Source organism: Streptomyces sp. NPDC096176, assembly GCF_044763255.1.
Lineage (GTDB): Bacteria > Actinomycetota > Actinomycetes > Streptomycetales > Streptomycetaceae > Streptomyces.
Genome location: NZ_JBIWFV010000012.1, coordinates 48,863 through 163,144 on the forward strand (window position 1 = coordinate 48,863; position 114,282 = coordinate 163,144).

General features: G+C 70.8%; 101 protein-coding genes, 3 pseudogenes and 1 riboswitch (1 of these 105 running past the window's edge). Of the genes and pseudogenes, 18 read left to right on the forward strand and 86 right to left on the reverse strand.

The window, feature by feature from the left end; genetic code table 11:
* Positions 1–266: 266 nt before the first annotated feature.
* From fxsA to ACIQ7Q_RS28070, 4 genes are all read right to left on the reverse strand, one after another.
* The gene (gene fxsA / locus ACIQ7Q_RS28055; RefSeq protein WP_403867870.1) at positions 267–851 is read right to left on the reverse strand and encodes an FxsA family membrane protein; all 585 of its coding nucleotides are present in this window, start codon (positions 849–851) and stop codon (positions 267–269) included.
* A gap of 45 nt (positions 852–896) precedes the next feature.
* Positions 897–1,715 (reverse strand): polyprenol monophosphomannose synthase, encoded by an 819-nt coding sequence (locus tag ACIQ7Q_RS28060; RefSeq protein WP_403867873.1) that lies wholly within the window; start codon positions 1,713–1,715, stop codon positions 897–899.
* Between the two features lie 506 nt (positions 1,716–2,221).
* Positions 2,222–3,865, reverse strand: a complete 1,644-nt coding sequence (locus tag ACIQ7Q_RS28065) for an amidohydrolase (RefSeq protein ID WP_403867877.1) — start codon at positions 3,863–3,865, stop codon at positions 2,222–2,224.
* 10 nt (positions 3,866–3,875) lie between these two features.
* Positions 3,876–4,316, reverse strand: a complete 441-nt coding sequence (locus tag ACIQ7Q_RS28070; protein WP_403867880.1) for an Lrp/AsnC family transcriptional regulator — start codon at positions 4,314–4,316, stop codon at positions 3,876–3,878.
* Positions 4,317–4,521: 205 nt separating this feature from the next.
* Here ACIQ7Q_RS28070 and ACIQ7Q_RS28075 point away from each other — a divergent pair, with 205 nt between their 5' ends.
* Positions 4,522–4,941: a hypothetical protein gene (locus tag ACIQ7Q_RS28075; protein ID WP_403867883.1), complete on the forward strand. Its 420-nt coding sequence runs from the start codon at positions 4,522–4,524 to the stop codon at positions 4,939–4,941.
* A gap of 402 nt (positions 4,942–5,343) precedes the next feature.
* Here the strand turns inward: ACIQ7Q_RS28075 and ACIQ7Q_RS28080 are convergent, their stop codons facing one another.
* On the reverse strand, positions 5,344–6,516 hold the full coding sequence (locus ACIQ7Q_RS28080; protein WP_403868305.1) for an acyl-CoA dehydrogenase family protein: 1,173 nt from the start codon (positions 6,514–6,516) through the stop codon (positions 5,344–5,346).
* Positions 6,517–7,037: 521 nt separating this feature from the next.
* On the opposite strand from ACIQ7Q_RS28080, the pseudogene ACIQ7Q_RS28085 reads away from it, so the two are divergent.
* A pseudogene (locus tag ACIQ7Q_RS28085) lies at positions 7,038–7,307 on the forward strand (glycosyl hydrolase family 18 protein); the annotation flags it as partial.
* Between the two features lie 111 nt (positions 7,308–7,418).
* On the opposite strand, the gene ACIQ7Q_RS28090 reads toward ACIQ7Q_RS28085, so the two are convergent.
* From ACIQ7Q_RS28090 to ACIQ7Q_RS28100, 3 genes are all read right to left on the reverse strand, one after another.
* Positions 7,419–8,075, reverse strand: coding sequence for a TetR/AcrR family transcriptional regulator (locus ACIQ7Q_RS28090; RefSeq protein ID WP_403867886.1), 657 nt, complete (start codon positions 8,073–8,075; stop codon positions 7,419–7,421).
* 112 nt (positions 8,076–8,187) lie between these two features.
* On the reverse strand, positions 8,188–8,337 hold the full coding sequence (locus ACIQ7Q_RS28095; protein ID WP_403867889.1) for an SCO1431 family membrane protein: 150 nt from the start codon (positions 8,335–8,337) through the stop codon (positions 8,188–8,190).
* A 119-nt stretch (positions 8,338–8,456) separates the two neighbouring features.
* The gene (locus ACIQ7Q_RS28100) at positions 8,457–9,833 is read right to left on the reverse strand and encodes a peptidase C39 family protein (RefSeq protein WP_403867891.1); all 1,377 of its coding nucleotides are present in this window, start codon (positions 9,831–9,833) and stop codon (positions 8,457–8,459) included.
* Between the two features lie 187 nt (positions 9,834–10,020).
* Here ACIQ7Q_RS28100 and ACIQ7Q_RS28105 point away from each other — a divergent pair, with 187 nt between their 5' ends.
* The gene (locus ACIQ7Q_RS28105) at positions 10,021–10,653 is read left to right on the forward strand and encodes a uridine kinase (protein WP_403867894.1); all 633 of its coding nucleotides are present in this window, start codon (positions 10,021–10,023) and stop codon (positions 10,651–10,653) included.
* Between the two features lie 399 nt (positions 10,654–11,052).
* A complete protein-coding gene (locus ACIQ7Q_RS28110) occupies positions 11,053–12,945 on the forward strand; it encodes an AAA family ATPase (protein WP_403867896.1) in 1,893 nt (630 codons plus the stop codon).
* A gap of 13 nt (positions 12,946–12,958) precedes the next feature.
* Here ACIQ7Q_RS28110 and ACIQ7Q_RS28115 read toward each other — a convergent pair whose 3' ends face one another.
* The 11 genes from ACIQ7Q_RS28115 to ACIQ7Q_RS28165 all read right to left on the reverse strand — a co-directional run bounded on the left by ACIQ7Q_RS28115 (position 12,959) and on the right by ACIQ7Q_RS28165 (position 23,146).
* A complete protein-coding gene (locus ACIQ7Q_RS28115; protein WP_403867899.1) occupies positions 12,959–14,077 on the reverse strand; it encodes a hemolysin family protein in 1,119 nt (372 codons plus the stop codon).
* A complete protein-coding gene (locus tag ACIQ7Q_RS28120; RefSeq protein ID WP_403867902.1) occupies positions 14,074–15,426 on the reverse strand; it encodes a hemolysin family protein in 1,353 nt (450 codons plus the stop codon). The genes ACIQ7Q_RS28115 and ACIQ7Q_RS28120 overlap by 4 nt, the downstream gene beginning before the upstream one ends.
* Positions 15,427–15,615: 189 nt before the next feature.
* The gene (locus ACIQ7Q_RS28125) at positions 15,616–16,074 is read right to left on the reverse strand and encodes a PH domain-containing protein (protein WP_403867905.1); all 459 of its coding nucleotides are present in this window, start codon (positions 16,072–16,074) and stop codon (positions 15,616–15,618) included.
* A gap of 13 nt (positions 16,075–16,087) precedes the next feature.
* Positions 16,088–16,936, reverse strand: a complete 849-nt coding sequence (hisG, locus tag ACIQ7Q_RS28130) for an ATP phosphoribosyltransferase (RefSeq protein ID WP_403867908.1) — start codon at positions 16,934–16,936, stop codon at positions 16,088–16,090.
* A gap of 52 nt (positions 16,937–16,988) precedes the next feature.
* On the reverse strand, positions 16,989–17,261 hold the full coding sequence (locus tag ACIQ7Q_RS28135) for a phosphoribosyl-ATP diphosphatase (protein ID WP_356631478.1): 273 nt from the start codon (positions 17,259–17,261) through the stop codon (positions 16,989–16,991).
* 33 nt (positions 17,262–17,294) lie between these two features.
* Entirely contained in the window at positions 17,295–17,780 is a 486-nt protein-coding gene (gene ribH / locus ACIQ7Q_RS28140) for a 6,7-dimethyl-8-ribityllumazine synthase (RefSeq protein ID WP_403867911.1), read from the reverse strand.
* Positions 17,781–17,851: 71 nt separating this feature from the next.
* Positions 17,852–19,141 (reverse strand): bifunctional 3,4-dihydroxy-2-butanone-4-phosphate synthase/GTP cyclohydrolase II, encoded by a 1,290-nt coding sequence (locus tag ACIQ7Q_RS28145; protein WP_403867914.1) that lies wholly within the window; start codon positions 19,139–19,141, stop codon positions 17,852–17,854.
* Complete coding sequence (locus tag ACIQ7Q_RS28150) at positions 19,138–19,782, reverse strand: nicotinamide riboside transporter PnuC (RefSeq protein ID WP_403868308.1); 645 nt, start codon at positions 19,780–19,782, stop codon at positions 19,138–19,140. Before ACIQ7Q_RS28150 ends, ACIQ7Q_RS28145 begins: the two co-directional genes overlap by 4 nt.
* 5 nt (positions 19,783–19,787) lie before the next feature.
* Complete coding sequence (locus tag ACIQ7Q_RS28155; protein ID WP_403867917.1) at positions 19,788–20,396, reverse strand: riboflavin synthase; 609 nt, start codon at positions 20,394–20,396, stop codon at positions 19,788–19,790.
* On the reverse strand, positions 20,397–21,491 hold the full coding sequence (gene ribD, locus ACIQ7Q_RS28160; protein ID WP_403867920.1) for a bifunctional diaminohydroxyphosphoribosylaminopyrimidine deaminase/5-amino-6-(5-phosphoribosylamino)uracil reductase RibD: 1,095 nt from the start codon (positions 21,489–21,491) through the stop codon (positions 20,397–20,399).
* 159 nt (positions 21,492–21,650) lie between these two features.
* Positions 21,651–21,781, reverse strand: a riboswitch (FMN riboswitch).
* 192 nt (positions 21,782–21,973) lie between these two features.
* Positions 21,974–23,146, reverse strand: a complete 1,173-nt coding sequence (locus ACIQ7Q_RS28165; protein WP_403867923.1) for an ROK family transcriptional regulator — start codon at positions 23,144–23,146, stop codon at positions 21,974–21,976.
* Positions 23,147–23,253: 107 nt separating this feature from the next.
* On the opposite strand from ACIQ7Q_RS28165, the gene ACIQ7Q_RS28170 reads away from it, so the two are divergent.
* Positions 23,254–24,468 (forward strand): MFS transporter, encoded by a 1,215-nt coding sequence (locus ACIQ7Q_RS28170; RefSeq protein WP_403867926.1) that lies wholly within the window; start codon positions 23,254–23,256, stop codon positions 24,466–24,468.
* 59 nt (positions 24,469–24,527) lie between these two features.
* Here ACIQ7Q_RS28170 and ACIQ7Q_RS28175 read toward each other — a convergent pair whose 3' ends face one another.
* The gene (locus ACIQ7Q_RS28175) at positions 24,528–25,811 is read right to left on the reverse strand and encodes an alginate lyase family protein (protein ID WP_403867929.1); all 1,284 of its coding nucleotides are present in this window, start codon (positions 25,809–25,811) and stop codon (positions 24,528–24,530) included.
* A 165-nt stretch (positions 25,812–25,976) separates the two neighbouring features.
* Between ACIQ7Q_RS28175 and ACIQ7Q_RS28180 the strand changes: the two genes are divergently transcribed.
* Both ACIQ7Q_RS28180 and ACIQ7Q_RS28185 read left to right on the forward strand, forming a co-directional pair.
* Positions 25,977–27,416 carry a uracil-xanthine permease family protein gene (locus ACIQ7Q_RS28180; RefSeq protein ID WP_403867931.1) on the forward strand — a complete coding sequence of 480 codons (1,440 nt, stop codon included), beginning with the start codon at positions 25,977–25,979 and terminating at the stop codon, positions 27,414–27,416.
* A 99-nt stretch (positions 27,417–27,515) separates the two neighbouring features.
* Positions 27,516–28,220 (forward strand): DUF5995 family protein, encoded by a 705-nt coding sequence (locus ACIQ7Q_RS28185; RefSeq protein WP_403867934.1) that lies wholly within the window; start codon positions 27,516–27,518, stop codon positions 28,218–28,220.
* Positions 28,221–28,341: 121 nt separating this feature from the next.
* Here the strand turns inward: ACIQ7Q_RS28185 and ACIQ7Q_RS28190 are convergent, their stop codons facing one another.
* Together ACIQ7Q_RS28190 and ACIQ7Q_RS28195 are read right to left on the reverse strand one after the other, a co-directional pair.
* Positions 28,342–30,036 carry a flavin monoamine oxidase family protein gene (locus ACIQ7Q_RS28190; RefSeq protein ID WP_403867937.1) on the reverse strand — a complete coding sequence of 565 codons (1,695 nt, stop codon included), beginning with the start codon at positions 30,034–30,036 and terminating at the stop codon, positions 28,342–28,344.
* Between the two features lie 48 nt (positions 30,037–30,084).
* Entirely contained in the window at positions 30,085–30,879 is a 795-nt protein-coding gene (locus tag ACIQ7Q_RS28195; RefSeq protein ID WP_403867939.1) for a carbon-nitrogen hydrolase family protein, read from the reverse strand.
* Between the two features lie 306 nt (positions 30,880–31,185).
* Here ACIQ7Q_RS28195 and ACIQ7Q_RS28200 point away from each other — a divergent pair, with 306 nt between their 5' ends.
* On the forward strand, positions 31,186–31,746 hold the full coding sequence (locus ACIQ7Q_RS28200; RefSeq protein ID WP_403867942.1) for a Repetin: 561 nt from the start codon (positions 31,186–31,188) through the stop codon (positions 31,744–31,746).
* 32 nt (positions 31,747–31,778) lie between these two features.
* On the opposite strand, the gene ACIQ7Q_RS28205 is transcribed toward ACIQ7Q_RS28200, so the two are convergent.
* The 4 genes from ACIQ7Q_RS28205 to ACIQ7Q_RS28220 form a co-directional block, all read right to left on the reverse strand.
* Positions 31,779–32,231 carry an Lrp/AsnC family transcriptional regulator gene (locus ACIQ7Q_RS28205; protein WP_356631500.1) on the reverse strand — a complete coding sequence of 151 codons (453 nt, stop codon included), beginning with the start codon at positions 32,229–32,231 and terminating at the stop codon, positions 31,779–31,781.
* Between the two features lie 98 nt (positions 32,232–32,329).
* On the reverse strand, positions 32,330–33,784 hold the full coding sequence (locus ACIQ7Q_RS28210) for an amino acid permease (RefSeq protein WP_403867945.1): 1,455 nt from the start codon (positions 33,782–33,784) through the stop codon (positions 32,330–32,332).
* A 246-nt stretch (positions 33,785–34,030) separates the two neighbouring features.
* Positions 34,031–34,399: a DUF742 domain-containing protein gene (locus ACIQ7Q_RS28215; RefSeq protein WP_403867948.1), complete on the reverse strand. Its 369-nt coding sequence runs from the start codon at positions 34,397–34,399 to the stop codon at positions 34,031–34,033.
* A gap of 3 nt (positions 34,400–34,402) precedes the next feature.
* Positions 34,403–36,517, reverse strand: a complete 2,115-nt coding sequence (locus tag ACIQ7Q_RS28220; RefSeq protein ID WP_403867951.1) for a nitrate- and nitrite sensing domain-containing protein — start codon at positions 36,515–36,517, stop codon at positions 34,403–34,405.
* Positions 36,518–36,702: 185 nt separating this feature from the next.
* Here ACIQ7Q_RS28220 and ACIQ7Q_RS28225 point away from each other — a divergent pair, with 185 nt between their 5' ends.
* The gene (locus ACIQ7Q_RS28225; RefSeq protein WP_403867954.1) at positions 36,703–37,104 is read left to right on the forward strand and encodes an ATP-binding protein; all 402 of its coding nucleotides are present in this window, start codon (positions 36,703–36,705) and stop codon (positions 37,102–37,104) included.
* Between the two features lie 285 nt (positions 37,105–37,389).
* Here ACIQ7Q_RS28225 and ACIQ7Q_RS28230 read toward each other — a convergent pair whose 3' ends face one another.
* The 7 genes from ACIQ7Q_RS28230 to fmt all read right to left on the reverse strand — a co-directional run bounded on the left by ACIQ7Q_RS28230 (position 37,390) and on the right by fmt (position 44,950).
* On the reverse strand, positions 37,390–38,265 hold the full coding sequence (locus tag ACIQ7Q_RS28230; RefSeq protein ID WP_403867957.1) for an RNA polymerase sigma factor SigF: 876 nt from the start codon (positions 38,263–38,265) through the stop codon (positions 37,390–37,392).
* Between the two features lie 141 nt (positions 38,266–38,406).
* Positions 38,407–39,849, reverse strand: a complete 1,443-nt coding sequence (locus ACIQ7Q_RS28235; protein ID WP_403867960.1) for a GuaB1 family IMP dehydrogenase-related protein — start codon at positions 39,847–39,849, stop codon at positions 38,407–38,409.
* A 199-nt stretch (positions 39,850–40,048) separates the two neighbouring features.
* The gene (locus ACIQ7Q_RS28240) at positions 40,049–41,092 is read right to left on the reverse strand and encodes a sugar-binding transcriptional regulator (RefSeq protein WP_403867963.1); all 1,044 of its coding nucleotides are present in this window, start codon (positions 41,090–41,092) and stop codon (positions 40,049–40,051) included.
* Positions 41,093–41,202: 110 nt separating this feature from the next.
* Positions 41,203–41,889: a ribulose-phosphate 3-epimerase gene (rpe, locus tag ACIQ7Q_RS28245; protein WP_403867966.1), complete on the reverse strand. Its 687-nt coding sequence runs from the start codon at positions 41,887–41,889 to the stop codon at positions 41,203–41,205.
* A 266-nt stretch (positions 41,890–42,155) separates the two neighbouring features.
* Positions 42,156–42,416: a hypothetical protein gene (locus ACIQ7Q_RS28250; RefSeq protein WP_403867969.1), complete on the reverse strand. Its 261-nt coding sequence runs from the start codon at positions 42,414–42,416 to the stop codon at positions 42,156–42,158.
* A 121-nt stretch (positions 42,417–42,537) separates the two neighbouring features.
* Positions 42,538–43,971, reverse strand: coding sequence for an RsmB/NOP family class I SAM-dependent RNA methyltransferase (locus ACIQ7Q_RS28255; RefSeq protein ID WP_403867972.1), 1,434 nt, complete (start codon positions 43,969–43,971; stop codon positions 42,538–42,540).
* Positions 43,972–44,005: 34 nt separating this feature from the next.
* Positions 44,006–44,950: a methionyl-tRNA formyltransferase gene (gene fmt, locus ACIQ7Q_RS28260; protein WP_403867975.1), complete on the reverse strand. Its 945-nt coding sequence runs from the start codon at positions 44,948–44,950 to the stop codon at positions 44,006–44,008.
* Between the two features lie 231 nt (positions 44,951–45,181).
* Here fmt and ACIQ7Q_RS28265 point away from each other — a divergent pair, with 231 nt between their 5' ends.
* Both ACIQ7Q_RS28265 and ACIQ7Q_RS28270 read left to right on the forward strand, forming a co-directional pair.
* Positions 45,182–45,694, forward strand: a complete 513-nt coding sequence (locus ACIQ7Q_RS28265; protein WP_403867978.1) for a hypothetical protein — start codon at positions 45,182–45,184, stop codon at positions 45,692–45,694.
* A 171-nt stretch (positions 45,695–45,865) separates the two neighbouring features.
* Positions 45,866–46,106, forward strand: a pseudogene (locus ACIQ7Q_RS28270) (hypothetical protein); the annotation flags it as partial.
* A gap of 37 nt (positions 46,107–46,143) precedes the next feature.
* Here ACIQ7Q_RS28270 and ACIQ7Q_RS28275 read toward each other — a convergent pair.
* The 15 genes from ACIQ7Q_RS28275 to pyrR form a co-directional block, all read right to left on the reverse strand.
* A complete protein-coding gene (locus tag ACIQ7Q_RS28275) occupies positions 46,144–48,159 on the reverse strand; it encodes a glycosyltransferase (RefSeq protein WP_403867981.1) in 2,016 nt (671 codons plus the stop codon).
* Positions 48,160–48,532: 373 nt separating this feature from the next.
* The gene (locus ACIQ7Q_RS28280; RefSeq protein ID WP_403867984.1) at positions 48,533–50,677 is read right to left on the reverse strand and encodes a primosomal protein N'; all 2,145 of its coding nucleotides are present in this window, start codon (positions 50,675–50,677) and stop codon (positions 48,533–48,535) included.
* A gap of 722 nt (positions 50,678–51,399) precedes the next feature.
* On the reverse strand, positions 51,400–52,608 hold the full coding sequence (gene metK, locus ACIQ7Q_RS28285; protein WP_403867987.1) for a methionine adenosyltransferase: 1,209 nt from the start codon (positions 52,606–52,608) through the stop codon (positions 51,400–51,402).
* 272 nt (positions 52,609–52,880) lie between these two features.
* Positions 52,881–54,083, reverse strand: a complete 1,203-nt coding sequence (gene coaBC, locus ACIQ7Q_RS28290; protein ID WP_403868311.1) for a bifunctional phosphopantothenoylcysteine decarboxylase/phosphopantothenate--cysteine ligase CoaBC — start codon at positions 54,081–54,083, stop codon at positions 52,881–52,883.
* A 143-nt stretch (positions 54,084–54,226) separates the two neighbouring features.
* The gene (gene rpoZ, locus ACIQ7Q_RS28295; protein WP_005319902.1) at positions 54,227–54,499 is read right to left on the reverse strand and encodes a DNA-directed RNA polymerase subunit omega; all 273 of its coding nucleotides are present in this window, start codon (positions 54,497–54,499) and stop codon (positions 54,227–54,229) included.
* A gap of 42 nt (positions 54,500–54,541) precedes the next feature.
* Positions 54,542–55,105 (reverse strand): guanylate kinase, encoded by a 564-nt coding sequence (gmk, locus tag ACIQ7Q_RS28300; protein ID WP_403867989.1) that lies wholly within the window; start codon positions 55,103–55,105, stop codon positions 54,542–54,544.
* 38 nt (positions 55,106–55,143) lie between these two features.
* Positions 55,144–55,467 (reverse strand): integration host factor, encoded by a 324-nt coding sequence (locus ACIQ7Q_RS28305; protein ID WP_005319887.1) that lies wholly within the window; start codon positions 55,465–55,467, stop codon positions 55,144–55,146.
* Positions 55,468–55,706: 239 nt separating this feature from the next.
* The gene (pyrF, locus tag ACIQ7Q_RS28310) at positions 55,707–56,546 is read right to left on the reverse strand and encodes an orotidine-5'-phosphate decarboxylase (RefSeq protein ID WP_403868314.1); all 840 of its coding nucleotides are present in this window, start codon (positions 56,544–56,546) and stop codon (positions 55,707–55,709) included.
* Positions 56,546–57,655 carry a quinone-dependent dihydroorotate dehydrogenase gene (locus ACIQ7Q_RS28315; RefSeq protein ID WP_403867992.1) on the reverse strand — a complete coding sequence of 370 codons (1,110 nt, stop codon included), beginning with the start codon at positions 57,653–57,655 and terminating at the stop codon, positions 56,546–56,548. Before ACIQ7Q_RS28315 ends, pyrF begins: the two co-directional genes overlap by 1 nt.
* 58 nt (positions 57,656–57,713) lie before the next feature.
* Positions 57,714–61,022 carry a carbamoyl-phosphate synthase large subunit gene (carB, locus tag ACIQ7Q_RS28320; RefSeq protein WP_403867994.1) on the reverse strand — a complete coding sequence of 1,103 codons (3,309 nt, stop codon included), beginning with the start codon at positions 61,020–61,022 and terminating at the stop codon, positions 57,714–57,716.
* On the reverse strand, positions 61,015–62,151 hold the full coding sequence (gene carA / locus ACIQ7Q_RS28325; protein WP_403867997.1) for a glutamine-hydrolyzing carbamoyl-phosphate synthase small subunit: 1,137 nt from the start codon (positions 62,149–62,151) through the stop codon (positions 61,015–61,017). The genes carB and carA overlap by 8 nt, the downstream gene beginning before the upstream one ends.
* Entirely contained in the window at positions 62,148–62,714 is a 567-nt protein-coding gene (locus ACIQ7Q_RS28330) for a hypothetical protein (RefSeq protein WP_403868000.1), read from the reverse strand. The genes carA and ACIQ7Q_RS28330 overlap by 4 nt, the downstream gene beginning before the upstream one ends.
* A complete protein-coding gene (locus ACIQ7Q_RS28335; protein ID WP_403868003.1) occupies positions 62,711–63,997 on the reverse strand; it encodes a dihydroorotase in 1,287 nt (428 codons plus the stop codon). The genes ACIQ7Q_RS28330 and ACIQ7Q_RS28335 overlap by 4 nt, the downstream gene beginning before the upstream one ends.
* A 5-nt stretch (positions 63,998–64,002) precedes the next feature.
* The gene (locus ACIQ7Q_RS28340; protein WP_403868006.1) at positions 64,003–64,983 is read right to left on the reverse strand and encodes an aspartate carbamoyltransferase catalytic subunit; all 981 of its coding nucleotides are present in this window, start codon (positions 64,981–64,983) and stop codon (positions 64,003–64,005) included.
* Positions 64,984–65,074: 91 nt separating this feature from the next.
* Positions 65,075–65,653, reverse strand: a complete 579-nt coding sequence (gene pyrR, locus ACIQ7Q_RS28345; protein WP_356634711.1) for a bifunctional pyr operon transcriptional regulator/uracil phosphoribosyltransferase PyrR — start codon at positions 65,651–65,653, stop codon at positions 65,075–65,077.
* A 231-nt stretch (positions 65,654–65,884) separates the two neighbouring features.
* Here pyrR and bldD point away from each other — a divergent pair, with 231 nt between their 5' ends.
* Complete coding sequence (bldD, locus tag ACIQ7Q_RS28350) at positions 65,885–66,385, forward strand: transcriptional regulator BldD (RefSeq protein ID WP_005319862.1); 501 nt, start codon at positions 65,885–65,887, stop codon at positions 66,383–66,385.
* A 231-nt stretch (positions 66,386–66,616) separates the two neighbouring features.
* Here the strand turns inward: bldD and nusB are convergent, their stop codons facing one another.
* The 15 genes and pseudogenes from nusB to ACIQ7Q_RS28425 form a co-directional block, all read right to left on the reverse strand.
* Complete coding sequence (gene nusB / locus ACIQ7Q_RS28355) at positions 66,617–67,045, reverse strand: transcription antitermination factor NusB (RefSeq protein WP_356636196.1); 429 nt, start codon at positions 67,043–67,045, stop codon at positions 66,617–66,619.
* Positions 67,046–67,047: 2 nt separating this feature from the next.
* Positions 67,048–67,614, reverse strand: coding sequence for an elongation factor P (gene efp, locus ACIQ7Q_RS28360; protein WP_356636194.1), 567 nt, complete (start codon positions 67,612–67,614; stop codon positions 67,048–67,050).
* Positions 67,615–67,664: 50 nt separating this feature from the next.
* Positions 67,665–68,774 carry an aminopeptidase P family protein gene (locus tag ACIQ7Q_RS28365; RefSeq protein ID WP_403868011.1) on the reverse strand — a complete coding sequence of 370 codons (1,110 nt, stop codon included), beginning with the start codon at positions 68,772–68,774 and terminating at the stop codon, positions 67,665–67,667.
* Between the two features lie 687 nt (positions 68,775–69,461).
* Complete coding sequence (locus tag ACIQ7Q_RS28370) at positions 69,462–70,334, reverse strand: Pro-rich N-terminal domain-containing protein (protein WP_403868014.1); 873 nt, start codon at positions 70,332–70,334, stop codon at positions 69,462–69,464.
* A 167-nt stretch (positions 70,335–70,501) separates the two neighbouring features.
* The gene (locus tag ACIQ7Q_RS28375; protein WP_356636188.1) at positions 70,502–70,942 is read right to left on the reverse strand and encodes a type II 3-dehydroquinate dehydratase; all 441 of its coding nucleotides are present in this window, start codon (positions 70,940–70,942) and stop codon (positions 70,502–70,504) included.
* Positions 70,939–72,033 (reverse strand): 3-dehydroquinate synthase, encoded by a 1,095-nt coding sequence (gene aroB, locus ACIQ7Q_RS28380; RefSeq protein ID WP_403868017.1) that lies wholly within the window; start codon positions 72,031–72,033, stop codon positions 70,939–70,941. The genes ACIQ7Q_RS28375 and aroB overlap by 4 nt, the downstream gene beginning before the upstream one ends.
* Positions 72,030–72,545: a shikimate kinase gene (locus tag ACIQ7Q_RS28385; RefSeq protein WP_403868020.1), complete on the reverse strand. Its 516-nt coding sequence runs from the start codon at positions 72,543–72,545 to the stop codon at positions 72,030–72,032. The genes aroB and ACIQ7Q_RS28385 overlap by 4 nt, the downstream gene beginning before the upstream one ends.
* Positions 72,542–73,726 (reverse strand): chorismate synthase, encoded by a 1,185-nt coding sequence (gene aroC, locus ACIQ7Q_RS28390; protein WP_403868023.1) that lies wholly within the window; start codon positions 73,724–73,726, stop codon positions 72,542–72,544. Before aroC ends, ACIQ7Q_RS28385 begins: the two co-directional genes overlap by 4 nt.
* Positions 73,727–73,865: 139 nt before the next feature.
* Positions 73,866–74,075 (reverse strand): hypothetical protein, encoded by a 210-nt coding sequence (locus tag ACIQ7Q_RS28395; RefSeq protein ID WP_403868026.1) that lies wholly within the window; start codon positions 74,073–74,075, stop codon positions 73,866–73,868.
* 176 nt (positions 74,076–74,251) lie between these two features.
* Positions 74,252–75,082 (reverse strand): shikimate dehydrogenase, encoded by an 831-nt coding sequence (locus tag ACIQ7Q_RS28400; RefSeq protein WP_403868029.1) that lies wholly within the window; start codon positions 75,080–75,082, stop codon positions 74,252–74,254.
* Positions 75,082–76,830 carry an endolytic transglycosylase MltG gene (gene mltG / locus ACIQ7Q_RS28405; RefSeq protein WP_403868032.1) on the reverse strand — a complete coding sequence of 583 codons (1,749 nt, stop codon included), beginning with the start codon at positions 76,828–76,830 and terminating at the stop codon, positions 75,082–75,084. The genes ACIQ7Q_RS28400 and mltG overlap by 1 nt, the downstream gene beginning before the upstream one ends.
* A gap of 102 nt (positions 76,831–76,932) precedes the next feature.
* Entirely contained in the window at positions 76,933–77,397 is a 465-nt protein-coding gene (gene ruvX / locus ACIQ7Q_RS28410; protein ID WP_403868317.1) for a Holliday junction resolvase RuvX, read from the reverse strand.
* Between the two features lie 62 nt (positions 77,398–77,459).
* A pseudogene (gene alaS, locus ACIQ7Q_RS28415) lies at positions 77,460–79,004 on the reverse strand (alanine--tRNA ligase); the annotation flags it as partial.
* A complete protein-coding gene (locus ACIQ7Q_RS28420) occupies positions 79,004–79,405 on the reverse strand; it encodes a DUF6167 family protein (protein WP_403868035.1) in 402 nt (133 codons plus the stop codon). The pseudogene alaS and the gene ACIQ7Q_RS28420, both read right to left, overlap by 1 nt.
* A gap of 5 nt (positions 79,406–79,410) precedes the next feature.
* Entirely contained in the window at positions 79,411–79,842 is a 432-nt protein-coding gene (locus ACIQ7Q_RS28425) for a DUF948 domain-containing protein (RefSeq protein WP_403868038.1), read from the reverse strand.
* A gap of 158 nt (positions 79,843–80,000) precedes the next feature.
* Between ACIQ7Q_RS28425 and ACIQ7Q_RS28430 the strand changes: the two genes are divergently transcribed.
* Entirely contained in the window at positions 80,001–82,145 is a 2,145-nt protein-coding gene (locus ACIQ7Q_RS28430; protein ID WP_403868041.1) for an ATP-binding protein, read from the forward strand.
* 52 nt (positions 82,146–82,197) lie between these two features.
* Here ACIQ7Q_RS28430 and rpsD read toward each other — a convergent pair whose 3' ends face one another.
* Entirely contained in the window at positions 82,198–82,812 is a 615-nt protein-coding gene (gene rpsD / locus ACIQ7Q_RS28435; RefSeq protein WP_403868044.1) for a 30S ribosomal protein S4, read from the reverse strand.
* Positions 82,813–83,000: 188 nt separating this feature from the next.
* Between rpsD and ACIQ7Q_RS28440 the strand changes: the two genes are divergently transcribed.
* A complete protein-coding gene (locus ACIQ7Q_RS28440; RefSeq protein ID WP_403868047.1) occupies positions 83,001–83,702 on the forward strand; it encodes a DUF2470 domain-containing protein in 702 nt (233 codons plus the stop codon).
* Between the two features lie 48 nt (positions 83,703–83,750).
* Here ACIQ7Q_RS28440 and ACIQ7Q_RS28445 read toward each other — a convergent pair whose 3' ends face one another.
* From ACIQ7Q_RS28445 to ACIQ7Q_RS28460, 4 genes are all read right to left on the reverse strand, one after another.
* Positions 83,751–85,106: a replication-associated recombination protein A gene (locus ACIQ7Q_RS28445; RefSeq protein ID WP_403868051.1), complete on the reverse strand. Its 1,356-nt coding sequence runs from the start codon at positions 85,104–85,106 to the stop codon at positions 83,751–83,753.
* A gap of 42 nt (positions 85,107–85,148) precedes the next feature.
* A complete protein-coding gene (locus ACIQ7Q_RS28450) occupies positions 85,149–85,781 on the reverse strand; it encodes a vitamin K epoxide reductase family protein (RefSeq protein WP_403868054.1) in 633 nt (210 codons plus the stop codon).
* 172 nt (positions 85,782–85,953) lie between these two features.
* Positions 85,954–87,216 carry a histidine--tRNA ligase gene (gene hisS / locus ACIQ7Q_RS28455; protein ID WP_403868057.1) on the reverse strand — a complete coding sequence of 421 codons (1,263 nt, stop codon included), beginning with the start codon at positions 87,214–87,216 and terminating at the stop codon, positions 85,954–85,956.
* A gap of 13 nt (positions 87,217–87,229) precedes the next feature.
* Entirely contained in the window at positions 87,230–87,940 is a 711-nt protein-coding gene (locus tag ACIQ7Q_RS28460; RefSeq protein WP_356636161.1) for an MBL fold metallo-hydrolase, read from the reverse strand.
* 163 nt (positions 87,941–88,103) lie between these two features.
* On the opposite strand from ACIQ7Q_RS28460, the gene ACIQ7Q_RS28465 reads away from it, so the two are divergent.
* Together ACIQ7Q_RS28465 and ACIQ7Q_RS28470 are read left to right on the forward strand one after the other, a co-directional pair.
* Positions 88,104–88,883, forward strand: coding sequence for a peptidylprolyl isomerase (locus tag ACIQ7Q_RS28465; RefSeq protein ID WP_403868061.1), 780 nt, complete (start codon positions 88,104–88,106; stop codon positions 88,881–88,883).
* A gap of 172 nt (positions 88,884–89,055) precedes the next feature.
* Positions 89,056–90,285 (forward strand): DUF349 domain-containing protein, encoded by a 1,230-nt coding sequence (locus ACIQ7Q_RS28470; RefSeq protein ID WP_403868064.1) that lies wholly within the window; start codon positions 89,056–89,058, stop codon positions 90,283–90,285.
* 78 nt (positions 90,286–90,363) lie between these two features.
* Here ACIQ7Q_RS28470 and ACIQ7Q_RS28475 read toward each other — a convergent pair whose 3' ends face one another.
* The 15 genes from ACIQ7Q_RS28475 to pgsA all read right to left on the reverse strand — a co-directional run bounded on the left by ACIQ7Q_RS28475 (position 90,364) and on the right by pgsA (position 106,220).
* The gene (locus ACIQ7Q_RS28475; protein ID WP_403868320.1) at positions 90,364–92,724 is read right to left on the reverse strand and encodes a RelA/SpoT family protein; all 2,361 of its coding nucleotides are present in this window, start codon (positions 92,722–92,724) and stop codon (positions 90,364–90,366) included.
* A gap of 314 nt (positions 92,725–93,038) precedes the next feature.
* Positions 93,039–93,581: an adenine phosphoribosyltransferase gene (locus ACIQ7Q_RS28480; protein WP_403868067.1), complete on the reverse strand. Its 543-nt coding sequence runs from the start codon at positions 93,579–93,581 to the stop codon at positions 93,039–93,041.
* Positions 93,578–94,687, reverse strand: coding sequence for a protein translocase subunit SecF (gene secF / locus ACIQ7Q_RS28485; RefSeq protein ID WP_403868071.1), 1,110 nt, complete (start codon positions 94,685–94,687; stop codon positions 93,578–93,580). Before secF ends, ACIQ7Q_RS28480 begins: the two co-directional genes overlap by 4 nt.
* 1 nt (position 94,688) lies before the next feature.
* Positions 94,689–96,455: a protein translocase subunit SecD gene (gene secD, locus ACIQ7Q_RS28490; protein ID WP_403868074.1), complete on the reverse strand. Its 1,767-nt coding sequence runs from the start codon at positions 96,453–96,455 to the stop codon at positions 94,689–94,691.
* Positions 96,456–96,613: 158 nt separating this feature from the next.
* Positions 96,614–97,084, reverse strand: coding sequence for a preprotein translocase subunit YajC (yajC, locus tag ACIQ7Q_RS28495; protein WP_403868077.1), 471 nt, complete (start codon positions 97,082–97,084; stop codon positions 96,614–96,616).
* A 173-nt stretch (positions 97,085–97,257) separates the two neighbouring features.
* Positions 97,258–98,328: a Holliday junction branch migration DNA helicase RuvB gene (gene ruvB, locus ACIQ7Q_RS28500; RefSeq protein ID WP_403868080.1), complete on the reverse strand. Its 1,071-nt coding sequence runs from the start codon at positions 98,326–98,328 to the stop codon at positions 97,258–97,260.
* Positions 98,329–98,685: 357 nt separating this feature from the next.
* Entirely contained in the window at positions 98,686–99,294 is a 609-nt protein-coding gene (gene ruvA, locus ACIQ7Q_RS28505; RefSeq protein ID WP_403868083.1) for a Holliday junction branch migration protein RuvA, read from the reverse strand.
* Positions 99,291–99,836 (reverse strand): crossover junction endodeoxyribonuclease RuvC, encoded by a 546-nt coding sequence (gene ruvC, locus ACIQ7Q_RS28510; RefSeq protein ID WP_403868086.1) that lies wholly within the window; start codon positions 99,834–99,836, stop codon positions 99,291–99,293. The genes ruvA and ruvC overlap by 4 nt, the downstream gene beginning before the upstream one ends.
* A gap of 129 nt (positions 99,837–99,965) precedes the next feature.
* Positions 99,966–100,718, reverse strand: a complete 753-nt coding sequence (locus tag ACIQ7Q_RS28515) for a YebC/PmpR family DNA-binding transcriptional regulator (protein ID WP_403868089.1) — start codon at positions 100,716–100,718, stop codon at positions 99,966–99,968.
* Positions 100,719–100,780: 62 nt separating this feature from the next.
* Positions 100,781–101,398, reverse strand: a complete 618-nt coding sequence (gene pdxT / locus ACIQ7Q_RS28520) for a pyridoxal 5'-phosphate synthase glutaminase subunit PdxT (RefSeq protein WP_403868092.1) — start codon at positions 101,396–101,398, stop codon at positions 100,781–100,783.
* A complete protein-coding gene (gene pdxS / locus ACIQ7Q_RS28525; protein WP_403868095.1) occupies positions 101,398–102,306 on the reverse strand; it encodes a pyridoxal 5'-phosphate synthase lyase subunit PdxS in 909 nt (302 codons plus the stop codon). Before pdxS ends, pdxT begins: the two co-directional genes overlap by 1 nt.
* A 96-nt stretch (positions 102,307–102,402) precedes the next feature.
* Positions 102,403–102,897, reverse strand: coding sequence for a hypothetical protein (locus ACIQ7Q_RS28530; RefSeq protein WP_403868323.1), 495 nt, complete (start codon positions 102,895–102,897; stop codon positions 102,403–102,405).
* Positions 102,898–103,498: 601 nt separating this feature from the next.
* Complete coding sequence (locus tag ACIQ7Q_RS28535; protein WP_403868098.1) at positions 103,499–104,662, reverse strand: glycosyltransferase family 4 protein; 1,164 nt, start codon at positions 104,660–104,662, stop codon at positions 103,499–103,501.
* On the reverse strand, positions 104,659–105,555 hold the full coding sequence (locus ACIQ7Q_RS28540) for a phosphatidylinositol mannoside acyltransferase (protein ID WP_403868101.1): 897 nt from the start codon (positions 105,553–105,555) through the stop codon (positions 104,659–104,661). Before ACIQ7Q_RS28540 ends, ACIQ7Q_RS28535 begins: the two co-directional genes overlap by 4 nt.
* Positions 105,555–106,220, reverse strand: coding sequence for a phosphatidylinositol phosphate synthase (pgsA, locus tag ACIQ7Q_RS28545; protein ID WP_403868104.1), 666 nt, complete (start codon positions 106,218–106,220; stop codon positions 105,555–105,557). The genes ACIQ7Q_RS28540 and pgsA overlap by 1 nt, the downstream gene beginning before the upstream one ends.
* A gap of 266 nt (positions 106,221–106,486) precedes the next feature.
* Between pgsA and ACIQ7Q_RS28550 the strand changes: the two genes are divergently transcribed.
* On the forward strand, positions 106,487–108,694 hold the full coding sequence (locus tag ACIQ7Q_RS28550; RefSeq protein ID WP_403868107.1) for an elongation factor G-like protein EF-G2: 2,208 nt from the start codon (positions 106,487–106,489) through the stop codon (positions 108,692–108,694).
* A gap of 178 nt (positions 108,695–108,872) precedes the next feature.
* Positions 108,873–110,528, forward strand: coding sequence for a hypothetical protein (locus ACIQ7Q_RS28555; protein WP_403868110.1), 1,656 nt, complete (start codon positions 108,873–108,875; stop codon positions 110,526–110,528).
* Between the two features lie 3 nt (positions 110,529–110,531).
* Here the strand turns inward: ACIQ7Q_RS28555 and ACIQ7Q_RS28560 are convergent, their stop codons facing one another.
* The 3 genes from ACIQ7Q_RS28560 to ACIQ7Q_RS28570 form a co-directional block, all read right to left on the reverse strand.
* Positions 110,532–111,092, reverse strand: coding sequence for an HIT family protein (locus tag ACIQ7Q_RS28560; RefSeq protein ID WP_403868326.1), 561 nt, complete (start codon positions 111,090–111,092; stop codon positions 110,532–110,534).
* 145 nt (positions 111,093–111,237) lie between these two features.
* Positions 111,238–113,211 (reverse strand): threonine--tRNA ligase, encoded by a 1,974-nt coding sequence (gene thrS, locus ACIQ7Q_RS28565; RefSeq protein WP_403868113.1) that lies wholly within the window; start codon positions 113,209–113,211, stop codon positions 111,238–111,240.
* 112 nt (positions 113,212–113,323) lie between these two features.
* Positions 113,324–114,282, reverse strand: the 3' portion of a protein-coding gene (locus ACIQ7Q_RS28570) for a hypothetical protein (RefSeq protein WP_403868115.1). Its footprint extends 277 nt past the window's final position; 959 of the gene's 1,236 nt are visible here — the last part of the coding sequence; the start codon falls outside the window, past its right edge — the gene reads right to left on this strand; it ends in the stop codon at positions 113,324–113,326.

Below are 114,282 nucleotides of genomic sequence, written 5' to 3' on the forward strand. Positions count from 1 at the left end.
CACCCCCGCCGCTCCCGCCGCCGGCGGGCCCACGCGCGCGACCCGCCCCCCCCCCCCCGCCCCGCGGGGGGGCCCCCCCACCCTCGGGCGGCCCCCCCCGCGGCTCTCGTCATGCCCCGCGCGGACCTCGACGCACGTCCCGGGCGAAGCCTCGTGTTCGGGGCAGTGCCGCGAGTCCAGCGCGGCGGTGTGCCGCCTGAACGCTGAACGTCGGGCGGCACGGGAGGCCCACGACCGCGGCCCGTGACGGGGGCGGCCAGGCCGCGTCAGGGCGTCAACGGGGGCCGGGGCCGGTCGTCCCGGTTGTCGTCGTGGCGCTGCGCGCCGCCCTCGTGAATGACCTCGCCCTGGACGACCTTGCCGTCGGGGTATCGCATCCGGGCCTGCTGGAACGCGCCGCCGAGGCCGCCGGCCGTCGCGGCGTTCATCCGCCGCTCCAGCGAGCGCTCGGCAAACCGGCCGAGCCGGATGCGTACGGGCGGAAGCAGAAGCAGCAGTCCGGCCACGTCGGAGATCAGGCCGGGCAGCATCAGCAGAAGCCCGCCGAGCATCAGCAGGCCGTTGCCCTCGCCACGCGCCGGGGAGGCGGCAGGCGCCGCGCCCTGACCCGTCTGCTGCTGGAGCGTCTCCCTGAGGTTCGTGAAGGCCCGGCGCCCGGCGCGCTTGATCACCACGGCTCCGAGGACCCCGGCGCCGACCAGCAGTCCGAGGACGGCGAAGCCGCCCGCCTCGGACGCCACCACGGTCAGCAGCCAAATCTCCAGGATCAACCAGGCGGCGACGCCCAGCGGGAGAAACGTGCGGGCGCGTGAGCGCTTACGGGCGGTCGGGGGCGGGGCGCCGGTCGTCATGCTCCCAGTGTGCCTGGGCGTTTGTCGGAGCGGCGTATGGGGTGGTCAGGAAGATCGAGGAGTGCGCGGCCGGTGCGCCCTGCGGCCGGTGATGCGGCCCACCCGCTCCCCCACTCCCCATGCGGTGACGCGCCAGAGCGCCTCGACGACGATGTCCTTGTTCATCTTCGAGTCGCCGTGTTCGCGCTCGACGAAGGTGATCGGGACCTCGACCACATTGAAGCCGGCGGCCACGGCCCGCCGGGCGAGATCGACCTGGAAGCAGTAGCCCTGGGAGGCGACGTCGCCCAGGCCGAGGCCCTGGAGGGTCTCGGCGCGGAACGCACGGAAGCCACCGGTGACGTCCCGCAGCGGTACGCCGAGCAGCAGCCGCGAGTACGTGCTGCCCCCGCGGGAGAGGAACTCGCGGTGCTTCGGCCAGTTGACGACCCGCCCGCCGGGTACCCAGCGGGAGCCGAGTACGAGGTCGGCGCCCTTGAGGGCGGTCAGCAGTCGGGGCAGTTCCTCCGGCTGGTGGGAGCCGTCGGCGTCCATTTCGACCAGCACGCCGTAGCCGTGCTCGATGCCCCACTCGAATCCCGCGAGGTAGGCGGCGCCGAGGCCTTCCTTGCCTTTGCGGTGCAGCACGTGAACCTGCTCGTCCTGCGCGGCGACCTCGTCGGCGAACTTCCCTGTGCCGTCGGGGCTGTTGTCGTCGGCGACGAGGACGTGCGCCTCGGGTACGGCGGCGCGCACCCGGGAGACGATCGACCGGATGTTCTCGGCCTCGTTGTAGGTCGGGATGATCACCAAGGCTCTGCCGAGCGGACCGTACCGCCTCCCCTGGGCTCCTCCGCCTTGGGGAACCGCACCACCGTCGTTCACTGCTGCCCCTTAAAGTCCGTACGCAGAGCCCCACCATAGCGACAGCCACGAGCGCTATCGCGGCGGCACGGATCATCCGGGAGCGGGGTCGGCCGGACGGGCGCAGCGGATCGGGCCCGGCGTCCTTCGGGCCGACCTGGGGCCCGCTGGCTGCGGGTCGACCGAGAGCCGTTGTCTACTGAACGCCGGGCCCCACCCGGGTCTCACCTGCCGACCGGCTGAATCCTTCCCTCTGCCCCCGAGGCGCGGGCGCTGGACCTGGCTCCCAGCGTGGTGCGCCGGTGCGGCACACCACCCCATGACCCAGCGGCGTTCGACGACTTGCGTGGAGGTTGCCGATCGGACGTTCTTTGGTGGACCCGGCCGAACCTACCCGCCGGTGGGCGCTGCCTGTCAACAGTCGTCTGATCAGCGACAATCAACCGAACTACCAGGTCAGAGGGGAAGATCCGCAGGTCGTGGCGGACCGGCGGGAGAACCCTTCGGCGGTGCGAAATGTCCTCACGTCACCCGTTCGGTCCCGCGAAGACGGTCTGCCCCGCGACCACGGTCCGCAGACACACGGGGAGTTCCTTGCCCGGGCTGAGATCGGGCAGACCAGGGGTGCCGGAACGCGGGTCGGTGGACCAGCGCGCGACCCTGTCGTCGGGGGCCTGGACGACCAACTCCTCAGTGCGCCAGACCGCGTAGTCGGCCGGCGCGCCGGGCACGAGCACACCCGCGTCGTCGCGGCCGACGGCACGCCAGCCGCCCCGCGTGTGGGCGGTGAAGGCGGCACGCGCGGAGATGCGGTGTTCGGGCGTCCGGTGGAAGGCGGCCGCCCGGACGGTGCCCCACGGGTCAAGAGGTGTCACCGGGCTGTCGGAGCCGAAGGCGAGTGGTACACCGGCGCGCAGCAGCGCCGCGTACGGGTTGAGGGTGCGGGCCCGGTCCGCGCCGAGGCGCTGGGCGTACATGCCGTCGTCGCCGCCCCAGGCCGCGTCGAAGGCGGGCTGCACGGAGGCGGTGAGGCCGAACTCGGCGAAGGCCGCGATGGTCTCTGGGGTGAGCATCTCGGCGTGCTCGATCCGGTGCCTGGCCGCGCGGACACGGGCCAGGCCGACTTGCTCGGCGGCCGCACGCACGCCGTCGACGACCGCGCTCAGGGCGGCGTCGCCGATGGCGTGGAAACCGGCCTGAAGTCCTGCCTCCGTGCACGCGGCGACATGAGCCGCGACCGCGGCCGCGTCGAGGTGGGCGGTCCCGCTCGTGCCGGGGGCGTCGGTGTAGGGGGCGTGCAGACACGCGGTGTGCGAGCCGAGGGATCCGTCGACGAACAGGTCGCCCGCCGCTCCCGCGGCGCCGAGTTCGCGGATACGCGTGGCGTCCTTCTCGTCGGCGACCTGTTCAGCCCAATAGCCGACGACACGGGGGCCGGGCTGCGCCGCGGCGAGCGCCAGGAGGGAGGTGAAGTCGTCCTCGTCGGAGATCTCGGGGCCGGCGCACTCGTGGACGGTGCCGATACCGAGCGAGGCGGCGTGGGCGAGTGCCGCGCGCTGGGCCGCCGTCCGCTGCGCGGGGGTGACGGCGGCGTGGGCGGCGGCCCGCACGGCGTGGTGGGCGGCGCCGGTCAAGGGAGCGTCGGGGTGGTAGCCGGTGAGACCGGTGGCACCGGGAACGAGGTCGAGCAGGGCGGTGGTGACGACCGCCGAGTGGACATCGACGCGCGGCAGGTACAGGGGGCGGCCGCCGGCCGCCTCGTCGAGCTCCGCGCGATGCGGGGGCCGCTGTTCGGGCCAGCGGGTCGCGTCCCATCCGTGGCCGAGCAGCACCTGGTCGGCGGGGCGCGCGGCGCTGTGCTCCCGTACGAGACGCAGGGCCTGTGTCAGGGAGGCGGCGCGGGAGAGGTCGAGGCCGGTGAGGGCGAGTCCGGTCGACGTGGTGTGAACGTGCGCGTCGGTGAACGCGGGGGTGACCAGGGCCCCTTCGAGGTCGATCACCTCGTCGACACCGGAGGCGAATGCGTCGGCGGCGCCCTCGGAGCCCACCCAGGCGACGTGTCCCCTCTCGACGACCATCGCGGTGGCGAAGGGGTCGGCGGGGCTGTGGACTTCTCCACCGCGCAGCAGCACGGTGCGGTGTTCGCTCTGGGGGGCGGTGCGCTCGGTCATGGGTCCAAGACTAGATACGCGGCGGGCGTGCCTCGTACGGGGTGGAGAGGACGACCGTGGTGCGGGTGGAGACACCGGACAGGGAGCGGATGCGGGTGAGCAGGTCCTCCAGCTGCAGCGGGGTGGCGACGCGTACCTTGAGGATGTAGTTCTCGTCGCCCGCCACGCTGTGGCACGCCTCGATCTCGGGGACGTCGGCGAGCCGGTCCGCGATGTCGTCGGGGGCACTCGGGTCGAACGGCTTCACCGAGATGAACGCGGTGAGCGGCAGCCCGACCGCCTCGGGATCGACGACCGCGGCGTAACCGCGGATGACGCCCCGCTGCTCGAGACGGCGGACGCGCTGATGCACCGCCGAGGTGGAAAGGCCCGTGGCCTTTCCCAGGTCGGTGTAGCTCATCCGCCCGTCCTTGACGAGCAAATCCACGATCTGACGATCCAGCTCCTCCATGCGGATCAACCTATTGCCCCAGGTGGCTTCCGGCACAGTCCACGACGGCCCGCAGAGGCACCTACGGAGGCCATGTGACGAACGCCACAGGTCTGCCCTGCGGCTCCGCCGTGACCCCACGGTTACCTGCCCGGCGCGATGGGCATTGCTTGCTGTGGTCGAGGCCGCAAATGCCTGAACGGCCCATCCGAGGGGGAGATTCTCCATGCAGAGCGCCAAGACTTTGCCGTCCAAGAACGGCGGACGTACCGAACCGGAGCCTGTTGATCCGGCCGATCTGGCGGAGACGGACGATCTGGAGGCGTACGACACCTTCGAGATGTACCGGGTGATCTGCCCGGACTGTGCGCAGCCGATCGCGCTACTGGCGGACGAGGCCGTCCTGCCGGAGCACGCGCTGTGCCCCACTCCGTGGAACCCGTTCGGGCTGACGGTGTGCTCGGGAACCGGCCGGGACGCCTCATCGGCCCGCCCGGCCGATGAATCCCTGGAAGTTCAGGAGCAGGACACCGCACTGCTGTTGACGCTCCCTCAGGGACTGGATTGGCGTACCCAGCCCTTCTCGCACGTCGGCGGCCCGGGGTCGCGGCCGCTCAAGGTGCCGCCGATGCGGCGCGCCGCCTGACAGGCCCGTTTTCCCTGGGAGACCCGCGCCCCCGGACAGCACCGAATCTCCGTGGCGGGGTCTGCGGGCCGAAGTCGCCGCGGCGTGGGGACCGCCGCGGCGCGCCGGCCGTCAGGACAGGGCCTGCGGACCGTGTAGTTCGTGCACAGGCGCACGAATAGTCCTGACGGTAACCGCTTCCGCGCGCCGCGCGTTGGCGGGGCATGACCCTGCACTCCGCGACCACGCGTAGTCGGCGGCGCCTTGTCGTGCCCGCCTATGAAGAATCGGTTCCGCGACCGGCCGATCCGCCCATCTACCGCGAGCTCCTCCAACTCTGGGCGAGCCGGGGCAGAACCCTGCCGGGACGCCGCGATCCCGAATGGATCAGACTCGCGGCGCCTCCGGTCACCAGCGGGCGGGTCAGCGCGTCTCAGGCCCGGCCAGGTGCCGGGCGATGACCATCCGCTGGATCTGGTTGGTGCCTTCCACGATCTGCAGCACCTTGGCCTCGCGCATGAAGCGCTCGACGGGGAAGTCCTGGGTGTAGCCGTAGCCGCCGAGGACCTGGACGGCGTCGATGGCGACGCTCATCGCCGTGTCCGTGCAGAACAGCTTCGCCATGGCGGCCTGCTGCGAGAACGGCCTGCCCGCGTCCCGCAGGCGGGCCGCGGCGAGATACAGCGACCGTCCCGCCTCGATCCGGGTGGCCATGTCGGCGAGCATGAAGCGCAGCCCCTGGAAGTCGGCGATGGGGCGGCCGAACTGCCTGCGCCCCGTGGCGTATTCGAGCGCAGCGTCCAGGGAAGCCTGGGCGACACCGATGGCGCAGGCGGCGATGCCGAGCCGGCCGGAGTCGAGGGCGGAGAGCGCGATGGCGAAGCCCTGCCCCTCCTCGCCGAGACGGCGGGAGTCCGCGACCCGCACCCCGTCGAAGTGGAGCTGGGCGGTGGGTGAGCCCTTCATGCCCATCTTCTTCTCTGGGGCCGCGGCGTTCAGTCCCGGCGCGTCGCCCGGAACCAGGAAGGCCGTGATGCCGCGCGGGCCGTCGACGCCGGTGCGGGCCAGGACCGTGTAGAAGTCGGCGACCCCGCCGTGGGTGATCCAGGCCTTGGTACCGGTGATGACCCAGTCGTCGCCGTCGCGCACCGCCTTCGTACGCAGGGAGGCGGCGTCGGAGCCGGAGGCGGGCTCGGAGAGGCAGTACGCGCCGAGCAGGCCGCCGCCGAGCATCGCCGGCAGATGCTCGGCCTGCTGCTCCTTGGCACCGAAGCCGGCCAGCGCATGACAGGCGAGGGAGTGGACGCTCACGCCGAGACCGACGGTGAGGCGGGCCGCGGCCAGCTCCTCCAGCACCTGGAGGTAGACCTCGTACGGCTGGTCCCCGCCGCCGAACTCGGAGTCGTAGGGAAGGCCGAGCAGTCCGGAGTCGGACAGGAGCGAGAAGACCTCGCGCGGGAAGTGTCCGGCGTCCTCCTCCTCGGCCGCGCGGGGGGCGATCTCCCGCTGGACGATGTCGCGGACCAGGGTGATCAGATCCCTGGCCTCCTCGGTGGGCAGCTGACGGTCCACCGGCTGCGGGGCGCGGTCGGGCATTGCGGCGCTCTCCTCCCTGTCGGGCGCTGCGACGGTCACGCACGAAGGGTGTGGGCGTGCCGCCGGTCGTACTACCAGGCCGATGCTGCCTTCCGGATCACGAAAGACGCTGGACAGCGGCTTGTGGCGCGTTGAGTATGCCCGATTCGGCGGGTCCCGTCACCAGGTCGCCCGCAGGCCGTGAACGTGATCCAGAACTCGTCGAGCTTGGTCCGAACCATTGACCAGCTGGTCTAGTCCTCATACCGTTCATGCACCCAAGACTTATAGACGCGTCCATGCCAAGCACTCGGTCTGCCGACCGCTCACCCCCACCCGCTCTCCCTCCCCCACGAGGAGACACCATGCTCGGAGCACACCACCGCCGCGCCCGGTTCAGGGCACTTCTCGCCACCGCCTGCACCGCGGTCCTCGGCGCGACCCTGCTCACCGGCGCGGGCACCGCGTCCGCCGGGACGCCCGCCCCCGCCGCCGCCCGGCAGGCGACGGCCCCCACCGCCGCCGGCGACAAGGTGATCGGGGAGCCCGGCGGCACGGCGACCGGGCCGGCGCCGGGCAAGTACGAGCAGGGCATCGACGACTACAAGGAGCTGAAGTCCAGGTGCCCGGCGAACGGGACCGTGGCCGGCACCGCGTACGCGCACTGCGGCAACCAGTGGTGGAGCTACGACACACCGGCCGGCATCGCCGGGAAGATGAACTACAAGAACGAACAGGGCCTGGGCGGCACCTTCTTCTGGGAGCTCAGCGGTGACACCACGGACGGAGAGCTGATCAAGGCGATCAACTGATCTGTACGGAAAGGCGATCAAGGGGCGGGCAGCCGGCGGGCGCCCGCCCCTCGCTCATACGGCGTGCCCCCGCCCATGCGGTCCGGTCTCGCTCATGCGGGCCGGCCGCGCTCACACGGTCAGCGGCACCGCGGCCGGTTCGGCGACGGGCGGTGGCTCCGGGCAGGCGGGCTCGAACTCCGCGATCGTGCGCAGCGTGGCGCGCAGCAGCCGCACCAGCAGCGCGCAGACCGCCTCGCGATCCGGCCGCCGGCCGGCGAGCCAGTCGAGGGTGATCTGTTCGACGCCGCTGAGCCAGCCCAGCAGGGCGAGCCTGGCCATCAGCGGGATCTCACGCCGTCCGTACGCGCCCTCCGCGATGGTCGCGATCAGCTCCTCGCGCACCGCCTCCCGGATCGCCTGCACCTCGGTGTCGAAGCCGACTCCGCCCGTGACGATGGTGCGGAACGCCGCTTGGTGGTGCTCGGCGTAGCACAGATAGCCGTCGACGGTGCGGTGCACGCGCTCGGCGCGCGGCAGCTCCCGCTCACCGGCGGCCCGGGTGACGAGCTCGGCCACCGACTCCTCGATGACGGCCAGGTAGTAGCCGCGTTTGCTCTTGAAGTAGTAGTAGATCAGCCCTTTGGCGATGCCGGCGTGCTGGGCGATGTCGTCGACGGACAAGGCGTCGTACGAGGTGTCGGCGAACAACTTCCGGCCGATCGCGATGAGTTCGGATCGACGGATCTGCGCCCGCTCGGTGGCGCCGCGCTGGTGACTGCCGCTCAAGGTGATCCCTGGTCTCGAGTGCCGGAGGATCGTGCCGGATCTTCGCAGTATGTCAGGGGTGGATCACGCCGCCGTGGCCGCGCTCCCGCAGGTGCCGGGCCGGAGCGGGACGCTAGAAGAGGCCGACCTGGGTGATCAGCATGGCGAGGACGACGACGAGCGTCCAGCCGACGATGTGCTCGAGGATGTCGGACTCGTCGTCCGGGCCGCCGGTGCGGGTCGTGGGCCGGACTCGGTCGGCCGTGGCTGCGGTCGAAGTCATGGTGCGTCTCACTCGGTCGTCTGGCAGGTGGGCTCCCCCGTGACCACACCACAGTGCCAGCAGTTCCGGCCCCGGCGGTAGAGACGTTGGTCACTGCCCCCGGGGCCGGGCCGGTCGCGTCAGCGGACGCCGACGGCCGCGAGGGCCTTGCGCTGGGCGGGCGTCGGGAAGGCGGGCCAGTACAGGTAGCAGACGCCTCCTGTGCCCGAGACCACTTTCCCGCTCGCGTTGTAGCGCTTCGTGCGCAGCCAGATCTTCTCCCACTCGGCACGCTTGTAGACACGGCGTACGGCCTCGTTACTGGGGGACGCCGGGTCGTTCGCGATCACGTCGCCGCCCGCGGTGAAGCCGATCACCGTCATCAGATGGCCCGATGTGCCGTAGCCGGCCCCCGTGAGCTCCTCCTTGAGGAACGACTGGGACGTTATGGCCGGGATTCCGGCCGCGATCAGCGTCTCCAGGTCCGTCAGCGAGGAGAGCCGGGTGACGACGGCGCTCATGTCGCGGTAGCTCGCGGCGTAGGCGGCGTTGAACGGCCAGTTGCCACAGCCCTCGTACTGATGGTCGAAGGTGTGGCGGGCCGCGTGGCAGACCTGCGGATCGTCGAAGTCGGGGTTCACCCAGGCCAGATCATCGGCAGAGGGCTTGCGCCCCCAGTACTCGATGATCATCTGCGAGGAGGTGGGGCTGCACCACGCTTCGCCGCCGTTGTCGTACTCCGGGTACTGGCCCACATGCGTGTTCTGGGAGTACCGCGGCACCGACAGCTCGCGCGCCAGCCCCGGCTCGGACGCGGGGACGCCGAAACGGTCCGGGACGTCGGAGGCCATGGCGCCGAGGCGCCACACCGTGGGCGTGAGCCGGGTCCCCGGCCTGCGGTACAGAGTCAGCCGCAGGCGGTACGTCGCCAGGCGCAGTCCGCTCGCGGCGTCGTCGACGGAGAACGTGTCGGTCCAGATGCTCGCCCTGCCGTCGCCCTGGTCGTCCACCGAGGTGCGGCGGATGTCCTTGTCGCCGGCGGCCCAGCGGCCCATGACGAACCACGGAGTGGCGCTGCCGTCGGAGTACTCACCGTTCAGCTCGACCTGGATCCAGGTGCCCGCGGGCGTCTGCGCGTTCCAGGAGGCGATGACCTCGGTGGCCGGGACGCTGGGGCGGTGCGGCGGGGAGGTCCAGGTGGCGTACTCCCAGTGGGAGGTGGTTCCGGTGTGCGGGTCGGTGTAGTCCGTGGTCCCGGCGGGCGTCGCGATGGCCACGCCGGGGCGGCGGCCGGCGACGGCGGCGGTACCGGCCCGCTCGCCGCACCGCCAGTCCGTGTAGGAGGACCAGAAGCGGTTGTCGACGAACGTCCCGGAGCGCCGGGCCCGGGGAGCGGTCCGGGTCTCGCAGTCCGCGGCCGCGGCCGCGGCCGGTCCGGCTGAGGACAGCGTCCCCGCGGTGGCGGCTGCCGCGATCGCGGCGCCCAGTACGGTTCTGCGCGAAGCAGGTCTGGCCATGTGACCCCCAAGTCAGATGCGCGACAGTGGGCCAACTATCCCGGAGCGGAACGCTCCTCTGCCAGCGATTCGCCTCGCGTCGCCGGGCCAATATTGGTCTGATCCAGTGGCATGACCTGCGGCGCCGTACCGCGCTGGGCCCGGGCCGGGCCTGCGCCGCCGTCCGGCGGCCTCTTAGGGTGGCCCCATGGACCACCTCGACCGGCGGGCAGCCGGGCTGCGCGCGCTGGCACCCTCCTGCGGTCCGGTGCGGCTGGTCGCCGTGGACGGCCACGCGGGTTCGGGCAAGAGCACGTTCACAGGCCGGCTCGCCGAGGCGCTCGGCGGGAACATACCGGTGCTGCATCTCGACGATCTGGCCACCCACGAGGAACTGTTCGGCTGGACCGAGCGCGTGCTGAGCCAGGTGATCGGTCCGCTGGCGGCCGGCCGGGACGCGGCGTATCACCCGTACGACTGGAATCTGCGGCGCTTCCTCGCCCCGCGCCGGCTGGCCGCGGCGCCTGTCGTACTGGTGGAGGGCGTGGGCGCCGGACGGCGCGCGCTGCGCCCCCATCTTGCGGCGCTGCTGTGGATGGACCGGGGCGCACAGGAGTCATGGGCGCGGGGCAGGGCTCGCGACGGTGCCGCGCTCTCCGCCTTCTGGGACGGATGGACGGCGGCGGAGACACGCCATTTCTCGGCGGATCCGTCCCGCCCGTTCGCGGATGCGCTGATACGCGAGTGCCGCGAGGGATACGAGTGGCTCCCGAAACCCTCAGAGACTGCACGTTCGCACCACTCGGTCACTCATGGTGAGGGCTCTCCCCCGGCATACTGAACAGTCGGAATTCTGGCTCAAGAGTGCCTCAACTCTGCTTGACCGACGGGGCGGGCAGGTCTTACGTTCTCAATGCGCGGCTTTCGGAAGCCGCCGCAGACGCGAAGCCCCCGGTTGTTCCCCCGTGATCGGGGGCTTCGTTCTGCCCCCTTTTCACTCGCCCGGCCCCTTCGCGACCCCTTTTCGCTCACCCTGGGTCACCGTTGCCGGGTCGTCACGGCGCTCTTAATCGCCGCCCCCAGCGCAGGTACGATGCACCCCTGTGGGCACCTCCCATGACCGTCAGGTCGTAGGGGGAGGGTCAATTCCCTTCCGTGGCAAGGCCGTTCCGGCTGCGATCGCGGCGTCCACCGGCGCGACATCACTGGTGCACCGTTTGTGGGGGAAGTGGGGGGCCCTATGGACATCGGCACGCAGGGCGTACGGACGCCGGCGGACCTGGCCTGGATGCGTGGCGTGGACGCCTGCACGATGGGCGCGTACCCGCAGGCCGAGGAGGAGTTCCGCACGGCCGTCCGGCTCGACCCCGGCATGGCGGACGGCTGGCTGGGCCTGCACGCCCTGCGCGTCGACACCGCAACCGCCCTGCTGCACATGTACCGCAACCGCGACCGCTTCGGCGAGCAGCGGACCCGGCACCGTCGCACCCTCAACTCGTGGTACTGGCTGGGGTGGTGGGTGCAGCCCGTGCTGGAGAGCCCGCGCGACCTGCTGCTCGCGCACGCCTCCCACTGGCTCGACGGCCGGCATGTGCCCGAGCTCGACCGGGCGCTCGCCGCGCTGCCGCCCGTCGACGCCGATCCGCAGGTGCGGTTCCTGCACGCCTGCCGGGCCTACCTGGTCAAGGACTGGGAGCAGCTCGTACGCCACACCGAGCCGCTGGTCGACGATCCTCTGCTGGGTGTCGAGGCCGGGCTCTTCGGCGGCATGGCGCGGGTGCGGCTGGAAATGTACGGGCAGGCTGAGCCGCTGCTGTCCGCCGCCCTGATGCGCTGCCGCAGCGAGCAGCCGCAGCGCAAGGAGCTGCGGTACTGGCTGGCGCGTGCGCACGAGGGCACCGGCCGCAGCGCCGCGGCGCTGCCGCTGTACCGCGCGGTGCACCGCATCGACCCGGCCTTCATGGACACGTCCGCGCGGCTGGCGGCCATCGCCGAGTACGACGGGATCGACGGCTACGACGACTCGATGGGCCTGGCCGCCGTGGCCCTCGGGTTCGCCGGCGACACCGCCGACTCCCAGCTGGACAAGGACCCACCGCCGCTCCCGGAGCCGCGCCTCGGGGGTGATCCCGGCGGGCAGCTGCCGGGTGGCGTACCCACGGCACCGGCCGAGGGACGGCGGCGCACGTCGGCCGTTCCGGAGCGGTCCGCTCCCCCGCCGTTCCCCGCCGGGCCCACCGATCCGGTGCTGCTGGCCGAAGCGCTGGCGGAGCTGGAGCGGATGGTGGGTCTCGAGCCGGTGAAGCGGCAGGTGAAGGCCCTGTCCGCACAGCTGGAGATGGCGCGGCTGCGGGCGGGGCAGGGGCTGCCCGTACAGCCGCCGAAGCGCCACTTCGTCTTCTCCGGCCCTTCCGGCACGGGCAAGACGACGGTCGCCCGCATCCTCGGACGGGTGTTCTACGCCCTGGGGCTGCTCGGCGGCGATCATCTGGTGGAGGCCCAACGGTCCGACTTGGTCGGCGAGTTCCTCGGCCAGACGGCGGTGAAGGCCAACGAGCTGATCGACTCGGCGCTGGGCGGGGTGCTCTTCGTGGACGAGGCGTACAGCCTCTCCAACTCCGGCTACAGCAAGGGCGACGCGTACGGCGACGAGGCGCTCCAGGTGCTGCTCAAGCGCGCCGAGGACAACCGCGACCATCTGGTCGTCATCCTGGCCGGCTACCCGGAGGGCATGGACCGGCTGCTCGCCACGAACCCGGGACTGTCGTCCCGCTTCACCACACGCGTCGACTTTCCCTCGTACCGGCCGCTGGAGCTGACCGCGATCGGTGGCGTGCTGGCGGCGGACAACGGCGACGTGTGGGACGAGGAGGCGCGGGACGAGCTCCGCTCGATCAGCGCGCATGTGGTCGACCAGGGGTGGATCGACGAGCTGGGCAACGGCCGCTTCCTGCGCACGCTGTACGAGAAGAGCTGCGCCTACCGTGATCTGCGGCTGACCGGCTACTCGGGCCCACCGACCCGCGAGGACCTCGCCACACTGCGGCTGCCCGACCTGATGCAGGCGTACGGGGAGGTCCTGTCGGGCCGCGGTCCGGTGGGCCGGGGCCCGCAGGAACCTCCCCTCGGCTGATCCCTGCGGCCGGTCAGCCGTTCACGAGCGCCTCGGCCGAAGCCGGGTCGACGGAGATCGGCTCGGCGGCTGGGGCGGGGCGGGGGCTCCTCGGCACGCCGACCCGGTGGGCCGGATCGCGTACCTCGCCGACCAGCATCTCCAGTACGTCCTCCAGCGCGACCAGGCCGAGCACCCGGCCCGACGCGTCGGCGACCTGCGCCAGATGGGTCGCCGCCCGGCGCATCACGGCGAGCGCGTCGTCGAGCGGCAGTTCGGCGCGCAGGGTCGCCATCGGGCGCCAGACGTGCTGGGGCACGGCGCGCTCCCCCTCCTCCAGGTCCAGCACGTCCTTGACATGCAGGTAGCCCATGAACGGGCCGTCGCCCTCGGCGCAGACCGGGAAGCGGGAGTAGCCGGTGCGGACCGTGCACTCCTCGATCTGCCGGGGGGTGACGGACGGAGCGACGGTGACCAGCGCGGAGCGCGGGATCAGGACGTCGGTGACCGGGCGGCTGCCCAACTCGAGCGCGTCCTCGAGCCGCTCCTGCTCGGCGGGCTCCAGCAGCCCCGCCTGGCCCGCGTCCTCCACCAGCCGGCCCAGCTGCACGCTGGTGAAGACGGCCTCCACCTCGTCCTTCGGCTCGACCCCGAAGGCCCGCAGCACCAGCCGGGCGCAGGCACCGAGGCCGGTGGTGACGGGCCGGCAGAGCCGGGCGAAGCCGACCAGTCCGGGGCTGAGCCACAGAGCGGTCCGCTCCGGCGCCGCCATGGCCAGGTTCTTCGGCAGCATCTCGCCGACGACGAGGTGCAGGAAGACCACGACGGCCAGGGCGATCACATAGCCCAGCGGATGGATGAGGCCCTGCGGCACATGGGCCGCGTGGAAGACGGGCTCCACCAGACGGGCGACGGTCGGTTCGGCGACCGCTCCGAGTGTGAGGGAGCAGACGGTGATGCCGAACTGGGCGGCCGCCATCATCTGCGGCAGGTTCTCCAGGCCGTGCAGCACCTGGCGGGCCCGCGACGAGCCCTGTGCCGCGAGCGGTTCGATCTGGCTGCGGCGTACCGACACGAGGGCGAACTCGGCGCCGACGAAGAAGCCGTTCGCCAGGACCAGCAGGAGGGCGAACAGCAGTTGCAGGGCGCTCATCGGACCGTCCCCGCGACCGGGCCCGTCAGCACCGGGATGTCGGCGGTGCGCACCAGGCGCACCCGCTCGGCACGGTAGCGGCCGACCTGGCGCACGGACAGCCGCCAGCCGGGCAGTTCGGCGCGGTCGCCGGGGGCGGGGATGCGTCCGAGCAGATCGGCGACGAGGCCGGCGACGGTCTCGTACGGTCCGTCCGGCACGTCGAGGCCTATGCGGCGCAGGGTCAGCACACGGCAGCTGCCGTCGGCCTCCCATGCGGGCCGTCCGTCCTCGGAGCCGACGGGCGCCAGCTCGGGCCGGGCGTCCGCCTCCGCGTCGTGCTCGTCGCGGACCTCGCCGACGAGTTCCTCGACGATGTCCTCGAGGGTGACGACGCCGGCCGTGCCGCCGTACTCGTCGACGACGACGGCTATGGGCTGTTCGCTGCGCAGCTGTTCCAGCAGTTGCTGGACCGGAAGGGTCTCCGGCACCAGGAGCGGGGCGACGGCGATCTGCTCGACCAGGACCCTCTGGCGCTCCTGTGAGCGCACGGCGAGGGCGTCCTTGAGATGCACCATCCCGACGATCTCGTCGATGCGCTCCCGGTAGACGGGGAAGCGGGACAGCCCCGTGGCACGGGTGAGGTTGAGGACGTCGGCCGCGGTGGCGCCCGTCTGCAGGGCGCTCACCTTCACTCGAGGGGTCATCACATGCTGCGCGGTCAGATGCCCGAGGGCCAGGGTCCGCACGAACAGGTCGGCGGTGTCCTGTTCCAGCGCACCGGCCCGCGCCGAGTGGCGGGCCAGCGACACCAGCTCGCCGGGGGTGCGGGCGGACGCCAGCTCCTCCGCGGGCTCGATGCCGGTCAGCCGTACGAGATGGTTGGCGGCCGCGTTCAACAGGGTGATGACCGGGCGGAAGACGGCCGAGAAGGCGGTCTGCGGGCCGGCGACGAAGCGGGCCACCTGGAGCGGCCTTGACACCGCCCAGTTCTTGGGGACCAGTTCGCCGATCACCATCTGGACGGCCGAGGCCAGCAGCATGCCGATGGCCACCGCGATCCCGGGCACGACCCCTGCGGGCAGTCCGGTCGCGGTCAGCGGCCCGCCGAGCAGATCGGCGAGAGCGGGCTGCGCCAGCATGCCGACGACGAGCGAGGTGATCGTGATGCCGAGTTGCGTGCCGGAGAGCTGGAAGGACAGCTCGCGCAGCGCCGTGACGACGCGTCGGGCGCGGCGGTCGCCCTCGGCGGCGGCGCGCTCGGCGTCCGGGCGCTCCACCGTGACGAGTCCGAACTCGGCGGCGACGAAGAAGCCGTTGGCAAGGATGAGAAGAAACGCTGCGGCGAGCAGCAGAAGCGGGATGGTCATGCCGCCGCCTCCTGGGAGGGGGCGGCGCAGGTACTACCGGACGATCCGTCCATTGCTGGAGGGAGTCACTCCTCGGGTCGCAGGGCGCCCCGCCGGCCTCGGGGCCGCGTCGTGCGGGGCGGGGCGCACTCGGCGCCGCCGCACACCAGAGTAATCAAGCCATGGCCGGGGAGGCAGGGGCAATGCCGGTCAGGGTGCGTCCGGGCGAGTGCCACGCGTCTCCACGAGGGTACGCAGCGAGCGGGCGTCGTCGATGGCGCGGGCCCTGGCGATACCCGGCTGGATGCCCAGCACCGGCAGGCTCGTGCCGTCGCTCAGGTCGAGGAACACCCACGGGTCGCCGGACCGCAGGTTCACCCGCAGGATCTCCGCCCACGCCAGCCGGCGCGTACGGGTGAGGTTGACGACGGTCACCCCGTCGTCGTCGGCGACGACTTTGGGCCGGCTCAGCAGCACGAGCACACCGAAGAAGAGCAGCGCCGTGAAGACGAAGCTGATGCGCTCGGGAGGACTGAGCCGGTCGAGGAGCAGGGAGATCGCGGTGACCACGGTGAACATGGCCGCGCCCACGGTCAGCAGGACGATCCGGGTACGGGTCGGCCGGAACGTGACCGGGAGGTTGGGAACCGGCTGTGCGGTGGTGGACATGGTCAGTGCGTCCTCAGAGCCGGCAGGCGTGGATGGCAGTGGTGAGGATGGCCCGCGCGCCGAGGGCGTACAGGTCGTCCATGATCCGCTGCGCCTCCTTGGCGGCGACCATGGAGCGCACGGCGACCCAGCCCTCGTGGTGCAGGGGGGAGATCGTCGGGGACTCGAGGCCCGGCGTGAGGGCGACGGCCTGCTCGAGGTTCTCGACGCGGCAGTCGTAGTCCATCATCACGTAGCTGCGGGCCACGAGGACGCCCTGGAGGCGGCGCAGGAACTGCTGCACCTGGGCGTGCTCCGGGTCGGCGCCGGTGCGCCGGATCACGACCGCCTCGGAGGTCATGATCGGCTCGCCGATGACCTCGAGGCCCGCGTTGCGAAGGCTGGTGCCGGTCTCGACGACGTCGGCGATGACCTGGGCGACGCCGAGCTCGATGGCCGTCTCGACGGCGCCGTCGAGGTGGACGACGGAGGCGTCGGTGCCGTTGTCGGCGAGGTGCTTGGCGACGATGCCCTCGTAGGAGGTGGCGATCGTCATGCCGCCGAAGTCCTCGACGCCCTTCGCGGTGCCGGGTTTGGTGGCGTAGCGGAAAGTGGAGCGGGCGAAGCCGAGCTGGAGGATCTCCTCGGCATTCGCTCCGGAGTCGAGCAGCAGATCGCGGCCGGTGATGCCGATGTCGAGCTTGCCGGAGCTCACGTAGATCGCGATGTCGCGCGGGCGCAGATAGAAGAACTCGACCTCGTTCTCGGGGTCGACGAGGACGAGCTCCTTCGACTCCTTGCGCTGCTGGTAGCCGGCCTCATGGAGCATCGCCGACGCAGGTCCGGACAGTGAACCCTTGTTGGGGACGGCGATGCGCAGCATGAGACGGGCTTCCTTTGTTCGTGTGACGGGTGACTACGGAAGGGGCGGTCGGCTAGAGGTGGGCGTAGACGTCGTCGAGGGAGATGCCTCGCGCGACCATCATCACCTGGACGTGGTACAGCAGCTGGGAGATCTCCTCCGCGGCGGCGTCCTTGCCCTCGTACTCGGCGGCCATCCACACCTCGGCGGCCTCTTCGACGACCTTCTTGCCGATGGCATGGACACCCTTGCCCACCAGCTCGGCGGTGCGGGAGGTGGCGGGGTCGCCTTCGGCGGCCTTCTGCTGGAGCTCGGCGAAGAGCTCCTCGAACGTCTTATTGGACATGGTGGTCCCAGACTACGCGGAAGTGGCCGCGGCTCAGCGCCAGGGTTCGGATACTGAACGCAGGATGGTCGCCGTGGCGACGGCCGCCGTGACGGCCTCATGGCCCTTGTCCTCGTTCGCCCCCTCGATTCCGGCCCGGTCGAGCGCCTGCTCCTCGGTGTCACAGGTCAGCACGCCGAAGCCGATGGGGACGCCGGTGTCGACGGAGACCTGGGTCAGCCCCTGGGTGACGCCCTGGCACACGTACTCGAAGTGGGGCGTGCCGCCGCGGATGACGACGCCGAGGGCGACGATCGCGTCGTAGCCGCGGCCCGCCAGCACCTTGGCGACGACGGGCAGCTCGAAACTGCCGGGGACGCGCAGCAGCGTCGGCTCGTCGATGCCGAGCTCGTGCAGTGCGCGCAGGGCGCCGTCGACGAGGCCGTCCATGACCTTCTCGTGCCACTGGGCCGCGATCACCGCGACCCGCAGGTCGCCGCAGTTGCGGACGGACAGTTCGGGCGCACCCTTGCCGCTCATGTTTCTCCTAGCCGTACTAGCCGTGTCTGTCTTGCCGGCCGCGCAGAACCGGTCTTGTCGATCGCGCGGAACTACTGGTTGCCGCAGGTCGTCGCGGTGACCGCGTCGAGCCAGGGCAGGTCGTGGCCCATCCGGTCGCGCTTGGTGCGCAGGTACCGGATGTTGTGTTCGCCGGCCTGGACGGGCATCGACTCGCGTCCGAGGACGGTGATGCCGTGCCTGACGAGGGCGGCGGACTTGTCGGGGTTGTTGGTCATCAGCCGCACGCTGCGCACCCCGAGGTCCTCGAGGATCTGCGCGCCGGCGGCGTAGTCGCGGGCGTCGGCGGGCAGGCCGAGTTCGAGGTTGGCGTCGAGGGTGTCCCGGCCGCGCTCCTGGAGCTCGTACGCGCGCAGTTTGGACAGCAGCCCGATGCCGCGGCCCTCGTGGCCGCGCAGGTAGACGACGATTCCGCGGCCGGCCTCCGCGACGCGCTCCATGGAGGCGTTGAGCTGCGGGCCGCAGTCGCAGCGCAGCGAGTGGAAGATGTCGCCGGTGAGGCATTCGGAGTGGACGCGCACCAGGACGTCCTCGCCGTCGCCGATGTCGCCGTGGACGAGCGCGACGTGCTCGATCCCGTCGACGGTCGAGCGATAGCCGAAGGCGGTGAACTCCCCGGCGGAGGTGGGCAGGTGGACCTCGGCCTCGCGCTTGACGGTGGGCTCCGAGCTGCGGCGGTAGGCGATCAGGTCCTCGATGGAGATGATCGTCAGGCCGTGCTTGCGGGCGAACGGGACGAGTTCGGGCAGTCGCAGCATCACGCCGTCCTCGCCGGCGATCTCCACGATCGCGCCGGCCGGGCGCAGCCCCGCGAGACGGGCGAGGTCGACGGCGGCCTCGGTGTGTCCGGGGCGGCTGAGAACGCCTCCGGGCTTCGCGCGCAGCGGGAAGACGTGGCCGGGCCGTACGAAGTCGGCGGGGCCGGCCTGGCCGCCGGCCAGCAGCTGGAGGGTGGTGGCGCGGTCGGCGGCGGAGATGCCGGTGGTGACGCCGTAGGTGGGTCCGGCGTCGACGGAGACGGTGAAGGCGGTCTGCATCGACTCGGTGTTGCGGCCGACCATCTGGGGCAGTTCGAGCCGCTCCAGCTCGTCGTTCTCCATGGGGGCGCAGATCAGGCCGCGGCACTCGCTCATCATGAACGCGACGACCTCGGGCGTGGCCTTCTCCGCGGCGATGACGAGGTCGCCCTCGTTCTCCCGGTCCTCGTCGTCGACGACCACGACGGGCCGGCCGGCGGCGATGTCGCGGACGGCCTGCTCGACGGGGTCGAGCGAGAGGTCCTCGATGTTGTCGGTGGAGTACCAGGTGGGCAGTGCAGTCATGCTGCCGCTCCTTCCAGGGTGGGCTCGGCGCTCGTCCGGGAGCGCAGCCACCAGTCGCGCAGGCCCCACAGGACGAGCGCGCCGTAGACGACGTAGACGAAGCCGGAGAAGGCGAATCCGTTGGCGAAGTTGAGCGGGACGCCGACCAGGTCGACGAGCAGCCAGGCGAACCAGAACTCGACCATGCCGCGCGCCTGGGCGAACATCGCGACGAGCGTGCCGACGAAGATGTACGCGTCGGGCCACGGGTCCCACGACAGCGACGGGTACAGGGTGAACAGGCCGCCGACGGCGAGGGTTCCGACGACGGCGCCGCCCAGCAGGCAGCCGCGCTCGCGCCAGGTCGCGAACCTGACGGCGATCGAGCCGTCCTGCGCCTGCCGCCGGCCGCGGGTCCACTGCCAGTAGCCCCAGGCCGCGACGGCCATCACGACGATCTGCTTGCCGGCGCTGCCGGTCAGATGGGACGAGGCGAAGGCGACGAAGAGGATGACGCCGGAGACGAACTGAGCGGGCCAGGTCCATATGGAGCGCCGCCAGCCGAGCGCGAGGGCGACCAGACCGACGATGTTGCCGATCATGTCGGACCACTTGATGTGCTGGTCGAAGGCGGTGAACGCCTCGGAGTTGAGCCAGGACACGGCGCTCACTTCGCACTCTCCTCGGCGTTCGCGCCGAGCAGCCGCTCGACGTACTTGGCGATGACGTCCACCTCGAGGTTGACCGGGTCGCCGGGCTGCTTGATGCCGAGCGTGGTCAGCGCGAGCGTGGTGGGGATGAGGCTGATCGTGAAGGTGTCGGGTCCCGCTTCGACCACGGTAAGGCTGACGCCGTCAACCGTGATCGAGCCTTTCTCGACAACGTATCGAGCGAGCCCGGAGGGCAGCGAGATCCTGACGATCTCCCAGTTCTCGGACGGGGTGCGCTCGATGACGGTGCCTGTGCCGTCGACGTGGCCCTGGACGATGTGGCCGCCGAGCCGGGCGCCGACGGCGGTGGGGCGCTCGAGGTTGACCCGGGAGCCCGGCCGGAGCGCGCCGAGGCTGGAGCGCTTCAGCGTCTCCGCCATCACGTCGGCGGTGAACTCGCCGTCGCCGGACTCGACGACGGTCAGGCACACGCCGTTGACGGCGATGGAGTCGCCGTGCTTCGCGTCCTCGGTGACGATCGGGCCGCGCAGGCGGAAGCGGGACGAGTCGCCGAGGTCCTCGACGGCGGTGACCTCACCCAGTTCTTCGACGATTCCGGTGAACACTCAAGCTCCCTTGGAGACGGTCGCGGTGACGCGCAGGTCGGGGCCGATGCGGACGGTCTCTGTCACGTCGAGCCGCAACGCTTCGGTGATGGTGGTGATTCCGGCGTCGGCGAGGGCGGCGGGACCCGCGCCGAGCAGTACGGGGGCGATGTAGCCGATGACGCGGTCGACGGTGCCGGCGGCGACGAAGGCGCCGGCGAGGGTCGGGCCGCCTTCGAGGAGTACGGAGCGGACTCCGCTCTCGTGCAGGCTGCGGAGCAGTTCCCGGATGTCGATCCCGCGACACCCGCGCTTCAGGCTCCACACCTCGCCGGCTCCGGTCCGGGTGAACTCCTCGGGCTCCAGGTCGTCGGCGACGACGACCACGGTGTCGGCCGCGTCGTCCAGGACGCGGGCACCGGGTCGCACCGCGGCGGCCTCGGTGTCGACGACGACGCGCAGCGGCTGAGCGGCGCCCTCGATGCCGCGCACCGCGAGATGAGGGTCGTCGGAACGCATCGTGCCGGAGCCGACCACGACCGCGTCGGACTCGGCGCGCAGCCGGTGGACGTCGGCACGGGACTCGGCCGAACTGATCCATCGGCTGCTGCCGTCCGCGGCCGCGATGCGGCCGTCGAGGGTGGCGGCGTACTTCCAGGTGACGTACGGGCGGCCGAGGCGCGCGGAGGTGAGCCAGGCGATGTTGCCGGCTTCGGCCTCGCCCTCCAGCAGACCGTGCCCGACCTCGATTCCGGCCGCACGCAGGGTGTCGGCGCCGCCGGTGGCCTGCGGGTTCGGGTCGCCGACCGCGTACACGACGCGGGCGACACCGGCCTCGATCAGGGCCTGGGCACAGGGGCCGGTGCGGCCGGTGTGGTTGCAGGGCTCGAGGGTGACGTACGCGGTGCCGGCACGAGCGAGGACGCCGGCCGCGCGGAGGGCGTGGATCTCGGCGTGCGGTCCGCCGGCGCGCTGGTGGTAGCCCTCGCCGACGATGTGTCCCGAGGCATCGGTGATGACGCACCCGACGACCGGGTTGGGGCTGGTGGAGCCGAGTCCGCGGGCGGCGAGCGTGATCGCTCGCCGCATCGCGTCGGTGTCGGCTGCGGTGGCCACCGGGTCCTCCTGCCTCTTCGGGCACGGACTCCGGGGCCTGTCGATGACGACAGAGAGCGGGAAGAACACCACGGCCAGGGACGCCTACGCCGAATACGACGGCCGCCCGTGGAAACGGCGACCGACAGTCGGCCGGCGAACACCTGCCGGTGTCACCCGCCGCGCACTGCCTCCCATCCGGACTTTAACCGTCGGTCCAGGAATTTCACCTGGTCAACCGGCCGCTGGCTGCGGACGGGTCGCGGACTGTAACCGCCGGTTCGGAATTGCACCGACCCCGGAGTGCGCTGCTGCTGATACAGGGCCAGTGTGCCATGTCTCCCGGTGGCCCATGCGAGTGATTGCTGTGGACTGGCTCACAAGCAGATACGGACCGGTGGCTGTCCAACCGCCGGCCGGCACATCCGGCCTCGTCGGCATTTGAGGCGCGGGGGCCGGGGCGGAGCCCCGACAGGAGCGCAGGCCCCCGCCCCACCCACCTGTCACCCCGCTCCCGCGAACAGCTCCCCCCGCGCCGCCTCCCCCGCCGTCAGCAGCGCCCCGCTCAGCACCGCCTCGCCCCCCAACGCGCCCGCCCGGACATCCGTCCGCAGCGGCGAGATCGCCGCCAGCCGCTCCTCCACGCGCGACGCCAGAGCCTCGCCCCCCGCGTGGCCGACCTCTCCGCCGAGGACGACGAACCCTGGGTCGAGCACCGAGGCGACCGCGGCCGCGCCGAGGGCGAGGCGGTGGGCGAGGGCGTCGAGGAAGTCGTCGCGGCGCTCGGCCACGGCCGCCCTGACGACGCCCGCCGCGGCCGGCCCTTGCGTCCCGGAGGCGGCGGCGATCCCGTACTCCTCCCCCAGCGCGCAGATCGCCGCCGACCCGGCCAGCGAGTGGAAGCCGCCGCCGCAGTCGACCGCGGAGGGCATGGCAGCCGCCCCCTGCACCGGCAGGAAGCCGATCTCGCCCGCGCCGCCGGACGCCCCTCTGCGCAGCCGGCCGTCGAGGAAGATGCCCGCGCCGATGCCGTGGCCGATCCAGAGGTAGGCGAAGGTGTCGCGGTCGCGCGCCGCGCCGAGGCGCTGCTCGGCGAACGCCGCGAGGTTGGTCTCGTTCTCGACGATCACTCGGGCGGGCAGCCGGCCTTGGAGGGCCGCGACCAGCATCCGATGCCAGGCGGGGAGGCCGGTGGTGTTGCGGAGTTCGCCGTCGGCGGGGTCGACGAGGCCCGGCGCGCCGATGCAGACGCTGTGCAGGCGGGTGGCGCCGGCGTCCGCGGCCGTTCGTTGCACCAGGGCGGCGGCCCGCTCGACCGTCGGCCCGGGGTCCACGTCGCCGCCGATGGGAAGGGAGGACTCGGCGAGCCGGGCGCCGAGGAGGTCGGCGACGACGACGGTCACGCTCTGGGTACGCACGTCGAGCGCGGCGAGGTGCGCACGGTCGGCGACGATCCCGTAGAGCCGGGCGTTCGGTCCGCGCCGCTGCGCGCCTGCCTCGCCGACCACCTGGACGAGGCCCGATCCCTGGAGCCTTTCGACGAGGTCGGCGATGGTGGGCCGGGACAGGCCGGTCATGGTCTTCAGCTGTCCTGCCGTCAACGGACCCTCGTGCTGGAGCAGTTCCAGGGCATGTCGGTCGTTGATGGCCCGGGCGGTGCTCGGAGATGCGGGCATGCCGGAATCCTTCCAGACGAGTGGATCGGCCTGTCGGCAGCGGCACTATTTATCAGGCAGGGTTCCTGATAGTTTAGCTCCCACGTTCTCGGGGAGGGGTTTTTCGCATGTCGAGCGAACTGGTCGTCGGACTGCGGCAGCTGAAGCGCGCCCGCTTCGCCGTCGCCGCCGTCTTCTGTGTGCACGGCGCCGTGACCGGCAGCTTCGCGACGCGCATCCCGTGGATCCAGGACCATGCCGCGGTCGGCGCCGGTCAGCTCGGCCTCGCTCTCGCCTTCCCGGCCATCGGAGCGTCCGTCGCGATGCCGCTGGCCGGGGCGATCAGCCACCGCTTCGGCGCGCGTACCGCGCTGCGCGGTCTGCTCGCGCTGTGGACCATGAGCCTGATCCTGCCGTCGTTCGCACCGAACCTGTTCGCCTTGTGCGCCGCGCTGTTCGTCTACGGCGCGACCTCCGGCATGTCCGACGTGGCGATGAACGCCCTGGGCGTGGAGATCGAGAATCGTCTCGACCGCTCGATCATGTCCGGCCTCCACGGCATGTGGAGCGCGGGCGCGCTCATCGGCTCCGCGGGCGGCACACTCGCCGCGCATCTGGGCAGCGACGCACGGCTGCACCACACCCTGGCGGCCCTGACGCTGACCGCGCTCGGGCTGATCGCCTGTCAGGGCGTACTGGACCTGCGCAGCTCGGCCGACGAGGAGCCGCCGCCCCGGTTCGCCCTTCCTCCGAGGTCGGCGCTGGTCATCGGCGCGATCGGTTTCTGCGCGGTGTTCGCGGAGGGGGCGAGCCTTGACTGGTCCGCGGTCTACCTGCGGGACGTACTCGACACGTCACCGGGTCTCGCGGCCGCGTCGACCACGGCCTTCGCGCTGACGATGGCGGTGGCGCGGCTCGCCGGGGACCGGATCGTGGACCGTTTCGGTTCGGTGCGGACCGTGCGGGTCGGCGGTGTGCTGGCGACGATCGGCGGACTGATGGTGGTACTCGCGCCTCATCCGGCACTCGCCCTCTGCGGATTCGCGCTCATCGGTCTCGGTGTAGCCGTGGTCGTACCGCTCGCCTTCGCTGCGGCCGCCCGCAGCGGACCGAATCCGAGTCAGGCGATCGCCGGCGTCGCCACCATCACCTACACCTCGGGCCTGATCGCGCCGTCCGCGATCGGCGCGGTCGCGGACGCGACGAGCCTGGTCGTGTCGTTCGGCCTGGTGACTGCTCTGGCGTTCGGTCTGGTGCTCGGCGCCGGTGTGCTGCGTTCGGCCGGGCGGGAGAGCGCGAAGGCCGGCTCCGTGGAGCAGACGGTCCAAGACCCGCGGCTCTGAACCGCCCGCCTGTGCGGCGCGTGCCGCAGTCCGCGCCGACTCGTCGCTCGCGTGACCGCTCAGCCGGCGATCGAGTCGAGCTGTTCCGCGGCCGGCCGCAGCGCCCAGAGGTCGCCTCCGGGCGGCGTCTCGAGCAGCGGGACGGCGGCCTTGGCCCTGCGGTCCCCCGCGTCGGCCGCCGCATGGACGATGTCGCTCGCCGCGTACCGATGGAACTCCAGCTCCGGGTGCGGCCAGGAAGCGGCGCCGGTGGCGGCCGGCAGCAGATAGCCGACCGCCTTGAACAGGCTCTGTCCCTGCGGCCCTTCGTACGCCCACAGGTCGACACCGACGTGTCTGCCGATGTCGGCGAGCCGGGTGTAGGCGACGAGGTCGAAGGTCGAGTAGTGCCAGCTGCGGGTACGGGCGAGCTCCTGCGGCTGGCTGCCGTCGGGCGCGATCTGCGGGTCGATCCGCTTGCCGCGCGCCTCGAGCACCGTCCGGCGCGCCAGGTCCTTGTCGCCGATGGCGAGCGCGAGCGCGGCGACCTGCATGTCGTGGAAGGTGCCGTGGTGGTTCCGCGCCGCTGCTTCCTCCTTGCCGAGGGGAGAGTTGACGAGCCAGTCCAGGAACGATCTCTTCCACGCCTTCATCCCTGCGCTGTCGCGCCGCGACCAGCCGGGCGCCCCGGTGTCGAGGATCGCGATGGCGTCCAGTACGCCGGTGTACTGCTGCGAGAAGTCGATGGTGCCGATCGCCCGGCCGTCGTACTTGCAGGGGATGAACTGGCCGTGGTTCAGATTCGGGTTCATCCGGGTCGCCGGGTCGACGAACCAGGTGCGCAGGATCTCGGCGGCATGGCGGGCGTACCGCCGGTCGCCCGTGTAGTACCAGGCGAGGCTCAGCGTGGTGGCGGAGTCCACGACCCTGCCGAGGTCCTGGCGGTCGGTACCGGTGTCGACTTCGGGGTTGGGTTCGCCGTCGCGCCGGACGTAGGGGCAGCCCCACGGGTTGTCCGGGGTCCGGGGCTGCGAGGGCCACCAGTAGGGCGCCTGGCTCAGATAGTCGTGCGGATCACCGCTGGGCGCGGGCCTGGGTTTGTCCACGACGGTCCACGGTCCCTGGCCGAGCCGGCCGTCGGCCCGCGCGACCAGGCTCGCGAGTGCCTTCCGCAGGGCGGGGTCGCCGCGTTCGAGACGCGCCTTCCCCTGCTGGAGCCGTTCGCCGTCGATCACCACCGTCCTGGGCGCCCGGTGCGCTCCCTGCGCCGCGGCCTGTGACGACGCGACGGGCACGAGGACAGCGGCGCAGGCGGTCAGGGCGGTGAGCAGAGCCGCGAGGCGCCGCCGAGGTCTTCCATTCATAGGGGCTCCATGTATGTGAACAGAATTCATGGATGGGACCGTGTGGGCGTAGGGCTACCTGGTGGCCGCGGCAATGCACCGGGCGGGATTCACGGATGAAAGCGGATCCAGCCGTGGCCGTTAGCATTGCGCCGATCATCGACGACCGAAGAAGTGGAGCGGCCCGTGAACCTCGGCGTGCGCTGGACCCTGCACGGCGACGGGCGGACCCCCGCTCCCGGCGCCGTCGTACGACCCGACGAGCGGCTGTCCTGGCCCCGCACGGCGGGTCTGGGCGCCCAGCATGTGGTGGCGATGTTCGGCGCGAGCTTCGTGGCGCCGGTCCTCATGGGGCTGGATCCGAATCTGGCGATCATGATGTCGGGCGTCGCGACCGTGATCTTCCTGCTGGCGACCCGCGGCAAGGTGCCCAGCTATCTCGGCTGTTCGCTCTCGTTCGTCGGCGTGGCGGCGACGATCCGGGCCTCCGGCGGCGACAGCGCTACTGTGACCGGCGCGGTGCTGGTCGTCGGTGCCGCGCTCTTCGTCGCCGGTCTGGCCGTGCAGCGCTTCGGCGCGCGCATCATCCACGCCGCGATGCCGCCGATCGTCACCGGCGCGGTCGTCATGCTCATCGGCTTCAACCTCGCGCCGGTGACCGCGTCGACGTACTGGCCGCAGGACCAGTGGACCGCGCTGCTGGTGATGCTCTTCACCGGCCTCGCCGTGGTGTGCCTACGGGGATTCTTCTCCCGTATCGCGATCTTCCTCGGCCTGATCTTCGGCTACGCGCTGTCCTGGGCACTCGACCTGGTCTTCGGGAAGATCCACTCCCCCGCCGGCGGCGCGGAGGCCGTGGACCACTGGCGGCTCGACCTGTCCGCCGTCGCCGGCGCCGACTGGATCGGGCTGCCCTCGTTCCACGCGCCGAGCTTCGAGTGGTCGGCGATCCTGGTCGCCCTGCCCGTCGTGATCGCGCTCATCGCCGAGAACGCCGGCCACGTCAAGGCCGTCGGCGAGATGACCGGCGATCCCCTCGACGACAAGCTGGGCACCGCGATCGCCGCCGACGGCGCCGCCTCCATGCTCTCCACCGCCGTCGGCGGTCCGCCGAACACCACCTACTCCGAGAACATCGGCGTCATGGCCGCGACCCGCGTCTACTCCACGGCCGCCTACTGGGCCGCTGCGGGCTTCGCCCTGCTCTTCGGCCTCTGCCCGAAGTTCGGAGCGGTCGTCGCCGCCATCCCCGGCGGTGTGCTGGGCGGCATCACGGTGATCCTCTACGGCATGATCGGACTGCTCGGAGCGCAGATCTGGATCAACGCGAAGGTGGATCTTCGCAACCCGCTGAACCTGGTGCCGGCCGCGGCGGGCATCATCATCGGCGTCGGCGGCGTGAGCCTGAAGATCACCGACAACTTCGAACTGGGCGGCATCGCGCTCGGAACCATCGTCGTCATCACCGGCTACCACGTGCTGCGCGCCTTCGCCCCCGCCCATATGAAGGAGAGGATGAAGGAGGAGGAACCTCTGCTGGACTCCGGCACCTCCTCCTACGACGCCGGGTCCGACACGGCAGGGCCGCACGCGGGCGGCACGGACGCGGGTGGCACCCACCACTGAGGCGACGGGCCGCAGGGCTCGGTGGCGAAACGTCCCTCTTTTTGGGGAAGCTCCGGCCCGTCACCGCGTCCACGTGCCGGGGGCTGGGACGCTGCCCCCATGGCGCAGACGGAACAGTTCGCGGAGCGGCCGGAGTGCGCTCCGGCGGCGGTCGATCCCGTGATGGAGCGAATGCTCGCGTTCGGCACCGCATGGCCGGCGAGCGACGGGGTCGCCGTGTTCAACCGGGTCTATCTGGCGGTCACCGAGGAGATCGTCCGGCACGTCGACGCCGGTCGGTTCCCGGACCGGCGAGCCGCCGTCGCCCTCGACGTGCTGTTCGCACGGCGGTATCTGACGGCCGTGGACGCGGCCACCGACGGCCTGCCTCCGCCCGCCTGCTGGCGACCGCTGTTCCAGTACCGCCGCCACCCCGGCGTACGGCCCCTGCAGTTCGCCCTCGCGGGGATCAACGCGCACATCGGGCACGACCTCGCACTCGCCGTGGTGGACACCTGCCATGCGCTCGGCTGCGAACCCGCGGACCTGGAAGGCGAGTTCGACCGCGTCGGCGACATCCTCGTCCTGCTCGAGGAACGGATCCGGGAGGATCTGATGCCCGGCCCCGATCTGCTCGAGATCGCCGATCCACTGACGCATCTGGTGGGCGCCTGGAGTCTCGAGCGGGCCCGCGACGGCGCCTGGTCGGCGGCGCGGCTGCTGTGGGGGCTGCGGGAGCTGCCGGACCTGGCCGACGAGTTCACCGAGCGTCTCGACGCGGGCGTCGGCCTGGTCGGGCGCTGTCTGCTGACGCCGTGGCGCTGAACCGTGCGAGCGGGACGCGCCAGCGCTGAACCGTACGGCCCCGGACGCCCCGGCGCCGAGCCGTGCGACCGCTGACGCCCTGGCGCCGGCCCCTGAGGCCGGCCACCAGGGCGCCCCGCCGTCAGTCCTCGGGCAGTTCGACAGGCGCGATCTCGTCGTAGAGGTCGCCCGGGCCCGGGTTGGACGGATCGGTCGTGCCGCCGAAGTGGTTCATCACGCCCCACACCGCGTTGAGCGCGGTCTGCACGGCGCCCTCCGCCCAGCCGGCCGTCCATGAGATGTCGTCACCGGCGAGGAAGATGCCGCGCTTGTCCTCGGGGAGCCGGTCCTGCATGAAGTGGGTGAACAGGCGCCGCTGGTAGCGGTAGTGGCCGGGCAGATTGGCCTTGAACGCGCCCATGAAGTACGGCTCGTTCTCCCACGACACCGTGACCGGGTTGCCGATGATGTGGCTGCGGATGTCGACGTTCGGGTAGATCTCACCGAGCGACTTGAGCATGACCTCCATCCGCTCGTTCGCGGACAGCGGCAGCCACTTCAGGCTGTCGTCGCACCAGGTGTACGAGAGGCAGATGACGGCCGGCTTGTCGGGGCCGTTGTCCAGCAGGTACGTGCCGCGGGTCATCCGGTCGGTGAGCGTCATCGACATGGTGTCGCGCCCGGTGATCTCGTCCTTGTCCAGCCAGAACGGCCGGTCGACCGGCACGAACAGCTTGGAGGACTCCATGTAGTGGGTCCGCTCCATCGCCGTCCAGTGGTCGATGGGGAAGAGCGAGTCGTCACAGGCGATCTTGGACAGCAGCATCCAGGACTGGGCCGTGAAGATGGCCGCCCGGTACGTGCGGATGTCGCCGGACGCGTCCGTGACCGTGATCCGGTTGCCGGCGGTCCGGTTGAGCCGGGTGACGGCCGGGCGCGGGTCGCCGTCGTGCAGGGTGGACAGCGACGTGCCCATCGGCCAGTGCACGATCTTGGCGGGCTCACGCTCCCACAGGCGCAGCGGCAGCTGCTGGCTGCCCTCGACGATGCCGCGGTGGTGGTCGTCGGCCTCCGAGTAGACGACCCGCAGGATCTCCAGGATGGAGTTGGGGAAGTCGGTGTCCCAGCCGCCGGTGCCGAAGCCGACCTGGCCGAAGATCTCGCGGTGGCGGAACGACTTGAACGCCTCGGAGTCGCAGAGGAAGCCGTAGAACGTCTGGTTGTCGAGCTTCTCGACCAGCTTGGCCCAGATCTCGCGGATGCGCGGGACGTCGCGCTCGCGCATGGCCTGGTTCATGTCGGAGAAGTCGGCGCCCTCCTCCAGGCAGGCATTCCACGCGTCCATCACGTCGCGGTAGACCTGCGGCAGGTCGTCGATGGTCTCCGCGTAGTGCGATTCGCCCTTGAGGTCCACGACGGTCGACGGCGTGGAGGGGGCGAGCGGGTTGGGGAACGGTTGGGTGGTCAGGCCCACCAGGTCGATGTAGTGCTGCAGCGCCGTGGACGACGGCGGGAAGCGCATCGCGCCCATCTCGGCGGAGAGCTCCGGGTCGCAGCCGTCGAAGCCGACCGTGCGCAGCCGGCCGCCGATCCGGTCCGCCTCGTAGACGACCGGCTTGAGCCCCATCTTCATCAGCTCGTACGCGGCGACGATGCCGGAGAGGCCGCCGCCGATGACCGCGACCTCGGCGCCGTGCTCGGTCGCGGGTATCTGGCCGATGCCGGCGGGGTGGGCCAGGAAGTCGTCGTAGGCGTACGGGAAGTCCGGACCGAACATGGTGATCGGCGGCTGATCGTCGCTGTGCTGGACGGCGGTGGTGGGCACCGTGGACGTCATGGGGTACGGACTCCTTGCGGGGAAATGGAGCGGTGGGGCGGGAGGGGGTCAGACCAGGGAGCCGTAAAGGCCGGGACGCCGGTCGCGCAGATACGGGTTGTTCTCACGGGAGGAGATCAGCAGCTCGGGGTCGACGTCGCCGATCACGAGCTCCTCGCCGCGGCCCGCGCGGGTGCGTACGGCGCCGTCGGGGCTCGCGAGGCAGCTCAGCCCGACGAACTCGAACTCCCCTTCCTGACCGGTCCTGTTGACGTACGCGACGTACATCTGGCTCTCGAAGGCACGGACCGGGACGAGGGACTCGGCGACGAACTGGAAGGGATGCATCTGCGCGGTGGGCACCAGCAGCAGGTCGGTGCCGGCGAGCGCATGCGCCCGGACGTTCTCCGGGAACTCCACGTCGTAGCAGATCAGCAGGCCGATGCGGATGCCGTCGAGATCGGCCTGGACGACGGGCCGGTCGCCGGGGGTGAACCACTTCTGCTCGAAGCAGCCGAACAGGTGCGTCTTGCGGTAGTTCGCGAGGCGCGCGCCGGACGCGTCGATCAGCTGGGCGGAGTTGTGGATCACCTCGCCCGCCCGTTCGGGATAGCCGTACAGCACGGCGACGTCGTGGCGGGCGGCGATCTCGGCGACAGCGGCGGCGCCGGGGCCGTCGGCGGGTTCGGCCAGCTTCGGCACGTCGTCACCGATCGCGTAGCCGGTGAGGAACATCTCGGGGCAGACGAGCAGTCCCGCGCCCGCTGCGGCGGCACGCCCCGCTGCCTCGTCCAGCACCTTCAGGTTCTCCGCGATCGAGCCCGGGCGGCCGGAACTCTGGAGCAGGGCGGTGCGCAGGGGCATGAGTGACCTCGGGCATGGGGCGGATGAACGGGAGACGACTAAAAAGGTACGGTCCGGCGCTCGGCCCGGACAAGGCGCGACCGTTGCGCGCGGCCGGTCGATCCGTTGCGTCGTGTGCGGGTGGGGCGGCGATTCGTTGCGCGCATCGTCGTGCCTGGTCATGCGGGTGGTCGGCAGGGGCTGTGCGACCGAGGTCGTAGCCGGGGCAGCCGTGCGGGCGAGACGGCTCCCGCCCGCGGTTCGATGTGGCCGCGGCGGCGCGGGCGGAAGGGTTGGCCACGTCCGAGAACCTGCCAAGGGGGCTCCATGGAACACACCGTCCAACGCCGTACGAAGCTCGCCGCGATCGGCGCCGCCCTGCTGATCACCGCCGCGGCAGCGGGGTCAGCCGCCGCCTCCGCCGACTCCCGCACCGGCGGAAAGCCGCGGGAGGCCGCGGCGCTGACCGGCTCCGCCAAGCTGTACCGCTCGCTCGGCGACGACATCACGTTCACCTTCGACGCACATCTGGCCGCCGAGGACAACAACGACCCGACCAAGGCCACGGGAACGTTCCGCTTCAGCCACTACCTGAACGGCGAGGGCGCCTACGCGGAGGCGGAGGTCGACTGTCTGCTGACCGGCGGCAAGGTCGCCGTCGTCTCGGGCGTCATCACCAGGAGCGACTTGACGGGCGCCAAGGGCAAGAGGGTCGGCATCACGGTCCACGACGCGGGCCGCAAGGACCGCCTCGGCTACAGCTGGGCCGCCACCGGCAGCCCTGCGGAGGCCCCGGATCTTCCCCGGTGCGTGGGCTCTGCGCCCTTCGAGAAGGTGAAGGCCGGCACCGGGGACTTCGAGGTCCTGCCCTGGAAGCCGGCCCTCTGAGGCCTGTCCGCGGGAGGGCCTGTCCTCGGGCGTTACGCGGGCGCGCCCGAGGAGAACCGCCGCAGCAGCGGGGAGAGCACCAGGACCGACTTGGTGCGCTCCACGAACGGCTCGCCCGCGATGCGTTCGAGTACCCGCTCGAAGTGGCGCATGTCGGAGGCGAAGACCTGGACGATCGCGTCCGCCTCACCGGTGACGGTGGAGGCGGACGCGATCTCCGGGTAGCGCTTGAGGCCGCGCTCGATCGCCTCCGGCGACGTGTTGCGGCTGCAGTAGATCTCGATGAATCCCTCGGTCGCCCATCCGAGCGCCTTCGGGTCCACCCGCACGGTGAAGCCGGTGATGGCCCCTTCGGCGCGCAGCCGGTCGACCCGCCGCTTCACTGCGGGGGCGGACAGCCCCACCATGGCGCCGATGTCGGCGTAGGAGCGGCGGGCGTCCTCCGCCAGGGCGTGGACGATGCGCTCGTCGAGGTCGTTCAGCAACTTTCAACACCATGCTCGGTCCGTGCCGGGAAGCGAGCGGCTTCCCGGTCAGGACAGTATCCATCAGGGACATGAAGGACATCGTCCCTCGCAGGCCCTCAGCGCAGGGCCGACCTGCGCATGCCGTAGCCGAAGTAGACGGCGAGGCCGACCGCCATCCACACGCCGAAGACGATCCAGGTGATGGTGTCGAGGCTGAACATCATCCACACGCAGAACACGAAGCCGATCGCCGGGAACAGCGGCGACAGCGGCACCCGGAAGGTCCGCTTCATCTCCGGGCGGGTCCGGCGGAGCACCACGACCGCCACGTTGACCAGGGCGAACGCGAAGAGGGTGCCGATGCTGGTGGCGTCGGCCAGCCGTCCGAGCGGGACGGCGGCCGCCAGGCCTCCGCAGAAGAGCGAGACGATGATCGTGTTGGCGCGGGGCGCACCGGTCTTCGTGTGCACCCGGGAGAACACCTTGGGCACCAGACCGTCGCGCGACATGGCGAACAGGATGCGGGTCTGCCCGTACAGGACGGTCAGGACGACGCTGGCGATGGCGATGACCGCGCCGGCGGCGAGCAGCACGGCCCAGAAGCTCTGTCCGGTGACGTCTTCCATGATCCCGGCCAGCGCGGCCTCGGACTCGCCGAAGCCCTTCCACGGGCGGGCTCCTACGGCGACGGCCGCGACCAGGACGTACAGCACGGTGACGATCAGCAGGGAGAGCATGATGGCGCGCGGCAGGTCCCGCTGCGGGTTCTTCGCCTCCTCGCCCGCCGTGGAGGCGGCGTCGAAGCCGATGTACGAGAAGAACAGCGATGCTCCGGCGGCGCTGACGCCGGCCATGCCGAGCGGCATGAAGTTCTCGTAGTTGCCGCTGCGGAAGCCCTGGACGCCCACGGCGCAGAAGAGCACCAGGGCGGCGATCTTCACGATCACCATGACGGTGTTGGCCCGCGCGCTCTCGCGGGCACCGCCGAGCAGGAAGACCATGGCCAGCAGCACGACGATCAGTGCGGGCAGGTTGAAGAACCCGCCGTCACCCGGCGGCGCGGAGAGGGCGTCGGGGATGGTGACGCCAAGGGTGCCGTCGAGGAGTTCGTTGAGGTACTCGCCCCAGCCCACCGCGACGGCGGCGACCGACACCCCGTACTCGAGGATCAGGCACCAGCCGCAGACCCAGGCGACGAGTTCGCCCATCGTCGCGTAGGCGTACGAGTAGGAGGAGCCGGCGACGGGGATGGTGCCGGCCAGCTCGGCGTACGACAGGGCCGAGAACAGCGCGGTCAGACCGGCGATCACGAACGCGACGGTGACGGCGGGGCCGGCCTTGGGAACCGCTTCGCCGAGCACGACGAAGATGCCTGTGCCGAGCGTGGCACCGATGCTGATCATGGTCAGTTGCCACATGGACAGTGAGCGGCGCAGCGCGCCGCCCTCCCCCTGCCCGCCTTCTGCCACCAGGCGCTCGACGGGCTTGCGCCGCATCAGCCGGGCGCCCGGCCGCGGGCTCCTGTCGGGCGTCGGGTCGGTCATGGGTGGCGCTGCGCCGGTGTCCTGCACGTCGGGGCTCCTTCATCGCTGCGGATCGGCGGTGGCGAGCCCGCGGCGGCCCGCGAGCATGCCTGAAGAGCCCATGCATAGGTGAAGGGACCGCCGAGCAGACGGTCGCCGCCACTCCTGGTACGGGGGTCGAGCCTACGAGTCCGCTGCTCACGGCCGTAATGCATCGTTGTTGCGCATCGGCGGACCATCATTGCGCGCTGACGGGCGGCGCGGGGAAACATTGCGCCGAGGTGAACGGGAGTGTCACAAGTGCTTCAGTCGCTCCGCGACCTCGCGGAGCAGCCGGGGATCGGCGGGGGCCGCGAAGCGGGCCCGCGGGCGCACCTCGATCAGCCCCTGCGCGGCGAGGTCGGCCAGCAGCACCCGTACGACGGTGAGGGGCAGGTCGGCGTCCGCCGCCACTTCGGCGACCGGCCGGGGCGCACCGCGCACCAGGTCCAGCAGGGAGACGCGGGCGTGGTCGAGGCCCGGCCGGGGTGCGGCGCCGGGTACCGCGCTGATCCGGGACATCAGATCGAGGCGGATGCCGGTGTCGGGACGCGTCCGGCCGCGGGTGACGGTGTAGGGCCGCACCAGGGAGCCCGTCTCGTCCTCGTACCAGTGGTCGTCCACGGGCTACTCGTCCCGCGCGGGCGCCTCTGCGCCGCTTCCGCCGACACCGCTGTCCCGGTCTTGCGCGAAAGGCGGCCGGTCGCTCGACGTCTGCCGCACCCGCTGGGGCAGCGCCACCGGATCCGCCGACTCCTCGCTCCTCGGACCGGCCGGGGACCAGGTGCCGGTGACGGGCGGGGCGAGCGGGTCCGCGGGGGCCAGGACCGCCGTCGGCAGCATCACGATCGCCGTCGTTCCTCCGTACGGTGATCTCGTCAGCGTCACCTTGATGCCGTGGCGCCCGGCGAGGCGGCCGATCACGTACAGGCCGAGCCGCTCGTCCTGCGCCGGGTCGAAGTCGCCCGGCCCGGCCAGCACCGCGTGGGCCCGCTCCAGCTCCGCCGTGTCCATGCCGAGCCCGCGGTCGTCGATCTCCAGGGCGAAACCGCCGGAGACCTCTGCCATCCGCATCGTGACCTGGGTGAAGGGCGGGGAGAAGGCCGTGGCGTTCTCGACGAGCTCGGCGATCAGGTGCACGACGTCGGCGACCGCGTCCGCCCCGATGCCGACCGCCGGCATCGGCGGCACGACGACCCGGGTGTAGTCCTCGATCTCGCCGACCGCAGCGGCGACGACGTCCACGACAGGGACCGGCTCGCGCCAGCGGCGTCCCGGTGCGCCCCCGGCCAGGATGATGAGACCTTCCGCATGACGGCGCATCCGGGTCGTCAGGTGGTCGATCCGGAACAGGTCCTCCAGCACGTCCGGGTCGTCGGTGCGCCGTTCCAGGGTGTCGACGAGTGTGGACTGCCGGTGCACCAGCGCCTGGTTGCGCCGGGCGATGTTGAGCAGCACCGCGAAGACGCCCCGGCGCAGCGTCGCCTGTTTGACGGCTGCCTCGACGGCGGCCAGACGCGCCGCGTTGAGCGCATGGCCCACCTGGGCGATCTCGTCGGCCTCCGCACGCCCGTCGGCCGCGTCGCCGAAGTCGAGCGGCGGAGCGGCTTCGGCCGCGTCCACCTGCTCGCCCGCCGCGAGCCGCCGCATCACGTCGGGGAGCCGCCGGGTGGCCAGGACGTCGGCGGCGTCGCGCAGCTCTTCGAGACGCCGGGAAATGCGCCGCCCGCTGACCATGGAGAGCCGGATCGACAGGCCGACAGCGACGAGCCCGACCAAGCCGACGCCCGCGGCCTTGACCATCTCCCGGTACGCGTAAGCCCGTCCGCGGTCCGCGGTGTTCAGGGCAGCCTCGGTGCAGAGCAGCATGTACCGCTTGACCGCGCGGTCCGTGGTGGTGCGCCAGGAGTCGGCGGCCATGGCCTCACCCGCCCGGTCCGCGCCCGCCCGCAGCAGAGCGTCCTCGCCGGCCATGAGCGCGCGGTACTCCTCCCCGCGCTCGAAATCGGTGAACAGCCGTCGGGAGTCGCCCGGCAGGTCGGGGACGTAGGTGCGGTGGAAGACCCGCCGGTCCTCGATGGTCGCGGTGAGCGAGTCGTACTGCCGGTCCGTCAGAGTCCCCGCCGCGCGGGCCCCGGCGACGAAGGCGTCCTCCCGCGACAGGAACTCCCGTACGCGCACCAGCTCGATCACGACCTGGCCCTCCCGAGCGAGGCGGCCGGCCTGGAGCGCGGTGAGCGAGGACTGGACGTCGAACGCCGGCTCGACGAACGTCGTGTATTCGGAGATCGCCGCGTCCCAGGCGACCTTTCCGGCCAGCACCCGCGCGCGCAGTCCTTCCAGACCGTCGACCGCCTCTGCCATCGCGTCGACCGACTGCCGCTGCAGGCCGGTGAGGTCGTCGCGCCGTTCGTCGTTCCCGATCGCCTCCCGCATGGCGGTCACCGTCCGGTCCGTCTCGCGCTGCTGCCCCAGCAGGGCGGCGAGGGCGTCCCGGTCGCTCCCCTGCCCTGCGCCGAGGTAGGCGGCGGTGAGACGTCGTTCGATCTGGATCTGGCCCACGGCGGTGTCGATGGGCGTGCCGAACGACTCGTACACCCCCTGGACCCTGATCAGCGCCCGGAGGTCGCCGGTCACCGACACCATGGCGAAGGCCCAGAGGAGCATGAGGGCGGCGACCGGCACGACGGTGAGCGTCACGATCCGGCCGCGGATCGTCGGGCGGCGGAGTCGTCGGCGCATGTGGTCCCCCGGGGCACCTGGAACAACGCGGGCGGAAGAGGTGACGGCCCGACCGTGGTTACCCTCCGGTAGGGGTCGTCAAGCTACGGGACTTGGCATGCCCAGCGCAATGTTTCCGGAAGTAACTCGATCCGGCCAGTTCTCGGTGCCGATACTCCCGCGACTTCTGGGTAAGCGAAGTGGTGATGAACGCACAACCACATGTGGTGATTGAGGAATCGCCGCATCAGGAGAGCAGGCACAGCGCGGGCGCCCGTACGGCCACCGCGGAATTCCTGCTGCAGCACTGCCCGTGGGTCGACGCCGACGCGGTGCTGCTCGTCGTGACCGAGCTGGTGGCCAACGCGGTGCGGCACACCGCCGGCTGGTGGCGGCTGCACCTGACGGCCGGGCACGACGCTCTGGTGGTCCAGATGGACGACTCCAGCCCACAGCCGCCGGTCGCCAGGAAGCCGGACTTCACGGGCGGCGGTGGGTTCGGCTGGCACATGGTGCATCAGCTCGCGGGTCGGGTCGAGGTCCGCCAACTCCCCTACGGCAAGCGGGTCGAGGCGACGTGGGTGCGCCCGGCGGCCCCCGCCTGCTGACCACCGCCTGATGGTCCGAGCGGCCGCCGATGCGACCCGCCGCCGAACCGACCCGCCCGACACACAGCGTGACCCGAAACCCGAGACCGCGACGCGCCCACGGACGTGACCGCACACCCGGAATCCGAGCCCCCGACGCTCGCAAGCCCGCGGACGAAAGCCCGCGGACGTGACCGCGCACCCAGAAGCGGCGTCCCGGTTGCCCGGAACGCCGCTTCTGCCGTGGGGGGAATCGGTATCAGGACGGGTGACCGACCACGCCGACCACCCGTTGCACAGCCGAGCTCACTCGACGGCGAGCAGCCCCTCACGCAGCCGGCCGGTGATGCGGGCCAGCAGCCTCGAGACATGCATCTGGGAGACGCCGAGCTCCGCGCCGATCTCCGACTGCGTCATCTCCTCGCCGAACCGCATCTGCAGGATCCGCCGGTCGCGGTCGTCGAGTTCCTCGATCAGCGGCTTGAGCGCCTGGACGTTCTCCGCCGTCTCCAGGTCGGCGTCCGGCGCGCCCAGCCGGTCGGACAGCGGCACCGAGGCGTGGTCGGAGGCGTCATCCATGGGCATGTCGATCGAGCCGGCCGTGTAGCCGTTGCTCGCGACGATGCCCTCGATGATCTCCTCCTCGTCCATCCCGAGGTACTCGGCGAGTTCCGCGGTGGTCGGTGTGTGGTCCAGCTTCTGCGAGAGCTCGTCGACCGCCTTGGCGAGGTCGATCCGCAGTTCCTGGAGGCGGCGCGGAACATGCACGGCCCAGCTGGTGTCGCGGAAGAACCTCTTGATCTCGCCCACGATGTACGGGACGGCGAAGGTCGCGAACTCCACCTCGCGGCTCAGCTCGAACCGGTCGATCGCCTTGATCAGGCCGATGGTGCCGACCTGGACGATGTCCTCCATCTGCTCGGCCCGGTTACGGAAGCGGCCGGCGGCGTACTTCACCAGTGCCACGTTGAGCTCGATGAGGGTGTTGCGCACGTACTGGTACTCGTGCGTGCCTTCCTCCAGCTCGGCGAGCCGGACGAAAAAGACCTTGGAGATCTCGCGTGCGTCCTTCGGCGCGACCTCCCCCGGGTTCTCCACGACCGGAAGGTCCAGCTGCGCCACATCAGGGCCCTGCGCTCCACGCTGCGTGAATTCGGTTGGGACCGTGCTCGCCGTGGACACTTCGTCCTCCCCTTGCTCCGATGTCGGTACGGAAATGCGCCTACCCCCGTCGCCGGGACGCATTCCCCCTCAATCGAGTTGGCCTGAAACAGTACGTCCGGCCCCCGCGTGCGCGAGGGCCGGACACGACATGACCGAGTGTCAGCTCCAGCTGGCGTGCAGGGGCTTGCCCTCCGCGTAACCGGCGGCGCTCTGGATGCCGACGATCGCCTTCTCCGCGAACTCCTCGAGTGAGCCCGCGCCGGCGTACGTGCACGAGGAGCGTACGCCCGCGATGATCGAGTCGATCAGGTCCTCAACGCCCGGACGGCTCGGGTCGAGGTACATCCGCGAGTGCGAGATCCCCTCCTCGAACACACCCTTGCGCGCCCGGTCGTACGCGGACTCCTCGCTGGTGCGGTTGCGCACGGCACGCGCGGACGCCATGCCGAAGGACTCCTTGTAGAACCGGCCGTCGGGGGCCTGCTGGAGGTCGCCCGGGGACTCGTACGTCCCGGCGAACCACGAGCCGATCATGACGTTCGCCGCGCCCGCGGCCAGGGCCATCGCCACGTCGCGCGGGTGGCGGACACCGCCGTCGGCCCAGACGTGCTTGCCGAACTTCCTGGCCTCCGCGGCACATTCGAGGACGGCCGAGAACTGCGGCCGGCCGACGCCGGTCATCATGCGGGTGGTGCACATGGCGCCGGGGCCCACGCCGACCTTGATGATGTCGGCGCCGGCCTCGATCAGGTCACGGACACCCTCGGCGGCGACGACGTTGCCCGCGACGATCGGGACCTGCGGGTCGAGCGCCCGAACGGCCTTGACCGCGCTGATCATCGACTCCTGGTGGCCGTGCGCGGTGTCGACGACAAGCGTGTCGACGCCCGCGTCGAGCAGCTGCTTCGCCTTGCCCGCCACATCGCCGTTGATGCCGACCGCCGCGGCGATGCGCAGCTTGCCGTGGGCGTCGACCGCGGGCGTGTACAGGGTCGCGCGCAGCGCGCCCTTGCGGGTCAGCACACCGGCCAGCCTGCCGTCGCCGTCCACTGCGGGGGCGTAACGCCGGTTGGCGGCGTCGAGGGTGTTGAACGCCTCGCGCGGGTCGATGTCCGCGTCGAGCAGGAGCAGGTCCTTGGACATGACCTCGGACAGCTGGGTGAAGCGGTCGACGCCGGCCAGGTCGTGGTCGGTGACGATGCCGACCGGCCTGCGGTCCTCGTCCACGACGACACCCGCGCCGTGCGCCCGCTTGGGCAGCAGGGACAGCGCGTCGGCGACGGTCTGGTGGGGCTCCAGGATGATCGGGGTGTCCAGCACATGGTGCCGGGTCTTGACCCAGGAGATGACGTCGGTGACGACCTCGATCGGGATGTCCTGCGGAATGACGACCAGCCCACCGCGTCGTGCGACGGTCTCGGCCATCCGGCGGCCGGCGATGGCGGTCATGTTGGCGACGACCAGCGGCACGGTCGTGCCGGTCCCGTCCGGGGAGGAAAGATCCACGCCCTGCCGCGAACCGACGGCCGAGCGGCTCGGAACCATGAACACATCGTCGTACGTCAGGTCGTACGGCGGCTTGATGTCATTGAGGAAACGCACGTGCAGAACATCCCAGTCGATCGGAGTTGGCCCCCCGGCGATACAGCCGGAGGAAAACGCACGTACTTCATTCTCCCATGCCGATCCCCCGGACCGCCCCGGGACCATCGTCCAGGTCAGAGGGGACGTGCTGGTGCGATCATCCAAGCAGGACGCGGAGGGCCGGTCCGTCGCCCGGATCCCCGCGTTCCAGGGTCCGTCAGTCGTCCGGGTCCGCGCGCTCCAGAGCCGGACGCGGCCCGGGGGCCGCGGTCAGCAGCAGATCGGCCGCGGCCGTGTCCGTCACCAGGCTGGTGACCAGGCCGGAACGGAGCACCGCCCCGATCGCCTCCGCCTTGCGGGCACCGCCCGCGATGGCCACGACCTCCGGGATACGGCGCAGCCGGTCGGCCTCGACGGTGATGCAACGCTCCCCCAGGTCACGGCCGACCCGGCGGCCCTGGGTGTCGAACAGGTGAGCCGACATCTCGGCGGCCACACCCAGTGATGCGTAGTGGGCGCGCTCCTCGTCGGAGAGCATGTCGTGGACGGTCGAGATGCCGGGCTCCCAGGAGCCGATCGACACGCAGGCGACGGTCACCTTGTCGAAGTATTCAAAAGCCCGCGCGATACCCGTCTGATGGCGCAGAGCCGCGGCAGTCGCGGGGTCGGGCAGCAGCATCGGGGCGTAGATGGGGTGCGCCTCGCCTCCGGAGACCTGCGCCGCTCTTCGTACGGCCTCGACGGATCCCCGCTCCGCGGTCCCCGCGTCGTACACACCGGTGAGCTGGACGACCGTGCATGGCGGCAGCCGGTCAAGGGCGGCAGCCATGTGGATGGTGGACCTGCCCCAGGCCAGACCCAGCACATCGCCCTCTGCGACCAGCTCGCCCAGCAGGTCGGCCGCGACCTCTCCCAGGTTCTCCGGGTCGGGCGACTCGTCCGCGGCCTCGGCCGGGGACTCGACGACGACCGCGTGCCGCAGTCCGAAGCGGGCGCGCAGCGCGTCGGAGCGCTCGGCGTCCAGCTCCGCGGGGACACGGATCTCGATTCGTACGAGATCGCGCTCGAGCGCCGTCTCGAGGACCCTCGCGACCTTGAAGCGGCTGACGCCGAACTCCTCCGCGATCTGGATCTTGGACTTGCCCTCGAGGTAGAAGCGGCGGGCCATGGCCGCCGCCTGCACAAGCTCGGCGGGTCCCATCCGCAGGGCAGACCGTCCCGCCCACCTAGCAGACACCGAGATCTCCTCACTGCTGTTCATGCCGTACACACTTACCGCTGCACACACTCCGGATCCGCCATCCTGTCAGATCCGTCGGTCCTTGATCAGCCCCGTCGGGCCAACATCGGTTGAACAAGCGCGGCCGTGGTTCAGTGGCCGCACGCCCAGGCCGCAGAGGCCGTCGCCGCCGTCGCCTGCTCCCGGAGCATCCGGACCGCCGCGGCCGGATCGTCCGCGTTGTAGACCGCGGAGCCCGCCACGAAGACATCCGCTCCTGCCTCGGCGCACTGCTCGATGGTGGACGCCGACACTCCGCCGTCGATCTGCAGCCACAGCTGGAGGCCGTGCTTGGAGATGAGCTCACGGGTACGGCGGATCTTCGGCAGCATGATGTCGAGGAAGGCCTGCCCGCCGAAGCCCGGCTCCACCGTCATGATCAGGAGCATGTCGAGCTCGGAGAGCAGATCCTCGTACGGCTCGATGGGCGTGGCCGGCTTGAGCGCCATCGACGCCCGCGCACCCTTGGCCCGGATCTCACGCGCCAGACGTACGGGAGCCGCGGCGGCCTCGACGTGGAACGTGACGGAACCGGCGCCGGCCTCGACGTACTGGGGAGCCCAGCGGTCGGGATCCTCGATCATGAGATGACAGTCCAGGGGGGTGTCCGTCGCCTTCGCCAACGACTCCACGATCGGCACGCCCAGCGTGAGGTTGGGCACGAAGTGGTTGTCCATCACGTCGACGTGGAGCCAGTCGGCGCCCTCGACGGCCTTCGCCTCTTCCGCCAGGCGGGAGAAGTCCGCGGAGAGAATGCTGGGATTGATCTGAACGGCCATGGGCCAAGCCTGCCACGTCCACAGGCGCTTCCCCTCCCCGGGACCGCACTCGGTACGGACCAAGGACGCGGCGGATCGGCTCAGTCCACCGCAATCCCGGATGTTTCGGTCCGTGTTCTTCGCCGGGCGGGGCCAGGAACGATACGTCGAGGCAACCACCGTCGTGGTCACCTCGGCCGGCACGGTGTGCGCCGCCGCAGCTCGGTACGGGCCGGCCTGCAGGTTCTCTCGCCGAATTCCACAGGGCAGACCGGGTCCAGCGCCCCTCAGAACACCAGGGACGGGGCGGACAGGTTCGCGAGATCCGGTTCCCACTCCGCGCCCACCGTAAGAGCGGAGCGGTACAGCTCAAGGATGCTGTCCCTCATGGTCCCGTCCACGCGGCCGGCCGTCTCCTTTGCCAGCTCAGCCGGAACCTGGAGGTTGTCCGTCAAGTCCTTGGCCAAGGCAGCGGCGTCGTACTCCTTTGCCCATGAGCAGCTCATCGAGTGCCCGCCCTGACCGGTGTCCTTGTTGGTGCGCGTCATGGTGGGCGGGCCCTGCCGCTCCCGCCGACGATGTTGTGTGCCCACGACTGGGCTGACGTGGTCAGTCGAACGAGGGAAGACGAGGCCCTACAGACGCACGCAGGGCCGCAGAACCCGCCGCCTACGCGGTCCGCCGCAGCAGCGCCAGGTACATCGCGTCCGTCCCGTGCAGATGCGGCCACAGCTGCACGTCGGGTCCGTCGCCCAGCCCGGGCACGCCCGGCATCAGTGGACGGGCGTCCACCCATTCCGCCTGCGCGGCCGGGCCACCCCGCCCGCGCAGGACATCGTCCACGACGACCCGCGTCTCTGCGAGATGCGGCGAGCAGGTCGCGTAACCCACCACGCCGCCGACACGGACGGCCTTCAACGCCTCACGCAGCAGACCGCGTTGCAGCGGTGCGAACCCTTCGAGGTCCTCGGGGCGCCGGCGCCAGCGGGCCTCCGGGCGTCGCCTCAGCGCACCGAGGCCCGAGCACGGCACGTCGACGAGCACCCGGTCGAAGACGCCCTCCCGCCAGGGCGGGCGCGTGCCGTCGGCCGTGATCACCTGGTACGGGCCGGGGTTGCCGGTCAGCGCGCGCTCGACCAGTCGGGCCCGGTGCGGCTGCTTCTCCGACGCCAGCAGCGACGCGCCCCGCTCCGCGGCGAGCGCGCCGAGCAGCGCCGCCTTGCCGCCCGGTCCCGCGCAGCCGTCGAGCCAGCGCTCGTCGGCACCCTCCAGCGGTGCGTTCGCCAGCGCGATCGCCACGAGCTGGCTGCCCTCGTCCTGGACGCCGGCCCGTCCCTCCCGTACGGGCCCGATCGCGCCGGGCTCGCCGCCCTCGGCAAGGCGGACGGCGTAGGGAGACCAGCGCCCGGGCAGCGCGGAGTCCTCGCCCAGCACGTCCAGCAGCTCGTCCGTGGTCGAACGGCCCGGGCGGGCCACCAGTGTCACCTCGGGCCGCTCGTTGTCGGCCTCCAGCAGGTCCTCGATGCCGGCGCGGCCGCCGCCGAGCGAGTCCCACAGCGCCGAGACAACCCATCGGGGGTGGGAGTGGACGACCGCGAGGTGGTCCTCCGCGTCCTTGTCGTAGGGCGGCGCGACCCGCTCCAGCCAGGCGTTCAGATCGTCCTGCGAGATCTTGCGCAGCACGGCGTTCACGAACTTCGCGCGCCCGTCGCCGAGCACCACCCGCGCCAGCTCCACACTCGCCGACACCGCGGCGTGGGTCGGGATACGGGTCCCCAGCAGCTGGTGCGCACCGAGCGCGAGCACGTCGAGCACCGGCGGGTCGACCTCGCGCAGCGGCCGGTCGATGCAGGCCGCGATGATCGCGTCGTACGTGCCCTGGTGGCGCAGCGTCCCGTACACCAGCTCCGTCGCCAGCGCCGCGTCACGCCCGTCGAAGTCGTCCTTCTCGCGCGCCTTCTTCAGCAGCGGCGGCAGGACGAGGTTGGCGTACGCGTCCCGCTCGTCGACCGCTCGCAGCGCCTCGAAGGCGAGAATCCGCACGGGATCTTTCTTGGGACGGCGGTGGGGCCGGGAGGGACGGCGACGGGACTGCTCGCTCAAAAGGTGCTCCGCGTTCGAAGAGGGCTGAACGCTCTCAGCCTACGTCCGCCGCGCCGACGCGCTCTCCCGGGGCAATCCGCACGCCGCGCGCCCAGTCGGCGGCCCGCATCGGCTTCTTGCCCTGCGGCTGCACCCACAGGAGCTCGACCGCATGGGATCCGGTTCCGACGTGCACATGGTTCTTGCCGGCGTCGAGTTCGCCCGGCCCGAGATCCTTGCGGTCCGCCAGGATCCCGACCTGGATCAGCTTGAGGCGCTCGCCCCGGAAGACCGTCCACGCGCCCGGCGCGGGCGTGCAGCCACGTACGACACGGTCGACGCGGAGCGCGGGGGCCCTCCAGTCGACGTGCGCGTTCTCGACGGTGATCTTCGGTGCGAGGGTGACGCCGTCCGCGGGCTGCGGGACGGCGTGCAGCGTGCCGTCCTCGATGCCGTCCATGGTCGCCGCGAGAAGCCCCGCACCGGCGAAGGCCAGCCGGGTCAGCAGGTCGCCGCTGGTGTCCGTGGGGCGCACGGGCTCGGTGATCACCCCATAGACCGGGCCGGAGTCGAGCCCCTCCTCGATCTGGAACGTCGAGGCGCCGGTCATCTCGTCCCCGGCCAGAATCGCGTGCTGCACGGGCGCGGCGCCCCGCCAGGCGGGCAGCAGCGAGAAGTGCAGGTTCACCCAGCCGCGGGCCGGCACGTCGAGGGCCACCTTGGGCAGCAGCGCGCCGTAGGCGACGACCGGGCAGCAGTCCGGTGCGATCTCCCGCAGCCGCGCCAGGAACTCCTCGTCGCGCGGCCGCACCGGCTTGAGCACCTCGATCCCGGCGTCGGCGGCGCGCTCGGCGACAGGGCTGGCGACCAGCCGCCGACCCCGGCCCGCGGGGGCGTCCGGTCGGGTCACCACGGCGGCGACCTCGTGGCGGTCGGAGGCGATCAGAGCGTCCAGTGCGGGGACGGCGACCTCGGGGGTACCTGCGAAGACGAGCTTCATCGGTGGCTGACTGCCTCTCAGACTGGTGTGTGCGGTGACGAGCAGCACACCAGTCTATGAGCCCTGTCCGTAGGGGGCGTGCGGAGGAGTGTGCGCCCCGCGCATATGCACATACGCCTCGAAGCGTGACCAGATCGCCCGCCGACGCGTTGGTCAAGAGAGATTGACCAAAGTGGGCCGCCCCGTATGCGGCCCGAACCCTTCTTCATCGCCGGTTCGAGAGGCTTGTCAATGGCCGACCACGCAACCCACGACGCCCAAGCCCGGGCGAGTCTGCACCTGTTGGTGCGAGACATCGAGCGGGTCCGCCGGCAGGTGGACGCATTGCGCACGCTCACCGCCCAGCTGGGGAATGTCTACCGCCCGCGCCGCTCCGGCCCCTCCACGGGCTTCGTCGTCTACGGCCGGGCCCCGGCCCCGACCGTCCGTCTCGCCCAGGAACTGCGGGACAGTGTCGAGACCCTCGTGACCGCGGCCGTGGACTTCGACCGCTCCCTCGGCTTCTCCTGGGACGCGGTCGGCTCCGCCCTCGGCGTCACCAAGCAGGCCGTCCACCGCCGTTACGGCGCCAGGCGCCAGGCGGCCGCGGCGCCTGCCACGGAGGCGGAGGGGGCCGCCGCGACACGTACGCTGCCCGCACCTCCCGGGCTGTCCGCCGTCCCTGCGGTCCCGGCGGCCCGCTCGATGCCGCCCCAGCCGACGGACTCCCGCCCGAACACCTTCCCCGGCCCTCGCAACGGCTGACGCGACCCTGCCCGCTCGGAGCGGTCGAGGCCGCTCCGAGCGGGCAGGGAGTCAAGCGGTCTTGCAGGGTTGCCGCAGATGTGGTCCACGCCGCCCTCCGTCTGGAATGTCCAACTCTGTCCCCGGGTGCGGCCCGAACCCTTCTTCATCGCCGGTTCGAGAGGCTTGGCGATGGCCGACCACACAACCCACGACGCCCAAGCCCGGGCGAGTCCGCACCTGTTGGTGCGAGACATCGAGCCCCGGCCCCGGCCGTCCGCCTCGCCCAGGAACTGCGGGACAGCGTCGAGACCCTCGTGACCGCGGCCGTGGACTTCGACCGCTCCCTGGCTTCTCCTGGGACGCGGTCGGCTCCGCCCTCGGCGTCACCAACCAGGCCCTCCACCGCCGTTACGGCGCCAGGCGCCAAGCGCCAAGCGGCCGCCGTGTCAGCCAAGGAGGCCTTTCGTCTACCGCTTGAGGCGGTTGGTCACGGCGGCGGTGAGTCGGACCCGGTCGATGCGCAGCGCCAGGTCCTTGCCTGCCTTCACGGGCTTCGCGTACCAGGGCAGGCCACGACGGCGCCGGCGCATGGCCGGCAGGCCCGCCTGCTCGGGAACGGCTCCGAGCAGGCGGGCCCGGCTGCCGCCGCCCAGGCACATCTGCGCCGTCCATGTGCCGGCCGGAAGATTCGAAAGGCTCGCGATGACCCGGAATCCGCTCCGGCCGTGGGGGGAGGCCGCGAACTCGGCCACCGCCGCGTCCTCGGTCATTGCCGCATCCCGGTTCGTCAGGCGCAGGCGCAGGGCGTCTTCGGGCATCGACGCAAGCGTCCAGGAGCCGGTGACTTCGAGTTCTCCGGCCGGGGTCCACGCGACGTTGTCGACATGCACCTTGTCCGCGACCCGATGCTTGTTCTCACCGACGTCCATGGTCAGGTTGTCGTAGGGGTGGGTGTAGTACAGCGCCGCCGCCGTGTACTGCCCACCGATGTCGAAGACATGCGTCTGCGGTGTGTTGGCGATGTCCGGGTCACGCCGGTTCCCGAAACGGATCTCCTTGGTGATCCCCTCGACGTCGAGGGAGACGGACACGTCCCACAGTCCTCGCGGCAGCCGTTCGCCGTCGGCCGCAGTGGCCAGGTCGATCGTCACGGCGAAACCCGCAGCCGTGTAGTCGAAGATGCCGGCGTCCTCGTCGGCGCCGATGCCGGGCGCGGGCACCGTCCGGGCGGGAAACCGGTGTTCCACCCTGGTGCTGCGCTCACGCAGTACAAGTTCCGTGTTGTGGTGCGGGACTGCGACGCGCCGCAGGTAGGCATGGCCGGCGATGTGCAGGCCGTCCCTGTCGAGGGAGACCGCGTCGAGCCGGTGGCGCACCTGGAGCTCTCGCGTGATCTCGTAGCACTCGTCCGGCACGCCACGTGAGCTGTCGCGGAAGAACGGGAGTCGGGCGTAGGCACGGCCCGCTTCGACGAGGACGTCGGGATAGGTGCCGCGCGAACGGTGCTCCTCGTCCGCCTTCTCCAGTTCGATGAGTTCGTCGAGCAATCCCCGTTCGACGAACTCGCATCTGGTTCTTGTGATGGCACCGACTCTCTGTCTGAGGGTGGGCGTGTACATGCGCGACAGAAGCTCGCGCAGCTGCCCCAGACCCTTCTCCTGGACCGATCGCTCGGATTCTTTCGCCAGGTGGATCAGCGCGTGGAACAGGTCGATCGACAGGTGCCTGTTCAGCAGACTGTCGCGGGCGGGACCGGGTTCCACGTGTTCCTCGACGAGGTCGATCATCATCTTGAGCGTCTGGATGCGCTGTTCGGCCCCGCGGGTGGTCACGGTGATGTTCTGACCGTCGTCCCGCTTGACGATGAAGAGGCAGTCGTAGTCGGCGACCACCGAGATCCCGTCGGCGTGGAGATAGGCGAGGGCTGTGAAGAACTGGTCCTCACACACCTTGAAGCCGGTCGGGAAGCGTAGGCCGTGGCGCTCGATCAGGTCCCTGCGGAACAGCTTGAGCGGGTTGAGCGCCCAGTACACACGAGAGTTGAAGACATCCGTGCGCGGTTGGTTGCGGACGAACATCGACGCGGGGGCACCGCGTCCGTTCACACCGACCATGCGGCCCAGCACCACATCGGTCCGGTTGGTCTCCGCGGCGGCGAGCATCCGTTCCAGCGCTTCTTCGCCCAGATAGTCGTCGGCGTCGAGGAAGAAGACGAACCGACCCCTTGCGTGCTCGATTCCCACATTGCGCGGGGCGGACGGCCCGCCGGAGTTCTCCTGGTGAATGACCGTGAAACGCTCAGGGTGCGCGGCCGCGAAGCGCTCCAACTCGTCGCCCGTGGCGTCGGTCGAGCCGTCGTTCACCGCGATGACCTCCAGCCGCTCCATCCCGAGCGACTGTCCGATCACGGACGTAAGGGTCCGCGTCAGATACGGCATGGCGTTGTAGGCGCCGATGATCACGGATATGTCGGGCGTGGTCACGAACCTTCTCCTCGTCCAAGTGCCTCGCCGTTCCGCCGAGACACAGAGCGCCGCCAGGACCTGCCTGGGGTGCGCGGTGGGCCCTCTCGTTCCCGAGAGGTTCTGGGACTCGTCGCCGATGCGGGTCCGGGCCTCGGAGTCAGCAGCACGGCCCCCCGGGCGCCGCTGCGGAGGGCGGCCCGTCCGTGTCGGTGAGTCTCGTGATGTTACGCCAAGCCACAGTCGCGCAGGCACCGGTGGCTGATCCGCCGACCGTCGTAAAGGGGCGTCCTGGGAGGGATCCGGGCACCCCCCAGGTGTGACGCGCGGGCGGTCGGATCGGCCGGAGGCGCGTCGTCCGGACTCTCCGCTCGAGCACGAGGAATCCGGGCCGTCAGCCGATGTCCGGCGGATCGACGCGCAGTCGCACCTGGTCCGGGCCGCCCCGCGCCAAGCGGGAGGCCTGCGCCGACTTGAGTGCCGCCGCCAGCGCAGCCCCCTTGCCCGGCGGCACACGCACCAGCGCCCGCTCCCACCGCTCCCCCGGCAAAGGATCCCCGGACCGGCGCGCCCGCCCGAGCACCTCCGGCAGCGGCACCGGCCCGAGCACTTCCGCCTCCGCGGGCAACTCCGCCTGGGCCACGAACGCCGACACGGCGGACGCGTTCCCGATGACCTCCGCCATCCGGGACACCGGCGGAAAGCCCAGTTCGGCCCGCTCCGCCAACTCCCGCAGCGCGTGCCCCACCGGGTCCCAGCGCACCAGCGCCTGTACGGGACGCAGTGTCGGTTCGGCGACCACGACGACCGTGCCGCCCTCCGACTGCGGCCGCACCAGCGAGGCCGCGCCGATCCAGCGGCGCAGCGCTTCCTCGCCGGCGCGGAGGTCGGGGCGGCCGAGCATCGCCCAGCCGTCGAGGAGCAGCGCCGCCGCGTAGCCGACGCCTTCGGGCACCGGCTCCGCGCCTGGCGTGGAGACGACGAGCGCGGGCCTGGACGGGACGGTGTCGAGGATGTGGTCGCGGCCGGAGGTGCGCACCGGCACCGCCGGAAACGCGCGGCCGAGTTCCTCCGCCGTGCGCCGCGCCCCGACTATCTGCGCCCGCAGGCGGCACGCCCCGCATTCGGCGCAGTGCCATTCCGGCTCGCCGGCCCCGCACCAGCCGCATCGCAGGTCGCGCTCGTCGGACGCCTCGAGAGGGCCGGCGCAGTGGCGGCAGCGGGCGGGCGTACGGCACCGTTCGCACGCGAGCCTCGGGACGTAGCCGCGCCGGGGCACCTGGACGAGGACGGGACCGTTCGCGAGCCCGTCCCTGACGGCCTGCCAGGCGATGCTCGGCAGCCGGGCGGCGCGGGCCGCCTCGTCGCGCGCCAGGTCTTGGTCCCCCACAGTCCGAACCAGGGGCGCGAGGGCCCGTACCTGCGACCGGTCCGCGACCAGTGGTGCGGCCCAGCCGCTCTCCACCAGCTGGGCCGCCTCGACGGTGCAGGCCGTGCTGCCGAGCAGGAAGGCGCACTTGTCGTGGCCCGCGCGTAGCTCGAGGACCTCCCGCACGTGCGGGAACGGGGCGTTGTCGTCGCTGTGGCTGGAGTCCCCGTCGTCCCAGACGACGACCAGCCCCAGGTCCCGTACGGGAGCGAACATGGCGGCCCGCGTCCCGACCACCGCGCGGACGGAGCCCCGCCGCACCGCGAGCCACTGCCGGTACCGCTGCTCGGGCCCGGATTCGGCGGTCAGCAGCGTGTGGTGTCCTTCGCCGAGCAGCGCGGTGAGGGCGGCGTCGACACGTGAGGCCCGCCGGCCATCGGGCACGACGACGAGCGCGCCCCGCCCCGACGCGAGGGTCGCCGCGACGGCGCGCGCCAGCTCCTCGGGCCAGTGCGGACCGGGCAGCGCGGTCCAGACCGCGCGCGGCGCTCCGCCGGCCGCCAACGACTCGATGAAGGCCGGTCCCCGCCCGTACCGCTCCCAGGTGCCGGCCTCGGGCGCGGCCGGCGGCGGCAGGGGGTCCGGCGAGGGCTTGGCCTCCGCGCGGCCGTTCCTCGGCGGCACGGCGAGCTGGAGCACGTCGGCGAGGCTGCCCGCGTACCGGTCGGCGACCGCGCGGGCGAGGGAGAGGATCTCGGGGCTGAGCACCGGTTCGGGCGAAACGACGTAGGCGAGGGCGGCGAGGGCGCCGTTGTAGTCGGACTCGGTACGCCGCTCTATGAGGAAGCCGTCGATGAGCCCGCCGCCTTCGCGGCGTCCGTCACGCACCCGGTGCGCGCCGGCCCCGAAGCGCACCCGCACGCGAACGCCCGGTTGGGCGTCGGCATCGAGCTCCTCGGGCACCGCGTAGTCGAAGAATTGGTCGAGGTGGAGCACGCCCTTGTTGACCATGACGCGCGCGACGGGCAGCTCCTTGGCGAGCGCCGCCCCGCGCCAGGTACGCGGCTTGGCCTTCGGCACCTTGGCGCTGCGGACGGTTTCCCGGATGAGCGCAAGCTGCTCGGGCCCGTCGCCGGTGGGCTCTGAGGGCTGCTTGTCTTCGCTGCTCACAGCCAAATCCTGCCAGAGACCACTGACACCCCGGCCCGCCCGGGCTCGGTGCATGACAAGCGGGCGGGCCCTGCCGGAGCCTCCCGCCCGCCCTTGGCGACCGTGGACAGCCCCGCAGCCCCCCTTGGGGCCGGGTAGGCTCCACCAGCCCAACCCTCGCCCGCCCGGGCTTCAAGAGCCTTGGAGCCCCCGTCCGAACTCGGAGACCGGACCTCCGACAGCCCGCCCGGGCCCACGGCACGCGCCACCGGCCCGCCCCGCGGCAGCCCCCGGCCCGGACGCGGGTCCGGAACAGCGCCGCAGCCACAGCCGCCACCCCCCTCGGGGCCCGGTGCAGGCTCCGCCAGCGCGCGCCCGACCCGCCTAACCAGACTCGGGGCCCGTGCCCACGGCACGCGCCACCGGCCCGCGCATCCTGGGCCCCCGGCCCGGACGCGGGTCCGGAACAGCCCCCGCAGCCCACCCCCTCGGGGCCCGGTGCAGGCTCCGCCAGTCCGACCCGCCTCTGCTTCCCCGGCCGGGCTCAAGGCCGGGCAGGGGGACAGCCGGCCCGGGGCCCGGCCGCTCGGGGTGGCCGGGCCGACTCCCCAGCCGGCCCGGTCACCACCGCCCCGCCCCAGCCTCCCCCACGCCGGAGCACAGCAACGGCGAGGGCCCTGGACCGATCGGTCCAGGGCCCTCGCCGTGCAAACCCGGAGGCCCGCCGCGCGGAAGCCGGAGGCTTACAGACCCGCTGCTGCGCGCAGCGCGCCCACGCGGTCCGTGCGCTCCCACGTGAAGTCGGGAAGCTCGCGGCCGAAGTGGCCGTACGCCGCGGTCTGGGCGTAGATCGGCCGGAGCAGGTCGAGGTCGCGGATGATCGCGGCCGGGCGCAGGTCGAAGACCTCACCGATGGCCTGCTCGATCTTCTCGACGTCGACGGTGGCCGTGCCGAAGGTCTCGACGAACAGGCCGACGGGCTCGGCCTTGCCGATCGCGTAGGCGACCTGGACCTCGCAGCGGGCGGCGAGGCCGGCGGCGACGACGTTCTTGGCGACCCAGCGCATCGCGTACGCGGCGGAGCGGTCGACCTTGGACGGGTCCTTGCCGGAGAACGCGCCGCCACCGTGGCGGGCCATGCCGCCGTACGTGTCGATGATGATCTTGCGGCCGGTGAGGCCGGCGTCGCCCATCGGGCCGCCGATCTCGAAACGGCCGGTCGGGTTCACCAGCAGGCGGTAGCCCTCGGTGTCGAGCTTGATGCCGTCCTCCACGAGCTGCGCGAGCACGTACTCGACGACGAACTCACGAATGTCGGGGGCGAGCAACGAGTCCAGGTCGATGTCGGACGCGTGCTGCGACGAAACGACGACGGTGTCGAGGCGGACGGCCTTGTCGCCGTCGTACTCGATGGTGACCTGTGTCTTGCCGTCCGGGCGCAGGTAGGGAATGGTCCCGTTCTTGCGCACCTCGGAGAGACGGCGCGACAGACGGTGCGCGAGGTGGATCGGGAGCGGCATCAGCTCGGGCGTCTCGTCGCACGCATACCCGAACATCAGGCCCTGGTCCCCGGCGCCCTGCTTGTCGAGCTCGTCCTCGTCGCCCTCGACACGCTTCTCGTAGGCGGTGTCGACGCCCTGCGCGATGTCCGGCGACTGGGCGCCGATGGAGACGGACACGCCGCACGACGCGCCGTCGAAGCCCTTCTTCGACGAGTCGTAGCCGATCTCGAGGATCTTGTTGCGCACGAGCGTGGGGATGTCGGCGTACGCCTTGGTGGTCACTTCACCGGCGACATGCACCAGGCCGGTGGTGATCAAGGTCTCCACGGCGACCCGGGAGGTCGGGTCCTCCCGCAGCAGGGCGTCGAGAATCGTGTCGCTGATCTGGTCGGCGATCTTGTCGGGGTGACCCTCGGTCACGGACTCCGAGGTGAAGAGACGGCGGGACACATCGCTCCCTGGGGTTGCAGCGGCTGCTGGCTGATCATTGACGGACCGGCAGGGGGCTGCGCCCCGCGACGTTCCACGAACCAGTTTATCGGTCGCGCTCCGCCACCGGACACCCTGTCTCGCAGGCTGGGAGTCCGCTGACCTGGGGGCCACGGCCGAGACACCACGACGATAGCGTCTGCGGACTGAGCGATTCGCCACATTTCGCAATTTCTTCGGCGCGGCCTGTCGCCGGTTCGTGGCCCTCTGTTCAGGCCGACTTCACGGGGATCTCAGGCAAGCCGCGGCACAACGAGGTCCCAGACCGTGTCGGCGAGCGCTTCCTTGGGGCCGTGCGGCACCGGCGTCTCGCCGCCGTCGGCGGCCAGCACGACGGCCTCGTTCTCCTCGGCGCCGAACGTCTTGCGCTCCCCCACCTCGTTGACGACCAGCAGGTCGCAGCCCTTGCGGCGGAGCTTGTCGCGGCCGTTGGCGAGCACATCGTCGGTCTCGGCGGCGAAGCCCACGATCACCTGGTCGGCACGGGCCCGCTCCGCGGAGATCTCGGCGAGAATGTCCGGGTTGCGGACCAGGGTGACGACGGGGGCCTCGACGCCGTCCTTCTTCTTGATCTTGCCCTCGGCGTAGGTGGCGGGCCTGAAGTCTGCGACGGCCGCGGCCATGACGACCGCGTCGGCGTCCGCCGCGGCCTTGAGCACGGCCTCGCGCAGTTGCACCGCCGTACCGACGTGGACGACGTCGACGCCGGCTGGATCGGCGAATCCGGTGTTGGCCTCGACGAGGGTGACGCGGGCGCCGCGGGCGGCCGCGGTTCGGGCGAGGGCGTAGCCCTGCTTGCCCGAGGAGCGGTTGCCGAGGTAGCGGACCGGGTCGAGGGGTTCGCGGGTGCCGCCCGCGCTGATGACCACATGTCGGCCGGCAAGGTCGGGGGCGGCCACTCCCCGGGCCAGGACACGGCGGCAGACCTCGAAGATCTCGCCCGGGTCCGGCAGCCGGCCCTTGCCGGTGTCGACGCCGGTGAGCCGGCCGACCGCGGGCTCGATCACGACGGCACCGCGGCGGCGCAGTGTCGCGACGTTCTCCTGGGTGGCGGGGTGCTCCCACATCTCGGTGTGCATCGCCGGGGCGAAGACGACGGGGCAGCGGGCGGTCAGCAGGGTGTTGGTGAGCAGGTCGTCGGCGAGGCCGTGGGCGGCCTTGGCGAGCATGTCGGCGGTGGCGGGGGCGACCACGACGAGGTCGGCCTGCTGCCCGATCCGTACGTGGGGAACCTCGTGGACGTCGGACCAGACCTCGGTGGAGACGTCGTGACCGGAGAGCGCGGACCAGGTCGCGGCGCCGACGAAGTTCAGCGCCGACGCGGTCGGCACCACCTTGACGTCGTGCCCTGACTCGGTCAGCCGGCGCAGCAGCTCGCACGCCTTGTAGGCGGCGATCCCCCCGCTGACCCCCAGCACGACCCTCGGCCTGCCCACTGTGCCCCTCGCGTCGCCCATTGCGTCCGTCGCGTCCACTGCGTCTCCCCACTCGGATCGGTACGAGCTCGTCCGTGCGACCTAATGACACACCACAGGCCCGGCGGATGCTCCGACGGGCCTGTGGTGAAGAACGTTTTTACCTACTGGGCCGGGCCCTCGATGGCCTCGGAGGTCAGCAGACCCGCGTTGATCTCGCGCAGGGCGATCGAGAGCGGCTTCTCGTGGACGTGGGTGTCCACCAGGGGACCGACGTACTCGAGCAAGCCCTCACCGAGCTGCGAGTAGTACGCGTTGATCTGACGCGCGCGCTTGGCCGCGTAGATCACGAGGCTGTACTTCGAGTCGGTGGCCTCGAGCAGCTCGTCGATCGGAGGGTTGATGATGCCCTCGGGCGCGGTGATGGAAGAGGACACGCTATGCCTTCCGAAGAACTTGCAGAAAGATCGGACAAAAGATCAAACAACTTCCATCAAGGCTAGCAGCTCACGCGCCACGTCCTCGACGGAGGTGTTGACCAGGGTGGTGTCGAACTCGGACTCGGCCGCCAGTTCCACCTTGGCGACCGTCAGCCGGCGCTCGATGACCTCCGGTGACTCGGTGCCGCGGCCGGTGAGACGGCGGACCAGTTCCTCCCAGCTCGGCGGCGCCAGGAAGACCAGCTGGGACTCCGGCATGGATTCCTTGACCTGCCGGGCGCCCTGGAGGTCGATTTCGAGCAGCACAGGTTCGCCCGCCTCGAGTCGGTCGAGGACCGCGCGGCGGGGCGTGCCGTAGCGGTTGCCCGCGAACTCGGCCCACTCCAGCAGTTCGTCGCCGGCGACGAGCTTGTCGAACTCGTCGTCGGTGACGAAGAAGTACTGGACTCCGTGCTTCTCGCCGGGCCTCGGCTTCCGGGTGGTCGCCGACACCGAGAGCCAGACGTCGGGGTGGACCTTGCGCATATGAGCGACGACCGTGCTCTTGCCGACCCCGGAGGGGCCGGAGAGCACGGTCAGCCGCGGACGTACCTCTGCTGCCATGCAGCGATTATCCAGGTTCTCGGGAGTGCCCGGGAACGTCAGGCGGCGCCGCCGCCGAACTCGCGCTCCAGGGAGGCGATCTGGTTGGAGCCGAGACCGCGCACCCGGCGGCTCTCGGAGATGCCGAGCCTCTCCATGATCTGCTTGGCGCGGACCTTGCCCACGCCCGGCAGGGACTCAAGGAGGGCGGAGACCTTCATCTTGCCGATGACGTCGTTCTCCTGGCCCTGCTTGATGACCTCGTGGAGCGAGGCGCCGGAGTGCTTGAGTCGATTCTTGACCTCGGCCCGCTCCCGGCGAGCCGCGGCGGCCTTTTCGAGCGCGGCTGCGCGCTGTTCAGGGGTAAGGGGCGGAAGAGCCACGCCTACGTCACCTCGGATGTCGAACTGTCGGATACGGACCGGTGAGGAAGCTAGTCGCCCCACACCAGGCGAGCAATGCGCAACGCAGTGGGTCTGCCCTGCACGTTCGCTCTTCGACGGAGACTAGCGGCCATGACCGCTCCAGTCAGCGAGAACAGACGAAAAGTCCTGGTCAGCATCGGCCGACCAGGACATTTCGGACATAATGACCGGGTTTTGCGTGAAGAAACTGTCAAGGACTACGCCGAGCCGACCGCCGCGCGCACTTCGGAGGCGAAACGCTCCGCCGCCGCGCGCAGTCCCGCGACGTCCGGGCCGTGGCTGAGGACGCCTCGGCTCACGCTCGGAACGACGTTGCGCACGGCCGCGCCGAACACGCCGGGAAGGTCGGCCGGGGTCGCGCCCTGGACACCGATGCCGGGCGCCAGGAGGGGGCCGTTGATGTCGAGGTCGACTCCGGCGTCGCCGAGGGTGGCGCCGACCACGGCGCCGACCGAGCCGAGGGGCTGCGCGCCGGCGTTCTCCGCGGCCATGTGGTCGAGCATCACCTGGGCCAGCGACGTGCCGTCGGCCGCGGTGGCCCGCTGCACCTGAGCGCCCTCCGGGTTGGAGGTGAGGGCCAGGACGAAGACCCCGCAGCCGCTCAGCACGGCCTGGTCCAGCGCGGGGCGCAGGGAGCCGAAGCCGAGGTACGGGGAGACAGTGACCGCGTCGGAGAAGAGCGGGGAGTCCTTGCGGAGGTACGTCTCCGCGTACGCGCCCATCGTCGAGCCGATGTCGCCGCGCTTGGCGTCCATCAGGACCAGCGCGCCCGCCGCCCTGGCCTCCTCCACGGCCTTCTCCAGTACGGCGATGCCGCGCGAGCCGAAGCGCTCGAAGAACGCGGACTGCGGTTTGAGGACGGCGACCCGGTCGGCGAGTGCCTCCACCGTGGTCCTGGTGAACCGCTCCAGGCCGTTGACGTCGTCGTTCAGGCCCCAGGCGGTGAGCAGCGAGGCATGCGGGTCGATGCCGACGCAGAGCGGGCCACGGGTGTCCATGGCATTGCGGAGTCGCGCACCGAAGGTTTCCTGAATGATCATGCGGTGACCTTTCGCGTCTCGGCGCCGACGGCTTCGCCGAGGGTGCTGTACGGGCTCGCGGCGAGGCGTGCGGCGAGGCCCTTGTGGATGGCGCGGGCATAGAACGGGCCCTCGTAGATGAAGGCGCTGTAGCCCTGGACGAGGGTGGCACCGGCGAGGATCCGCTGCCAGGCGTCCTCCGCGTTCTCGATGCCGCCGACCCCGACGAGGGCGATGCGGTCGCCGACGCGTGCGTACAGCCGCCGCAGTACCTCCAGCGAGCGCGCCTTGACGGGCGCACCTGAGAGGCCGCCGGTTTCCTTGACCAGCTCGGGCGAGGACTTCAGGCCAAGGCTTTCGCGGGCGATGGTGGTGTTGGTCGCGATGATGCCGTCCAGGCCCAGTTCGAGGGCGAGGTCGGCTACGGCGTCGACGTCCTCGTCCGCGAGGTCGGGCGCGATCTTGACGAGCAGCGGCACGCGCCGGTCGGTGACCGCGCGGTCGGCGGCCTCGCGTACGGCGGTGAGCAGCGGGCGCAGGGACTCGGTGGCCTGGAGATTGCGCAGACCGGGTGTGTTGGGCGAGCTGACGTTGACGACAAGGTAGTCGGCGTGGGCGGCCAGACGCTCGGTGGAGGTGACGTAGTCGCCGACCGCCTCCTCCTCCGGGACGACCTTGGTCTTGCCGATGTTGACGCCGACGACCGTACGGAAGATCTCGCGGCGGGCCGCGAGCCGGGCGGCGACCGCCGCCGAGCCCTCGTTGTTGAAGCCCATGCGGTTGATCAGCGCGCGGTCGGCGACCAGCCGGAAGAGACGCTTCTTGGGGTTGCCGGGCTGCGGCTGGGCGGTGACGGTGCCGATCTCGATGTGGTCGAAGCCCAGCATCGCCATGCCGTCGATGGCGACGGCGTTCTTGTCGAAGCCGGCCGCGAGGCCGAACGGGCCGTGCATCCGCAGCCCGAGCGCCTCGGTGCGCAGCTCCTTGCGGCGGGGCGCGAGCACGGCGGCGACGAAAGTGCGCAGGACGGGGACGCGGACCGCGAGGCGGATCCACCGGAAGGCCAGGTAGTGGGCCTGCTCGGGGTCCATCCGCTTGAAGACGAGGTCGAAGAAGAACTTGTACATGGGAAGTGGTGTCCTCATGAGGAGGGGGACACCGTTTCCGGTGCCCCCCTCGTGGTTGCTAGTCGCGGGTCGCGGTCAGGTGTTCCGCGTGTTCCTGCAGCGAACGGACGCCGACGTCACCGCGATTGAGCGCGTCGATGCCCTGGACGGCGGCGGCGAGCGCCTGGACCGTCGTCAGGCACGGGACGCCGCGCGCGACGGCCGCGGTGCGGATGTCGTAGCCGTCGAGACGGCCGCCGGTGCCGTAGGGGGTGTTGACGATGAGGTCGACCTCGCCGTCGTGGATCAGCTGGACGATGGTCTTCTCGCCGTTCGGGCCCTCGCCCTCCGACTGCTTGCGCACGACGGTGGCGTTGAGGCCGTTGCGCTTGAGGACCTCGGCGGTGCCGGAGGTGGCCATCAGCTCGAAGCCGTGGGCGACCAGCTCACGCGCCGGGAAGATCATCGAGCGCTTGTCGCGGTTCGCGACGGAGACGAACGCGCGGCCCTTGGTGGGCAGCGGGCCGTACGCCCCGGCCTGCGACTTGGCGTACGCCGTGCCGAAGACGGAGTCGATGCCCATGACCTCGCCGGTGGAGCGCATCTCCGGACCGAGGACGGTGTCCACGCCGCGGCCGTGCACGTCGCGGAATCGGCTCCACGGCATGACGGCCTCCTTGACGGAGATCGGCGCATCCATGGGGAGCGTGCCGCCGTCGCCGTTCTTGGGCAGCATGCCCTCCTCGCGCAGCTCGGCGATGGTCGCGCCGAGCGAGATGCGCGCGGCGGCCTTGGCGAGCGGGACCGCGGTCGCCTTCGAGGTGAAGGGGACGGTCCGGGAGGCGCGCGGGTTGGCCTCGAGGACGTAGAGGATGTCGCCGGCCATCGCGAACTGGATGTTGATCAGGCCGCGGACCCCGACGCCCTTCGCGATCGCCTCGGTGGAGGCACGCAGGCGCTTGATGTCGAAGCCGCCGAGGGTGATCGGGGGCAGGGCGCAGGCCGAGTCGCCGGAGTGGATGCCGGCCTCCTCGATGTGCTCCATCACGCCGCCGAGGTAGAGCTCGGTGCCGTCGTAGAGCGCGTCGACGTCGATCTCGATGGCGTCGTCGAGGAAGCGGTCGACGAGGACGGGGCGGGTCGGCGAGATCTCGGTGGACTCGGCGATGTAGGCCTCGAGGCGCGTCTCGTCGTAGACGATCTCCATGCCCCGGCCGCCGAGCACGTACGACGGCCGGACCAGGACCGGGTAGCCGATCTCGTCGGCGATGGCTTTGGCGCCCGCGAAGGTGGTGGCGGTCCCGTGCTTGGGAGCGGGCAGACCGGCCTCGGCGAGCACCTGGCCGAAGGCGCCGCGGTCCTCGGCTGCGTGAATGGCCTCCGGCGGAGTGCCGACGACCGGGACGCCGTTGTTCTTGAGCGCCTGGGCGAGACCCAGCGGGGTCTGGCCGCCGAGCTGGACGACGACACCGGCGATGGGGCCGGCGAGCGACTCGGCGTGGACGATCTCGAGCACGTCCTCGAGCGTCAGCGGCTCGAAGTACAGGCGGTCGGAGGTGTCGTAGTCGGTCGAGACGGTCTCGGGGTTGCAGTTGACCATCACGGTCTCGTAGCCCGCGTCGCTGAGCGCGAAGGAGGCATGGACGCACGAGTAGTCGAACTCGATGCCCTGGCCGATGCGGTTCGGACCGGAGCCGAGGATGATCACGGCGGGCTTGGTGCGCGGCGCGACCTCGGACTCCTCGTCGTAGGACGAGTAGAAGTACGGGGTCTTCGCGGCGAACTCGGCGGCGCAGGTGTCGACCGTCTTGTAGACCGGGCGGATGCCCAGCGCGTGCCGGACCTCGCGCACGACATCCTCGCGCAGGCCGCGGATCTCGGCGATCTGGGCGTCGGAGAAGCCGTGGCGCTTGGCGTCGGCGAGCAGCCCGGGCTCGAGCTTCTCGGCGGCGGCGAGCTCGTCCGCGTGCTCCTTGATCAGGAAGAGCTGGTCGACGAACCACGGGTCGATCTTGGTGGCCTCGAAGACCTCCTCGGGGCTCGCGCCCGCCCGGATGGCCTGCATGACGGTGTTGATCCGGCCGTCGGTGGGGCGGACCGCCTCGCGCAGCAGCTCGTCCTTGTCGCCGGTCTCGCCGGTGAAGGAGAACTGGCTGCCCTTCTTCTCCAGCGAACGCAGGGCCTTCTGCAGCGCCTCGGTGAAGTTCCGCCCGATGGCCATGGCCTCGCCGACCGACTTCATCGTGGTGGTGAGCGTGGCGTCGGCGGACGGGAACTTCTCGAAGGCGAACCGGGGGGCCTTCACCACGACGTAGTCGAGGGTGGGCTCGAAGGACGCCGGGGTCTTCTCGGTGATGTCGTTCGGGATCTCGTCGAGTGTGTAGCCGACGGCCAGCTTCGCGGCGATCTTCGCGATCGGGAAGCCGGTGGCCTTGGAGGCCAGCGCCGAGGACCTCGACACACGCGGGTTCATCTCGATGACGATGATCCGGCCGTCCTGCGGGTCGATCGCGAACTGGATGTTGCAGCCGCCGGTGTCGACGCCGACCTCGCGGATGATGGCGATGCCGATGTCGCGCAGCCGCTGGTACTCGCGGTCGGTCAGGGTCATCGCGGGGGCGACGGTGATCGAGTCGCCGGTGTGGACGCCCATCGGGTCGAAGTTCTCGATGGAGCAGACGACCACGACATTGTCGTTCTTGTCGCGCATCAGCTCCAGCTCGTACTCCTTCCAGCCGAGGATGGACTCCTCGAGGAGCACCTCGGTGGTCGGGGAGAGCGTGAGGCCCTGGCCGGCGATACGGCGCAGCTCCTCCTCGTCGTGGGCGAAGCCGGAGCCGGCGCCGCCCATGGTGAAGGAGGGGCGGACGACAACCGGGTAGCCGCCGAGGGTGTCGACGCCCTTGAGGACGTCGTCCATCGAGTGGCAGATGACCGAGCGGGCGGACTCGCCGTGGCCGATCTTGGCGTTGACGGCCTCGACGACGCCCTTGAACAGGTCGCGGTCCTCGCCCTTGTTGATCGCCTCGACGTTGGCGCCGATCAGCTCGACACCGTACTTCTCCAGCACACCCTGCTCGTGCATCGAGATGGCGGTGTTGAGCGCGGTCTGCCCGCCGAGGGTGGGCAGCAGCGCGTCGGGGCGCTCCTTGGCGATGATCTTCTCGACGAACTCGGGGGTGATCGGCTCGACGTAGGTGGCGTCGGCGATCTCGGGGTCGGTCATGATCGTGGCCGGGTTGGAGTTGACCAGGATGACGCGCAGACCCTCGGACTTGAGGACGCGGCAGGCCTGGGTGCCGGAGTAGTCGAACTCTGCGGCCTGGCCGATGACGATCGGGCCGGAGCCGATGACCAGGACGGACTGGATATCGGTGCGCTTAGGCACGCTCGGCCTCCATCAGGGATACGAAGCGGTCGAAGAGGTACGCGGCATCGTGCGGGCCCGCGGCTGCTTCGGGGTGGTACTGGACGCTGAAGGCCGGCTGGTCGAGCAGCTGGAGGCCCTCCACCACGTTGTCGTTGAGGCAGACGTGGGAGACCTCTGCGCGGCCGTAGGGGGTGTCGGACACTTTGTCGAGGGGGGCTTCGACAGCGAACCCGTGGTTGTGCGCGGTGACCTCGACCTTGCCCGTCGTGCGGTCCTGCACGGGCTGGTTGATGCCGCGGTGGCCGTACTTCAGCTTGTACGTGCCGAAGCCGAGCGCGCGGCCGAGCAGCTGGTTGCCGAAGCAGATGCCGAACAGCGGCGTCCGACGCTCGAGCACCGACTTGATGACGGTCAGGTCGGCGGTGGCGGGGTCACCGGGGCCGTTGGAGAGGAAGACGCCGTCCGGGTTCGTGGCGTACACCTCCTCTGCGGTGGCGGTGGCGGGCAGGACGTGGACCTCTATGCCGCGCTCCGCCATGCGGTGCGGGGTCATGCCCTTGATGCCGAGGTCGAGCGCGGCGACGGTGAACTTCTTCTCGCCGATGGCCGGGACGACGTAGGCCTCGGCGGTGGCGACCTCGGCGGAGAGGTCGGCGCCCTTCATCTCGGGCGCCTCGAGCACCCGGGCGAGCAGTGTCGCCTCGTCGGCCAGCGCCTCGCCGGAGAAGATGCCGACGCGCATCGCGCCCCGCTCGCGCAGGTGGCGGGTGAGGGCACGGGTGTCGATGCCGCTGATGCCGACGATCCCCTGGGCGGCCAGCTCGTCGTCGAGGGTGCGGCGGGAGCGCCAGTTGGACGGGATGCGGGCGGGGTCGCGCACGACGTAGCCGGCAACCCAGATCCGCTTCGACTCGTCGTCCTCGTCGTTGACGCCGGTGTTGCCCACGTGCGGGGCGGTCATCACGACGACCTGACGGTGGTAGGAGGGGTCGGTGAGGGTCTCCTGGTAGCCGGTCATGCCGGTGTTGAACACCGCCTCGCCGAAGGTTTCCCCCACAGCCCCGTAGGCACGGCCGCGGAAGATGCGGCCGTCCTCCAGGACGAGTACGGCGGGAGCTTTGGCGGCTCCCCGGGTGGAGGTCGTCATCGTGCGGTGCCTTCCGTCGTGTTGATCATGTTGGTCAGGGTGTCGACCCAGGTGCTCTGCTCGGCCGCGTGGTCGGAGCGGAAGCCGGAGTCGATCAGCCGGTCTCCGTGCGCCCAGGTGACGATCAGCAGGCCGCCCTCCGCGAGCACCTTCCCCGCGATGCCCTTGTCGAGCCGGGCCCCGCGCAGCGCTTCGGCCGGAACGAAGAAGTCCTGCGCACCGGGCCGTACGACGACGAGTCCCGCATCGGTGAGCGTGAGCTCGGCGCGGGACCGGACGCCCAGGCCGTGTGCGACGATCCGGTCGAGCCACTGCCCGGCTGTCGTGGAGCCGTGGTAGCGGCCGGTCAACCTCAGTTTCGCGGTACCGGGCCCGGTCGGCGCGGTGGGCAGCTCGGGCAGGTCCGACTGGAGAGAGCCGCGCCACTTCCAGCCCTGGCGCATCAGCCAGTAGACGAAGGCGACGAAGAGCAGCAGGCCGACGACCCAGCCGATACGGGCGGCCCAGTCGGTCACCTCCGCCGACTTCGGTTCCGCGGCCATGTTGATGAGTGCAGGTGTCACGCCAGCTTCCCGTCCACGAGCGTCGCCCGGCCCCGCAGGAAGGTGTGGGTGACGCGTCCCGGCAGCTCACGGCCCTCGTAGGGGGTGTTGCGGCTGCGGGAGGCGAAGCCCGCGGGGTCCACCTGACCACGGTATGCCGGATCGACCAGGGTGAGGTTGGCGGGCTCACCAGCCGAGACGGGTCGCCCGTGTCCCTGCGCCCGGCCGATCTGCGCGGGCTTGACGGACATCCGGTCGGCGACGCCCGCCCAGTCGAGCAGTCCGGTCTCGACCATCGTCCGCTGGACGACGGACAGGGCGGTCTCCAGCCCGACCATGCCCATGGCGGCCGCGGCCCACTCGCAGTCCTTGTCCTCGTGCGGGTGCGGGGCGTGGTCGGTGGCGACGATGTCGATCGTGCCGTCGGCGAGCGCCTCGCGCAGCGCCATCACGTCGCGCTCGGTACGCAGCGGCGGGTTGACCTTGTAGACCGGGTTGTAGCTGCGGACCAGCTCGTCGGTCAGCAGCAGGTGGTGCGGGGTGACCTCGGCGGTGACGTCGATGCCGCGGGACTTGGCCCAGCGGACGATCTCGACGGACCCGGCAGTCGACAGGTGGCAGATGTGCACGCGGGAGCCGACGTGCTCGGCGAGGAGCACATCCCGGGCGATGATCGACTCCTCGGCCACGGCCGGCCAGCCGCCGAGCCCGAGCTCGGCGGAGACCACGCCCTCGTTCATCTGGGCGCCCTCGGTGAGGCGCGGCTCTTGGGCGTGCTGGGCGACGACGCCGCCGAAGGCCTTCACGTACTCCAGGGCGCGGCGCATCATCACCGCGTCGTCGACGCACTTGCCGTCGTCGGAGAAGACGGTGACACCGGCCGCGGACTCGTGCATCGCGCCGAGTTCGGCGAGCTTCTTGCCCTCGAGGCCGACGGTGACGGCGCCGATGGGCTGCACGTCGCAGTAGCCGGACTCCTTGCCGAGCCGGTAGACCTGCTCGACGACGCCGGCGGTGTCGGCGACGGGGAAGGTGTTGGCCATGGCGAAGACGGCCGTGTAGCCGCCGCTCGCGGCCGCGCGGGTGCCGGTGAGTACGGTCTCGGAGTCCTCACGGCCGGGCTCGCGCAGATGGGTGTGCAGGTCGACAAGGCCGGGCAGCAGGATCTGCCCCTCGGCCTCGATCACCTGGGCCCCCTCGTCGGACAGACCGGTACCGACCGCCTCGATGGTCGTGCCGTCGATCAGGACGTCCTGGGCCTCGCCGCCGAGCACCTTCGCACCACGGATCAGGATCTTGCTCATGGATCTTACTTCTCCTCGGTACGGGTGGTGGTGGGGGCGTCGGATTCGTTGCCGCCGAGCAGCAGGTAGAGCACGGCCATGCGGATCGACACACCGTTGGCGACCTGCTCGATGACCGTGCAGCGGTCGGAGTCGGCGACCTCTGCGGTGATCTCCATGCCGCGGACCATGGGGCCGGGGTGCATCACGATCGCGTGCTCGGGCATGCGGGCCATCCGGTCGCCGTCCAGGCCGTAGCGCCGGGAGTACTCCCGCTCGGTCGGGAAGAACGCGGCGTTCATCCGCTCGCGCTGGACGCGCAGCATCATCACGGCGTCGGACTTGGTCAGCGTCGAGTCCAGGTCGTACGACACCTCGCAGGGCCAGGTTCCGACGCCCACCGGCACCAGGGTCGGCGGTGCGACGAGGGTGACCTCGGCGCCGAGGGTGTGCAGCAGGTCGACGTTGGACCGGGCGACCCGGCTGTGCAGCACGTCGCCCACGATGGTGATGCGCTTGCCGGCCAGGTCCTTGCCGAGACCTGCGTCCCTGCCGACGAGTCGGCGGCGCATGGTGAAGGCGTCCAGCAGGGCCTGGGTGGGGTGCTGGTGGGTGCCGTCCCCGGCGTTGATGACGGGGGCGTCGATCCAGCCGGAGTTGGCGAGGCGGTAGGGGGCTCCGGAGGCTCCGTGCCGGATGACGACCGCGTCGACGCCCATCGCCTCCAGCGTCTGGGCGGTGTCTTTCAGGGACTCGCCCTTGGAGACGCTTGAACCCTTGGCGGCGAAGTTGATGACATCGGCCGAAAGTCGCTTCTCCGCGGCCTCGAACGAGATCCGGGTGCGGGTGGAGTCCTCGAAGAAGAGGTTGCAGACGGTGCGGCCGCGCAGAGCCGGAAGCTTCTTGATCGGGCGGTCGGCGACCCGGGCCATCTCCTCCGCGGTGTCGAGGATGAGGACGGCTTCGTCGCGGGTGAGGTCGGCGGCCGAGATGAGGTGACGCATCATCTGGGGGTTTTCTCCAGATCTGTGGAGGTTTTCACGACATGCGGGCGCGCAGCAGGGCACGCCGTACGCAGGGGTGGGACGTACGGGTGCGCTATCGCTCGCCGACCGGGGCGGTCTCCCTGACGCCGAGCAGCACGGTGTCGCGACCGTCCTCCTCCGCGAGCTGGACCTTGACCGTCTCGCGCAGCGACGTGGGCAGGTTCTTGCCGACGTAGTCGGCGCGGATGGGGAGCTCGCGGTGGCCGCGGTCGACGAGGACCGCGAGCTGCACGGCCCGGGGGCGGCCGAGGTCGCCGAGGGCGTCGAGGGCCGCGCGGATCGTGCGGCCCGAGAAGAGCACGTCGTCGACGAGGACGACGAGGCGACCGTCGATGCCGTCGCCGGGGATCTCCGTGCGGGCGAGCGCACGCGCCGGCTTCAGCCGCAGATCGTCGCGGTACATCGTGATGTCGAGGGAGCCGACCGGCATCTTTCGGCCGGTAATGCCTTCGAGCTTGTCGGCGAGCCGGCGGGCCAGATACACACCGCGGGTCGGAATGCCGAGAAGCACCACGTCGTCGGCGCCCTTGGCGCGCTCGACGATCTCGTGGGCGATGCGGGTCAGTACCCGCGCGATGTCGGGGCCCTCGAGAACGGGCCTGGCGGCATCGGAAGTGCTCTGGGTGTCCATAGGAAACGGACCTCCTTCTCCGCCTCACGGGACGGACCTTAAAGGACGTCGGAATTGCGCCGTCAACGTTACCAGGGCTTGATGGATGCACTGAGTCCAGGGGCACCGGTCCCTGGCCGAAACCGGTCCGGACCGTTCGGCTTGACTCAGCCAAGTAACGCTGCGTAACCTCACAGTGAGTTACCAGTCGCGCGGCCGAGCCGCACGTTGTCACAGCGTCCGGGGAGCTATATGTCCAGCGAATACGCAAAGCAGCTCGGGGCCAAGCTCCGCGCCATCCGCACCCAGCAGGGGCTTTCCCTCCACGGCGTGGAGGAGAAGTCCCAGGGCCGCTGGAAGGCCGTCGTGGTCGGCTCGTACGAGCGCGGCGACCGTGCCGTGACCGTGCAGCGTCTGGCCGAACTGGCGGACTTCTACGGGGTTCCGGTGCAGGAGCTGCTTCCGGGCACGACGCCGGGCGGGGCCGCCGAGCCGCCGCCGAAGCTCGTCCTGGACCTGGAGCGCCTGGCGCACGTCCCCCAGGAGAAGGCCGGCCCCCTGCAGCGCTACGCGGCGACGATCCAGTCGCAGCGCGGCGACTACAACGGCAAGGTGCTGTCGATCCGCCAGGACGACCTGCGCACGCTGGCCGTGATCTACGACCAGTCGCCGTCGGTCCTGACCGAGCAGCTCATCAGCTGGGGCGTGCTGGACGCGGACGCCCGCCGCGCCGTCGCACACGAGGAGAGCTGACGCTCCCTTTCCGAAGAAACGTCACGCCGGAGGGCGGGACCGGTCAGGACCGGTCCCGCCCTCCGGCATTCCGCCTGCCGGAGCGTCCCGATGGCTGCGATCACCCGAATGGCGGAGCGGCTCCGCGGCCACCGGCGGCGCCGGACGCGGAACCCGGCACAACACCAGGCCCGGGGCAGAAGACCTCTCGTCTTCTGCCCCGGGCCTGGTGAAACCGGCCGGACCGCGACGTCAGTCGCGGCGCAGGCTCGGCTTGAGGTCCTTGAAACGGCCGAGCAGGCCGTTCACGAACGCCGGGGACTCGTCGGTGGAGAACTCCTTGGCGAGCTGCACCGCCTCGTCGATCACCACCGCGTCGGGGGTCTCGTCCTTCCAGACGAGTTCGTACGCGCCGAGGCGGATGATGTTCCTGTCGACGACCGGCATGCGGTCGATCGTCCAACCGACGGCGTAGGTGGCGATGAGGTCGTCGATGCGGTCCGCGTGCTCCGCGTACCCCTCGACGAGGTCCATCGTGTACTCGGCGACCGGCGGCTGCCGCTCGTCGGTACGTGCATGCCGGACCCAGTCCGCGAGGACCGTCTGCACGGACGCCCCGCGCTGGTCGGCCTCGAAGAGGATCTGGAAGGCACGCTTGCGGGCCTTGTTACGGGCGGCCACGGTTAGCTGTTCACCCGGCCGAGGTAGTCGCCGGAACGGGTGTCGACCTTGATCTTCTCGCCCGTGGTGATGAAGAGCGGGACCTGGATCTCGTAGCCGGTCTCCAGGGTGGCGGGCTTGGACCCACCGGTGGAGCGGTCGCCCTGCACACCGGGCTCGGTGTGCTGGATGGTCAGCTCGACTGCGGCAGGCAGCTCGACGTAGAGCACCTCGCCCTCGTGCTGCGCGACGCTGGCGGTGAAGCCCTCGATCAGGAAGTTCGCGGCGTCACCGACCGCCTTGCGGTCGACCATCAGCTGGTCGTACGTCTGCATGTCCATGAAGACGAAGTACTCGCCGTCCATGTACGAGAACTGCATGTCGCGGCGGTCGACGGTGGCCGTGTCGACCTTCACGCCTGCGTTGAAGGTCTTGTCGACGACCTTGCCGGAGAGCACGTTCTTGAGCTTGGTGCGCACAAAGGCCGGGCCCTTGCCGGGCTTGACGTGCTGGAACTCGACGACGGACCAGAGCTGGCCTCCGTCGAGCTTGAGCACCATGCCGTTCTTGAGGTCGTTCGTGGAAGCCACGGTTGCGGAATCTCCTGGACTGACGCTGGTGGACGACCTGGGCGTCCGCGCTACAGCGCGAGCAGCTCCTTGGTCGTGATGGTGAGTAGCTCGGGTCCGCCGTCCGCCTCCTGGCGCACGACGAGCGTGTCATCGATCCGGACCCCGCCCCGGCCCGGGAGGTGGACCCCCGGTTCGACGGTGACCGGCACACAAGCGTCCAGTTTACCCATGGCCGCAGGGGCGAGCTGCGGGTCCTCGTCGATTTCCAGTCCTACACCGTGCCCCGTGCGGGGTGCGAGGTCCTCCCCATGGCCCGCCGCGTCCAGGATCTGCCGGGCCGCGTGGTCCACGTCGCGGTAGGCCGCACCGGGGACCAGGGCCTCTCGTCCGGCCCGCTGAGCGGCGAAGACGAGATCGTAGAGCTCGATCTGCCAGTCCGCCGGGCTGGTGCCGATCACGAACGTACGGCCGATCTCGCAGCGGTACCCGCGGTAGTTCGCGCCGAGGCAGACGGAGAGGAAGTCGCCCTCCTCCACCCTCCGGTCACCCGGACGGTGACCGGCACGGCCCGCATTGGGGCCGGTGGCGACGGAGGTCGCGAACGCGGGACCGTCGGCGCCGTGGTCCACCAGGCGGCGCTCGAGCTCGAGCGCGAGATGCCGCTCGGTGCGGCCCACCAGGATGGACTCCAGCAGCTCGCCGAGCGCCTGGTCGGTGATCTCGGCGGCGATACGCAGACAGGCGATCTCGTCCTCGTCCTTGACGATCCGCTGCTGCTCGACAGTGAGCCCCAGGTCCGCGAGGCGGAGCCGTGGCGCCACGGAGCCGATCGCTCGGTGCCTGGCGACCGTCAGATGGTGCTCCTCGACCGCCAGCGACTCCACTCCGTCGGTGCGCGCCATCTCGGCGGCCGCGACGGCCGCATCCCCTGCCGACGTCGGCAGCACCGCGAGGCGCAGGTACTCGTCGGGCCGCCCGTCGGCGGTGTCGCCGCCGAACGGCACCCGGGGGCAGAGCAGTACGTCCTCCCCCTGGCCCAGCAGCAGCACTGCGCCCGGCGGTGCGCCGCCGGCGAGGTAGCGGACATTGGCGGGCCGGGAGATCAGGGCCGCCGCGCTGCCGGTCGCCGCGAAGCGGTCGCGCAGCCGGGCCCGGCGGATCCCATACACCTCAGACATTCTCCGAGCGTACGAGCGCGGAGCCCTGCGGGCCTGGTGACGCGGCCGACGGGACTTCGGGGGCTCCACCCCCGGGGCCCCCGCGCCTCAATCGCCGGCGGGGCTTGGAACTGGCCTCGGCCGTCGGGGCGCTGCCCCGAACCCTGCGCCTCAAACGCCGGCGAGGCTGGAGTTGCGCTCCCCTCCCCAAACGCCGGCGGGGCCGAAGCTGCCCTCCCCCCGGCAGAGCGGGAACTCGGCCCACTCGCCAGGGCCCGGCCCCCCGAACCACCCGCCCCAAACGCCGGCGAGGCTGGAGTTGCCCTCCGCCGGCAGAGCGGGAACTCGGCCCCTCGTCAGAGCTCGGCCCCGAATCCCCGACCCAAACGCCGACAGGGCTTGAGTTGCCCCGCTCCGGGGCTGCAGTTGCCAGGCAACTTCAGTCCGTCTGGGGGCATCTCCCACGGCCGCCAGGCTGTAGGGGAGATTGAGGACACCGCGCGGAGCGCGGTACGGCGTCCGGGGCCTGCCCCGGTATCGGGAAGTGGGGTCGGTCCCCCACGGCCGCCAAGCCGTAGGGGGAGGTTGAGGACACGGCGCGGAGCGGTCGGGGTCCGAGGCCTGCCCCGGTGTCGGGAAGTGTGCGTCCCTATGGCACCAGGCCGTAGGGGGAGGCAGGGGAACTGCCCCGCAGGGCCGCGACCCCGCCTACCAGCTCGGCGGGCTCGTGATCGCTCGCGCCAGGACGTCGTCCAACACCCGCGCCGTCGTCTCGACGTCGTACTTCGAGTTGTCGATGATCGGCAGACCCGACCCGTACCACCCGGCCATCCGGCCGTGGATCCCCGCGACCTCCTCGTCCGACAGGCGTCGGTTCCCGCTGCGCTCCGCGTTGCGCTCGAGGACGATCTCGAGGCCGGGCAGAAGCACCACGGGAAGCAGGCCCGGGCCGACGTGGCGTTTCCAGCCACCGAGGCCGACGACGGGACGGTCGGGGAAGACCGCGTCGTCGAGGATGCAGGAGATCCCGTTCGCCAGGAAGTTGCGGGCGGCGAAGCCGCAGGTGCGGCGGGCCAGGCGGTACTGCGCCTCGGAGTTGTCGTTCCAGCCCGACTGGGGGTCGGCGAAGCCGGAGCACACCCACTCGCGGACGTCGTCCAGGCTGATGTGCGCCGTGGGCACCCGGCGGTGCTTGGCCCAGTGGCGCGCGACGGTGGTCTTGCCGGCTCCGGCGGGGCCGATCAGCAGCACGGCGAGCATGGCCCCGCCCGTGCCGTTGTCCGTCTGGGGCGGGGCCGGTATGGGGACCGGTCCGCCGGGCGGGAGCTGGATGTGGCCTGTGGACTCACGAGTGGGCGGCGCGGGCGGCGGTGCCGCGCCCTGCGGCGCGTTGCCGGTCCAGCCGGGCGCCGCGGTCGGCTGCCCGTGCGGCGCAGGCCCGGCCGGAGACGCCGCCGGCGGGGACGGCGGCGGTGGCGGTCCCGGGACCGGCCCAGGGTGCTGGGCGCTGTGTATCCATCCGGCCGGTCCCTGCCCCGGTCCGTGGGGCGGCGGCAGCGGAGCCCCCACTGCGTGCTGCATCCGGTGCCACTCCGTCTCGTACGACTGACGCTTGTTCAGACGGCCGATGGCCGCCGTGCTACCGAACGGTACCCTCCCGATGCCCTTCGGATGTGCGGCCGTTCCCGGCCGCCGGAACGACAACGGCCGGGAACGGTTCGAAGTGCCCGCCGGGCGGCCGGGGCTCGTCAGCCGCCCAGTTCGTCAGACAGCGCGCGCAGCGCAAGCCGGTAGGAGCCGATGCCGAATCCGGCGACCGTGCCGCTGGCGACCGCCGCGACGACGGATGTGTGGCGGAAGGTCTCGCGGGCGTACGGGTTGGAGATGTGCACTTCGATGAGGGGCGCGGTGCGCTGCGCGGCGGCGTCGCGCATCCCGTACGAGTAGTGCGTGAAGGCACCGGGGTTGAGCACGACCGGGATCGATCCGTCCGCCGCCTCGTGCAGCCAGCGGATCATCTCGCCCTCGTCGTTCGTCTCCCGCACGTCCACGTCGAAGCCGAGCTCCTTGCCCAGCGTCCGGCAGGTCTCCACCAGGCCCGCGTAGGAGGTCGCCCCGTAGACGTCCGGCTCGCGGGAGCCGAGGCGGCCGAGGTTCGGCCCGTTGAGGACGAAGACCCGGCGGGTCACGCGGAGACCTCCCCGTATGCGGCGAGGAGCACCGCCGGGTCGGGACCCTCCAGCACATTCGGCTTGCCGAGGCCGTCGAGGACGATGAAGCGCAGCACATTGCCGCGGGACTTCTTGTCGACCTTCATGGTCTCCAGCAGCTTGGGCCACTGGTCGCCCCGGTAGGTCAGCGGCAGTCCGACGGACTCGAGGACGCTGCGGTGCCGGTCGGCGGTGGCGTCGTCCAACCGCCCGGCGAGACGGCCGAGTTCGGCGGCGAAGACCATGCCGACCGAGACGGCCGCGCCGTGCCGCCACTTGTAGCGCTCGTTCTTCTCGATGGCGTGGGCGAGGGTGTGCCCGTAGTTCAGGATCTCGCGGAGGCCCGATTCCTTGAGATCGCTGGAGACGACGTCGGCCTTGACCTGGATGGAGCGCACGATCAGCTCGGCGGTGTGCGGTCCGGCGGGCGTACGGGCGCCCTGCGGGTCGGACTCCACCAGGTCGAGAATGACCGGGTCGGCGATGAATCCGGCCTTGATGATCTCGGCCATGCCGCTCACGTAGTCGTTGACCGGCAGCGAGTCCAGGGCGGCGAGGTCGCACAGCACACCGGCAGGCGGGTGGAAGGCGCCGACGAGGTTCTTGCCCTCCGCGGTGTTGATGCCGGTCTTGCCGCCCACGGCCGCGTCGACCATGCCGAGCACGGTCGTCGGGACGGCGATCCAGCGGACGCCGCGCAGCCAGGTCGCAGCGACGAAGCCGGCGAGGTCGGTCGTGGAGCCGCCACCGACGCCGACGATCACGTCGGTGCGGGTGAAGCCGGTCTGGCCGAGTGCCTTCCAGCAGTAGGCCGCGACCTCGGCGGTCTTGGCCTCCTCGGCGTTGGGCACCTGGATCGCGACGGCTTCGTAGCCCTGGTCCGCGAGGTCGGCGCGCAGCGCCTCACCGGTCTCCGCGAGCGCCTCGGGGTGGATGACGGCCACCCGCTGGGTGATGGCGCCGATCAGGCCCGGCAGCTCGCCCAGCAGCTGCCGGCCGACCAGTACCTCGTACGGGTCCGTGCCCGCCGTGCCGCCGACCTGGATACGGGTCACTGCCTGGTCAGTCATACGTCCTTCAGCTCCAGTGCGTCGAGGACCGCCTGCGCGACCTCTTGGGGGGTGCGGTCGTCGGTGGCCACGACGACGCGGGCCACCTCGGTGTACAGCGGGCGGCGGGCGTCCATCAGCTCCCGCCACTGGCGGCGCGGGTTGACCGCCAGGAGCGGGCGGGCCGCGCCCAGGCCGACGCGCTTCACCGCCTCCTCCACGTCCATCGAGAGGTAGGCGACGGGCAGGCCGGTGAGCAACTCGCGTGTCCCCTCGTCGAGGATGGCACCGCCGCCCAGTGCGAGCACGCCCGTGTGCTCGGCGAGCGCGGTGCGGACGGCGGCACGTTCGAGCACGCGGAAGGCCGGCTCGCCGTCCTCGATGAAGATGTCGGCGATCTCGCGCCCCTCGGCGGCGACGATGTCCGCGTCGGTGTCCCGGAAGGCCACGCCCAGCTGTCCGGCGAGGAGCTCGCCGACCGTGGACTTGCCGGAGCCCATGGGGCCGACGAGGACGATCTGCGGGGCGCTCACCGGATGTGGAGGTTGTCGAGGTACGAACGGACGTTGCGGCGGGTCTCGGTGACGCTGTCGCCGCCGAACTTCTCCGCGACCGCGTCGGCGAGGACCAGCGCCACCATGGCCTCCGCCACGATTCCCGCGGCGGGCACGGCGCACACGTCGGAACGCTGGTGGTGGGCGGCGGCGGGCTCGCCGGTCTCGACGTCGATGGTCTTCAGGGCACGCGGCACGGTCGCGATCGGCTTCATCGCCGCGCGCACGCGCAGCAGCTCGCCGGTCGACATGCCGCCCTCCGTGCCGCCGGAGCGGCCCGAGGTGCGGCGGACGCCCTCCTCGGTGCGCACGATCTCGTCGTGCGCCTTGGAGCCGGGCACACGGGCCAGGTCGAAGCCGTCACCGACCTCGACGCCCTTGATGGCCTGGATGCCCATCAGCGCGGCGGCGAGCCGGGCGTCGAGCCTGCGGTCCCAGTGGACGTGCGAGCCGAGGCCGACCGGCACGCCGTACGCGAGGACCTCGACGACGCCGCCGAGGGTGTCGCCGTCCTTGTGGGCCTGGTCGATCTCGGCGACCATCGCCTTGCTCGCGTCGGCGTCGAGGCAGCGGACGGGATCGGCGTCGAGGCGCTCCTCGTCGGCGGGAACGGGGACCACTCCGTAGGGAGCCTTCGCCGCCGCCAGCTCGACCACGTGGGAGACGATCTCGATGCCCGTCGTCTCCTTCAGGTACGAGCGGGCCACCGCGCCCAGGGCGACCCGGGCCGCCGTCTCCCGGGCGCTGGCGCGCTCCAGGATCGGCCGCGCCTCCTCCAGCGCGTACTTCTGCATACCGGCGAGGTCCGCGTGACCGGGCCGGGGCCGGGTCAGGGGCGCGTTACGGGCGAGCTGCGCGAGCTCGTCGGGGTCCACGGGGTCGGCCGACATGACCTTGTCCCACTTCGGCCATTCGGTGTTCCCGACCATGACCGCCACCGGCGAGCCCATGGTCAGCCCGTGGCGCACGCCGCCGATGAAGGTGACCTCGTCGCGCTCGAACTTCATCCGGGCACCGCGCCCATAGCCGAGGCGCCGCCTGGCGAGGTGGTCCGCCACCATGTCGGTGGTGATCGGCACACCGGCGGGAAGACCCTCCAGCGTCGCCACCAGTGCGGGTCCGTGCGACTCGCCCGCGGTCAGCCAACGCAACCTGCTCAACGGTGCTCCTCATGCTCGCGCCTCGAACTGCAACGGCGCGACCGGGTGCGCGGCCCTGGCCCGCCTACTCCGATCCTCCCACGTCCGGGGCGGCCACTCGGTCGCCGGTCCAGCAGGCGGACGGCCCGTGGGACAGAGGTCAGTCGGCTTCGCGGCGCTGCTGGGGAGCGTAGGCGCCAAGGAAGTCGGCGCCGCTGGGCGGCTGTGCGGGGTGTGCGGCACCTGACCGGGCCGGGGCGTACTGGCCGAGATGATCGGCGCCGCTGCCCTGGCTGCCCTGCGGCACGACGACCCGGTTGGGGTTGCCGGCCGCGCGGCGCCGGGCGATCTTCCTCCTGATCGACGACACCCAGCCGATCACGACGAGCAGGAGGACGAGGCACAGCAGCAGGATCTGCAGCCACTCGGGGAGGAACGCGACGACGCCGTCGAAGATGTGCTTGGCGATCGACGCCTGCGGCTGACCGGTTTCCCTGCCGAGATCCCCCTGTGCTGTTGACGTGCCCCTGATCGAAAACGCAGCTGTCAGCGGGCTTCGAGCGCGCGTTCACCGGCAATGCGCATCGCCCCCAAGGGGGCGGGGGAACGGCCTGTCATCTGCTCGACCTGGAGCACCGCCTGGTGGACCAGAAGATCGAGACCGCCGACCACCGTTCCGTTCCTGCCGGCCCACGCGGCGGCGAGGGCGGTGGGCCACGGCTCGTAAAGGACGTCGAAGAGCGTGCCGGGCGCCTCGGGCACCTCGGCCGCCAGCGCGTCCGTGGTTCCCGCCGGGGTGGTGGCGACGACCAGCGGCGCGTGCAGGGCCTCGTCGGCCTCCGCCCAGTCCGCGATCCGGACGTCGACGCCGAGCCGGTCGCCCCAGCCCCGCATCTCGTCCGCGCGGGCAGCGCTGCGGACGTAAGCGGTGACCGGGCCGGAGCACAACTGGGAGAGCGCGGCGAGCGCGGAGGACGCGGTCGCACCGGCGCCCAGGACCGCGGCGGAGTCCACCGTGTCCACGCCGCGCTCACGCAGCGCGGAGACCATGCCGGGGATGTCGGTGTTGTCACCGACGCGGCGCCCGTCCTCGGTGAAGACCACCGTGTTGACTGCCTCCACGGACGCCGCGGTGTCGCTGATCCCGTCGAGCAGCGGGATGATCGCCCGCTTGAGCGGCATGGTCAGCGACAGCCCGGCCCAGGAGGCGTCGAGCCCGGCCACGAACCCGGGCAGGGCCGCCTCGTCGACCTCGAAACGGTCGTAGGACCAGTCGTCGAGGCCGAGTTCGGCGTAGGCGGCGCGGTGCAGGACCGGCGAGAGGGAGTGCTCGATGGGCGAGCCCAGCACTGCCGCGCGGCGGCGGGCAGGGGGCATCAATTGCCCCTCGAGGCGTTGAACTTGTCCACCAGCTTCTGGTGCTCGGCGAGCGTCTTGGCGAACTCGGTCTTCGCCATGCCGTCGGTCGCCACGAAGTAGAGCCAGCCTTCGTCCGTCGGGTTGGTTGCGGCCTCCAGGGCCACGTTGCCCGGATTGCTGATGGGGCCGGGCGTCAGGCCCCTCTGCGTGTACGTGTTGTACGGGTCCTGGTTGCTGTTGATCTCGTCCTCAGAGATGTCGATCTTGCTCTGACCCATGAGGTAGTTGAACGCGGAGTCGAACTGGAGCTTCTGGTTCGTCTCGGTGTTGCTCGGCTTGAGACGGTTGTAGACGACCTCGGACATCTTGCGGAAGTCGTCGTCCGTCTTGCCCTCGACCTGGACCAGACTCGCGATGGTGAGCAGTTCCCAGGGGCTCTTGAGGCCGAGGCCCTTGGCCTTCGACTCCAGACCGGCCTTCGTGTACTCCTGGTTCGCGCGGGCCACCATCTTCTTGAGTATCTCCTCGGGCTTCTCGCCCTTGGACACGGGATAGGCGGCCGGGAAGAGGAAGCCTTCCAGGGGGTCTTTGACGTCCTTGTGGTTCTTGGCCCAGTCGGGCAGACCGAGGCCGTCCGCGTTCGCCTCGGCGGCCTTCTCGGTCGTGCCGGCCTTGAGCTTCAGCCGCTCGTCGATCTGCTTGTAGACGACGGCGTTGCGCCTGCCCTCGGCCACGACCAGGTTGTTGTGGCTGGCCGGGTCGAGCATCGACTCGACCGCGCTCTTCGCCGACTGCTCCTTCTTCAGGAGGTAGACGCCCTCCTGGATCGCGACACCCTTCGGGTTCTCGGTCTGGGCGGAAACGAACGCGTCAATGCTCTTGACGACGCCCTTCTCCTTGAGGATGGCGCCGATCTCGTTCCCGGTGGCGCCCTTGGGAATCGTCACCTCGACGGTCGTGGCGATGCCCGTGCCCTCGAAGTCCGGAGCATCGCCGAACTGGCCCTGCCAGAACTGGTATCCGAAGTAGCCGACGGCGCCGAGCCCCCCGGCGAGGACCGCCGCGACGACGAGGCAGGCCAGGCCGTTGCGGCTCTTCTTCTTGCCCTTGCCACGGCGGTCGCGACCGCCGCTGCGCCGCTCGCGTGGTTCGTCGTCACGGCCGTCGTCGTCACGGCCGTCGCCGCGGCCGTCGTCGCCGGTGAAGAAGGGGTGGGTCTCCTCCTGCGCCGCCTCCGCGTCCCAGTCGGTGACGGGCTCCGGCTCGGGGCGGCGGCTCGGGGGCTGCTGCGGCGGGTAGGCCTCGGGAGTGCCGTAGTGGTCGGCCTCCTGCCGGCCGGCGTAACCGCCGGGCTCACCGCCGTACGTGGTGGACGGGTCCTCGCCGTACGGCACGGCCGACTGCCGGCCCGTGTCCCAGCCGGCGTCGTACTGATGCTGATGCTGCTGCTGGTGCGGGTCCTGGTACTGCTGCTGCTGACCAGACTGCTGGTGCCCATACTGCTGACCGGACTGCTGGTACGGATCCTGCTGACCGGACTGCTGGTACGGATCCTGGTACGCGTCGTGCGGGCCGCCGTACTGCTGCGACTGCTGCTGGTACGGGTCCTGGTACTGCTGACCGCCCTGCGGGTAGTGCTGCTGCGCCTGCTCCGCGTAGGGATCGTGACCAGGCGCGGCCTGCCGACCTTCCCATCCCTGGTCCCCGTACAACGGGTCCTCGGGATGCCACGGTTCGGAGCCGGGGCCCCGGCCATACTCAGTCATCGATCCCCTAGGGCCGCGAGACGGCGCGGAGCGATCCGCCTCATTTCTGTGCGGCGGCTGTTCGAACACCGCCGCATCGCGCGGAACGTTACCGTATCGCGATCAGACAATCGTTTCGACGCCCTCGCCTGGCGGAGCCCCGGACGCCCGTTCGGACTCCAGAGCGTTCTGGAGGATCACCACAGCGGCAGCCTGGTCGATGACGGACCGGCCCTTTTTGGACTTCACGCCCGAAGCGCGCAGGCCCTGCGTGGCTGTGACTGTGGTCATCCTCTCGTCGACCAGCCGGACCGGGATCGGCTTGATGCCCTGAGCGAGCACCTGGGCGAAGCTCCGGATCTTCTTGGCCGCCGGCCCTTCCCGACCGCTCAGTGAGCGGGGCAGGCCGACCACGACCTCGATCGGCTCGTACTCCTCGACGAGTTGCCGCAGCCGTCGGTGGGCGGCCGGGACGTCGCGTCCCGGCACGGTCTCCACCGGCGTCGCGAGGAGCCCGTCGGGGTCGCACGAGGCGACCCCGATCCGGGCGTCACCGACGTCGATCGCGAGACGGCGGCCCCTGCGCATGGCGGTCGTCACGCCGTCTCGGCGACGAGGCGCTCGACGGCGGCCACGGCGTCGCCGATGGCGTCCGGGTTCTGGCCGCCGCCCTCGGCGTAGAACGGGGTGCGGTCGAGGACGACCTCGACCTCGTCGCCCTCGGAGGCGGCCGGGGAGGACACTCCGTCCACGAGCAGGCCGACGACGGTCGACTCGCCTTCGGTGGAGCTGTACCCGGTGAACTCGGTGATGCCGGAGTTGTCGGCGACCTCGCGGTAGGCGGACAGATTGGCGTGGCCGGTCTTCTTGGCCTTGGCATCGGCCTTGGCCCTGTCCCGCTGCTCCTTCATCAGGCGGCGGAAGCCGTCCTCGTCGACGGACAGGCCCTGCTCGGCGGCCATTTCGAGGGTGAGGTCGATCGGGAAGCCCCAGGTGTCGTGGAGCAGGAACGCCTTGTCGCCGGACAGGACCGTGCCGCCGGCGGACTTGGTCTCGGTGACGGCGGTGTCGAGGATGTTGGTGCCGCCCTTGAGGGCCTTGAGGAAGGCAGCCTCCTCGGCGAGGGCGACGGTCTCGATCCGCTTGCGGTCGGTGACCAGCTCCGGGTACTGCAGGCCCATCGTGTCGATCACGACGTCGACCAGGTCCTTGACGACCGGGCCGGTGGCGCCCATCAGGCGCATGTTGCGGATGGCGCGGCGCATGATGCGGCGCAGGACGTAGCCGCGGCCCTCGTTGCCGGGGGTGACGCCATCGCCGATGAGCATCGTGGAGGTGCGAATGTGGTCGGCGACCACACGCAGCGAGACGTCGGTGTCGTGCTTGTCGCCGTAGCGCACACCCGTGAGCTCGGTGGCCTTGTCCATGACGACGCGCAGGGTGTCGGTCTCGTACATGTTCTGCACGCCCTGCAGGATCATGGCGAGGCGCTCGAGACCGAGACCGGTGTCGATGTTCTTGCTCGGCAGGTCGCCGAGGATCGGGAAGTCCTCCTTGCCGTCGCCGGCGCCGCGCTCGTACTGCATGAAGACCAGGTTCCAGATCTCCACGTAGCGCTCGTCGTTGACGGCGGGGCCGCCCTCCTCGCCGAACTCGGGACCGCGGTCGTAGTTGATCTCGGAGCAGGGGCCGCAGGGGCCGGGGACGCCCATCGACCAGAAGTTGTCCTTCTTGCCGAGGCGCTGGATGCGCTCGGCGGGCACGCCGATGACGTCGCGCCAGATCTGCTCGGCCTCGTCGTCGTCGAGGTAGACCGTGATCCAGAGCTTCTCCGGGTCGAGGCCGTAACCGCCCTTGTCCTGGGGGCTGGTGAGCAGCTCCCAGGCAAGCTTGATGGCGCCTTCCTTGAAGTAGTCACCGAAGGAGAAGTTGCCGCACATCTGGAAGAACGTGCCGTGCCGGGTGGTCTTGCCGACCTCTTCGATGTCCGGCGTGCGCACGCACTTCTGCACGCTGGTCACGCGCGGGGCGGGCGGCTTGACCTCACCGAGGAAGTAGGGCTTGAAGGGCACCATGCCCGCGGGGACGAGGAGCAGAGTCGGGTCGTCCGCGATGAGCGACGCCGAAGGGACGACGGTGTGCCCGCGCTCCTCGAAGAAGCTCAGCCAGCGGCGGCGGATTTCAGCCGACTCCATCAGTGGTCCTCATTCCGGTTGTACGAATGCTCGCCGTTCGGCTCTTCGCCGGACGAGTGCTCGGTGTTCGAATGCTTGTCGTGTGACGTCTTGCCGTGCAGATACCTGAGCTGCGCGGGCTCGTTCCGGCCCACCGCGGCCCTGCCCCGCTGTGCGGGAAGCTCGCGTCCGGGCGTCGCGTGCAGGCCCAGCACTTCGGCGAGTTCACCCTCGCGCTGTGCCATGGAGGAGCGGACGTCGAGCGCGAAGTCCTTGAGCCGGTGGCCCGCGTCGACCGCCTTGTTCGCGGCCTGCGCCGCAAGGCTCTCCGGGGTGAGCTGCTTGAGCTTGCGGTTGACCTTGGTGGTGGCCCACACCCCGGCTGCTGCGCCGGCGGTGAACCAGAACGTGCGGCGGAACATCGTTCTCAGCCCTTCCGGTTCCTGCGCCGGGCACCCGGCACAGTGCGGCCGACGATCACGGAGCCGCGCGACGGCGCCGCGGGCTTGTCGTCGCTCTTGCGGCTCATCGCGCGGCGTACGCCGTATCCGAAGGCGGCGACCTTGACCAGCGGGCCTCCGAAGGTGGACGCGACCGTCGTGGAGAGGGCCGAGGCGTTGGACGTCACTTCCTGGACGTCGGTCGCGATGGCGTCGACCCGGTCGAGCTGAGTCTGCGCCGAGCGCACCGTCGCAGAGGCGTCGGCCAGCAGGGGCACGGCCTGTTCCGTCACGTTCGCCACGAGTTCGGTGGTCGCCCTGAGCGTCTGGGCCAGCCTCGCCAGCACCACGGCGAGGAAGGAGACCAAGATCGCCCAGAAGACGGCCACCAGAATCCCGGCAACCTCTCCACCGGTCACTGCGCACCGCTCTCTGCTCGTCTTCGGGTACTCGAGAAATCGTCTCCGAGCCTATCGCGCCCCAGGCGGCGGCCCGTACCGCATTACCGGTGCACAGCCCGGAAGCCGACCCGGGCAGACTGTACGCAGTGCTTACGTGCGAGTACTCTGCGTTCCCTATGCGACACCGTCACACCAACCTCCCCGCCGAACTGAACCGGTTCGTGGGCCGTGCCGACGAACTGGCCGCGCTCCGCGGCGCTCTGGACGAGGCCCGGCTGGTCACCGTCGTGGGGGCGGGCGGAGTGGGCAAGTCCCGCCTCGCGCTGCACGCCGCGGCGGCCGTGCAGAATCGGTACGGCGACGGTGTGCGGCTCTGTGACCTGTCGCTGCTTCGCGACCCCGATCTGATCGCCCATGCTCTCGCGGAGGCGCTCGGCATCACCGACCACACCAGAAGACCACCGCGCGATGTCGTGCTCGCTCATCTCTCCGCACGTCGCCTGCTCCTCGTGGTGGACGGCTTCGAGCAGATCGTCGACGCCTGCGCGGAGCTCTTACGGGACGTGCTGTGCGGCGCCCCCGGCGTTCAGGTGCTCGCCGTGGGCCGCAGGCCACTGCGGATCGACGGGGAGCAGGTGTTCCCACTGACCGCGATGGGACGGGACGACGCGGCGACGCTCTTCGCGGCCCGGGCGGCGGCCGTGCTGCCGCACTTCCGCGTCGACGACGCCGGCCGGCCCGCCGTTCTCGAACTGTGCCGGCGGCTCGACGGCATCCCGCTGGCGCTGGAACTCGCCGCGGGACGCCTGCCGGCGCTGTCCGTCGGCCAGTTGCTGCACCGGCTGGAGGATCGCTTCACGGTGCTCACCGGCGGCTTCCGCGGCGTGCTGCCGCGCCACCGGACCCTGCGCACCGCCATCGGCTGGAGCCACGAGCTGTGCACCCCCGAGGAACGGCTGCTGTGGGCACGGCTGTCCGTCTTCGCCGGGCAGTTCGACCTGGAGGCCGTCGAGTACATCTGCACCGGGCCCGAACTCCCCGAGGACGGCGCCCTGGACGTGCTCGCCGAGCTGGTCGCCCAGTCCGTGGTGCTCCGCGAGGAGACGGCCGCCGGACTGCGCTACCGGCTGCTGGACACGGTGCGTGCGTACGGGGCCGAGTGGCTGGAGGCGATCGGCGACACCGAGCGGCTCCGCCGCCGCCACCGGGACTGGTACATGGGGCTCGCCACCTGGTGCGAGCTCGAGTGGTTCAGCCCGCGCCAGGCGGAGGTGGCCGCCTGCGCCGACAGCGCGCTGCCGAACCTTCGGGCGGCGCTCGAAGTCTGCCTGGAGCGCCCGGAGGACGTACATCTCGGCCAACATCTGGCGGGCACTCTCTGGTTCCACTGGGCCGGCTGCGGCCGGATGTCCGAGGGCAGGCTTTGGCTCGACCGGTGCCTCGCCCATGAGTCCGAGCACGAGGAGTCGCGGCTCAAGGCGCTGTGGGTGCTCGGCTACGTGGCCGTCCTTCAGGGCGACTTCGCCGCGGCGGCGGGCGCACTGCATGAGTGCGGCGAGCGGGCGCACCGGGCGGGGCACCGGCTCGCCGGCGCCTACGCCGTTCACCGGAAGGGCTGTCTGGCGCTCCTCTCCGACGACATGCCCCGGGCGGAGGCGCTGCTGCGATCGGCCCTCGCCTCGTACGAGGACGCGGGCGAGCTGAACAGCAACGTGCTGATGGGCCGGGTCGAGCTGGCCATGAGTCTCGTCTTCCAGGACCGACTGGACGCCGCGGTCGCCCTGTGCGAGGAGGTCAGGCTCGTCTGCGAGGACCGCGGCGAGCGCTGGACCCGCTCGTACGCGCTCTATGTGCTGGCGTACGCGGCCTGGACGGCCGGAGAACACGGCAGGGCTCGCGAGCTGCTCGCCGAGTGCATCGTCATCGACCACACGTTCAACGACCTCGTGGGGCTGGTGCTCGCCCTCGAGCTGCTGGCTCTTGTGACGGCGAGCCAGGGCGACCCGGCGGAGGCGGCGGTCCTTCAGGGGGCGGCGGCCCCGGTGTGGACGTCCGTGGGACTGCCGCTGTTCGGCTCCGGCCGTTTCGGCGCACCGCGCGCGCTGTGCGAGGAACGGACGATCGCCCTGCTCGGGGCCGAGCGGCAAGAGGCCTGCGTACAGGAGGGGAACGGGCTCTCCCTCGAGGCGGCGGTGCGGCGCGCCCTCGCGGCGCCGAAACCGCCGAGGCCCGGGCCGGTCGGCCGGCAGCGCGTCCACCCCCAGGAAACGCGGCAACCCGCCGACTCTCCCACCGCGAGCGGCGGGGAGTCGGCGGGCTGAGGCGCTCTGAGCGACTACTGCTCCCGGCTGCAGCCGGGAGCGGCCCCCAAGATCAGCGGGCGTAGTACTCGACGACCAGCTGCTCGTCGCAGATGACCGGAACTTCCTTGCGCTGCGGGTCACGGTCCAGGCGGAACGCCAGGGCCTTGAGGTTGACCTGCAGGTAGCGCGGGGTCTCGCCGTCGGCCGCGAAGCCACCCTCACGGGCGACCTGGAACAGCGGCTTCTCGCGGGAGCGCTCGCGGACCATCACGACGTCGTCGGGACGGACGCGGAACGACGGCTTGTCGACCTTGCCACCGTTGACCTCGATGTGGCCGTGGACGACCATCTGACGAGCCTGGTAGATGGTGCGGGCGATGCCCGAACGCAGGACCAGGGCGTCGAGACGGCGCTCGAGCTCGATGACCAGCGCCTCGCCGGTCTTGCCCTCGGCCTTCTTGGCGCGGTCGTAGGCGCGCGCCATCTGCTTCTCGCTGATGTCGTACTGCGCACGCAGGCGCTGCTTCTCGAGCAGACGGACCTTGTAGTCCGAGTTCTGCTTGCGGCCACGGCCGTGCTCGCCCGGCGGGTAGGGGCGGGCTTCGAAGTACTTGACGGCCTTCGGCGTCAGCGCGATACCGAGCGCGCGAGACTTCTTGACCTTGGGACGCGACTGGTTAGGCACGTTCTCCAGACCTCCATTGTAGGTTAGGTTAGGCTCACCTTACTCAAGGAGATCGCATGTCTCGCCCTGGGAACACCAAGCGCATCACGGACAGCACAGAGAACACCGACGCTTCTGCGAGCATCGAGGTGACGGAGGTCCGATCAGCTCATGGTCAGCCGCGTCCCAGCGGGCTTGAAATCACTCGGATGCCGTCAGCAGCCGAGCGCACACGAACTCTCGTACAGAGTACATGCTCGGCGGTACTGCTCGTTTCCGGGGTGGAAGGCGCCCGGCCCGAGCAGCTGAGCCCACAGGCCCGCGCGGTCGGCACCGACGGCGAAGTCTTCCTGCTCTTCCCGGCCGACTCCCCCGCCGTCCGGGCCGCCACACACGCGCAGGACGACGAGCTGCCGGCCGTCCTGGAGATCACCGACGTCGCGCCGGTCGCCGTGCCCAACCGTATCCGGGGACGCGCCTGGGTCACCGGCTGGCTGACCTGCGTGCCCGGCCTCGCGACGGAGCCGGGCTTCATGATGCTGCGCCTGGAACTCAAAGAGGCGAACGTCGACGACCTGTGGGGCGCCGCGCACGTGGAGCCCGAGGCGTTCACGGGCGCCTCGGTCGACCCCCTCGTCGCCCACGAGACCGAACTGCTGCAGCACCTGCACTCCGCGCACAGCGAGCAGGTGCAGGCGCTGGGCTCGCTGCTGGGGGAAAGCGGAGGCGACGAGGCAGGGACCGAGGAAGAGCAGCGGGCGGTGCCGCTGGCGCTGGACAGGTTCGGCCTACGGGTGCGGTTCACCGGGAAGCGCACCTTCGACGTGCGCTTCGACTTCCCCACGCCGGTACGGGACGTCACCGAACTGCGCCGCGCGATGCACACCCTCTTCGAGGCTGCGTCGTACTGAACGGGGCGGGCTGCGCGATCGCCGGGCCCTGGTCCTGCAAGGTGAGAATCAGCCGTCCTCGCCGCGCAGCCGCTCCCGCACCTTCTCCACCACGTCCGCGTACCGCGCCTCCGCGCCGTATCGCGTCGGCTCGTAGTAGCGCCTGCCGTGCACCGCGTCCGGCGCGTACTGCTGCGCGGCGATACCGCCCGGGACGTCGTGCGGATACACATATCCCTGGGCGTGGCCGAGCTTGGCCGCGCCTTTGTAGTGGCCGTCGCGCAGGTGCGGCAGGACCGGGCCTGCCAGGCCGTTGCGCACGTCCTGCTGGGCGGCGGAGATCGCCGTCGTCGCCGCGTTCGACTTGGGGGCGAGCGCCAGCGCGATGGTGGCGTGGCTGAGGGTGAGCGCCGCCTCCGGGAAGCCGATCATGGCAACGGCCTGCGCCGCGGCCACGGCGGTCGGCAGGGCGGTCGGATCGGCCAGCCCGATGTCCTCGCTCGCCGAGATCATCAGCCGCCGGGCGATGAACCGCGGGTCCTCCCCCGCCTCGATCATCCGCGCCAGGTAGTGCAGCGCGGCATCCACGTCGGAGCCGCGGATCGACTTGATGAGCGCGCTGGCCACGTCGTAGTGCTGGTCGCCGTCGCGGTCGTACTTCACCGCCGCACGATCGACGGTCTCCTCGACGGTCTGGAGCGTGATCTCGCCCTCGCCCTTGTCGAGCGCAGCGCCGGCGGCGGCCTCCAGGGCCGTCAGTGCCCGGCGGGCGTCGCCGCCGGCGATCCTCAGCAGATGGGCCTCGGCGTCCTCGGGCAGCGACACGGCGCCGCCGAGCCCCCGGTCCTCGGCGAGCGCACGCCGCAGCAGGCCGCGGACGTCGTCGTCGGTCAGCGACTCCAGCGTGAGCAGCAGGGAGCGGGAGAGCAGCGGGGAGATCACCGAGAAGTACGGATTCTCCGTGGTGGCGGCGATCAGGGTCACCCAGCGGTTCTCGACCGCGGGCAGCAGGGAGTCCTGCTGGGCCTTGGAGAAACGGTGGATCTCGTCGAGGAAGAGGACGGTGTCCTTGCCGAAGCCGCCCGAGGCGCGCCGGGCGCCGTCGATGACCGCGCGGACCTCCTTGACGCCGGCGGTGATCGCGGAGAGCTCGACGAAACGCTTGTTGGTCGCCTTGGAGACGACGTAGGCCAGGGTGGTCTTGCCGGTGCCCGGCGGACCCCAGAGGATCACGGAGGAGGCCCCGGCCGGTCCCGGCCCGCCCTCGCCGACGAGCCGGCGCAGCGGCGATCCGGGCTTGAGCAGATGCTGCTGACCGACCACCTCGTCCAGGGTGCGCGGGCGCATCCGAACGGCCAGGGGGCTGCTGGTCGGGTCCTTCTCCTGGCGTTCTTCGGCTGCGGCGGTAAACAGGTCGGGCTCCACGCTGTGCAGCCTATGTCAGCCCACTGACATCGCCGGATCCGGTCAGCCGGTCCAGAAGTCCCACCAGCGGGTCAGGATCAGCATGCCGATCACGCCCGTGTGCACAACGGGCAGGACCCAGGTGAACTCGTCGAGGAAGCCGCGCAGCCAGGCCGGGGCCGGCAGCAGTCCGTGGCGGATGTTGTGCGAGGTCACGTACCAGAACATGAAGATCGTGGCGACCCAGGCCAGACAGCACCACAGGCACAGGGCGTTGATCTCGTACAGCGACTGGTACTGGAGCCAGGTGCAGAAGCCGACGCCGAAGAGCGTGCCGGCGTTGAGGCCGAGCCAGTACCAACGGCGGTAGCGGGCGCCAGCGAGGAGGCCCATGCCGATGGCGATCACCATGCCGTAGGTGACCAGGCCCAGCATCGGATTGGGGAAACCGAAGACGGCGGCCTGGTCGCTCTCCATGATGTTGCCGCACGAGACGACAGGGTTGAGGCTGCATCCCGGTGTGAACCCGGGGTCCTCCAGCAGCTTGAACTTGTCGATCGTGATGACCCACGCGGCGAGAAGCCCGGCGGCACCGGTGATCACCAGCAGCCAGGCGAGGCCCTTGCTGCCGCCGACCGTGCGCGCGCCGGGCGCCTCGTGGTCGGTGGACACGTCGCTGGCCGCTGAACTCGTCATATCGCCGTTCCATCTCCGGGGGCTGCTGAGGTCACGGTCATTGTGCCGCACCGGCACAGGCCCGCTCCGTCCGCCTCGGACAAGGAACACCCGAAAGCGGTGGCCGGCCACCCGCACAACAGCGAAGGGCCCCGGAGCAGTTGATCACCCCGGGGCCCCCTGCCGCTGCGTGTCAGGCCAGCTTGTTCCGCATCTCGTCGACCAGCTCGGCCAGCGCCACGGGCGCCTGCTCACCGGACTCCATGTCCTTGAGCTGGACGACGCCTTCGGCGAGATCGCGTTCACCGGCGACGATCGTGTACCGGGCACCGCTGCGGTTGGCGTTCTTCATCGCGCCCTTGAGGCCCTTCCCGCCGTACGAGAAGTCCGCGGCGACGCCCGCCTTGCGCAGCTCGGTCACGACGCCGAACAGCACGCGCCGCGCCTCTTCCCCCAGCGGGACCGCGTACACGCTGGTGGCGGCCGGGATGTCGAGCTCGACACCCTCCGCCTCCAGGGCCAGAACCGTGCGGTCCACGCCGAGCGCCCAGCCGACGGAGGGCAGCGCAGGGCCGCCGATCATCTCGGACAGGCCGTCGTAGCGGCCGCCGCCGCCCACCGCGGACTGCGAGCCGAGGCCGTCGTGGACGAACTCGAAGGTCGTGCGCGTGTAGTAGTCGAGACCGCGCACCAGCTTCTCGTCGTCCTCGAAGGCGACACCCGCGGCGCCCAGCAGCTCGCGCACCTGCTCGTGGTACGCCTTGCACGCGTCGCACAGGTAGTCGCGCAGCATCGGGGCGCCGGTCAGCTGCTTCTGCACCGCGTCGCGCTTGTCGTCCAGAACCCGCAGCGGGTTGATCTCGATACGGCGGCGGGTGTCCTCGTCGAGGTCGAGGTCGCGCAGGAAGGTCTGCAGCGCCTCGCGGTAGACGGGACGGCACTCCTTGTCGCCCAGGGAGTTCAGCAGGATGCGGAAGTTCCGCAGGCCGAGCGCGCGGTACGCCTGGTCGGCGAGGATGATCAACTCGGCGTCCAGCGCCGGGTCCTCGGCGCCGATCGCCTCTGCACCGACCTGGGAGAAGTGCCGGTAGCGGCCCGCCTGCGGCCGTTCGTAGCGGTAGTACGAGCCCGAGTACCAGAGCTTCACGGGCAGGTTGCCGGCCTTGTGGAGGTTGGCCTCCAGCGCCGCGCGCAGGACGGACGCCGTGCCCTCGGGACGCAGCGCGAGCTTGTCGCCGCCCTTGGTCTCGAAGGCGTACATCTCCTTGGTGACGATGTCGGTGGACTCACCGACACCGCGCGCGAAGAGTTCCACGTTCTCGAAGCCGGGCGTTTCGATGTAGCCGTAGCCGGAGTTCTTCAACGGAGTGGAGATCGCGTCGCGGACCGCGAGGTACGTCGCGGACCGCGGCGGGATCAGGTCGTACGTGCCCTTGGGGGCCTGGAAGGTACTCACGTGAGAAGTCTCGTCACATTCCTCGTCGGGGAGCGGGCGAAACGCTCCCGAGGCCGGCGGCCACCTCGCGCAGATACGGGTTGGTGGCGCGCTCGCGGCCGATGGTCGTCTGGGGGCCGTGGCCGGACAGCACCACGGTCGAGTCGTCGAGCGGCAGGCACACCCGTGCCAGCGACTCGAGCATCTCGTCCATGTCGCCGCCGGGCAGGTCCGTGCGTCCGATGGAGCCGGCGAACAGCAGGTCGCCCGAGAAGAAGACGGACGGAACGTCCGCCGACTCGGGCATCTTGAAGGTCACCGACCCCTTGGTATGGCCGGGCGCGTGCGAGACGGAGAAATCGAGACCGGCCAGGCTCAGCGCCGCGCCGTCGGTGAGCTCCTTGACGTCGTCGGGCTCCCCGACCGTGATCTCGCCCATGAGCGGCATCCCGATGCTGCGTCCGAGAGCCTTCTCCGGATCGCTCATCATGTAGCGGTCCGAGGGATGGATCCAGGCCGGCACGTCGTGGGCCCCGCACACGGGAACGACGGAGGCGACGTGGTCGATGTGCCCGTGGGTGAGGACGACGGCGACAGGCTTGAGCCGATGCTTCTTCAGCGCGTCCTCGACACCCTCGGCGGCCTGGTGGCCCGGGTCGATGATCACGCACTCCTCGCCTGCGGCGGGGGCGACCAGGTAGCAGTTGGTGCCCCAGGCCCCGGCGGGGAACCCGGCAATAAGCACGATCGTCCTCAGTTCGGTCGTCGTCGGACAGCTGCCTCACATCGATTGCAGCAGATCAGAGCCTACCGGCGCTGCTCATCACACAGCCAACCCGTATACGGTACGGGCAGGCTCGGCGGTTATCACTACGCGACGTATTCGAAACGTACAAGGAGAAGACCCGGTGGTCAGCAGCGATCAGCGGCGGCGGCAGCTCGCCAGGGAGAAGTTCGAGCGCCAGCAGCAGCGTCGGGAGCAGGCACGTCACAAGGCCAGGCGGCGCAACACGATCATCGCGTCGGCGCTCGCCGTGGTGCTCGCCGCCGGCGGCGCCGTCTACGCGATGGGCCTCACCGGTGGCAAGAAGGACGACGCGGCACCGCTCGACGTCCCGCCGAGCTCCTCCCCGTCGGAGAGCAAGGCGCCCGAGCCGGCCATGTCGATCGACAAGAAGGCCAAGTACACCTACGCGCTCAAGACCACCCAGGGTGCGATCTCGATCGCCATGGACGCCGCGAAGACGCCGCACACGGTGAACTCGTTCAAATCGCTGGCGGACAAGGGCTACTTCGACGGCACGAAGTGTCACCGCCTGACCACACAGGGCATCTTCGTGCTGCAGTGCGGCGACCCGAAGGGCGACGGCACCGGCGGCCCCGAGTACACCATCCCCGACGAGAACCTGAACGGTCTCGGCAAGCCGGGCGCCGACGGCTCGGTCACATACAAGGCGGGCACGGTGGCGATGGCCAATACCGGCCAGCCGAACTCGGGCGGCAGCCAGTTCTTCCTCGTCTACAAGGACAGCAAACTGCCCCCCGCCTATACGCCGTTCGGCACCATGGACGCCAAGAGCCTGAAGGTCGTGCAGGGTGTGGGCAAGGCCGGGGTCCAGGGAGGCGCACCGGACGGGGCGCCGAAGAAGGCCGTCACCTTGCAGAAGGCAACGGTCACAAAGGTGTGAGCCGGGCAATTTCGGCCGCGCTGAGTGCGGACAGCCGGGCGGCCGGTCGCCTAGATTGGCGTTGTGCAGCGCGCTGCATTCGCGTTGTGAGGGGCGGGCGAGGCCCGTCCAGGAAACTGTGGACGATGCCCGGGGGGACGAACCCTCGCCGGCATCAGGTTGAGGAGGCGCTGTGAGCAGCGACCCGTGGGGCCGTGTCGACGAGACGGGCACCGTGTACGTGCGAACTGCCGAGGGCGAGCAGGTCGTCGGATCGTGGCAGGCCGGGACTCCGGAGGAGGCTCTGGCCTACTTCGAGCGCAAGTACGAGGGCCTGGTGGTCGAGATCGGCCTCCTCGAGCGGCGGGTGAAGACGACCGACCTGTCGGCGAAGGACGCCCAGGCCGCCATCGACCATCTGCGTCAGCAGGTGGACGAGCACCATGCGGTGGGTGACCTCGACGCGCTGCGGGTACGGCTCGACGCGCTGGTGGCGACGGTCGAGAAGCGTCGCGAGGAGCGCAAGGCCCAGAGGGCGAAGCAGAACGACGAGGCGCGGCAGGCCAAGGAGAAGCTGGTCACCGAGGCCGAGGAGCTGGCGCAGAGCGAGCAGTGGCGGGCCGCCGGCGAGCGGCTGCGCGCGCTGGTGGACACCTGGAAGGGCCTGCCCCGGCTCGACCGGAAGTCGGACGACGAGCTGTGGCACCGCTTCTCGCACGCGCGCTCCGCGTTCTCCAAGCGCCGCAAGGCGCACTTCGCCTCGCTGGACGCCCAGCGCGAGGACGCGCGCCAGACCAAGGAGAAGCTGGTCGCCGAGGCCGAGTCGCTCTCCGGGTCCACGGACTGGGGTGTGACCGCGGCCCGCTACCGCGATCTGATGACCCAGTGGAAGGCCGCGGGCCGTGCGCAGCGCGAGGCGGAGGACGATCTGTGGAACCGCTTCCGCGGCGCGCAGGATGTCTTCTTCGCGGCGCGCAGCGGGGTGTTCGCCGAGCGGGACGCCGAGCAGGCGGAGAACCTCAAGCTCAAGGAGGAACTCGCCACCGAGGCCGAGAAGCTGGTGCCGGTGACCGACCTCAAGGCCGCCCGGGCCGCCTTCCGTTCGATCAATGAGCGCTGGGAGGCCATCGGCCATGTGCCGCGCGACGCCCGGCCCAAGGTCGAGGGCCGGATGCACGCGGTGGAGCGGGCTCTTCAGGAGTCCGAGGAGAACGAGTGGCGCCGTACGAACCCGGAGGCGCGTGCGCGTGCCGAGGGTCTGACGGGTCAGCTGCAGGCGGCCGTCGACAAGCTGCGCGGGCAGATCGACACGGCTCGCTCGCAGGGCAACAACGCCCGCGCCGACAAGCTGGCCAAGGAGCTCGAGGGCCGTCAGGCGCTGCTGGACCAGGCGTTGAAGGGTCTGCAGGAGTTCGGCGGCTAGTTCTTTCGCCGCAGCTCATGACGGAGGGGCTCCCCGCAGGTGGCGGGGAGCCCCTTCGTCATGCTGTGCGCGCGTCCGTCAGGGCCGTCGCGCCGAGGTCACGCGATAGACGTCGTACACGCCCTCCACGCCCCGAACGGCCTTCAGGACATGGCCGAGGTGTTTGGGGTCGCCCATCTCGAAGGTGAAGCGCGAGGTGGCCACCCGGTCGCGGGAGGTCTGCACGGCCGCCGACAGGATGTTGACGTGCTGGTCGGACAGGACCCGGGTCACGTCGGACAGCAGGCGCGAGCGGTCGAGTGCCTCGACCTGAATGGCGACGAGGAAGACCGACGACTGCGTCGGCGCCCACTCGACGTCGAGGATCCGTTCGGGCTGCTGCGACAGCGAGTCGACGTTGACGCAGTCCGCGCGGTGCACCGACACGCCGCTGCCGCGGGTGACGAAGCCGATGATCGGGTCGCCCGGCACCGGCGTACAACAGCGGGCCAGCTTGACCCACACGTCCTCGACGCCCTTGACCACCACGCCGGGGTCGGCGTTGTTGCGGCGCTTGCTGCGGCTGTGCGAGGGCGGAGTGGACTCGGCGATGTCCTCGTTGGCGGCTTCCTCGCCGCCGAGGGCCTGCACCAGCTTCTGGACGACGCCCTGTGCGGCGACGTGCCCCTCCCCGATCGCCGCGTACAGGGAGGAGATGTCGGGGTAGCGCATCTCGTGTGCCAGGGTGACCAGGGAGTCCCCGGTGAGGATGCGCTGGATCGGCAGGTTCTGCTTGCGCATGGCCCGCGCGATGGAGTCCTTGCCCTGCTCGATGGCCTCGTCGCGGCGCTCCTTGGAGAACCAGGCGCGGATCTTGTTGCGCGCCCGCGGCGACTTGACGAAGCCCAGCCAGTCGCGGGAGGGGCCCGCGCCCTCGGCCTTGGACGTGAAGACCTCGACCAGGTCGCCGTTGTCGAGGGTCGACTCGAGCGGTACGAGCCGCCCGTTGACCCGTGCGCCTATGGTGCGGTGGCCCACTTCGGTGTGCACGGCGTAGGCGAAGTCGACGGGCGTGGCGCCCGCGGGGAGCGCTATCACGTCGCCCTTGGGCGTGAAGACGAAGACCTCGTTGCGCGACAGGTCGAAGCGCAGGGACTCCAGGAACTCCCCGGGGTCCTCCGTCTCCTTCTGCCAGTCCAGCAACTGCCGCAGCCAGGCCATGTCGTTGACGGTGTCCTGCCCGGCGGTGCCCTTGCCGGCCTTGGGAACGTCCGTGCGGATCTTGGACGCGCCTGCGACGGTCTCCTGCTTGTACTTCCAGTGCGCCGCGATGCCGTACTCGGCGCGGCGGTGCATGTCGAAGGTGCGGATCTGCAGTTCGACGGGCTTGCCGTTGGGGCCGATGACCGTCGTGTGCAGCGACTGGTACATGTTGAACTTGGGCATCGCGATGTAGTCCTTGAACCGGCCAGGGACCGGATTCCATCGCGCGTGCACCGTGCCGAGTGCCGCGTAGCAGTCGCGGACCGTGTCCACGAGGACGCGGATGCCCACCAGGTCGTAGATCTCCGCGAAGTCACGGCCGCGGACGATCATCTTCTGGTAGACGCTGTAGTAGTGCTTCGGGCGGCCGGTGACGGTCGCCTTGATGCGGGCGGCGCGCAGGTCGGACTGGACCTCGTCGGTCACTATGGCGAGATACTCGTCGCGTTTGGGCGCCCGTTCGGCGACGAGGCGGACGATCTCGTCGTACATCTTGGGGTAGAGGATCGCGAACGCGAGGTCCTCCAGCTCCCACTTGATGGTGTTCATGCCGAGGCGATGGGCCAGCGGCGCATAGATCTCGAGGGTCTCGCGGGCCTTCTTCTCCTGCTTCTCCCGCTTGAGGTAGCGCATCGTGCGCATGTTGTGCAGGCGGTCGGCGAGCTTGATGACCAGGACCCTCGGGTCCTTCGCCATGGCGACGACCATCTTGCGGACGGTCTCCGCCTGCGCCGCCTCGCCGAACTTGACCTTGTCGAGCTTGGTGACGCCGTCGACCAGCAGCGCCACGGAGTCGCCGAAGTCGCGCCGCAGCTGCTCCAGGCCGTACTCGGTGTCCTCGACCGTGTCGTGCAGCAGTCCGGCCATCAGCGTCGCCGGGTCCATGCCGAGCTCGGCGAGGATGGTCGTGACCGCGAGCGGGTGCGTGATGTAGGGGTCGCCGCTCTTGCGCTTCTGGCCGCGGTGCCAGCGCTCGGCGACCTGGTAGGCGCGCTCGACCTGGCGGAGGGTGGACGTCTCGATCTTGGGGTCGTTGCTGCGCACGATCCGCAGCAGGGGCTCCAGCACCGGGTTGTACGGCGAGGAGCGCTGTACGCCCAGGCGCGCGAGCCGGGCGCGCACACGGTTCGAGGAGCCCCCGCTGCGGGACGCGGTGGGCGGCAAGGGCTTCGGCGCGGTGACGGGGACCTGACTCACTCGCTCGGGCGCGGCGGACTGCGGCCGCTGCGTCTGCTTCGGCTCGGGCGTGACAGGGGCTGCCGCGGCCTTTTCGGCCTTCTTGTCGGGCTGCGCGGCGGCGGGCTGGGCCTCGTCTGGCAAGAGCGCTCCTCGTGCGGGTCCGGGTCCCCGGTCAGGCCCGGAAAACCCATGGTATCGACCTTGGCGGTCCCCATCGCGCCCGGAGGGGAGGCTGCTCACAACGCGAGACGGGCACCCGGTTGTTCCCGGGTGCCCGTCTCGGCAGGGCGACAGACTTCGGACCGGTGGGAAATTCACTGGTCAGGGTGGCGTCAGAGGGTGATCAGGGCCTCCAGCGGCGCGCCGTCGAGCGTCGGCCGGAGCCGTGCCCGGCCGCCCAGGAATCCCAGTTCCATCAGGACCGCGACGCCCGCCACCTCGGCACCGGCCCTGCGGATCAGCTCCAGTGAAGCCTCCGCGGTGCCGCCTGTGGCGAGGACGTCGTCGATGACCATGACGCGGTCGCCCGTACTGAGGTCCTCGGCGTGCACCTCGATCTCCGCCGTGCCGTACTCCAGCTCGTACGCCTGCGACAGCGTCGCTCCGGGGAGTTTGCCCGCCTTGCGCACCGGGATGAACCCCATGCCGGCGCGGACCGCCACCGGCGCGGCCAGGATGAAGCCGCGGGCCTCGAGGCCCACGATCTTCGTCGCGCCGTGCCGGACGCAGAACTCGGTCAGGGCGTCGGTCAGCGCGGTGAACGCGACCGGGTCCGCGAGCAGGGGCGTGATGTCCTTGAACGTCACCCCCGGCTTCGGGTAGTCGGCGACGTCGCGGATGCGGCTGAGCAGGAGCTCCTGGGTGGCGGCCCTCATCGGCGCCTGTCCGAGGGACGGCCCCGGCCGCGGCCGCGCGGACCGACGACCGCGGCGGCGGGCGCGGCGTCGCCCGGCTCCCCGTCGTGCGGCTCACCCACCCCGTCCGCCTCGTCCTGCCCGCTCTCGCCCTTGGCAGCGGCGGCGGCGCGCTTGGCGAGCACCCGCTTCTTCAGGGCCTTCATCTGCGGGTCGTGTTCCTTGAGGTCGGCGACGAGCGGAGTGGCGATGAAGATCGACGAGTAGGCGCCGGCCGCGAGGCCGACGAACAGCGACAGCGAGATGTCGTTGAGCATGCCCGCACCGAGGAAACCGCCGCCGATGAACAGCAGACCGGCGACCGGCAGCAGCGCCACGACCGTGGTGTTGATGGAACGCACCAGGGTGCTGTTGATGCTGCGGTTCGCGATCTCGCTGTAGGTGAAGCGGGTCTGCTTGGTGATGTCCTTCGACCCCTCCTTGAGGCTGTCGAAGACGACCACGGTGTCGTACAGCGAGTAACCGAGGATGGTCAGCAGTCCGATGACCGTACCGACGGTGACCTCGAACCCGACCAGGGAGTAGATGCCGACCGTGATGGTGATGTCGTGGATCAGCGCGACGAGGGCCGCCACGGCCATGCGCCACTCGAAGGCGATGGCCAGGTAGATCACGACCAGGAGCATGAAGACGCCGAGGCCTGTCCAGGCCTTGTTGGCGATCTGCTCACCCCAACTGGGACCGACGAGGTCGGCGTTGATCTTCTCGGCTGGGATGTTGAGCTCCTGGGCGAGCTCCTTCTGGACCCGGTCGGCCTCAGCGGTGTCGACACCGCTGATCTGGATCCTCATGCCGCCGGTGCCCAGCTCCTGGACGACCGGGATGTGGTCGGAGATCTCGGCGGCCGCGTCCGTGGCCTGCGAGACGGTCACGTCCGCCTTCGGCGTCGTGAAGACCGCGCCACCCTTGAACTCGATGCCCATGTTGAGGCCTTGGACGGCGAGGGCCACGATCGCGGTGATCGTGATCAGGATCGAGACGCCGTACCAGACCTTGCGCTTGCCGACGAAGTCATAGCCGACCTCGCCCTGGTAGAGCCTGGCACCGAGGTTGCCGAGTCGCGACATCTCACGCCTCCTTCGGGTCGGTCGGGGCAGTGGCGCGGCGCGAACGGCGCAGCGGCGGCTTGACGCCGAGCCGCTTCGGATCGAGACCGGACCACGGGTGGCCGCTGGCGAAGAACTTCCGACGGGCCATGAGCGTCATCAGGGGCTTGGTGAAGAAGAACACCACGACCACGTCGAGCAGTGTGGTCAGGCCCAGTGTGAAGGCGAAGCCCTGGACCTTGCCGACGGTGACGACGAACAGCACCGCGGCGGCGAGGAACGAGACGAAGTCGGAGACCAGGACGGTGCGCCGGGCGCGCGGCCAGGCACGCTCGACGGCGGGCCGCAGCGTGCGGCCTTCGCGAATCTCGTCCCGTACACGTTCGAAGTACACGATGAACGAGTCGGCGGTGATACCGATGGCGACGATCGCGCCGCAGACGGCCGGCAGGTTCAGCGCGAAACCGATGGCCGGGCCGAGCAGCGTCATGAGCGTGTAGGTGAGGATCGCGGAGACGCCGAGGCTCAGCAGAGCGATCAGCGACAGGCCGCGGTAGTACGCCACCAGGTAGATGATCACGAGGGCGAGGCCGATCGCACCGGCGATGAGGCCGGCCTTCAGCTGCTCGCCGCCGAGGGCGGCGGTGACGGTGGTGACGCTGTCCTCCTCGAAGGACAGCGGCAGCGCGCCGTAGGACAGGATGTTGCCCAGGTTCTGAGCGGAGTCCTGGTCGAAGCTGCCGGTGATCTCGGCGCTGGCGCTCAGCGTCTGGTTCACCTGCGGGGCCGAGACCACTTCACCGTCGAGGACGATGGCGAACTGGTTCATCGGGGGCTGCTGCTGCGACAGGCGGCTGGTGATCTTCTGGAACTTCTTGGCACCGGCGTCGGTGAAGTCCATCGTGACGATCCACATGCCACGCGTCTGGTCGAGCTGGCCCTTGGCGTCTTCGACGTCCTTGCCGTCGACCTCGGCCGGGCCGAGGACGTACTTCTCCCACTGGCCGGCGCTGTTCTTGCCACAGGCGACGGTCGGCTCGGACGGCTTGACGTTGTCGCCGAGCTTGCCGCGGGCCTTGTCGTCGGTGCAGTCCAGCGACGTGAACTGCTTCTCCAGCGCCGCGGTGGCGGGGTCGGCGGACGGCTTCGGCTCCGGGCTGTCGCCGGGCTTGGGGCTCTCGGAGGCCTTCGGCTCCTCGGAGCCGGAGGGGCTCGGGCTCACCGCAGGCGCCTTGAGGTCTTCGGTGACCGCGCGGCCCTGGGTGGTCGCACTGGGTGAGGGAGTGCCGGACGGCGGGGTGGCCGTCTCCTTGGCCTTGTCGTCCTTCGGCTTACCGCTGCTGGACGCGCTCGGCGAAGGCTCCGGAGCGGTGGGACCACCGGCTGCGACGGTCAGTACCGGCCGGAAGAAGAGCTGGGCAGTGGTGCCGACCTGCTGGCGGGCCTGCTCCGAGTTCGTCCCCTTGGGGATGTTCACAATGATGTGATTCTTGCCCTGGGTCTGAACCTCGGCCTCGGACACGCCCAGACCGTTGACACGGCGCTCGATGATGCCGACCGCGGTGTTCATGTTGGTCTCGTTGACCGCGTTCTCCTGACCGGGCTGGCTCTTGGCCTGGAGCGTGATGGTCGTACCGCCCGCCAGGTCGATGCCCAGACGCGGCGTGAACTGACCTGCCCAGAACATCCCGCCCGTGAGCGCGACCATGGCGATCAGGATCAGAGCCAGGGCACGCCCCGGCTTGCCCTGAGCCCCCGCGGGCCTTCGGCCCCTGTTCGGTGCTGCCACCTTCTCGTTTCTCCCTGTCCAACCGCCCCGGCGCCGGGTATGCGCCCAGGGCGGCCACGAAGTGTTGTGGGGACCTGCCCCCGCGATCAGCGATCAGTCGGCACGCCCGGGGGACCGCCCGACGCCGGTTGGGCGCCGTCAGCGGTCCCCGATCGTGGCTACTTCGCGTCGGCCTCGCCGTCGGCCTTGCCGTCCTTGGGCTCGTCGGCCTTGTCGACCTTCTTGGTGAGGTCGAGCTTGGCGTCGTCCGCGGAGGCCACAGCCTCGTCGGCGTCCGTGCCGGCGGCGTCGTCGGTCAGCGAGGAAGCGTCGTCCGGGACGGCCGGAGCGTCGGACTTGAGCTCGTCGTCGCCGTGGACGATGCGGTTGTACTCCTCGTCGGAGAGCACGGCGCCGATGGCGTTCTTCGCGAACACCAGGTGGACGCCGGGCGCCGCCTCGAGGAGGACCGTGTCGTCTGTGACCTCCTTGACGGTGGCGTAAAGGCCCCCGATGGTCCGCACGCCGGTGCCGGGCTGCATCTGGTCGCGCATGTTGGCGGCAGCCTGCTGCTTCTTCTTGGCGGAGCGGGTCATCAGGAACATGGCCCCGATGAGCACGATGAAGGGGAGGAGGGTCAAGATATCCACGGGGGAATTCCTTCGCATGACCGCGTGAGCGAGCGGCCTGATCTACGGGGGTGGGCACGCCGACCTGTACGGGCGGCATCGGCGGAGTCTAAGCGAGTCCGCATCGATGGAACAACGCCCAGCATCCCACTGTGGTTCCTGGTCCGGCGAGTACCCTCGCCGTGCCGCCCCCGTCACGTCCCGAACAGGCCCTGTTGTCCGCTTGCACCCTGCGCCTGCTGCGGCGGGGTCAGCCCGAGGTGGGCCCAGGCCGCAGGGGTGGCGACCCGGCCACGGGGTGTGCGCGCCAGCAGCCCCTCCCGTACGAGGAACGGCTCGGCGACCTCCTCGACGGTCTCGCGCTCCTCCCCCACCGCGACCGCGAGGGTCGACAGGCCGACCGGTCCGCCGCCGAACAGCTTCAGCAGCGCTTGGAGCACGGCGCGGTCAAGACGGTCGAGACCGCGGGTGTCCACCTCGTACACCTGCAGTGCGGCGGCGGCGACCTCCCGGTTGATCAGGCCGTCGGCCTTCACCTGGGCGTAGTCCCGGACACGGCGCAGCAGGCGGTTGGCGATACGGGGCGTACCGCGCGACCGGCCCGCGATCTCGGCGGCGCCGTCGGTGTCGATGTCGAGGTCGAGCAGCTGGGCGGAGCGGTGGATGACGCGCTCGAGCTCGGTGGGCTCGTAGAACTCCATGTGCGCGGTGAAACCGAAGCGGTCACGCAGCGGCGGCGGCAGCAGTCCGGCCCGGGTGGTGGCACCGACGAGGGTGAACGGGGGCAGCTCCAGCGGGATGGCGGTGGCGCCCGGGCCCTTGCCGACGATCACGTCGACCCGGAAGTCCTCCATCGCCATGTACAACATCTCCTCGGCCGGCCGGGACATGCGGTGGATCTCGTCCAGGAAGAGGACCTCGCCCTCATGGAGGGAGGAGAGGATCGCGGCCAGGTCACCGGCGTGCTGGATGGCGGGGCCCGAGGTGATGCGGATCGGCGCGTTCATCTCCGACGCGATGATCATGGACAGGGTGGTCTTGCCGAGGCCGGGAGCGCCGGAGAGCAGGACGTGGTCGGCGGTGGCGCCACGGGCGAGTGCCGCCTTGAGCACGAGGTCCAGCTGCTCGCGGACGCGCTCCTGGCCGACGAACTCGGCGAGCGTCTTGGGGCGCAGAGCCGCTTCGACGGCCTGGTCCTCGCCGTCGGCGGCACCGCCGACCAGCCGCGGTTCCGCCTCGGCGGTGGTCTCGTCGTCCCAGTTCACGTGGTGTCTGCCTTCTCGGTTCGTACGGTTGTCAGCGGGCGGGGCGGGACGGGGCCACTGCGGCCCGGCCGCCACCCTCCCGCAACGGCCTGACGGCCGTGGGAGGCACCCCCTCCTGCTACCCGGGCGGGCCCGGGCTTCGTGCGGTGCCCTCAATCTCCCCCAGGACCCGGCATCGCGGGAGGGGCCCCCGCCGGATGCATACGCGGCCCGGCCGGCGGTGGAGGCGCCGGGGCCAGGGACGACACCCCGCCGGCGAGGGAGACCCGGGGCTCGGGGCGCGGCGCCGCAGGTGACGGAGGCGCGGGAAGGCCCGAGCGCGACGGCCCGGGCGCAAGACCTCCCCGCAGGGACACCTCAGCGCGCCCGGTTCAGCGTCTGCAGCGCCGCGCGCAGCAGCGGGCCCACCTCCGGCGACGCGCCCATCGTTTCCGCCTGCGGCGCCACCGCCGTCACCGCCTCGTCCGCCTCGCGTGTCGCGTAACCGAGGCCGATCAGCGCGGCGTGGAGGTGGTCGCGCCATGACTGGCTGACAGGAGCACCGACGGCGGGGCTCGTGCCGAGCGGCTCCCCGAGTCGGTCCTTCAGCTCCAGCAGCAGCTTCTGGGCGCCCTTCTTGCCGATGCCGGGCACTGCGGTCAGCGCCTTCTCGTCGCCGGTGGCGACGGCGATCCGCAGGGCGTCGGGGCTGTGCACCGCGAGCATGGCCTGGGCGAGCCGCGGCCCCACCCCGCTCGCGGTCTGCAGCAGTTCGAACACCTGGCGTTCGTCGTCGTCCGCGAAGCCGTACAGGGTGAGCGAGTCCTCCCGCACGACCAGCGAGGTGGCGAGCTTCGCGGCCTGGCCGATGCGCAGCTCCGACAGGGTGTTCGGGGTGCACTGGACTGCCATGCCGATGCCGCCGACCTCGATCACGGCCGTGGTGGGGGCGAGCGCGGCGACGGGGCCGCTCACGAAGGCGATCATGCGGTGCGGCCTTTCGATGCGTACGTCGACGAGCGGTGCGCGGCGACGGCTTGCTGGAGGCGGTTCTGGGCGGGGGCCCGCCAGATGTGGCAGATGGCGAGGGCGAGCGCGTCGGCGGCGTCGGCCGGCTTGGGCGGGGCGTCGAGCCGCAGCAGCCGCGTCACCATCGCCCCCACTTGTGCCTTGTCGGCCCGGCCGCTGCCGGTGACGGCGGCCTTGACCTCGCTCGGGGTGTGCAGGGCGACGGGGATGCCGCGCCGGGACGCGCAGAGCATGGCGACGGCGCTGGCCTGGGCGGTGCCCATCACCGTGCGGACGTTGTGCTGGCTGAAGACCCGCTCCACGGCGACGAATTGGGGCCGGTGCTCGTCGAGCCACTGCTCGATCCCCTGCTCGATGGCGACCAGCCGGCTGCCCAGCTCGGCGTCGGCCGGGGTGCGCACGACCCCCACGCCGAGCATGGTCAGCGGGCGGCCGGCCACGCCCTCGACGACGCCCACGCCGCATCGGGTCAGCCCCGGGTCCACCCCCAGCACGCGCACGCCACCACATCCTTCGCTCAACTGTTTGTGCAGGCTATCGGCTGCCACTGACATCGCGCGCGACGCGCGGACGGGCCGACAGGGAGCGTCTCCCCGTCGGCCCGTCGCGTACGCCGATATGAGTGGGCGTCAGGCGTCGACCTTCTCCATGACGTCGTCCGAGACGTCGAAGTTGGCGAAGACGTTCTGCACGTCGTCGCTGTCCTCGAGCGCGTCGATGAGCTTGAAAATCTTGCGCGCGCCCTCCTCGTCCAGCTCGACCTGCATGGTCGGGACGAAGTTGGCCTCGGCGGAGTCGTAGTCGATGCCGCCGTCCTGCAGGGCGGTGCGGACCGCGACCAGGTCGGTGGCCTCACTGAGCACCTCGAAGGAGTCACCGAGGTCGTTGACCTCCTCCGCGCCGGCGTCGAGGACGGCTCCGAGGACGTCGTCCTCGGTGAGCTCGCCCTTGGGGACGATGACGACACCCTTGCGGTTGAAGAGGTACGACACCGAGCCCGGGTCGGCCATGGACCCGCCGTTGCGGGTCATGGCGACGCGCACGTCGGAGGCGGCACGGTTGCGGTTGTCGGTCAGGCACTCGATGAGCACCGCGACACCGTTCGGCCCGTAACCCTCGTACATGATGGTCTCGTAGTCGACGCCGCCGGCCTCGAGACCGCCACCGCGCTTGACCGCGGAGTCGATGTTCTTGTTCGGCACCGAGCTCTTCTTGGCCTTCTGGATGGCGTCGAAGAGGGTCGGGTTGCCTTCCACGTCCGCACCGCCGGTGCGGGCCGCAACCTCGATGTTCTTGATCAGCTTCGCGAAGAGCTTGCCGCGCTTGGCGTCGATCACGGCCTTCTTGTGCTTCGTCGTAGCCCATTTAGAGTGGCCGGACATCTGCCTGTCTCCTTCGCGTAACCCTTTACTGAACGAACCCCAGAGATCCTACCGGGATCCCGTCAGGCCGCGGCGCGCACCATGTCCACGAAAAGGCCGTGGACCCGGTGGTCGCCGGTCAGTTCGGGGTGGAAGGAGGTCGCGAGGACGTTGCTCTGCCGCACCGCCACGATGTGGCCGCCGTGCTCCGCGAGCACCTCGACCTCCGCGCCGACCGACTCGACCCAGGGCGCGCGAATGAAGACGCCCTCCACGGGACTCCCCTCGACGCCCTTCAGCTCGACGGCCGCCTCGAAGGACTCGTTCTGCCGGCCGAAGGCGTTACGACGGACGATCATGTCGATGCCGCCGAACGTCTCCTGGCCCGACCGCGGGTCGAGGATCTTGTCGGCGAGCATGATCAGCCCGGCACAGGTGCCGTACACGGGCATGCCCGCGCGCAGCCGCTCGCGCAGCGGCTCCATCATGCCGAACAGGACCGCCAGCTTGGAGATGGTGGTGGACTCGCCGCCCGGGATCACCAGGGCGTCGACCTCTGCCAGCTCCTCGGGGCGCCTGACCGGCCTGGCCACGGCATCGGCCGCGGCCAGGGCGATCAGGTGCTCCCGGACGTCGCCCTGGAGCGCCAGGACACCGATCACGGGCGAAGCCTCCGCCGAAGGCAGGGGATTCGTGGTCATTACCAGCCTCGGTTGGCGTAGCGCTCGGCCTCGGGCAGCGTGTCGCAGTTGATGCCGACCATGGCCTCGCCCAGGTTGCGGGAAGCGTCCGCGATGATCTTCGGGTCGTCGAAGAAGGTCGTGGCCCGCACGATGGCCGCGGCACGCTTGGCCGGGTCGCCCGACTTGAAGATGCCGGAGCCGACGAAGACGCCCTCGGCACCGAGCTGGCGCATCAGCGCGGCGTCCGCGGGGGTGGCCACACCACCGGCGGAGAACAGCACGACCGGCAGCTTGCCGAGCTCGGAGACCTCCTTGACGAGCTCGTACGGGGCGCGGAGCTCCTTGGCGGCGGCGTACAGCTCGTTGTTGTCGAAGCCGCGCAGCTTGGCGATCTCGTTCTTGATCTGACGCAGGTGGCGGACGGCCTCGACGACGTTGCCCGTGCCGGCCTCACCCTTGGAGCGGATCATGGCCGCGCCCTCGGCGATCCGGCGCAGGGCCTCACCCAGATTGGTGGCGCCGCACACGAACGGGGTGGTGAACGCCCACTTGTCGCTGTGGTTGACCTCGTCTGCCGGGGTCAGCACCTCGGACTCGTCGATGTAGTCCACGCCGAGGCTCTGCAGCACCTGGGCCTCGACGAAGTGGCCGATGCGGGACTTGGCCATGACCGGGATGGAGACCGCTTCGATGATCTCCTCGATCATGTTCGGGTCGGACATCCGCGCCACACCGCCGTCCTTGCGGATGTCGGCGGGCACGCGCTCCAGGGCCATGACGGCGACGGCGCCCGCGTCCTCGGCGATCTTCGCCTGCTCGGCGTCGACCACGTCCATGATCACGCCGCCCTTGAGCTGCTCGGCCATACCGCGCTTCACGCGTGCGGTGCCGGTCTCGGGGGTCTGCGGGGTGGGAGTGCTGGACACGGGAACCTCACTTGATGACGACGTTGTGGTGCGTCACCGATGGAACCTCCGCCGACCAGTCCACTGCAAGGGCCAATGGACACCCGGTGGATCGTTTTAGCCGGGCCTGTCCGCAAGCGCGGCCGGAGGCTCGTCGTCCATCTCGAAGGCCAGCGGGAAGGGAGCGTGGCCGGCGAGCCGGAACCAGCGGACCTTCCGGTGCCGCCGCAGCGCCCGCGCGGCGCGTACGGCGTCGTTGTGGAACCGCCGCGCCATGGGCACGCGGCGCACGGCCTGCGCGAGCTCTTCCGCAGCGTCCTCACCGCCCGGAACGTGCCGCACCGCCTCGACCTGCTCGCTCTCCCCGAAGACCGCCCGCAGCGCCGCACTCAACTCGCTCTCCGCGACCTCGCGGTGCTCCTCCTCCGCCTGGCGGGCGTCATGGGCGGCCTCGTACAGCACGATCGACGCTGCGGGATCGAGTACGCCGGAGGTGGCGAGCTCCTGCGCGACCGAGGCCCGCCGCAGCAGCTGCGCGTCGAGGGCGGCACGGGCCGCGTCGATCCGGGCGTGCAGCCGGTCGAGCCGCCCGGCGGTCCAGCTGAGGTACATGCCGATGGCGACGAGGGCGACGACGATCCAGATCAGGGTGCTCACGGGCGGCAAGGCTACCGGTGCGGGCCCACCGGTCCGTGGCGGGCCACTGGGCGGGGCAGCTCCCCCACCCCCGGCCCGTCCGGCCTGGCGGCCGTGGGGCCCAACCCGCACCGAGCCGAAACCGGGGTTTCACGGAGCGAATTCCGGCCCGTCGGCGTCCACCTCCTACGCCTGGCGGCGTGGGTGACACCCCCACGGGCGCCCGCGACAAGTGGAGACGAAGGACGGACACCGCGCGAAGGGCGGTGCGGGGTCCGGGTGCTGCCCGGTCCGGTACCCGGCACGGCCGGAGCCTCGACGCTGCTGCCGAGCGCGAGTGGGAGCACAACGGTCGGCCAGGCCACAGGGGCGGCGTGCGGACACCACGGCCGCCAGGCCGTACGGCCAGGGGTGCGGACACCACGCCCCGAACCGCACGAGCAGACGCGCGGACACCACGCCACCAAACCGCACGTGCAGGCGCGCGGACACCACGACCGCCCAACCGCACGAGCAGGACGCCGGCCCCGTGCCCGCCAGGCCGTACGGGCCCCGCCGGGGGCAAGCCCCGCAGGCGTCAGCTTGAGCGCGCCGGGCCGAACCGCGCCCGGAACCCCTGGCGCTCGTCAGTCGCGACCGACGCCGCCCCGTCCGTCACGGTCTCGTAAACGGCCAGAATGTCCGCCCCCACCGTCGACCAGTCGAACCGCCGCACATGCGCGCTGCCCCGCGCCCGCAGCTCGGCCCGGCGTTCGGGGTCCCGCAGCAGCCGGATCGCCGCGGCCGCCAGCGCGGCCGCGTCCTCGTTGGCGAACAGCTCGCCCGCCGCCCCTTGGTCGAGGACCTGGGCGAACGCGTCCAGGTCGGAGGCGAGCACCGGCGCGCCCGCCGACATCGCCTCGACGAGGATGATGCCGAAGCTCTCACCGCCGGTGTTCGGCGCCACGTACACGTCCACGCTGCGCAGCAGCCGCGCCTTGTCCTCGTCGCTGACCATGCCGAGGAACTCGACGCGCTTGCGCATGTCGACCGGCAGGGAGGCCACGGCCTCCTCCTCGTCGCCGCGTCCGGCGACCAGCAGCCGGGTGTCCGGGCACTGTTCGAGGATCGCGGGGAGCGCTTTCATCAGCACCGGAAGCCCCTTGCGGGGCTCGTCGATCCGGCCGATGAAGCCGATCGTGTTGCCCTGCCATTCCTTCTTCGCGTCCGCCTTCTCGAAGAAGGTGACGTCGACGCCGTTGGGGATGACAACGGCGTCGCCGCCCAGGTGCTCGACGAGGGTGCGCCGCGCGTACTCGCTGACCGCGATGCGGGCGCTGATCTTCTCCAGGGCAGGCTGCAGGATCGGGTACGCGGCGATCATGGCCCGTGAGCGGGGGTTCGACGTGTGGAAGGTGGCCACGATCGGTCCCTGCGCCGCCCAGCAGGACAGCAGCCCCAGCGACGGCGACGCGGGCTCGTGGATGTGGATCACGTCGAAGGTGCCGTCGTGCAGCCACCGCCGCACCCGGGCCGCGGAGAGGAAGCCGAAGTTCAGGCGCGCCACGGAGCCGTTGTACGGGACGGGCACGGCCCGGCCCGCGGAGACGACGTACGGCGGCAGCGGCGTCTCGTCGTCGGCCGGGGCCAGCACGGAGACATCGTGTCCGAGCCGGATCAGATGGTCGGCGAGATCCCTGATGTGGAACTGAACGCCCCCCGGCACATCCCAGGAGTACGGGCAGACGATGCCGATCTTCACGTCCTGCGCTCCTCGAGATCGGCGAGCCACAACCGCTGCAACATGTGCCAGTCCTCCGGGTGTTCGGCGATACCGGTGGCGTAGGCATCGGCCAGCGCCTGTGTCATGGAGGACGTCTTCTCGGCGCGGGTGCCTGTCTCGGGGACCTCGACGGGCGCGTGGATGCGCCCGAGCATGATCGATTCGTCGCCGTACCACAGGGTCGCGGGCAGCAGCAGCGCCCCGGTCTGCTGCGCGAGCAGCGCCGGGCCTGCCGGCATGCGCGCCGTCTCCCCGAAGTACTTGACCTCGACGCCGGACGCCGACAGGTCACGGTCGGCGACCAGGCACACCAGGCCGCCGGAGCGCAGCCGGCGCGCGAGGGTGCCGAAGGCGGCACCGCCCGAGTGCGGCAGCACCTCCATGCCGAGGCTCTCGCGGTAGGCGACGAACCGGTCGTACAGCGACTCGGGCCGCAGGCGCTCGGCGACCGTCGTGAACGGCACGCCCAGGGCCCTGGTCACCCACACTCCCGCGAGGTCCCAGTTGGCGAGGTGAGGCAGCGCCAGGATCACGCCCCGGCCGGAGGCGAGGCCCTCGGTCAGGCGGTGCACGTCCTGGATCTCGACGCTGCGCTTGACACGCTCCGGGCTGTAGGCGGGCAGCCGGAACGACTCCATCCAGTAGCGCATGTACGAGCGCATCCCGGCCTTGGACAGTGCCGCGAGCCGCTCGGGACCCGCGTCGGGCACCACCCGGGCGAGGTTGGACTCCAGTCGCAGCACACCCTTGCCGCGCCGCTTCCAGGCGATGTCGGCGATGGTGCGGCCGAGCCGGGCCGCGGCCGGCTCCGGCAGCTTCTTGACGGCGCTCCAGCCCAGTCCGTAGAGCGCGTCGGTCAGTCTGTCCCGCATCACGCTGTCCCCGCCCCGCCCTCATGCGCCGCGGCGGCGTCCGCCTCTGCCGACTCGCGCCGCACTGTCACCACCCGCTGCCCCAGTGTCACCAGGCTGCCGACGGCCACGATCCACAGTGCGACGGGCAGCAGGATGTCGATGCCGGGCACGCCGAATGCGTGCAGTCCGGCGAGCCCCGCGGCCAGCAGCGAGATCACGAGCCGCTCCGCACGCTCGATGAGCCCGTTGACGGCCACCGGCAGGCCGATCGATTCACCGCGCGCCTTGGTGTAGGAGACGACCTGGCCGCTCGCGAGACAGAAGATCGCAACCGCGCACAGCACGTTGTCGTCGCCCCCGCCCGCGTACCAGAGGGCGAACCCTCCGAAGATCGCCCCGTCGGCGACCCGGTCGAGCGTCGAGTCGAGGAACGCGCCCCATCGGCTGGAAATGCCCGCCTGACGTGCCATGTTCCCGTCGACGAGGTCGGAGAAGACGAACAACGTGATGACGATCGTGCCCCAGAAGAACTCTCCACGGGGGAAGAAGACCAGCGCTCCCGCCATCACTCCGGCCGTGCCGACGAGGGTGACCGCGTCCGGGCTGACCCCGCGGCGGAGCAAAAACGCGGCGAACGGTGTGAGGACACGCGTGAAAAATGCACGCGCGTACTTGTTCAGCATGGCCTTCCCGAGGGTCCGGTGGGCCGCGTGGCCCCTACGGCCACCGGCTGGCCCATCGTAGCCACGACCGCCGCGCGGCAGCGCCGGGCACCCGTCCGGGGAGGCGGCGTCCGACGTATGGACGCACAGTGACGGGAGTGGAAAGCTCGAAAGACCACCGCGGGCACAGCCGGAGCTGCCCCGGACGCCCCATGAGGAAACGCCTCACCGCTCCCCGCGCCCGCGGATTCCCCTCCTCGCCGTGCAATCGATCGGGAGGCAAGATCATGGGTGACAAGGCACACGCACACCCCGGAGCCGCCGGCAGAGCAGTAACGGCCGACCACCCCGCATCCGTACGGAATGTGGTGCTGGTCGGCCACAGCGGATCCGGCAAGACGACCCTGGTCGAGGCGCTGGCCCTGACCGCTGGAGCGGTCAACCGGGCCGGCCGGGTCGAGGACGGCGCGACGCTCTCCGACTACGACGAGATCGAGCACCGCCAGCAGCGTTCCGTACAGCTCTCGCTCGTCCCCCTCGAATGGGGCGGGTGCAAGATCAACGTTCTGGACACCCCCGGATACGCCGACTTCGTCGGTGAACTCAGGGCCGGTCTGCGAGCCGCGGACGCGGCCCTCTTCGTCGTGTCCGCCGCGCAGGAGGCCGATGCGGTGGCCGGCGCCACCCGCGCGGTCTGGGAGGAGTGCGCGGCGGTCGGCATGCCCCGCGCGATCGTCGTGACCCACCTGGAGACCGCCCGGACCGGCTTCGACGAACTCACCGCCGTATGCTCCCGCATCTTCGGCGGCGACGACCCCGACGCCGTACTGCCGCTCTACCTTCCGCAGTACGGCCCTCAGCACGCCGACGGGCATGCGCCGGTCACCGGCCTGGTCGGCCTGCTCAGCCAGAAGATCTTCGACTACTCCTCCGGCGAACGGAAGGAAACCCCACCGGACCCGGACCAGACGCCCCTCATCGAGGAGGCACGCAACCGTCTGATCGAAGGGATCATCGCCGAGAGCGAGGACGAGACCCTCATGGACCGCTACCTCGGCGGCGAGGAGATCGACCTCAAGACCCTCGTAGGCGACCTGGAGAAAGCCGTCGCCCGCGGCACCTTCCACCCCGTCCTCGCCGCCGCCCCCGCCGGCAACGGCTCCAAGCAGGGCCTCGGCACCGTCGAACTGCTGGAGCTCGTCACCGGCGGCTTCCCCACACCGCTCGAACCGCCGGCGCCCGTCGTCACCTCTCCCGACGGGGAGCCGCGCCCGCAGATCAGCTGCGATCCCGCCGGCCCGCTCGTCGCCGAGGTCGTCAAGACCGCCTCCGACCCGTACGTCGGCCGGATCTCGCTCGTCCGGGTCTTCTCCGGAACCCTGCGCCCCGACGACACCGTGCACGTGTCCGGGCACGGACTCGCCGACCGCGGCCACGAGGACCACGACGTCGACGAACGCGTCGGAGCCCTGTCCGCCCCCTTCGGCAAACAGCAGCGCCCCCTCCCCCATGCGATCGCCGGCGACCTGGCCTGCGTCGCGAAGCTCTCCCGCGCCGAGACCGGGGACACGCTGTCCGCCACGGACAACCCGCTCCTCATGGAGCCGTGGGCCATGCCCGACCCACTGCTGCCGCTCGCCATCCAGGCCCACAGCAAGGCGGACGAGGACCGGCTCTCCCAGGGACTCGCACGCCTGGTGGCCGAGGATCCGACCATGCGGCTCGAACAGAATCAGGCCACCCACCAGGTCGTCCTGTGGTGCCTGGGCGAGGCGCACGCGGACGTCGCCCTCGAACGGCTGCGCAGCCGCTACGGGGTGCAGGTCGACGTCGTCCCGTACAAGGTTTCACTGCGCGAGACCTTCGCCGGCACCTCCGCAGGCCGCGGCCGTCACGTCAAACAGTCCGGCGGGCACGGCCAGTACGCGATCTGCGAGATCGACGTGGAGCCGCTGCCGCCCGGCTCCGGCATCGAGTTCGTCGACAAGGTCGTCGGCGGCGCGGTGCCGCGCCAGTTCATCCCGTCCGTGGAGAAGGGCGTACGCGCCCAGGCCGCACGCGGGGTGGCGGCCGGCTACCCCCTCGTCGACGTACGGATCACCCTCAGGGACGGCAAGGCCCACTCCGTGGACTCCTCCGACGCCGCCTTCCAGACCGCCGGTGCCCTCGCCCTGCGCGAAGCCGCCGCCGACGCCCACATCAATCTGCTGGAGCCCGTCGCCGAAGTGAAGGTGCTCGTCTCCGACGAGTACGTGGGCGCGGTGATGAGCGACCTGTCGGGCCGCCGCGGCAGAGTCGTCGGCACCGAACAGGTCGCCGGGTCACGCACCCTCGTCCGAGCGGAAGTACCGGAGATCGAGATCGGCAGGTACGCGGTGGACCTCCGCTCCCTCTCCCACGGCACCGGCCGGTTCAGCCGTTGCTACGCCCGCCATGAGGCCATGCCCCAGCAGGTCGCCGACAGAATGCGCGAACAAGCCGCGGCCAACGCGTAGTTGTCGCTGCCGCCCGCCCGGGACCCTCACGGCGGGCGGCAGCCCCATGCCCACTGACGCGACGGCCAGAGCCTCGATACGCTGGGCAACGAACCGGGTCGCCCAGTTCAGAAGGTGTGCGAGGCACGGTAGTTGGGAACAGGCCGCAGTGCGGAAGCACGCGGCGATGGGGGCGGTAGTGGCGAACAACGCATTCGATTTCACCCCCGGGGCTCAGGTCCCGCTCACGGGGTCGGCCGGACAGACCGCGGCGACGCACGCGCTCGCATCGGCCGCATACCGGGACAGCGAGCTCAAGGAGATCCTCAAAGCCAACAGCGAGTGGCACAAATCCGAGGTGAAGCCGGGCAAGATCTCACTCCTGGAGCCCAATCTCGGCGAAGCCTTCGCCAGGGCCGTCCAGGTCCGAACGCTGGGCGGCGCCCGCGCGCCCCTCGTGCAGTCCTTCGGCACCGAACCCCAGTCCGTCGTCGAACACTGCCTCGCCGCCACCGGCCTGCGCCGCGAACGCGACAGAAGACTCACCGCCGTCATGGGCATGTGCGGACTGCTCTTCCTGCCGGGACTGCTCCTGTGGCTGGGCGTCTTCCAGCTCCGCCGCACCCTCGCCGGCTCGCAGAACAGGACCGCCGGAGCGATCGGCAACCTGCTGCTCGTGGCCATCGGAATCCTGGTCGTGCTCTTCCTCGTCCGCCTCCCCTTCGGCGGCTTCTGGGCGTACTACGTCCGCGCCATGCTCATCGCCCCCGTCATCGGCTGGTTCCTGGCCAAACGCATCTGCGAATCCTCCGCCAGGGACATGCGCGCCCGCTGGGACGCCCTCCTGTCCGGCGGCGGCCTCGGGGCCAAAGTCCCCGAGGCCGTGCCCGGGAACCCGGGTGACGCCGCCCGCGAGCAGCTCCGCCAAGGCCTCGAGAAGCTCACCGCCGAGCAGCGGTCCAACGTCGTCTTCTACGCCGGCCCCAAGGGCATACTCGGCATGGGAACCCGCTGGGGCAGCTGGCAGATGGCCGAGGAGCTCGTCTCCAAGGACCCCGCCAAGGAGATCAACCAGTTCCGCAGCTGGGACGTCATCCGGGCCATCCACGACAAGCTCAAGCTCCTGGAACGCGGCCCGCTCAACTCGGGCGGCTTCCCCACGCCCTCGGTCACGCACTGGATCGTCTCCCCCGTCGGCGAGAACGCCGGCGCCATCGCCCGGCCCGAGGGCCAGGAAATCGAGACCTTCCAGATCAAGGGCCACGAGATACAGCGCATCTGCAACCACCAGCAGTTCGGCAGCGGAAACCGCCACTACCTGGGCGTGCAGTTCACCCTCTGGGACGGGCAGCTGGTCATCACCATGATGATCACCGTGACCGTGCTCCACGAGACCCTGCGCGTCGAGGTCACCGGCCACGCACTCGGCCCGGTCCACTCCCTCTTCACCACGAAGCCGGAGCCCAAGACCGTCACCGTCAGCAAGACCTTCCGGTTCTGGGAAACCGTCGAGCGCGTCCTGCCGCTCGTCGAGGCTCGGGAGGTCGTACGGCTCGCCGCACGTGCGCCGTTCACCTGGTATCCGCCGCTGCTCGACTACCTCGGCGGCAAGCTGGTGCTCCCCGAGCCCTTCGGCCTGCGGCACGCCTGGGCGGAGAAGCCGTGGCGGCACCGGTTCATGGCGGACGACGCCATGCGCGCGGCCACGCCCGTGCTGCGCGTGGCACACGCGGCCGCCGTGAAGGTGCTCGAGGACAACGGCGTCGACACGGAACGCTTCAGCACCCGCGCCTCCGTGGTCAGCGGCTTCGTCCAGGACCCCAGCCCGCGCAAGGCGGACGTCTACGAGGCGTAGGCCCTACGCGGGCCAGGCCTCCGCGAGCATCTTGCGGGTGTCGCCGAGCAGTTGCGGCAGCACCTTGGTGTTGCCCACGACCGGCATGAAATTGGTGTCGCCGCCCCAGCGGGGCACGATGTGCTGGTGCAGGTGGGCGGCGATACCGGCACCGGCGGCGGAGCCCTGGTTGAGGCCCACATTGAATCCGTGCGCACCGGAGGCCGTGCGCAGGGCCGTCATGGCGCGCTTGGTGAACTCGGCCAGCTCAAGGGTCTCGGCGTCATCCAGATCCGTGTAGTCGGCGACGTGCCGGAACGGAACGATCATGGTATGCCCGCCGTTGTACGGGTAGAGATTGAGCACGGCATACACGCGCTCGCCGCGGGCGACGACCAGACCGTCCTCGTCCGACTTCCCCGGGATCGAGCAGAACGGGCAGCCGTCGCCTGAGCCCGGACCGGTGGGCTTGTTCTCACCCTGGATGTACGCCATCCGATGAGGCGTCCACAGTCGCTGGAACGCGTCCGGCGTCCCGACCCCGATCTGCTGCTCCGGCTGCTCTGTCGTCATGCGGGCCAGCATATTCGGCGTGGGCGGCGGCATGCGGCGAGGGGCGGCCCCCGGGAAAGGGCCGCCCCTCGCTCATCCCCGCCGAGGCGGGGAGCAGGCTCCTGCCGAGCCCTGATTCAAGCCGATCGGGCCATCCCCGCCTGGTGCGGGGACCACCTCACACCTGCACGCGACGCTCGACCACATCGACGAGCTTGGCCAGCGCCTCGTCACGGGCGATGCCGTTCTCCTGCGAGCCGTCGCGGTAGCGGAAGGAGACCGTGCCGGCGTTCATGTCGTCGTCGCCGACGATGATCATGAACGGGACCTTCTGCTTCTGCTGGTTCCTGATCTTCTTCTGCATACGGTCGGAGGACGCGTCGACCTCGACCCGCAGGCCCTTCTTCTTCGCCTCCGCGGCGAACTCCTGCAGGTACTCGACGTGCGCGTCGCCGATCGGGATGCCGACCGCCTGCACCGGCGCCAGCCACGGCGGCATCGCGCCCGCGTAGTGCTCCAGCAGCACGGCGAAGAAGCGCTCGATGCTGCCGAACAGCGCGCGGTGGATCATCACCGGACGGTGCTTGGTGCCGTCGGGGCCGGTGTACTCGAGGTCGAAGCGCTCGGGCAGGTTGAAGTCCAGCTGCACGGTCGACATCTGCCAGGTGCGGCCGATCGCGTCCTTTGCCTGGACGGAGATCTTCGGGCCGTAGAACGCGGCGCCGCCCGGGTCCGGGACCAGCGGAAGGCCCTGCTTCTCGGCCACCTGCCGCAGGGTCTCGGTGGCTTCCTCCCAGACCTCGTCCGACCCGACGAACTTCTCCGGGTCCTTGGTGGACAGCTCCAGGTAGAAGTCGGTCAGACCGTAGTCGCGCAGCAGGTTCAGCACGAAGGTCAGCGTCGAGTCGAGCTCGTCCGCCATCTGCTCCTTGGTGCAGTAGATGTGCGCGTCGTCCTGCGTGAAGCCGCGGGCACGGGTCAGACCGTGCACCACACCCGACTTCTCGTACCGGTACACGGTCCCGAACTCGAAGAGGCGCAGGGGCAGTTCACGGTAGGACCGGCCCCGCGCGTCGAAGATCAGGTTGTGCATCGGGCAGTTCATGGGCTTGAGGTAGTAGTCCACGCCCTCGTCGAGCTGCATGGGCGGGTACATGCCCTCGGCGTACCAGTCCAGGTGGCCCGAGGTCTCGAAGAGCTTCCCCTTGGTGGCATGGGGGCTGTAGACGAACTCGTAGCCCTCCTCCTCGTGGCGCTTGCGCGAGTAGTCCTCCATGACACGGCGGATGATGCCGCCCCGGGGGTGGAAGACGGCGAGGCCCGAGCCGATCTGCTCGGGGATGGAGAACAGGTCGAGCTCGTTGCCGAGCTTGCGGTGGTCGCGCTTCTCGGCCTCGGCGAGGAAGTCGAGGTGCGCCTTCAGCTCGTCCTTCGACGGCCAGGCGGTGCCGTAGATGCGCTGGAGCATCGGGTTCTTCTCGCTGCCGCGCCAGTATGCGGCCGCGTTGCGCATCAGCTTGAAAGCCGGGATGTTCCGGGTGGTGGGCAGGTGCGGACCGCGGCAGAGGTCCTTCCAGCACAGCTCGCCGGTCTTGGCGTCCAGGTTGTCGTACATGGTCAGCTCGCCCGAGCCGACCTCCACGTCCGCCCCGTCCTCGCTCGTTGCCGAGCCCTTGAGGCCGATGAGCTCCAGCTTGTACGGCTCGTCCGCGAGCTCCTCGCGCGCGGCCTCGTCGGTGACGACGCGGCGCGAGAAGCGCTGGCCGCGCTTCTGGATCTCCTGCATCTTCTTCTCGATGGCCTTGAGGTCATCGGGGTGGAAGGGCTTCTCGACGTCGAAGTCGTAGTAGAAGCCGTCCTTGACCGGCGGGCCGATGCCGAGCTTCGCCTCCGGGAACAACTCCTGCACGGCCTGCGCCATGACGTGCGCGGTGGAGTGGCGCAGGATGTTGAGGCCGTCCTCGGAGGAGATCTCGACGGGCTCGACCTCCTCGCCGTCCTTCGGCTCGTACGCGAGGTCCTTCAGCTCGCCGCCCACGCGCGCGGCGACGACGGTGCGCTCGGGGAAGAGGTCGGCGGCCGTAGTGCCCGTCGTCACCACGCGCTCTTCCCGCTCGGAATCGCGTTGGATGATCACACGGACGTCTGACACCGGTCTCTCCTGACTGAAGGCGGATGCGTACCCGATGGGGGTGCGTACGCACTCGGAATCGTACCGAGCCGGAGGGACCACTCGCGAAACGGTTAAGGAGCCGGGGCGGGCCCTATCCGTCCTCCTCCTGCTCGCCCGCCTCCTCGAAGAAGTCGAGGTTCTCCTGGAGCGACTTCATCAGCCGGTCCCGATCCGCCTCGTCCACCGGAACCGGCACCAGGCCGGAGGCGTCGGTGAGCCGCCGGAAGCCGCCCCGGCTCTCCAGCCGTCCGGCCACCCGGATCGGCAGGCCGACCAGGTGCGCATGGCCGGCCGTGCGGTACGCGTCCTCGTCCAGTGCCACCCGGATGTGGGGGACGTCCGCGCCGGCCAGCACCCGCAGCCGTACAGTGCCGGAGCCGCGCGGTCCCGAGCGCCGCATCCGCACGACGGTGCCGGTGATGCGCACGGGCACGGACGGCTCGTCCTGGAGGTAGCGGGCGCCGGCCGCGCGCAGTGCCGGTAGATCGCCAGGCGAGAACTCGACGGGTTCCATGCGCGCCGCGCAGCCCTGCGGCACTCCGGCGGCGGGTGACCAGGCGAGCGCGATCCGGGCGCCCTCCGAGCCCCGCACCAGGGCGATGACCGACTCGGTCAGCTCTCGGCTCACCCCGGCGTGGACCGCCGCGTCGAAGGCCTCCATCCCGCCGGTCGCGCGCTGGTAGTCGACGGCCTCCCGCGCCGCCTGCAGCGCGTGGCAGAGCCGGACCGCGAGGGCCCGTCCGGACTGCACGGGCACGAAGGCGGTCAGGGTCCGGCCGCCCGGCGCGGGCCCGACGAGGACACCTTCGAGGAGGGCCTGGGCCTGCCTGCGGTGGCGGGCGCCGTAGTAGCCGGCGCGGCCCCGGGCGGCGAGCGCCCCCGCCAGCAGCATCTGCCGGGCGGCGGAGCGGAGCTGCTCCTGGACGGTCCACTGTGCCGTGCCCGACGAACCCGTCAGGGGTGTGTCACGCCACCAGCGGATTTCGTCGCTGGGGACGGTGAGCCCCACGAGGACATCCCTCGCGGACGGTGCGGCGCTGCGGAGGAGGG

What these genes read in the sequence shown, in the direction of transcription:
- ACIQ7Q_RS28365 (WP_403868011.1), bottom strand. Translation starts at nt 68,774, where the DNA reads ATGTCTGAGGTGTATGGGATCCGCCGGGCCCGGCTGCGCGACCGCTTC.
- ACIQ7Q_RS28560 (WP_403868326.1), bottom strand. Translation starts at nt 111,092, where the DNA reads ATGCTGGCCCGCATGACGACAGAGCAGCCGGAGCAGCAGATCGGGGTC.
- fxsA (WP_403867870.1), bottom strand. Translation starts at nt 851, where the DNA reads ATGACGACCGGCGCCCCGCCCCCGACCGCCCGTAAGCGCTCACGCGCC.
- ACIQ7Q_RS28125 (WP_403867905.1), bottom strand. Translation starts at nt 16,074, where the DNA reads ATGTCCACCACCGCACAGCCGGTTCCCAACCTCCCGGTCACGTTCCGG.
- ACIQ7Q_RS28265 (WP_403867978.1), top strand. Translation starts at nt 45,182, where the DNA reads ATGGCCGACCACGCAACCCACGACGCCCAAGCCCGGGCGAGTCTGCAC.
- ACIQ7Q_RS28420 (WP_403868035.1), bottom strand. Translation starts at nt 79,405, where the DNA reads ATGTTCCGCCGCACGTTCTGGTTCACCGCCGGCGCAGCAGCCGGGGTG.
- ACIQ7Q_RS28440 (WP_403868047.1), top strand. Translation starts at nt 83,001, where the DNA reads ATGCCGTCAGCAGCCGAGCGCACACGAACTCTCGTACAGAGTACATGC.
- pyrR (WP_356634711.1), bottom strand. Translation starts at nt 65,653, where the DNA reads ATGGACACCCAGAGCACTTCCGATGCCGCCAGGCCCGTTCTCGAGGGC.
- ACIQ7Q_RS28185 (WP_403867934.1), top strand. Translation starts at nt 27,516, where the DNA reads ATGGCGCAGACGGAACAGTTCGCGGAGCGGCCGGAGTGCGCTCCGGCG.
- ACIQ7Q_RS28115 (WP_403867899.1), bottom strand. Translation starts at nt 14,077, where the DNA reads ATGAGCGCCCTGCAACTGCTGTTCGCCCTCCTGCTGGTCCTGGCGAAC.
- ACIQ7Q_RS28120 (WP_403867902.1), bottom strand. Translation starts at nt 15,426, where the DNA reads ATGACCATCCCGCTTCTGCTGCTCGCCGCAGCGTTTCTTCTCATCCTT.
- ACIQ7Q_RS28145 (WP_403867914.1), bottom strand. Translation starts at nt 19,141, where the DNA reads ATGACTGCACTGCCCACCTGGTACTCCACCGACAACATCGAGGACCTC.
- hisG (WP_403867908.1), bottom strand. Translation starts at nt 16,936, where the DNA reads ATGCTGCGCATCGCCGTCCCCAACAAGGGTTCACTGTCCGGACCTGCG.
- ACIQ7Q_RS28190 (WP_403867937.1), bottom strand. Translation starts at nt 30,036, where the DNA reads ATGACGTCCACGGTGCCCACCACCGCCGTCCAGCACAGCGACGATCAG.
- ACIQ7Q_RS28080 (WP_403868305.1), bottom strand. Translation starts at nt 6,516, where the DNA reads ATGCCCGACCGCGCCCCGCAGCCGGTGGACCGTCAGCTGCCCACCGAG.
- ACIQ7Q_RS28170 (WP_403867926.1), top strand. Translation starts at nt 23,254, where the DNA reads ATGTCGAGCGAACTGGTCGTCGGACTGCGGCAGCTGAAGCGCGCCCGC.
- ACIQ7Q_RS28370 (WP_403868014.1), bottom strand. Translation starts at nt 70,334, where the DNA reads ATGCAGCACGCAGTGGGGGCTCCGCTGCCGCCGCCCCACGGACCGGGG.
- ACIQ7Q_RS28240 (WP_403867963.1), bottom strand. Translation starts at nt 41,092, where the DNA reads ATGAACAGCAGTGAGGAGATCTCGGTGTCTGCTAGGTGGGCGGGACGG.
- rpe (WP_403867966.1), bottom strand. Translation starts at nt 41,889, where the DNA reads ATGGCCGTTCAGATCAATCCCAGCATTCTCTCCGCGGACTTCTCCCGC.
- ACIQ7Q_RS28315 (WP_403867992.1), bottom strand. Translation starts at nt 57,655, where the DNA reads ATGTACAAGTTCTTCTTCGACCTCGTCTTCAAGCGGATGGACCCCGAG.
- ACIQ7Q_RS28065 (WP_403867877.1), bottom strand. Translation starts at nt 3,865, where the DNA reads ATGACCGAGCGCACCGCCCCCCAGAGCGAACACCGCACCGTGCTGCTG.
- ACIQ7Q_RS28220 (WP_403867951.1), bottom strand. Translation starts at nt 36,517, where the DNA reads ATGCGCCGACGACTCCGCCGCCCGACGATCCGCGGCCGGATCGTGACG.
- secF (WP_403868071.1), bottom strand. Translation starts at nt 94,687, where the DNA reads ATGTCGCGACTCGGCAACCTCGGTGCCAGGCTCTACCAGGGCGAGGTC.
- carA (WP_403867997.1), bottom strand. Translation starts at nt 62,151, where the DNA reads ATGACGACCTCCACCCGGGGAGCCGCCAAAGCTCCCGCCGTACTCGTC.
- ACIQ7Q_RS28095 (WP_403867889.1), bottom strand. Translation starts at nt 8,337, where the DNA reads ATGACTTCGACCGCAGCCACGGCCGACCGAGTCCGGCCCACGACCCGC.
- ruvA (WP_403868083.1), bottom strand. Translation starts at nt 99,294, where the DNA reads ATGATCGCCTTCGTGAGCGGCCCCGTCGCCGCGCTCGCCCCCACCACG.
- ACIQ7Q_RS28515 (WP_403868089.1), bottom strand. Translation starts at nt 100,718, where the DNA reads ATGTCCGGCCACTCTAAATGGGCTACGACGAAGCACAAGAAGGCCGTG.
- ACIQ7Q_RS28530 (WP_403868323.1), bottom strand. Translation starts at nt 102,897, where the DNA reads ATGTACCTCAGCTGGACCGCCGGGCGGCTCGACCGGCTGCACGCCCGG.
- ACIQ7Q_RS28075 (WP_403867883.1), top strand. Translation starts at nt 4,522, where the DNA reads ATGCAGAGCGCCAAGACTTTGCCGTCCAAGAACGGCGGACGTACCGAA.
- ribH (WP_403867911.1), bottom strand. Translation starts at nt 17,780, where the DNA reads ATGAGCGGCAAGGGTGCGCCCGAACTGTCCGTCCGCAACTGCGGCGAC.
- ACIQ7Q_RS28175 (WP_403867929.1), bottom strand. Translation starts at nt 25,811, where the DNA reads ATGAATGGAAGACCTCGGCGGCGCCTCGCGGCTCTGCTCACCGCCCTG.
- ACIQ7Q_RS28480 (WP_403868067.1), bottom strand. Translation starts at nt 93,581, where the DNA reads ATGAGGGCCGCCACCCAGGAGCTCCTGCTCAGCCGCATCCGCGACGTC.
- pdxT (WP_403868092.1), bottom strand. Translation starts at nt 101,398, where the DNA reads ATGACCACGAATCCCCTGCCTTCGGCGGAGGCTTCGCCCGTGATCGGT.
- ACIQ7Q_RS28200 (WP_403867942.1), top strand. Translation starts at nt 31,186, where the DNA reads ATGGAACACACCGTCCAACGCCGTACGAAGCTCGCCGCGATCGGCGCC.
- ACIQ7Q_RS28165 (WP_403867923.1), bottom strand. Translation starts at nt 23,146, where the DNA reads ATGCCCGCATCTCCGAGCACCGCCCGGGCCATCAACGACCGACATGCC.
- ACIQ7Q_RS28450 (WP_403868054.1), bottom strand. Translation starts at nt 85,781, where the DNA reads ATGACGAGTTCAGCGGCCAGCGACGTGTCCACCGACCACGAGGCGCCC.
- ACIQ7Q_RS28110 (WP_403867896.1), top strand. Translation starts at nt 11,053, where the DNA reads ATGGACATCGGCACGCAGGGCGTACGGACGCCGGCGGACCTGGCCTGG.
- ACIQ7Q_RS28400 (WP_403868029.1), bottom strand. Translation starts at nt 75,082, where the DNA reads ATGCCCCCTGCCCGCCGCCGCGCGGCAGTGCTGGGCTCGCCCATCGAG.
- fmt (WP_403867975.1), bottom strand. Translation starts at nt 44,950, where the DNA reads ATGAAGCTCGTCTTCGCAGGTACCCCCGAGGTCGCCGTCCCCGCACTG.
- ACIQ7Q_RS28195 (WP_403867939.1), bottom strand. Translation starts at nt 30,879, where the DNA reads ATGCCCCTGCGCACCGCCCTGCTCCAGAGTTCCGGCCGCCCGGGCTCG.
- gmk (WP_403867989.1), bottom strand. Translation starts at nt 55,105, where the DNA reads ATGGCAGCAGAGGTACGTCCGCGGCTGACCGTGCTCTCCGGCCCCTCC.
- mltG (WP_403868032.1), bottom strand. Translation starts at nt 76,830, where the DNA reads ATGACTGAGTATGGCCGGGGCCCCGGCTCCGAACCGTGGCATCCCGAG.
- ruvX (WP_403868317.1), bottom strand. Translation starts at nt 77,397, where the DNA reads ATGCGCAGGGGCCGCCGTCTCGCGATCGACGTCGGTGACGCCCGGATC.
- ACIQ7Q_RS28225 (WP_403867954.1), top strand. Translation starts at nt 36,703, where the DNA reads ATGAACGCACAACCACATGTGGTGATTGAGGAATCGCCGCATCAGGAG.
- bldD (WP_005319862.1), top strand. Translation starts at nt 65,885, where the DNA reads ATGTCCAGCGAATACGCAAAGCAGCTCGGGGCCAAGCTCCGCGCCATC.
- aroB (WP_403868017.1), bottom strand. Translation starts at nt 72,033, where the DNA reads ATGACTGACCAGGCAGTGACCCGTATCCAGGTCGGCGGCACGGCGGGC.
- ACIQ7Q_RS28340 (WP_403868006.1), bottom strand. Translation starts at nt 64,983, where the DNA reads ATGATGCGTCACCTCATCTCGGCCGCCGACCTCACCCGCGACGAAGCC.
- ACIQ7Q_RS28105 (WP_403867894.1), top strand. Translation starts at nt 10,021, where the DNA reads ATGGACCACCTCGACCGGCGGGCAGCCGGGCTGCGCGCGCTGGCACCC.
- ACIQ7Q_RS28540 (WP_403868101.1), bottom strand. Translation starts at nt 105,555, where the DNA reads ATGCGGGACAGACTGACCGACGCGCTCTACGGACTGGGCTGGAGCGCC.
- ACIQ7Q_RS28135 (WP_356631478.1), bottom strand. Translation starts at nt 17,261, where the DNA reads ATGTCCAATAAGACGTTCGAGGAGCTCTTCGCCGAGCTCCAGCAGAAG.
- pgsA (WP_403868104.1), bottom strand. Translation starts at nt 106,220, where the DNA reads ATGCTGAACAAGTACGCGCGTGCATTTTTCACGCGTGTCCTCACACCG.
- ACIQ7Q_RS28335 (WP_403868003.1), bottom strand. Translation starts at nt 63,997, where the DNA reads ATGAGCAAGATCCTGATCCGTGGTGCGAAGGTGCTCGGCGGCGAGGCC.
- ACIQ7Q_RS28250 (WP_403867969.1), bottom strand. Translation starts at nt 42,416, where the DNA reads ATGACGCGCACCAACAAGGACACCGGTCAGGGCGGGCACTCGATGAGC.
- ACIQ7Q_RS28550 (WP_403868107.1), top strand. Translation starts at nt 106,487, where the DNA reads ATGGGTGACAAGGCACACGCACACCCCGGAGCCGCCGGCAGAGCAGTA.
- ACIQ7Q_RS28070 (WP_403867880.1), bottom strand. Translation starts at nt 4,316, where the DNA reads ATGGAGGAGCTGGATCGTCAGATCGTGGATTTGCTCGTCAAGGACGGG.
- ACIQ7Q_RS28430 (WP_403868041.1), top strand. Translation starts at nt 80,001, where the DNA reads ATGCGACACCGTCACACCAACCTCCCCGCCGAACTGAACCGGTTCGTG.
- ACIQ7Q_RS28100 (WP_403867891.1), bottom strand. Translation starts at nt 9,833, where the DNA reads ATGGCCAGACCTGCTTCGCGCAGAACCGTACTGGGCGCCGCGATCGCG.